General features: G+C 45.2%; 34 protein-coding genes. 7 read left to right on the plus strand and 27 right to left on the minus strand.

The features are described 5' to 3' along the window. Positions 1-31: 31 nt before the first annotated feature. Positions 32-787, minus strand: a complete 756-nt coding sequence (locus tag HF312_12015; protein MCU7520934.1) for a hypothetical protein — start codon at positions 785-787, stop codon at positions 32-34. 942 nt (positions 788-1,729) lie between these two features. Here HF312_12015 and HF312_12020 point away from each other — a divergent pair. Together HF312_12020 and HF312_12025 are read left to right on the plus strand one after the other, a co-directional pair. Beyond that, positions 1,730-2,539, plus strand: a complete 810-nt coding sequence (locus HF312_12020) for a M48 family metallopeptidase (GenBank protein MCU7520935.1) — start codon at positions 1,730-1,732, stop codon at positions 2,537-2,539. Positions 2,540-2,644: 105 nt separating this feature from the next. Further along, positions 2,645-4,099, plus strand: coding sequence for a potassium/proton antiporter (locus tag HF312_12025; protein MCU7520936.1), 1,455 nt, complete (start codon positions 2,645-2,647; stop codon positions 4,097-4,099). An 11-nt stretch (positions 4,100-4,110) separates the two neighbouring features. On the opposite strand, the gene HF312_12030 is transcribed toward HF312_12025, so the two are convergent. The 3 genes from HF312_12030 to HF312_12040 are packed head-to-tail and all read right to left on the minus strand — an operon-like array spanning position 4,111 to position 7,826. Further along, a complete protein-coding gene (locus tag HF312_12030) occupies positions 4,111-5,058 on the minus strand; it encodes a CoA ester lyase (protein MCU7520937.1) in 948 nt (315 codons plus the stop codon). An 8-nt stretch (positions 5,059-5,066) separates the two neighbouring features. Continuing rightward, positions 5,067-6,764, minus strand: a complete 1,698-nt coding sequence (locus HF312_12035) for a ribulokinase (GenBank protein MCU7520938.1) — start codon at positions 6,762-6,764, stop codon at positions 5,067-5,069. Positions 6,765-6,785: 21 nt separating this feature from the next. Continuing rightward, positions 6,786-7,826, minus strand: a complete 1,041-nt coding sequence (locus tag HF312_12040) for an alcohol dehydrogenase catalytic domain-containing protein (GenBank protein MCU7520939.1) — start codon at positions 7,824-7,826, stop codon at positions 6,786-6,788. A 255-nt stretch (positions 7,827-8,081) separates the two neighbouring features. Between HF312_12040 and HF312_12045 the strand changes: the two genes are divergently transcribed. Beyond that, complete coding sequence (locus tag HF312_12045; protein MCU7520940.1) at positions 8,082-10,457, plus strand: hypothetical protein; 2,376 nt, start codon at positions 8,082-8,084, stop codon at positions 10,455-10,457. Between the two features lie 290 nt (positions 10,458-10,747). Here the strand turns inward: HF312_12045 and HF312_12050 are convergent, their stop codons facing one another. The 19 genes from HF312_12050 to sppA all read right to left on the minus strand — a co-directional run bounded on the left by HF312_12050 (position 10,748) and on the right by sppA (position 73,754). Then, complete coding sequence (locus HF312_12050; protein MCU7520941.1) at positions 10,748-11,608, minus strand: sigma-70 family RNA polymerase sigma factor; 861 nt, start codon at positions 11,606-11,608, stop codon at positions 10,748-10,750. 556 nt (positions 11,609-12,164) lie between these two features. Next, a complete protein-coding gene (locus HF312_12055; protein ID MCU7520942.1) occupies positions 12,165-12,890 on the minus strand; it encodes a hypothetical protein in 726 nt (241 codons plus the stop codon). 210 nt (positions 12,891-13,100) lie between these two features. Further along, on the minus strand, positions 13,101-16,418 hold the full coding sequence (locus HF312_12060) for a T9SS type A sorting domain-containing protein (protein ID MCU7520943.1): 3,318 nt from the start codon (positions 16,416-16,418) through the stop codon (positions 13,101-13,103). A 377-nt stretch (positions 16,419-16,795) separates the two neighbouring features. Then, complete coding sequence (locus HF312_12065) at positions 16,796-17,911, minus strand: T9SS type A sorting domain-containing protein (GenBank protein MCU7520944.1); 1,116 nt, start codon at positions 17,909-17,911, stop codon at positions 16,796-16,798. Between the two features lie 228 nt (positions 17,912-18,139). After that, positions 18,140-18,433 (minus strand): addiction module toxin RelE, encoded by a 294-nt coding sequence (locus tag HF312_12070; protein MCU7520945.1) that lies wholly within the window; start codon positions 18,431-18,433, stop codon positions 18,140-18,142. Positions 18,434-18,497: 64 nt separating this feature from the next. Then, positions 18,498-19,286, minus strand: a complete 789-nt coding sequence (locus HF312_12075) for a 4'-phosphopantetheinyl transferase superfamily protein (protein MCU7520946.1) — start codon at positions 19,284-19,286, stop codon at positions 18,498-18,500. Positions 19,287-19,392: 106 nt separating this feature from the next. Further along, on the minus strand, positions 19,393-19,629 hold the full coding sequence (locus HF312_12080) for an MbtH family protein (protein ID MCU7520947.1): 237 nt from the start codon (positions 19,627-19,629) through the stop codon (positions 19,393-19,395). Positions 19,630-19,699: 70 nt separating this feature from the next. Next, positions 19,700-20,995: an MFS transporter gene (locus tag HF312_12085; protein MCU7520948.1), complete on the minus strand. Its 1,296-nt coding sequence runs from the start codon at positions 20,993-20,995 to the stop codon at positions 19,700-19,702. Between the two features lie 37 nt (positions 20,996-21,032). Continuing rightward, complete coding sequence (locus tag HF312_12090) at positions 21,033-24,995, minus strand: amino acid adenylation domain-containing protein (GenBank protein ID MCU7520949.1); 3,963 nt, start codon at positions 24,993-24,995, stop codon at positions 21,033-21,035. A gap of 3 nt (positions 24,996-24,998) precedes the next feature. Further along, positions 24,999-32,885: an amino acid adenylation domain-containing protein gene (locus HF312_12095; protein MCU7520950.1), complete on the minus strand. Its 7,887-nt coding sequence runs from the start codon at positions 32,883-32,885 to the stop codon at positions 24,999-25,001. Positions 32,886-32,963: 78 nt separating this feature from the next. After that, entirely contained in the window at positions 32,964-39,344 is a 6,381-nt protein-coding gene (locus HF312_12100) for an amino acid adenylation domain-containing protein (GenBank protein MCU7520951.1), read from the minus strand. 1 nt (position 39,345) lies between these two features. Beyond that, entirely contained in the window at positions 39,346-47,349 is an 8,004-nt protein-coding gene (locus HF312_12105; GenBank protein ID MCU7520952.1) for an amino acid adenylation domain-containing protein, read from the minus strand. 63 nt (positions 47,350-47,412) lie between these two features. After that, entirely contained in the window at positions 47,413-53,928 is a 6,516-nt protein-coding gene (locus HF312_12110) for an amino acid adenylation domain-containing protein (GenBank protein MCU7520953.1), read from the minus strand. After that, positions 53,921-62,014 (minus strand): amino acid adenylation domain-containing protein, encoded by an 8,094-nt coding sequence (locus HF312_12115; GenBank protein MCU7520954.1) that lies wholly within the window; start codon positions 62,012-62,014, stop codon positions 53,921-53,923. Before HF312_12115 ends, HF312_12110 begins: the two co-directional genes overlap by 8 nt. Positions 62,015-62,104: 90 nt before the next feature. Next, positions 62,105-67,549 (minus strand): amino acid adenylation domain-containing protein, encoded by a 5,445-nt coding sequence (locus HF312_12120; protein MCU7520955.1) that lies wholly within the window; start codon positions 67,547-67,549, stop codon positions 62,105-62,107. Positions 67,550-67,825: 276 nt separating this feature from the next. Continuing rightward, on the minus strand, positions 67,826-68,614 hold the full coding sequence (locus HF312_12125; GenBank protein MCU7520956.1) for a response regulator transcription factor: 789 nt from the start codon (positions 68,612-68,614) through the stop codon (positions 67,826-67,828). Positions 68,615-68,889: 275 nt separating this feature from the next. Continuing rightward, positions 68,890-69,861, minus strand: a complete 972-nt coding sequence (locus HF312_12130; GenBank protein ID MCU7520957.1) for a J domain-containing protein — start codon at positions 69,859-69,861, stop codon at positions 68,890-68,892. A 186-nt stretch (positions 69,862-70,047) separates the two neighbouring features. Beyond that, positions 70,048-71,916 (minus strand): oligoendopeptidase F, encoded by a 1,869-nt coding sequence (gene pepF / locus HF312_12135; protein MCU7520958.1) that lies wholly within the window; start codon positions 71,914-71,916, stop codon positions 70,048-70,050. A 65-nt stretch (positions 71,917-71,981) separates the two neighbouring features. After that, entirely contained in the window at positions 71,982-73,754 is a 1,773-nt protein-coding gene (gene sppA / locus HF312_12140; GenBank protein ID MCU7520959.1) for a signal peptide peptidase SppA, read from the minus strand. Between the two features lie 167 nt (positions 73,755-73,921). Here sppA and HF312_12145 point away from each other — a divergent pair, with 167 nt between their 5' ends. After that, a complete protein-coding gene (locus HF312_12145; GenBank protein ID MCU7520960.1) occupies positions 73,922-74,137 on the plus strand; it encodes a hypothetical protein in 216 nt (71 codons plus the stop codon). A 72-nt stretch (positions 74,138-74,209) separates the two neighbouring features. Here HF312_12145 and HF312_12150 read toward each other — a convergent pair whose 3' ends face one another. Further along, a complete protein-coding gene (locus HF312_12150) occupies positions 74,210-74,827 on the minus strand; it encodes a pentapeptide repeat-containing protein (GenBank protein MCU7520961.1) in 618 nt (205 codons plus the stop codon). A 306-nt stretch (positions 74,828-75,133) separates the two neighbouring features. Between HF312_12150 and HF312_12155 the strand changes: the two genes are divergently transcribed. From HF312_12155 to HF312_12165, 3 genes are read left to right on the plus strand one after another with little or no spacing between them, the layout of a single operon-like run. Beyond that, positions 75,134-76,192 (plus strand): efflux RND transporter periplasmic adaptor subunit, encoded by a 1,059-nt coding sequence (locus tag HF312_12155; protein ID MCU7520962.1) that lies wholly within the window; start codon positions 75,134-75,136, stop codon positions 76,190-76,192. Positions 76,193-76,201: 9 nt separating this feature from the next. After that, the gene (locus HF312_12160; GenBank protein MCU7520963.1) at positions 76,202-79,369 is read left to right on the plus strand and encodes an efflux RND transporter permease subunit; all 3,168 of its coding nucleotides are present in this window, start codon (positions 76,202-76,204) and stop codon (positions 79,367-79,369) included. After that, positions 79,366-80,697, plus strand: coding sequence for a TolC family protein (locus HF312_12165; protein ID MCU7520964.1), 1,332 nt, complete (start codon positions 79,366-79,368; stop codon positions 80,695-80,697). Before HF312_12160 ends, HF312_12165 begins: the two co-directional genes overlap by 4 nt. 68 nt (positions 80,698-80,765) lie before the next feature. Here HF312_12165 and HF312_12170 read toward each other — a convergent pair whose 3' ends face one another. From HF312_12170 to HF312_12180, 3 genes are all read right to left on the minus strand, one after another. Next, positions 80,766-81,101: a DUF4405 domain-containing protein gene (locus HF312_12170; GenBank protein MCU7520965.1), complete on the minus strand. Its 336-nt coding sequence runs from the start codon at positions 81,099-81,101 to the stop codon at positions 80,766-80,768. 117 nt (positions 81,102-81,218) lie between these two features. Next, on the minus strand, positions 81,219-81,785 hold the full coding sequence (locus HF312_12175) for a Crp/Fnr family transcriptional regulator (GenBank protein MCU7520966.1): 567 nt from the start codon (positions 81,783-81,785) through the stop codon (positions 81,219-81,221). A gap of 153 nt (positions 81,786-81,938) precedes the next feature. Beyond that, entirely contained in the window at positions 81,939-82,742 is an 804-nt protein-coding gene (locus HF312_12180; GenBank protein ID MCU7520967.1) for a Rieske 2Fe-2S domain-containing protein, read from the minus strand. Between the last annotated feature and the right edge of the window lie 237 nt (positions 82,743-82,979).

Raw genomic sequence — 82,979 nt, forward strand, 5'->3', positions numbered from 1 at the left:
ACTACGCTTATGTATACTTTTTCAAATCCATTTACACAAAAAGATTTACACTCCCATAAATAGCTGTAGGATCAGTAGCTGTCCAGCTTGTGCTGCCATAATACACTGTTGGTTCTTCTTCAAAATAATATACAAATCCGTCACCGGGATAAAACCAGATTCTTCTGTAATGATTATCACAACCATTAGTTGGCATATCCGAATTTATTTCAACCTTTGCATAACCGTATTTATCATTGCCATCTTCAACATATAGTCCAACCCATTGATTCTTATCAACATTCCTTAGTGTAGTTTTTGAACCATCCGCCATTAAAATCTGGATAAAATCATAATCATCACTAAACTCTTTTAATCTGTTTGAAAAATGATAGCCAGATACCAGCAGAGGCACATTTTCTCCCTTGGAATCAGGATGGATAAAATTAAAGATCTCAAAATTCAAAGTCTGAAGGGCATATCCCTTATAGCCTAAAATCCATTCCGGGGCATTAACCATATATCCTGAATAATTGGGATCGCAGTACATAAATGCCCTGTGCTCAACATTGTTGCTGTACATAACGGAAAAGTCGCCACCCATTTCATTGGGCAGACTAAGTTTAGTCTTAAAATTCAATAGGAGATTTCCGTCAAAGTCACTTATTTGCTCTATATTGTTTCCAATATCTTTAACCAGCCCACGCCCATTTCCTTTATCAGCACTGGTTGCTGTTGGTATTGTTTGTGGAAAGATACTGTAATTAAGACCAAGGAAAATAAACAGTGAAATAATCAGGTTTCTCATCGTAATTAGATCCAATTATATTGAAGAATTATTATTAACATTTCTAAATCCCGATGCTAAAAGTGTTTTTTAAGACGTTGTCTCTTGAAAAGAAAATTTCAGAAGAGGTTTTCATTTATAAGGTTAAAGAACTAATGTAATAAAAACCTCTTGGCTAGCATCTACGCCAAGCATATTTTATTTGTATACTTATATATATGGTGACAAAGAGCGTTTTCGGAAAATTATTTCAAAAAAAATAAAATATTTTTTAGAGGATCAGTATTTTGTTTTACAAATGTAAGTTCCAGAGATTAACATCTCCAATTACGGGCATCTGCTGATCTAAAACACATGCATAGTACTATTCTTTATCTTTGCGGGAATTTATTTTTAATGCTCTGATCCGTCTGGGTGTCTTTAATCTATTTATTGCCTGTAAAGATGAAACACTTTTAATATAAAGGTTTTGTCAAAATGTGAGAAAAAGAAGTAGGGTCTTAAATTGTTCAACTGTTCTTAATATTTTGCTATGTAGGTCTTTATAAAATATTGGAGCTTAAAATAGCGATAACACACATTATCGTCAAGAATATTTTATTATTTCGTTTCAATTGTTTGTTTTAGATTATTTTGCCGGCTAAATTGATTTGCGGTTCGGATATTTTTAATTTAATATTGACTCCAAGATAGAAGAAAATCTAAATAAAAGACCCAATAAGGCTTTTAGTTCCAATCGGGATCAAATTATTATTTTATAATTCTAAACATTCAGCAAGAACAGTTTCAAAATGGACATCACTAACTTAAAATACAGTAACATCCCGGGTACTGACCTATTTTTGAGTTTTTGTAGCAGTATTGTATGAATTGGTAAGGGTTTGAAATTAGGGCATTTCCTTTTTACCTTAAATATATAGGACATTTTTTCAATTAAAGCATTTTCTTTTAAGAGGAAGAGATATGAAGCGATTTAAGAAATTTTATTTGTTGTTCCTTTTGCTTGCCGCATTTTCTCTGGAATGCAGTACAGTTCCGCTTACGGGAAGAAGGCAGCTGGACCTGGTACCGGCTTCGCAGATGCTGTCCATGAGCTTCCAGCAGTACGGGGAATTCTTAAAGCAGAATAAGTTAAGTACTGACGCCAATGCCACGGCAATGGTAAAGCGTGTAGGTCAGAGGATTCAGCATGCAGTAGAAAAATACATGGCCGATAATAACCTTTCGGATCAGCTGAAGGGCTATCAGTGGGAGTTTAATCTTGTTGAAAGCAAGGAAGTAAACGCCTGGTGCATGCCGGGAGGAAAGGTTGTTGTTTATACGGGGATACTCCCTTTGACGCAGGATGAGTCGGGTCTGGCGGTGGTTCTCGGGCACGAGATTTCGCATGCTGTGGCAAAGCATGGCGATGAAAGGATGAGTCAGGGCCTATTAACCCAGCTTGGAGGTGTAGCCTTGCAGGTAGCACTTCAGAGCAAGCCGCAGCAGACTCAGCAGCTCTTTATGGCAGCCTTTGGGGTGGGAGCACAGGTAGGAATACTGCTGCCTTTCAGCCGCACGCAGGAAAGCGAGGCGGATCACCTGGGGCTTATATTCATGTCAATGGCGGGTTACGATCCTAATACGGCATTAAGTTTCTGGCAGAGAATGGCAGCCCAGAGCAAGGGAGCCCCTCCGGAGTTTTTAAGCGACCATCCTTCGGATCAGAGCAGAATAAATAAGATTAAGGATGAAATTCCCGAAGCGATGAAGTATTATAATAAAGGTTCATGATTTCGAAAGTTGAAGAAAAGCCGCCCGGAAATAAACGAGGCGGCTTTTTTTGTATGGGGCAAGTTAACCCATGCGTTATATAAAATAACATAAAACTGAGGCTTAATGATCCCTGTTGAATATTACATACTGATATCGTCTATATTGATACTTATAAGTATCGGGATCGCAAGATTTTCCCATAATCTTGGAATTCCTACTCTGCTACTTTTTATTGGCATAGGCATGCTTGCAGGCTCTGAGGGAATAGGAGGCATTGAGTTTGATAACGCATATATTGCCCAGACAGTAGGTATTATTGCGCTTATATTTATACTTTTTTCCGGAGGACTCGGCACCGACTGGACAGAGGTCAGGCCGGTTTTAAGGGATTCTTTAAGCCTGGCAACCCTGGGAGTATTTCTTACGGCAATAATTACGGGTCTATTGGCTTACATGGTGCTTGACCTTTCATTATTGGCCTGTATTTTAATCGGTTCAATTGTATCCTCGACCGATGCAGCAGCAGTCTTTGCGGTACTGAGGTCAAAGAATGTTTCGCTGAAGAACAGGCTAAAACCGCTTCTTGAATTGGAATCGGGCAGTAATGATCCGATGGCGGTTTTTCTTACTCTGGGGCTTATACAGTTAAATCTGAAGCCGGATACTTCCCTTTGGAATCTGCTTGGATTGTTTTTGATGCAGATGGGGCTGGGATCTGTAATTGGTTTAGCTTCAGGAAGAGGGATTGCATTCCTTATAAATTATCTAAAAGTACCCTACCAGGGTGTTTACCCGGTATTACTGCTGGCGTCTGCATGTTTTGTATATTCAGCTACAGCCTTACTTAACGGCAGCGGTTTTCTTGCCGTTTATATTGCGGGCATTGTAATCGGGAATCAGGAAATAGTTCACAAAAAAGTCCTGAACAGGTTTTTCGACAGCATGGCGTGGTTAAGCCAGATTTGTGTGTTCCTGATACTGGGACTTCTTGTATTTCCTTCCAGGCTGATAAAAGTAACTGAAAGCGGGCTTTTATTGTCGTTCTTTCTGATCTTTATTGCCCGGCCGCTGAGTGTGTTTATTTCGATGATCTTTTCAAAATTCAGCTTCAGGGAAAAGCTCTTTATTTCGTGGGTTGGATTAAGAGGTGCGGTTCCGATCGTATTGGCAACTTTCCCATTGATGTATGGCGTTCAGGGAGCAGGTTTTTTCTTTAGTCTTGTTTTCTTTATTGTGCTTACATCGGCACTGCTTCAGGGATGGACAATAAACCCCATGGCAAGGCTCCTGAAGGTTGATACTCCGGAGGTGAAAGTGCCGCAATCCCCGATTGAGTTTTCGCAGGTTGAAGGGATGGATGCAGACCTGGTGGACTTTTATGTTTTTGAGGGCTCGAAGAACGTGGGGAAATCGCTTGTAGAGCTCAGGCTTCCTCACGACAGCCTGGTAGTCCTTATAAACCGCAATGAAAACTATATTGTGCCATCCGGAGGGACAACAATTGAAAATGGGGATATTTTACTTATATTGGTCTCAAATGAGAACCTGAACAAGGTAAAAGAAATACTTTCCCGCTGACCGCGGTTTATTTATTTCAAACCCAGATATTCCGCTTTATTAAGCAGGGCCTTTGCCAAGCGGATGGTTGCGCGGTCGACCATGCGGCCATCGAGCGATACGGCGCCGCGGCCCTGGGATTCCGCCTCCATGTGGGCTTCGACAATTCTCCTGGCGCGTTCAATTTCCTCCGGGGATGGAGAATAAACTTCATTTATGACGTCAATTTGCGAGGGATGGATTGCCCATTTGCCGTCGCAGCCCAAGGCAAGGGAGAGTTCACAGGATTTCCTGAGGCCTTCGGGGTCATTATAATTTCCGAAGGGGGCGTCAATTACCTGGAGCCCATTTGCCTTTGCCGCCACAACCATACGGCTTAAGGCGTAATGCCAGCGGTGGCCGGGGTAGATAGCCTCTTCATTTTCACCGTGACCTGAAATTGATATCAGGCGCGCCCCGATGGAGGCAGAAAAGTCGGCTATTCCGAAGACCAAAGAGACGGCTCTTTCAGTGGAGCGGGCGATTTCAGAAATGTTTTCCATGCCTTCGGCAGTTTCGATGCTGAGTTCAAGGGCGATTTTTTTTCTATTCCCGGCGCTGCTTTCAATGCCGTCCAAAAGGCGGCTTACGAAATGGGAGTCGGCAGTGCTTTCCACCTTAGGGATAACAATTGAATCTATTCTATCTCCTGCTTCCTCTACAAGGCTTATAATATCCTTATATGCAAAAGGTGTATCGACCGCGTTTACTCTGACTGAAACGGTTTTATCTGCCCAGTCGGTTTCTTTAAGAGAAGACAGGACCACACTTCTGGCTTCTTCTTTAGAGTCGACGGGTACGCTGTCCTCCAGGTCGAGCATTATAACGTCGGCGTTGGATTTAGATGCCTTAAGGTGCATTTTTTGTATATGTCCCGGCACCGACAAAACGGAGCGGCGGGGTTTTGAAGAAAATTCTTTTGTTTCCAAGATTTTATTCATTATTAATTCTATTTTAATTTTCTTTTTTCGTCACGGATTTTAATTAAAGTTTTCATGACGTTACTAAGGTTTCCGTGCCATGAGGCTGTTCCGAAGGATTCATAAAGCTGTGTGTATAAGGAAAAGAGCTCTTTGTACGTTTTACCATTTTCAGCGTCAGGATAATAGGATTTTGCAATTCCTGTCATTTTCCCGCGGGCTTCTTCAAGGCTCATAAAGCCGCCTTTTTCTTTCCCTGCTGCAACGCTTGAAAGGATTGCGGCACCCAGGGCACCGGTCTGTTCACTTTTTGCCAGGTGAATGGTCTTACCCGTTACATCGGCATAGATCTGCATTAGGAGAGGGTTATTAAGCGCCAAGCCTCCGCATGCAATAATATCCTTAAAGCCGAGCCCGTTTTCTTCCAGTCTGTTAATGATTGTCAGTGCCCCGAAGGCGGTAGATTCGATTAAAGCGCGGTAGATTTCAGGTGCCGAGGTGTAGAGGCTTTGCCCCAGTATGAGGCCGCTTAGCCGGGGATCCATAAAAACCGAGCGGTTGCCGTTATTCCAGTCGAGTGCCAGGAGACCTGTTTCCCCTGCCGAGAGCTTCATGGCCTCAAGGCCCAGGCTGTTAAACTTCTCCTTTAGAGTATTGCCATATTCAGCGGGAGTAAGTTCCTTTACGAACCAGAGGAGCATGTCGCCAACAGCAGGCTGCCCGGCTTCAATGCCGTAGTATCCAGGGACAATTGAATCGGGGACGACGCCGCTAATGCCTGGAAGGTAATTAACCGGTTTATCCTTGGGCCATATCATCATGTCGCACGTGCTGGTGCCTATAATTTTAACCAGTTTGCCGGGTTCAATTCCTGAGCCTACGGCTCCCGCGTGTGCATCAACGCAACCCGTGGAAATTACCACACTTTCAGAAAGCCCAAGTTTTTCTGCCCAGAGCCTGGAAAGATTTCCTGCGGGGATTATGGATGGGACGGCTTTTTCATAAAGCCTTCCCCTCAGGAGGGCAAGTTCAGGGTGAACGAGAGCAAGGAACTGTTCGTCAGGAAGTCCTCCCCATTCATCGTTATACATCGCCTTATGGCCTGCAGCAGAGATGCAGCGTTTAATATTACGGGAGTCAGTCTCCCCTGTTAAAACGGCAGGTATATAGTCCGATATTTCAACAAAGCTGAAAGCCTTGTGGAAAACCTCAGGGTCTTCATTTAAACAGTGCAGGATCTTGCTCCAGAACCATTCGACGGAGTACACGCCTCCAATTTTCATGAGATAAAGAGGGCGTTTATCCTTTGCCAGGCGGGTTATTTTTTCAGACTCACTAATACTCGAATGATCCTTCCAGAGCCAGACCATGGCGTTAAGGTTATTCCTAAATTCAGGCTTCATGCATAAAGGGGTCATGTTTTCATCTACGGGAAGAACGCTGCTTGAGGTGGCGTCGACGCCGATACTGATAATATCCCGGGCATCAAAGTCCTTAGTGCTGCGGGCGGATTCAATTGAGGCTTTAATTATGTACTCCAGGCCTTCAATATAGTCCTGCGGATTCTGCCTGGCGACCGAAGGGTTCCCGGGATCTGTAATTATGCCGCTTTGGCCCGATGGGTAGTTAAAAACCGCGGAGGCTATTTCACTTCCGTCAGAAAGGTCCGCAATAATAGCGCGGCAGGAGTTTGTGCCGAAATCGAGTCCCAGTGAATATTTTTTCATTTCCTTTCCCCCGCTGGAAATTTAGTCGCCAAGTTTAATCATGGCTTTAATAACGCCGTCTTTATATGCGGCAACAGTTTCAAAAGCTTTCTGGGCTTCGTTAAGATTAAAGATGTGAGTAATCATCGTTTCCGCGGCCTGAGGGTTATCTAAAGCGAGCCTGATAGCATCGGGTATAGAGTTATTCTGGCGTCTGACGTTTTGAATGGTAATTTCCTTGCGCCTGAGTTTACTTATGTTGAACTGAATGGTATCCGTCTCCGGAATGCCTACGATCATAAGTTTGCCGCCCGGTTTAAGTATGTCCACTGCCTGGTCCAGCGCCTGCTGCTGTCCGCAGCATTCAAAGACAATATCCATCTGCAGGGGTTCAATTTGGTTTAAGGATTTTGCGATATCTGTTTGACCGGGGTTGGCAGTCCAGAAGGCGCCGAGCCTTTTTGCCGCATCCAGGCGGTAGTTAAGTTTATCTGTAACGAATATTTTTCTTCCGGGATTTTTCTCCAAAGCCAGGAGCACGCTTAAGCCAATGGGTCCTGAGCCCAGTATGGCGATGTTCTTATAATCCCCTTCTCCTGCAAGCTTAACGGCGTAGGCGCCGATTGAAAGGGGTTCAACGAGGGCCGCGTTAAGAGAGGACATACTCTCGTCAATTACAAAGCAGTTTTCCTCAGGCATTACAACATATTCAGACAAGCATCCTTCATACTGGCCGGGAGCGCCCATGAAGCGGAGATTACGGCATGTGTGCGGGCGGCCAGATAGGCACTGGTCGCAGTGTCCGCAGGATATTGCGGGTTCCACGGCAACCTTTTGACCCGGCTTAATTTTTTTCACGCCTGTTCCAACTTTTTCAACAATAGCCGAGCATTCATGTCCGATAGAGAACGGAAAAGTAATCACCTGGTCGCCGATGCGGCCTTCGTTAAAGTAGTGGATATCGGAGCCGCAGACGCCGACGGTGGCAAGTCTGAGGAGGACTTCGTTATCGTGTTTAATTTCGGGCACCGGGGTGTCCTTTAGTTCCAGTTTTTTTATTCCTGTAAGGAGGACAGATTTCATTGGGTATTCTTTCTTTTAATAAGAAGCACACATATAATGAATCAAAATAATAAAAATCGGGCTTTTAAGCCAAAAGAAAAGACACCAATGAAAATGTCCGTTTCCGTACAGAGATGTCCTTTAGCGCACATATAAAACAACGGATCCCCCTGGATTCAGCTATTTATTTCTTATTATGCGTAAGTTTTCCCTTCTGGTATGTTAATTGTACAGAGTTTAATAATTTTCAATTTTTTATTTCAATACCGGTTAAAAATGCTGAAACATTACCTTATTATTGCCGCAAGGAACTTAAAGAAAAGGTGGTCTTATTCTTTTATAAGCGTACTGGGCCTTTCAATGGCGCTTACAGCTTTTACTTTCATTATGCTATGGGTGGAAAATGAAAACAGTTACGACGCATTCAATGAAAAGGCGGACAGGATATACAGGATACACAGCTATGTAAAGCAGGATCCGTCGGATATGGAGATGGCAATGACGGCTCCTGCCGCAGCTGCGGCACTAAAAAACGTTACCGGTGTAGAAAACGCCGTGAGGCTGAACGGGCCGGGGAAAAATGTTGTTGTTAAATACGGGAACAATCTTTTCAATGAAGATGATTTTTACAGTGCAGACGCATCAGTATTTCAGGTTTTCACTTTACCCCTTGTAAACGGGAACCCGAATGAGGCTCTAGTAAAGCCTTATTCAATTGTCTTATCCGAATCGATGGCGGCTAAGTATTTCGGAAACTCGAGTCCAATGGGCAAGGTACTGAACATAAAACTTTACGGAGCGGAGAACAACTTTACTGTTACAGGTGTAATGAAAGACATGCCGGGGAATTCACATTTTCACGCAAACTTCCTCGCCTCATTTTCAACTATAGAAGCAAAAAACCCCGGTTACAGCTCTGAATGGGGAGGCGTTCAGGTATATACTTACGTGCTTTTATCGCCCAAAGCACGGGTTAGTGACTTTTATGCCAGGATATCCAGGCTTATAAAGGAATCTGTGCCAAAATCAAATGGCTCATGGACACTTAAGGCCATAAAGCTCAGGGATATTCACCTGAAATCGCATTACATTTTTGATATTGAGGCGAACGGGAGCATAACAAGCATTTATATTTTCACATCTGTAGGGTTCCTGCTGCTCTTTGTGGCACTGATTAACTTTATTTCTCTTTCAAATGCAAGATATACTGAAAGGACCGGAGAAATTGGAATCAGAAAGACTCTTGGAGCCGGACGCAAGGATATTATTTTACAGTTTATGCTTGAAAATACAATACTGCTTTTGACCGCACTGCTGCTGTCTTTTGTTCTGGTGGGACTTTTGCAGCCATCTTTTAACATTCTTACAGGGAAGCTTATCGCCTTAAGCCTCAGCAATCTTTTTCCGGCCATGCTGACAGGCTTACTTAGTTCGCTGTTTTCAATAGCTTACCCTGCATTTTTTCTTTCATCATTTCTGCCGGCGCAGATTTTTGGAAAGGCAAAACTGCCGGGCAAAGGCGGAAACGGAATAAGAAAAGGTCTTTTGGTTCTGCAGTTTACAATTACAATTGCGCTTATTATATGCTCACTGATAATAAACGAGCAGTTCCGTTTTATTCTAAACAAGGACCTGGGGATCAATATTGATAAGACCATTATTATTCCCTTAAGGCACGATTACCTGACTAATAAATACAGTCTTTTAAGGGACGAGTTCATAAAGCTTAAGGGAATTAAGGACGTTACAGCTTCATCAACAAATCCCGTGCACATGAAATTCATGTCTTCACTTGAACTTCAGGATAAGAGTATTATGGATATTAATTTCATGGGAATAGATTACAATTTCATCAGGACCATGGGGCTGCGTCTAACCTCCGGGCGCGACTTCTCGGAAAAATACTCCTCAGACACCGTGAGCTCAATTATTGTAAACGAAACGGCCGCAAGGAAGCTGAAGGCCATGAATCTGTTCAGCAAGGAATTTACTTCTTATTTTGATGCTCCTGCAAGACGCCAGGGACTGCGTATAATAGGCGTTGTAAATGATTTCAATTACTGGCCTCTTTATTCACCCGTTGAACCTCTGGTATTATACGTAAGCAGGAGTTACAGGAACAACATGGAAATTAAGATTTCCTCTGAGGACATCCAGGGGACAATCGGCCGCATTAAAAACAAATGGGAAAAGTTAGCCCCGGGGTATCCTTTTGACTTCAGCTTCCCGCAGGAAACCCTGCAGAAGGAGTATGAGGCAGATAAAAGGATGAAAGACATTTTTGACGTGTTTTCATTTCTTTCGATATTCATTGCGTGCATGGGACTTTTTGCATTGGCCTCATTCGGGGCGGAAAAAAGGACAAAAGAGATCGGGATCCGGAAAGTGCTGGGCTCCACAGTCTTACAGATAATTATTCTCTTATCAAAAGATTTTATGAAGATGATAGCCATTTCATCTGTTCTGGCAATTCCTCCGGCGTACTACTTTATGCAGAAGTGGTTAGAGCAGTTCTCATTCAGGATTCATTTCCCCTTCTGGATCATACCTGTTTCCATGTTTCTGGTATTTGCAGTAACATTTCTTATTGTAAGCTTCCATGCCTTTAAGGCGGCAACGGCTAACCCGGCAAATGACCTGAGGTATGAATAATAATGCCTTAATGGGAAAAGCAATTTTGATAAATGTTAGTAAGTTAAAATCTGTCAGCAAAAGTGTAGCGGGAAGTTTTTGCTGACAGATTAAAACTTACCACCCTTAGATTCCCCCATTTTATTTATGAAAAGTCCGGGGCCCAGATGTGCATTTTTGCGCAGGGAGCTTAAATGCTGGAATATGAAACCAGGTTAATTAAGGTCCGGATGCGGGATTAAGCATAAAAAAACCGCCTTTTTGATGAAAAAGAGGCGGTTTCAATGAATATTATGTAAAAGCAAAAACTTTTAGCCTAAATAGACCATAAGGTTTTTGCTGCGGGAAGCGTGTCTGAGTCTGCGGAGTGCTTTTTCCTTGATCTGGCGGACTCTTTCTCTTGTCAGGTTCAGTTTTTCGCCGAGTTCTTCCAAAGTAAGCGAGTTTTCGGTATCCAGGCCGAAGTAGTACCTGATTACTATAGCCTCTCTTTCAGTAAGAGTGGAAAGTGCGCTTTCAATTTCGCTTTTGAGTGATTCGCTCATTAAGCTGGTATCTGGTGCAGCCTCCTGTTCGTTAGGGATAACATCGAGGAGATTGTTGCTGTTGTCTTCACCCTGAGAAAAAGGAGCATCCATAGAGACGTGGCGTCCTGCGATTTCGAGGGCATAAGTAACCTCACTGACGTCCATATCCAGCTCTTTAGCCAGTTCATCTGCGCTAGGCTGGCGTTCGTATTCCTGTTCGAGTGAGTTGTATGCTTTACCAATTTTATTAAGAACGCCTACTCTGTTAAGGGGCAAGCGGACGATACGTGAATGTTCGCCAATAGCCTGAAGGATTGACTGGCGGATCCACCATACAGCATAAGAGATAAACTTGAAGCCTTTAGTTTCATCAAATCTCTTTGCAGCTTTGATGAGGCCCAAGTTTCCTTCATTTATGAGATCTCCAAGGGAGAGGCCCTGGTTCTGGTATTGTTTTGCCACGCTGACAACGAACCTTAAGTTGGCTTTAGTTAAAGTTTCAAGAGCGGCCTGATCTCCATTCCTGATCCTCCGGGCTAACTCAATTTCCTGATCTGCGGTTAAAAGCTCTACCTTGCCAATTTCCTGTAAATACTTATCGAGAGACTGACTTTCCCTGTTAGTAAATTGCTTTGTTATTTTCAATAGACCTTAACTCCTGATATTATTACCATTCTAAAAACAATAAATCTGCAAAATCCAAAATAATCAAAACCGATAAATAACACTTTTCCCAGTAAAAATCAAGATTTTCAGCAATAAAACAACATTTTAACGGCTTTGTTCCCAACTTTATGAGATTTATTTGATATTAATAATACAATTTTACATTCTAATTAGTTTCCTTAAGCAATGGTAAAAAAGGACATCCGGAAGATTTGCCATTAATTTTACCTTTTTTTGCCTGATATTATTGCAAATCAATTTTAAGGGACTTTAGTTCCTGGAATTTTGTAAGTAACACTGAATTCATATTTGATTAATTACGGATGGAAATCAAGGATTTAATATTTATCTCACCTTAGTTAGTTTATGATCGCACATAAAATGAAAAACTTAAGCTATCTGCTTTTTTAAGTCTCAGCATAATATCAGGATGCAGCACAATCACGAAGGTTTTTAAGACAGGAAGCCCCCGTGAATAGCCAAATAGCCATTTCAGAATAAATTTTCGGTGTTTTGTCAGGGCATGCCCCGGACCTCAGGCGGCAAGTTTTTTAGCCAGTATGCTTTTGGCAATCGGGAAAATCGTCTCATCGAACGGGAAATCGAGGTCGGTTTCGCACTTAAAGGCAGCCGGGTTAGGCATTTCGGGGTGGCGGCGTATGAGGTCCATTTTTAGTTCCGCAAAAGCCTGTGATGTAAGCCTGGAGATGCGAAGTGTTTCAATTAAGCTTGTTTTCATCACATTAAACGAAATATCTCCTGTTGGAAGAAAAGACATTTCGAAGCGGTAGACCTGCTCCTGGAGCTGTCTGTTATCGGGGACAAAAAAGTAGCCTTCGTTCCTGTAGATAGGGACAATTCCAACCTCTTCAATTCTGATATTCTGTTTTACGAATTCCAGGATTGCCCTGGCCTCAGTCAGTGTTTCCTCAATTTCCGGGTAAGCCCAGTTGATGAATTCGAACAAGCGTTCCACGTCGGCGTCTGAATAATCCTCATTGCTGTAGACTATCTTTTTATTTTTGAGGTCCAGCTTTTCGATTTTCTTCGGGAAAAGGCTTTGAAACCGGTTTTTCTTGCTTGATAACTCCTCCAGCAGGTTCATCAGTTCTATCAGGTCGGTTAAGACCGGGTAAATTTTATGCTGGCGCAGCTGGTCCTTGTACCTTTTAAGCACGCCCAGCACCTTGTACTGGCTTACCTCCAGGTCGTCAATTGCGGCAATAAAAGTATTTATTGAAAGCTTATCCATTCTAAACATTCCTATAGTCTCCTGCTATAATAATAGACATATTATCGGATTTTTTCCAGAGGCAATTTAACATAAAGGCTCATAACAAGAAAGAGTCTTTTGAATGATTTTTAGAACTGCAGAAATCAATTAAAAGTTCTTTTTTCCAGGAGAGAATAAAAGAAAGACGGGCTGCCAGATAAGCAGCCCGTCTTGTATCTTAAAGGAATGTGCAGTCTGTTATTTTATCAGGAGCATTTTTTTTGTGGAGATCAGGTTTTTGCTGCTGTTAAGGGATTCAGCGGAAATGCGAAGTATGTAGATACCGGAGGCAAAAGAGCCGTGATCCTGAGAATTCCACACGGCCTGGTGCCTTCCGGCCGGGATTTCGCCATCAGCGATCAGGGATACTTCCTTACCCAGTATATCATAGACAGCAATTCTAACCCTGCTATCCTCGGGCAAGTCGTACTGTATTGTAGTACTCGGGTTAAACGGGTTAGGATAATTCTGGAAAAGTGCATATTCTTTGGGGATAACCTTCTCCCCTTCGACAGAAGAGAGCACTGCCGAGCCAAGCACTTTAATAGTTCCGCTGCCGTTATTCATATTCAGCCTCTGAGGAAGGGTTTTAGAGCCGTCCCAGTTATTTGAATAAAGGAGTTCCGAGTTTTCGCCAAGAAGAGTAATTGAGATGGCATTCATCTGCTTATCCGTACTTTCCTCATAGATCCCGATTGTAAGGCAGAGGTCCCGTCCCAGTGTAACCATGTTAAAAGGGTCAGTAATATCTATCAGTTCAGCCGAGGCGGTGAAACTTGCGGCTTTTCCGGGCATTTTGTCAATCGTATAAGCTGAGAGTGAATTTACGCTTGTGCTATTGACCTGGTAGATTTTGCCATTCTCGCCGCGGATAATTAAGCTTACCAATCCCGGGACATTCTGGCAAGATTTATCGTACTTCATCGTGAAGCCGAAATCGGTTTTTGATCCCAGTTTAGCGCGGTACTTCCCTGCCGGCAAGTCAGGCACAACAAATCCGCCGCCGGAGATATGGTTATCTCCCGGAATTCCGATAGTGACAAGTGAAGGACTGCTTAGCCTGGTATAATTACCTCTAACCTTTGTATAGACGTCAAATATTGTCCCGTTTACTTCCGCCTGGCTTAACGTCCTGCTGAACGGCTGTGTGGTTGAAGAGCCTATAGTATTGTCTGCCGGGTTAGTTAAGAAAACGGGAAGGTTTGTCGCCTGCACCTCCCAGTCATTATACAAAGCCCCCAAAGCAGCTTCCCTAAATTCGACCCTTGCATTTGAAATGTCCCCACGGCTGCAGTCATTAGTATCTATTATGGCTGCAGACAAGGTAACAGCAGCGCTGCCGCAGGAAGGTGCCGAAAAGTATTGCGGGCCGGTATATTCAACCAGGGCGTTCTCGGCTTCAACCAGCAGGGATCCATAAGGAGCCTTATTGCATGAGCTGTTGAAATTCTCCTGGTCGGAGGGAGTAAATTCCGCAAGTATTTTATAAGTATCGGGATCGAGGCCGCAGGCAAATTCAAAGCTGAAGCGGAGATGTCCATCACGAACTTCGGCCTGAGAAGCTGTGCCCAGAGTATTCATGGGCCCATTTTTCAGCTGGTATTTAAATTCCACGCGGCCGCCCGAACAATTAAGGTTTTCCTGTGCGGCTGAGGTTACAACGGCTGTAACTGTAACCAGGTCGGAATACTGCACCTCTGCATCCCCGACTGAAACCCAGGTGCATGCCTTGGTAATTTCGATATCTGCATAACTGCTGCACCCTTTATAAGGATCGGCTTCAACAAAAGTCGCGCAGAAGGCACCGGGATGGATGCCTGCACTAAGTCCCGTCAGATCGATGCAGTTTTTGACGGCCTTACCATCGGCACCGGTTATGGCAGCCCCAACGAACTGGCCATTTATACGAAATTCAATGGGTTTACCCGGCAGAGGAGCGTCATAGGCAGTAAGAGTAGCCTCAAGGTCGACTTTGCTGCCGTAGACAGCCGTAATTTTATTAACAGTAATACAGGTTGCAGCCATGCTGACTTCCAAGCGGCCTTTTCCAGAAGCCGGGGCATAATTTCCGTCCAAAGGTGTAAAAGCTGCCTCTATGTAGTCGTCATACGTTCCAACAGGAATGCCTGCAATGGAGACTTCAGGCAAAGCTGCCAGGCCGTCGTCGCCCGTAACAGCGCTGCCTTTATCCGTACCATTAAGCTTAAAATAGAGTGTTCTTCCGGAAAGAGGGGTATTAGATGAAGCGGCAGTAAGCCGGGCGCTAAGAGTAACTTTCCCGTCGTATGTTCCCGTTGCATTAAGAACAACGACTGAAGAGGGAGCCTGCTGGACTATAAGGTCGCCCGAGGCGGAGCTGGGTGCATAGTTCTCGGCAGCAAATTCTGCCTTAATGGCCCCGGGATAGGATCCTGCATCGATACCGGCCAGGCTGAACTGAAGGGATGCTGTACCATCAGAAAGAGTTTGTGACGTTCCCACAGGGTTTCCGTTTACGCTAAAGGTGACCGTCCTGTTTTCAAGCGGGAGGCCCAGTGAAGAAAGAGCAGCCCTGAGGGTTACAGTGTCGCCGTAAATACCGGCTGCATTCTCCACTGCCAGGCTGGTCGGGCGTTCCCCGATCCTGAGAGTTGCCGTGGCTGTATTTGGAGAATAATTTCCTATTACCTGAAGGAAGGTTACTAAAATGGGGTAAGTTCCAACACTCATGCTGCCCAGGTCAATATCCATAACGGCAACGCCATCTGCGTCAGTTGCGGTCATGCCTTTAATCTCATCGTTGATCAGGACAGTAATCACCTTATCCTTAAGCCCCTTACCCGTAAAAGATGATATAAGAGTTGACCTTACGGTTACGGTAGAGCCGAAAGGAGCAGTTATATTATCAACCCTAAGTTCTGTAGGGGCGTATGTGACAGTGAGGACTCCAATGCCTGAACTTTTCTTATAGCTCCCATCGCCTGCAAATTCGGCGTGTATGGCGTCCAGATGAATGCCAACATTCAGATTATCCGGCAGGCGGACATCAGGAAGAGTAGCAACACCATCCTTATCGGTAACTGCGCTGCCTACAGTCCTGTCATCCAGTTTGAAGATGATTGTCCTGCCGCTTACAGTTGCAGTCGGGGGGATTAGTTTTCTTAAGGTTGCAGACAGGGTAACCGTCCCGGTGTAGGCACCTGAGGCTGGAGAGACGAAGATCCAGGTATTGGCAGCAAAAAGAGCCATCTGGCTCCCCTCCCTGCCTATTGGGGCACCGGCCTCAGTAGAATCCTTAAGAGTTAAAGTATCCTCGGGAGAATTAGTGTTTGTAAAGAGAGTTCCAATGGAACTTTCATCCTGCAATGGGTCATTAGCTGCATTCATTCCGGCAGTCAATACCGTGTTGTCACCGGGAAGAGATCCGCGGGTAAAAGAGAAAACAGAACCATGGGCGCTTTCGGCATAAATAGTAACAGATAATAAATCAAGCAACATCGCTGCAATAATAACAAATCGTACCTTTGCTTTAATCATAATTGCCCTCCAAACATAAATGTATATTGTGAAAGAAAGCGTTTTTTCAAAGGGCTGAAAAATCTTTTTTAAGAAAGATTAAATTTCAAAGAACATACACGTGACCAGTTTATTAAAAAGGCACAAAACAAGCCTGATTAACTTCAGCAGTTTCAGACTTTAGTCAGTGAATAATATGATTTACTTAAAAACGGAGTTACAAACAAAGAAGATTTGACCCTTTAGAATTAAAGAAGAATTGCATTGACGTGCGTCACAAAAAATCATTTATATTATTTTAAGCTGCCAGCGATTTTTGCCGTTGTGTGATGAAAGCATGGTAAGCAAATAAAAAAGGCGCCGCGGGTAGAGCCCAGGGCGCCTTTTAATTCATTTAATCATTTGATGAGAGCCATTTTGCGGACGGCGCTGAAATTTCCAGCTTTCATGTGCAGGAAATAGATTCCGCCGGGCAGAAGACTCCCGTTAAAGCTGATTTTGTAGGAGCCCGGTTTTTCAGTTTTGCTTACAAGCCGGGAGATTTCCTTGCCCAGGGCGTCATAAACTTTTATATCCACAAAAGTCTCTTCAGGCAGTGAATATTCCAGTATTGTTTCCGGGTTAAAAGGGTTTGGGTAGTTAGGGCTCAAAGAAAAATTATTTACTACAGGGACTTTTCCCTGTACGTCAGTAGCCCTGCTCTGCGTCCAGACAATTTCCCCTGTTCTCAATATTCCGCCGGGAGGAGGCGTAAGGTCCGGCGCAGCGATGTTTACCATATCACCATTTTTCCCCTGGAAAACGTATTCCATAACCCTTCTTCTTGACTGCTGGCCGTACTGTGAGTTAAGGTAGCCGTCGATATCCCTTTTAATTCTTATAGCCTCCACGCTATAGCCGCCCGGCATCTTCATTACTCCGTAGGCATCAACCGTGGTATTAACCGTTGAGCTGCCGGTGCTATAAGTACTAATTCCGCCGGCCTTGCTCACGGTGCTGTCGGAATAATTCTGCGTCCAGGTTTGTCCATATGCAGCAGGCAGTTTCATCAGGATATAGGCAGGTTTGTTGTACGTAGTGCTGTTAACTTCAAGTCCCATTACCTTTCCCCTGCCGCCGTTACCCAGTGTGCCAAGGTCATCCCCCAGAAGGTTATAGACCCAGACGTCGGGGAAAAAGTCTTCAGAATTACTATCCTCACCCAGAGAGGTAACATAAAACACGAGGTTAGAGTTGGGGAAATTGCTCAAGAAAGGAGTTGAAGCCGGGTTTTGGACAGTTAAAGTAGTACTGACTAAATTTGATTCCAGGAATGAAAAGTCCCAGGAATTTCCTCCCCCGGTTTTACCGATGTTAACGTCCACGGTTTTAGTATACATGTAGCTGGTAATAACCTTACCCGTGGAGTAATACCTGGCGAGGTCATCCTTTGTAATTGTCACCTGTGAGTAGTTTGAGGAACAGGCGAAAACAACAGTCAGCAGAACAAGGCATAAAAGCAGGTTTCTTTTCATAAAGCATCCTCACATATATTTATTATTACGAATCAGATCAAATCAAAAAGCATAAGGACGCAGCTCCGGGCCACATAAACAATGTGTAATATTGTAATCACATAAAAAGGAATTGTCAAATTTAAATCAGGTTAATTTTAAATTCCCATTTTTAACTTTACTCTTCTCCCGGGCTGCTTTTGTGAGGGATGCCAAAGCCGGTTTTGCACCGGCTTTTATTTTACAGAATCACTTACTTTCTATTGCATCAATCAGCTCATCTTTTGTCATTTTGCTGCGGCCGCGTATATTCATTTTTTTTGCCCTGTTATAGAGTTCATCTCTTGTGCGGCTGTGCAGGCTGTGGCGCGGGTTGCCAGTACCCTCCGTTTTTTTATTCGGGGTGCGCCCTTCGATGCGTCTAGACTTGTTGACAGTCCGCGCAGCTATTTCCTCAGCCCGTTTTTCTTTTGTTCCCCGTTTTTCCTGACTTTCCTTTATGTGCTTATATTTTCTTTCATCTTTACTGCTCCAGGACGGCATATGAACCTCCTATTCTTTTCTATGTATTAATATGTTAACAATATATTTAATACATTTAGTCCGATTATTGCAATCTAATAAATGACGGACAAAGTAAAGATGAGTTGTTAGTGATTTCACCAGACCATTTAAGCTGTATTATTTCTCCGGGATTTCCTTTAACAGCAAGAGCGGCGCAGTAATCCCGCGGGACATTCAGATTAAACAATTTCCATTTTCCCGCCTCTTCCGGTGCGTCATGGTCGCGAAGTAATTCCGGAGGATCACCCGGGCAGAGGGATACGTCAAAGGAGTCGAGCGGGATTGAAAGCCCCATTCCTTTTGCCTTAATATAGGCCTCCTTGCGTGTCCAGCAGTTAAAAAAAGCGATCCTCCTTAATTCATCGGGCAGAACGGAAAGGGCAAGCATTTCATTTTTTGAGAAAAAGCGTTCTGCAATCTCCATTTCAGCGAAGTCAGGGCGAATGAGTTCTATGTCGATTCCGAGCTCATAATTCCAGGCAAATGCAAAGAGCAGTATCCCGTTTGAATGAGAAACATTAAACTTCAAAGTCTTTTCCCCCTTTAAGAAAGGTTTACCGTACTCGTTAAAAAGAAGGTTTACCCTTTCAGGAGAGGTATTTAAGTAGCGGGCAATAAGAACTCTAAGCACCCCGCGGGAGATTATAAAGTTCTCGCGGTCCTTTGCGAAATAGTACCCGCATGCCCTTTTAATTTCCTGATCTGTAAGGACATTCTGAAGTCCCGAAGGCAAGGCAGAACCGGCAAAGACATGCCATACATGGATCTCATTTTCCTTTAAGAGACATTTATTTCTGCCTGAGAGGAGGTCATGTCCGGGCATAGTTCTCATAATTCCTTTCGTAGGAGCACAATTTTGCATCCTCTGCTAAAGCCTTCCATAAAGCGGCGCAACCCAAACGGGACACGCCGCCAAATGATAGGCGTTACATTTGATTTCAGTTGTCAGCTGTTTTTTTAGACTGCGCCTCTTCCATTTTTTTCCTCAGGCTTAAGGGGCGCATATCTGTCCATACTTCCTTGATATAGGACAGGCATTCAGGCTTCGGGCCCACCTTGCCCACGTCTTTCCAGCCGAGTGGATTTTCCCTGTCAGCCGGCCATATTGAATACTGTTCCTCATGGTTTACGACCACCTTATAAACAGTGGTATCTTCCTTCTCGTCCTCTCTCATATTGCCCTCACTATTTTTTGTGAATAATAATTAAATAAGTGTTAAGTGTTAATTATTGAAAATAAGGATTCTATTTAACTGTGCTTTCTATTTCACTCCCAATTTTAATTTCATCCGGCTCATTGTCGTTGGCAAGGAAGTTCCGGATATCGCGGCTGAACAAAGACGTAAGGGCCATTAGGAACATTATTATTCCGCAGCTGACATAAATGAGCTGGATGTTCTTGCCAGTATAGTCAAAAATAAAGCCCGAAAGGCCCATGCTAAGCGGGATCATAGCCCCGCCAAGAGAGGAAATGAATCCGAAAACTCTTCCCCTTAAAGAGCTAGGAGAGGTCAGCTGCAGAGCCGTAATCATGTACACCCCCACAAACCCGTTCAGTGTTCCTGCGATAACTGCCAGCACGAGGGCCGTGGAAGTTGAACTTATGAGTCCCAGAAATCCAAAGCCCGAGGATTCTACCAGAAAGAAAGAAAGGACGGTAAAGGACCTGAGTTTTCCTTTGAGTTTAATCAAGCCGGCAAGTATATAGCCGAACATGGATCCGACGCCGTACATTGCAAGCAGGAAGCCGTACCAGTCGGAAGTAGCCTTCAGGAAGTCCTCCACATAAAATGGGAGCAGTACTATTACAGGCACCGTCATAAAGTTGATAAAAGTAAACAGCAATACCATTTTTTTCAGGCCGCGGTTATTCCACACGTATCTGAAGCCTTCAATTACGTCGCTCTTAAAGTGTGCCAACTGGTCTTTCCAGTTCTTCCCTTTTTCAGGAATTTTCTGTGGTATCTCAATAAATATTTCGCAAACAGCAGCGAATAGGAAAGAAACCGCGTTAAACAAGATCAGCAATGGGGCTCCCAGCATTCTGAAGAGGACCCCGCCTATACCCTGCCCCAGGAAAGTCATAACCTGTTCTGAAGCCTGGTCGAGTGAATTGGCCCCTGTAATCTTATCCCTTGGTACAAGGTCCGGAACCGCGGCGCTGATAGCAGGCTGGAAGAAAGAATTAATAATGGATATAAGAAGAGAAATTGCAAAGAATGAGGCCAGCACCAGGTCCGACTGATCGGGTTTGAAATAAAGCACAGCGGCTAAGATAAGGACGCCGATGCCGTTTAAGGCATCGCAGAATATGAGGATTTTCCTGCGGGAATACCTGTCCGCAACGGCCCCGCCCACTGAAGAAAGCAGTATAGCCGGGATACTGGAGACCATCCCGATGAGGCCGATCAGGCTGGCGGAATCTGTCAAATGCTTAATCCAAAATATTGCAGCGATATTGAACACCTGATTGCCCAGGAGGCTTATCGATTGACCCTGCATGAGCAATATAAAATTCTTATTTAATAATTTTTTCGGCATTACTTTTTACTCCTTGTACTTTCATCTGATTGAACATTCAGGGCATCGGTTCACTCAGGCGTTCATAGTCCCGGTTTTCCCTGAGGTTTCTGATTAAAGAATTAAGTTTACCAGCCAGCGTTCTGACCTCCGGGGGCTGCATCATGCTGATATGGCTGCCCGGGACGTCAATAACATTAACGGGTTTGGAGGAATACTTTCCCCAGCCCATATCGGGCGCCAGTGAGGGATCGGCTCTGCTTTCCTCCGAGCGGAAAAAGGTGATCTGGCCGGGATATGTTTTTATCTTATAGCTGCGCCACGCCAGCTGATTAGTTTTAAGAATTTGTATATAAAAAGAGAATTCAGGCAGCCTTATGAAAAAAGGTATTATGCCATTTTTTTTAGCCAGCTTAAATACGTATGCAAAACGCTCCTGCTCGTCCATTTGTCTTAAAAAGTCAGGATCCACCTGGAAATGTTTTTGGAACATAACGGCCAGCTGTTCCGCGCTGTCTCCGGGCTCTTCATAAGGGATAGTTGGACCGCAGTCAAGCAAAGCCAGCATGTTTACCTGAGCCCCGAGCGCCATGAGCTGGCAGGCGACTTCAAAGGCCGGGATTACGCCAAAGGACCAGCCCCCGATGTAATAAGGGCCGCGCGGCTGCCTCTGAAGAATATCTCCGACGTATCTGGAAGCCATAACTTCAATTGAATCATCAAGTTTGTTCTTACCGTCTATGCCGATGGCCTGTATGCCAAAGAAAGGGATCTCAGTATCTATTTGTTTTGCCAGGTCAGAGTACCAGTGGACGCTTCCTCCTGAAGGATGCACAAAGAAAAGGGGTTCCATGGAGCCGTTTTTTTTCATATCGATGATAAGAGATTGCTTCCTCTCGTCATCAAGCCTCAGGAAAGGAGCCAGGCTCTCAATTGCCGGGTTCTGATAGATGGTAACAAGAGGGATAGTTCTATGGAGTCTTTCCTGTATGAGATCCATCAGTCTTATTGCCAGTAGTGAATGCCCACCCAGCTCAAAGAAGCTGTCCTTTATTCCTACCGGATGAACGTCCAGGATTTCCTCATAAAGCCTGACGAGGCTGCACTCCCAGGTATCATTTGGAGCAACATAGGTCAGTTTTTTATCTGTCAGTTCACCCTCAGGCTCAGGGAGTGCCTTCTGGTCAATTTTCCCGCTACCGTTAAGAGGGAATTCCTTAAGAAAAGTAAACCTGGAGGGCGTCATATAGTCTGGCAGAACAAGAGAGCAGGATTTTTTTAATTCCGGGATGTCAAGTTCCGCCTCTTCATCCGGGATAATATATGCTACAATTTTCCTATCCTGAGAATTATTTCCTCTGGCCAGGACAACCGCGTCACACACCCCGGGGAAGCTGCGTATTACAGATTCAATCTCACCCAATTCAACCCTGAAGCCCCTGATTTTCACCTGCTGGTCAATTCTGTCTATGTACTCAATGTTCCCTTCAGGCAGCAGTCTTACAAGGTCGCCGGTCCTATAAATCCGCTCGCCCGGGCAACAGGCATACGGATTTGGAATAAATTTTTCAGCCGTAAGGCCCGGCATATTCAGATAACCGCGCGCCAGGCCGGGACCTCCGATATATAATTCTCCGACGCAGCCCGCAGGCACGAGCCGGTATTCATCATCAAGAATAAAGAGCTTTGTATTTATTAAAGCGCTGCCTATTGGAACCGACGGGTGATAGTTTTTGGAGCCGTCAATGCTGTACATTGTTACGCCGACTGAAGTTTCTGTAGGGCCGTAAGCATTGAAGAATTTTCTTCCGGAGGAAAATCTTTGTGCCATGTCATTAGTTAATATTTCCCCTGCCGAAATTATGGTTCTCAGCCCGGGAATCTTGTTCTCATCCAGTAAAGACAGGATTGAAGGAGTAGCGACCATATAGGTAATTGAATTTTCGCGAATGAACTCCTCGGTTTTTCTGTTATCGAGCAAAGTCTCCCTTTCAGGTATGTATAAAGCGGCGCCTGAGGTGAGGACCGGGAAGATATCTGCAACCGAGCCGTCAAAGCTAAGAGAGAAGAACTGCAATCCCCTTTCATTAGAATTCATGCCGGGAGGGATTGAAAAACCTTTAACGAAGTTGCTGGCGCCGGAATGGCTAATGAGCACTCCCTTTGGTTTGCCGGTGGAGCCGGAAGTATAAATAACGTAGGCAAGGTTGTCAGGAGTACAAGTCTCATTGGGATTATGGCTGCTTTCGCGGGCAATTGTCCCCCATTCCTGATCGATAAGAATCAGCTTCTGATGGTTCTTAAGAAGTTTTTCCCCGTTGTCACTTTGGGTAACAATAACATTAAGCCCGGCATCCTTAATAATAAATTCTATTCTTTCAGATGGTGAGTTAGGATCAAAAGGAACATAGGCGGCTCCTGCTTTCATAACCGCAAGAATTGCAATTATCATTTCTTCTGAGCGGCTGGCAAGCACCCCGACCAGGGAGTCTCTTTTAACACCAAGGCTTATCAGGTAATGAGCCAGCTTATTAGCTTTTTTATTAAGTTCCGAGTAGGAAAGTTTTTTCCCGTTGAACACGATGGCGGTGTTGGAAGGAGTTTTTTCAGCCTGGAGTTCAAAGAGTCTGTGGAGGCAATGTGTTTCATCTCCGGCAGGATTCAGAGAATATCTCAGGATTTCCTGTTTTTCCCTTTCGCAAAGGATTTCCACATCTGAAAGCCTGCCATCTGAAAATTTAACAAAAGAGCCGATTATGGTTTTAAGGTTCTCCAGCATATTCCGGGCAATAGCAGGTTTAATGCTTTCTTCGTCAGCAATCAGGCGGAACTCCAGAGTATTGCTCAAAAGAGCAACAAGGACAAGGGGGAAATTTGTTTTTTCCGCCGCCAGAACGTTACTGATCCGGATCCCTTTTACTTCGGCATTTTTAAGTGCATCCACGGGGAAATTTTCAAAAACCAGCAGTGTATCAAACAGGGGCAGAGAATTCGGGATACCGGTATACTTCTGGATTTGGCTTAAGGGAGTGTATTCATACTGTCTCATTTCCAGCTGGTGAATCTGCAGTTCACTTAACCACCCGGCAATCTTCTTTTCCGGGAGGATACCGGTTCTTACCGGCAGAGTATTTATTAATAAACCGATAATTGTTTCTGCACCCGGTAAATCCACGGGCCTGCCTGAAACAGCGGCACCAAAGACAACGTCCTTCTGCCGGGTATATATACTCAGCAGAATTGCCCAGGCACCCTGGACAATAGTATTCATGGTCAGATGGTTTGCAGATGCAAATTCCTGAAGATGATTCATTAACTCTTCCGGCAGGCTGTCTTTTATGTCCAGGAAGACGTTTTCATTTTTGTTTTCGTTATGATTATTTGAGATAAGTGAAGGGGCTTCCAGGTCTTTAAGTGCATTACGCCAGAAATTTTCGGCTTCATTAAGGTTTTGTTTTTTCAGCCAGACAATATAGTCCCTGTAAGTTGTAACGGGTTTATATGAATACTGCCTGCCATTTGAGAGTGCCTCGTATATAAGCATCACCTCGCGGAAGAGCAAAGGCATTGACCACCCGTCCAAGAGTATGTGGTGGTAAGTCCAGATAAAATAATAAGAGTCCTTTCCAGCACGGGCAAGAGTAAACCTGAGTAACGGGGCTCTGGAAAGGTCAAAGCCTTTCATCTGCTCAGCGAGGCAGTAATTTTGAAATTCAATTTCCCTTTTATTGTCAGTCAAAGGCTCCCAGTCAACAATTTCAAAAGGGACTTCAACTTTTCTAAAAACAATCTGCAGGGGTTCCTTCAAGCCTTTACTCAGGAATGAGGTTCTGAGAACGGCATGTTCATCCATGAGATGCTGCCAGGCCAGGCGGAAGGCCGGGACGTCAAGATTGCCCGTAATGAGGCAGCTCAGCTGTTCGACATACATTCCCGACTCAGGGGTAAGGAGGCTATGGAACATCATTCCCTGCTGCATTGGTGAAAGCGGATAGATATCTTCAACTTCTTTGTTATTCATATTCTATTCCTTCATGCGGTTTATCACCGAGAGTATATCATCGACTTCCTGAGTGTTCCAGCCTAAATCAGAATAATCTTTGGCTCTGAGATCTATCTTCTGTGATCTCACCAGATTTACTATTGCCCTAATCTCTTCCAGATAAGCGTTTGCAAGAAGAAGCATTGTATTTTCCTTATATATTTTACTGTTGTAGGTCCATTCCAGGTTAAGCCTGCCGTTTACCACAGCAGCAGTAATTTCAATAAGGTAGGAGCGTTTATTATGCGGGCTTCTTTCTTCTCCCTTAGTGGGCTGCGCCGGGAGGATTGAAGACTCGGCAGAAGTCCTGTCATCAAATTGCCCCAGGTAGTTAAAGGCAATTTCAGGCTTTGGGAGCCTCTGCATCTCTGAAATGAGAGATTTATCCTTTGAGAGGTATTTAAGCATTCCGAAGCCGATGCCGTTATTCGGGATGGCATTCATCTGCTCTTTCACCTTTTCAACTGACTCCTTCAGGCTCTCAGAATTCCCGAGCTCAAGGTAGACAGGATAGATACTGGTAAACCATCCTATAGTGCGGGAGACATCCAGGTCCGGGAACAAATCCACCCTTCCGTGGCTTTCAAGTTCAATTAAGAGGCCGGTTTTTCCCGTTTTACTATTGAATGCCCTTACGAGGGCTGTCAGCAATGGGTGCATAATTTCCGCATTCAGCACTTTAGGCAATTCCTTAAGCAAAGTTCCTGTATCCTCTGCTTCAAGGGAGTTGCGGAGGGTTCCGGCTGTTTGTTCAAGGTTCCCGTCATTGGACTTATAGTCGGCTGGAATTGCAGACGCCTCAGAATTCTTCAGTTTTTGCCAGAAATCGAATTCTGCAGCAACTTCAGGCGTTTGTGCATACTCATTTAGTCTCTTTGACCAATCCATAAAGGAACTGGTCTTAAGGGGCAGTCTGATCTTTTTTAGCTGAGAGGCCTCTGTGTACGCAGTCTGGAAGTCATCCAGCAATATTCTCCATGAAACGGCGTCAATTAAAAGGTGGTGTACGGCAATGAATAAATAATTCTTCCTGTTTTTCCCCGTGTCAAAGTACGCCATTTTCAAAGGTTCACTGCTGATATCGAGGCTTGCCTGAAATTCAGACGAGAGTTTTTCAATCTGGCGGGGCAGCTCTTCCTCAGGCTGAGCCGAAAGATCCACTCTTATAAGAGGTGCAATTTTGTCAATTCCCCTGTTAAACTGCTCCCACGTTTCTTCATTTTTATTAAAACATATTCTTAAAGCGTCGTGGTGAATTAAAATTTCTTTCAGCACCGTTTCCAGCAGAGTGATGTCCAGAGTATGTTCCACTTCAAAGAGCAATGACTGGTTATAATGATGGATATTATACAGCGACTGTTCAAAGAACCAGTGCTGCACCGGAGAAAGCGGGATCTGGCCCGATACAATTCCCTGCGGGGCTTTTATGACGCGGCCGCCATTTGCAGCAAGGGCAAGGCTTTTAACAGTAGGGTTCTGGAAAATGTCCCTTGGTGTCAGGCGGAAGCCCGCCTGGTTAGCCCTTGAGACGAGCTGGATTGAGATAATTGAATCCCCGCCAAGCTCAAAAAAGTTGTCTGTTATACCGACCTTGTCGACATTCAGTACGCTCTGCCAGATACCTGCCATAAGGAGTTCGGCTTCTGTTACGGGAGCAATATAGCCTTCAGTTATTTCTGCACGTTCAAGCCTGGGTTCAGGAAGTTTTTTCCTGTCAATTTTCCCGTTTACGGTAAGCGGGAACTGTTCAATGAACATAAATACTGAAGGCACCATATAAGAAGGGACTTTTTTCTCAAGGTATTCCCTAATTTCTTTTGTTTCGGGGATGTGTTCATTTCGCGGGATGCAGTAGGCTACAAGTTTTTCTTCAGTAGTATGTTTTAAGACAAGTGCCTCTTTTACCGCTGAATGCTGCATTAAGGCAGCCTCAATTTCACCGGGCTCAATTCTGTATCCGTGCAGTTTCAGCTGTTCGTCAAGTCTGCCGAGGAATTCAATGCTGCCGTTTCTTAAGAGCTTTACCTTGTCACCTGTCTTATAGAGCCTCATGCCCGGTGCAGAGGAAAAGGGATCGGGTATGAACTTTTCTGCCGTAAGGTCAGGTCTTTCCAGGTAGCCTCTGGAAAGTCCAAGTCCGCCGATATATAGTTCTGCCGGAGTATTCACCGGGGCAATATTCATGTTTTCATCCAGGAGGCATACATAAACGCCCGGTATTACCCTGCCGATGGGGACAGAGCCTTCGGTCTTTAGTCCAGAAGCTTCATAGACGATGCAGCCGACTGCAGCCTCAGTAGGCCCATACTCGTTATAGATCAGAGTTTCAGGGTATTTATCCTGGTAGTAAGATATTTGTTTTCGGGTAAGGTTCTCCCCTCCCACTACAAAAGCCTTTAGGCGTAAAGAGGCATTTCCGTCATTATTGGCTTCTGCATTTTTCAGCTGTTCCTGAAGAACGTCCATATGTGCAGGTGTAAGCTTAAGTGTACCAACTGTTCCACTTTCAAAGAGCTCCTGCCCCAGGCGGTAGATATCCGTGCCGTCAGGGATTATTTTAACCGGGCTGCCTGAAAGAAGCGCAGGATATATGGAGGTAACAGCAGCGTCAAAAGATATGCTCAGGTGGAATACCGATCCGGTTTCTTCATTAAGAGGATATGTGGAAATGCACCAGGAGAGGTAATTCATAAGGTTCCTGTGTGTAATCATGGTACCCTTGGGCCTGCCCGTTGAACCAGAGGTATAGATTATGTATGCCAGGTTGTCTTCAAGAGGCCTGTTGAGCGCCGGGTTCAAGGCGCTTTCTTTTTCAATTTCATCCCACAGGGTGTCTATAAGTATGGTTTCTACTACATCGCCGCTGAACTTTGAAGCCAGTTCTTTTTCTGTTATAAGGAGTTTTAATTTTGAATCCTGTACTATATAGTCCAGTCTTTCCAAGGGATAATTCATATCGAGGGGGATATAGCATCCGCCGGACTTCAGTACGGCAAGGAGGCTTATAATGAGTTCAGGGGATTTCTTAAGTGCAATACCCACTGCAGTCTCCGGGCCCGCGCCTTTTTTCATGAGGTAGTGGGCAAGCTTATTGCTTCGGCTGTTCAGTTCGCCATATGTCATTGCGCGCCCCATGAAAATGAGCGCCGGACTATTCATTTTTAACGATGCAGTTGTTTCAAAGGCTTCATGGACCAACTGGCTGAGGCTGACATTTGCGGAGTGACCTTCAGCTAATTTTTCAGTAACCGCAATTTCCTCCTCACGGCTTAAAAGAGGTATATCTGAAATTGCCAGATCGTTATTTATCAGCACGCATTCAATTATAGACTTATAGTGCCGGAAGAACATTTCAATTGTCTCTTTTTCAAAGAGGTCCGTGTTGTATTCAAAAGCCATGGAAATGCTCTCGTCCGACTTTTCAGCGATAAAAAGAGTGAGGTCAAATTCTGAAGTATTTAATTTAATTTCATGCGGAATAATTCTTATGCCGGGTGCAAGTTCATAATCTGTTAAAGGCATATTCTGCATTGCAAACATGACCTGGAACAGGGGTGAATGGCTGAGTGTCCTTTCGGGCTGAAGAGCATCAACGAGCATTTCAAATGGGAGCTCCTGGTATGTAAAGGCCTCGAGGGATGATTCTGTTGTTTCTTTTAAGAGATCAAGGAACTTCATATTCCTGCTAATTCTGCATCTTAAGACGAGTGTATTGACAAAAAATCCAATGAGAGCCTCAAGTTCCTCTTTACTCCTATTTGCTACGGGTGTGCCGATTACGATGTCCATTTGCCCACTCAGCCTGTAGAGCAGCACCTGGAAGCATGAGAGCATGGTCATAAACAGTGTCACACCACTTTGCCTGTTGAAGTCTCTTAGGGCTTTTACCAGTTCAGGATTTAGGTCCAGACTTATGTAGTCTCCCCTGTATGTCTGAATTGGGGGTCTCGGGTGGTCAAATGGGAGTTCAAGTGAAAGCGGGATGCCTGAGAGCTTATCTTTCCAGTATGAAAGCTGACGCTCAAGGTTTTCACCCCTTAAGTACTCCCTCTGCCAGAAGGCATAATCTGTGTACTGAATATTAAGCTCAGGAAGAGAGGGTTTAGTGTTTAATAACAGCGCATTATACATAAGTGCAATTTCCCTCAGCATTATGCCCGAAGACCACTCATCTGTAATGATGTGGTGGAGTATCACTTTAATAATATAATCTTCTTCTGAAACTTTCAGGAGCGTGGTTCTGAACAACGGAGCCTCGGTAAGCGGGATATATCTTTGTGCTTCACGAAGAGATATGTTCTCAATTATTTTATCCTGTTCTTCTGAAGGATATATAGACAGGTCTGTAAAGCCGATCATAATTTTCAGTTCAGGCGATATTACTGCCGAAGGCTTACCGTCTACTGTTAAAAACGAAGTTCTCAGAATTTCATGGCGCCTTACAACTTCGTTCAGGCTTTCTTCAAGAATATACTTATCCAGTTTTCCCTTTATTCTGTAAGTTTCAGGCATATTATAAAAAGAATTGCCCGGCTCAAGCTGATCCAAGAACCAGAGTCTTTCCTGGGCAAAGGACAGAGGTATTAAGGCCTCACGCGGGGCAGGAAGAACAGGACGGCTTATGAGACCATTTTTCTTCATTTCTTCTTTTTCTACTATCTGCCCCATTCGGGCTACAGTAGGATTTTCAAAAATGCTGCGCAAGGGAATTTCAATGTTAAAGGCAGTTCTTATTCTTGAGATCACCTGTGTAGCCAGAAGCGAGTGGCCCCCGAGCTCAAAAAAGTTATCGTTTATGCCGATCTTAGGGACTTTCAGGACGCCGGACCATATAGAGGCAATCACCCCCTCGGCTACAGATCGCGGCGCCACGTAATTTGATTCCATTTCCTTCATAATTTCATTTACGTCGGGAGCGGGCAAGGCGCGCCTGTCGACTTTCCCGTTCGGAGTCACGGGCAATTTCTCCAATGTGACAAAAGCCGAAGGGATCATGTATTCAGGAAGACGGTCCGCCAGGAAGTGCTTCAGTTCAGGCGCCGGGATAGGATTGCCGTCGCGTGTTACGATGTATGCAACTATTTTTTTATCCCCCGGAGTGTCCTCTCTTGCAATTACAACAGAGTCCCTGACGCTATCAAATTCCGAGACTGCGGTTTCAATTTCTCCAAGTTCAACTCTCAGTCCCCTGAGCTTAATCTGGTTATCCATTCTACCCAGGAACTCGACGTTACCGTCAGGGAGGAATCTTGCCATGTCGCCCGTTTTATAAAGCCTTTGTCCCGGAATTTTTGAAAACGGATCAGGGATAAACTTCTCCGCAGTTACGTCCGGGCGTTTAAGGTATCCTCTTGCCAGTCCTTTTCCCCCCACATAAAGCTCCCCTGTAAGTCCCGGTGCCAGGGGCTCAAGATTCCGATCGAGCACATAGAGAGTCATATTTGAAAACGGGCGTCCTATCGGGACCAGGCGGTCGTTAGGGATGTCGAGGTTTGTGCTTTCAAAATAGGAGCTGTCAATTGTAGCTTCTGTAAGGCCGAAGGAATTAATGAGCCGGGTATTTTCCCCGCAGTATTTTAGGAATTTCCTGTATTCACCCGCGTACCAGACGTCGGAGCCTGCAATCAAGAGGTGAAAGAAGTTCAGGTTATTGCCGCTAGTATCCAGGTACTGGATTAAATTCCTGAGGACCGCAGGGACGAATTCCGCAATGTTTACTCCCTCCTGCCTCATAAGGTTATAGAGTTTTTCGCCTTCGAGGAGTATTTCCCTGGGGGCAATTACAAGTTTTCCGCCCGAGCACAGGGCGCGTGTCCAGTCCCCTGCAAAGACGTCAAAAGAAAAGCTGGCCATCTGGAGGTGGGAGCGGGCGCGTGTAGTAAGTTCATAAGCCATTTCCCAGGACTGATATGCATTAATGAGACTTGCGTGCTGAATCATAGTCCCCTTGGGCCTGCCGGTAGAGCCGGAGGTATAGATGACGTAAGCCAGATTGTTTTTATCTGATGGACAGACCGGGTTCATTATGCTTTCACGTGATATCTCATCCCACTCAGTGTCGATCAGGATAACGCTTCCATCATACTCAGGCAGGATATTTCGTAAGTTACTTTGCGTAACAAGCGTCTTTACACCCGCATCCTCGAGCATAAAGCTCAGGCGGTCTACCGGGTATGAGGCATCCAGGGGGAGGTATGCCGCGCCTGACTTCAAGACCCCCAGGACACCAGTCATCATATCCAGTGAGCGCTCAAGCAGGATTCCAACTATGTCTTCAGGACCGACGCCCTGTCTTATGAGCCTGTGGGCAAACTGGTTTGACCTTTCATTCAGCTCTCTGTAGGACAATGAACTCCCCTCAAAAGTAAGTGCAGTCTCATCAGGACATAGTTCAGCCTGCTTTTCAAAGAGGCTTTGTATTACCTCATACTCTTCAAATTCCACTTCTGAATGATTCCACTCATAGAGCAGCATATTCCGTTCACTTTCATCCATCATACTGAGGCTACTGATGCTTTCTTCGGGCTTAAGGAGTATGTGGTTTATCAGGTTTTCATAGTGCCTCAGCATACGGCTTATTGTACTTTCATCAAAAAGGTCCGTATTGTATTCTATCGTGGCATCCAGCCCCTCATATGTCTCGGCCACAGTAAGCGTGATGTCAAATGTAGAGGTCCCCATATCAACGTCCAGCATCCTGAAGTCCAGGCCATGAAAGGGCTGTGAGTTCAAGGGGAGGTTCTGGAGTATGAACATGACCTGGAACATAGGCTGGTAGCTCATGTCACGCCCGGGCTGGAGCTTTTCGACCAGGAACTCAAATGGGAGGTCCTGGTTTTCATAGCCTTCCAGCGTCACTGTCCTTACTTTCTTAAGGTAGTCACGGAAGGACACAGCTTCATCTATTTCTGTTCTGATTACAATTGTGTTGATAAAAAGGCCTATTATCCCCTCAAGCTCCCTCCTTGTACGGTTTGCAATCGGTGTACCTACACTGATGTCGTGCTGAGAGGAGTACTTATAAAGCAGTATCTGGAAAGAGGCCATGAGCGTCATGAAAAGAGTGACCTTCTCTTTCCGGCACAGTTCCATTAAGCCATCCAGTGCAGACTGTGGAATTGTTCTGGACAAAGTTGCTCCGTTATTGGTCCAGACCGAAGGCCTCGGCCTGTCTGTTGGAAGCCTCAGGACCTGAGATGACCCCTCAAGCTTACGTTTCCAGTAGGAGAGCTCTTTTTCGAGCCTTTCTCCCTGCATGAACTCCTTCTGCCACATGGAGAAGTCGGCGTACTGAATGGTGAGCTCCGGCATGGGGGACGGGATCCCCAGGGAGAAAGCGTTGTAAAGCGTGGATATTTCCTGCACGAACAGGCCCATTGACCAGCCGTCCGAGATAATGTGGTGCATGACTACTATGACCACGTGATCCACAGGGCCTAATTCAAGAACCGTGACCTTAAGAAGCGGGTCTTTTAAGAGGTCGAAGGAGCACCTGGCTTTCTCCTTTAATATACGCTTAATTTCCAGTTCCTTTTCCTCTTCAGGCATCTTCTTAAGGTCCAGGACCAGGAAAGGGACATCCACACTTTTTGAGATCACCTGGACGGGCTTTCCCTCCAGGGATAGGAAGTTTGTCCTTAAGGCCTCGTGGCGTCTTACGATTTCACCCAGCACCTTCTTAAATACTGGTATGTCGAACTTCCCTTTTATCCTCATTGCCGAAGGTATGTTGTAGTACGGGCTTCCAGGCTCAAACTGATCCAGGAACCACAGCCTCTGCTGCGCGTAGGAAGCAGGGAAAACATAAACCTCCTCACTATTTCCAGGAGATTCTTCAGTATGCATATTGGTATCGGTATCATCAGTCATTCGGCCATCTCCTATTTCTTATTTTGCCAGGCTACATTCATTATCAAAAACTTATAAAATTCTGACTTATGTGTTCCACTATTTAATTAAGTCTGACTTCACGGCGCGGTAAGAATCCCTGGAGACGCGTTTAATCGTTTCATCTTTCCTTTCGTCATTTCCTTTTTCCAGCAGTTCAATTTCCAGGGCTAAATCCGCAAATACAGGTTTTTCAAACACCAGTCTTAAAGGAATTTCAATTCCCACAGCCTCTCTAATACGGCTTACAAGCTGGGATGCCAATAATGAGTGGCCGCCAAGCTCAAAGAAGTTATCATAGATCCCGGCTTTTTCGAGGTTTAAGAGTCCGGAGGCAATATCCGTAACTGCTTTTTCAGTGCGGGTTCTTGGTGCAGTATATTCCACTTTTTTAGCCGCATGCCCCGGATCCATTGCGGCAAGGCCATTCCTGTCAATTTTACCGCTGGTGTTAAGTGGCATTTTCTCAAGCCTTATGATGAACTTTGGCAGCATGTACTCGGGGAGCTTGGTCTTAAGGTATGCCTGAAGGCCCGAAGTGTCAAAGTCCTCTTCTTCAGCTACAATGTATGCAACAAGGCGGCTGCCGCCAATGTTGTCTTCCCTTAAGACTACCACGGCTTCTTTTACACCGGCATAGCTCCTTATCTGCGACTCAATTTCCTGGAGCTCTATTCTAAATCCCCTGAGCTTTATCTGGCTGTCCATCCTTCCTAAGAATTCAATCTTCCCGTCTTTTAAGTATCTTACCATGTCTCCTGTTCTATAAAGGCGGCTTCCCTTTTCACCCGAGAAAGGATCGGGCAGGAACTTCTCTGCCGTAAGTTCCGGCTTTCCGAGGTATCCCCTTGCCAGCCCTACTCCTGCAATGAAGAGTTCTCCAGGGGCACCAACAGGTACCGGGTGCATTGACCTATCCAGTATGTATGTCCTGAGGTTTGATATTGCCCTTCCGATCGGAGGCGTCTGTGAGAGATCCATGTCCTCTAAGGAGCACTCATGGAGTGTAGTGCAGACCGTTGCCTCCGTGGGACCGTATGCGTTGAAGTACTTCCTCCCCTTTGACCACTTTTCGATCAGGCTCCAGGCTGCGGCCTCACCTGCCGTTACAAGTACGTCCAGCTCCGATAAGATGTCATAAGGAATAAATGACAGTACGGAAGGAGGCAGAGTAAGCACATTTATGCCGTTATTTTTCAGATAGTCCCTTAGTTTTTCACCTGAAAGCGTGGTATCCCTACGGCACAGATACAAAGTGGAACCGCTTAAAAGCGCCATGAATATTTCCCAGACAGAGGCATCAAAGCTGAGTGAGGAGAACTGCATTACCCTTTCGCCCGGAGAAAGACTGAAGGATTCCTTCTGTACATAAGACAAATTAACAACACCCTTATGGCTGAGCATGGTACCTTTGGGTTTGCCGGTAGAGCCTGAAGTGTAGATCACGTATGCAAGGTTTTCAGGATGTATTTTTACTTCAGTATGGTTCCCCCCTGATGAATATAATTCCTCTTCAGAATCCATCAGGATTACCTTCTTTGACGTCACAGGTATTTTATCCAATAGGTGTTTCTGTGTAAGTATCAGCTTTACATCGGAATCTTCTATCATGTAGCTTATTCGGTCCACAGGGTACGAGGGGTCTATGGGAAGGAAGGCTCCTCCTGACCTAAGTACAGCCATTATGCTTACTATCATATCAACTGACCTTTCGGATACAATTGCCACTATGTCCTCACGGCCGATCTGGTTACGCATAAGAAGCGAAGCCAGTCTTTCTGAGCGGATATTTAAGCCTGAATAACTTAGTTCCTCCAGGATTGTGCCGTCAGAGGCTGCCATAACAACTGAATTACAGGCAGGGTTTTCATTTACTACCTCATTAAACCTTTCGACAACAGACACAGGAGGGTACTGCATGGCTGTACTGTTCCAGCCGCGGAGGATTTTATCCTCTTCAGCGGGCAGGAGTATGTTCAAATCTTCAATTGTTACGTCAGGATCCAGAAGGACAGATTTAATAATATTTTTATAATGCCTGAGCATCAATTCAATTGTTTCGGGCTTAAAAAGGTCGGAATTATATTCCAATGCCATCATTAAACCTTCTTCCGACTCATTTAATACCATTGACAGGTCAAAATTGGAAGTAGTGCTTCTAATGGGGTAAGAAGAAATCTGCAGGTCCTCAAGGTCAAATCCGTTTGTCCGGAAGTTCTGGAAAACGAACATCACCTGAAACAAAGGAGACCGGCTCAGATCCCTCAGAGGGGCAACGGCCTCGACAACCTTTTCAAAAGGCACGTCCTGATTTGCGTAAGCCTCCAAAGAAGTTGTCCTTACTTTCTTCAGGAGTTCTTTAAATGTGAGCCCCCGTTCTAATTCAGTCAGCAGTACGACGTTGTTTACAAAGAAGCCAATGAGGTTTTCAATTTCAGTTCTGACCCTGCCTGCAACCGGGGCCCCGATGGAAATATTATACTGTCCCGAATACTTGTGCAGAAGTATATTAAATGCGGCAAGGAGGCTCATAAAAAGAGTAGCGCCTTCTTTCCGGCTAAGCTCAAGGAGTTCTTTAAGGGTATCTGTGTCCAGAATATCCGAGGCAGAATTTCCGTTAACTGAGAGGATAGGTTTCCTGGGAAAATCTGTATAGAGCCCGCTTACCTGCGGGATATTACTTAATTTATCTTTCCAGTAATTAAGCTGCTGAGAAAATTTTCCTGCCTCATACATACGGTTCTGCCAGATGGAGTAATCTGTGTACTGCAGGTTCAGTTCAGGAAGCGCAAGGTTTTTATTTTTAATGAGGGCTTCATAAGCCGAGGCCACTTCATTAACTAATATTGACATAGACCATCCGTCTGCAATTATGTGGTGTATGACAAAAAGGATAATGCATTCATCCTTTGACAGGAGGAGGATATGGATCCTAAAAAGGGGGCCTTCCTGCAGGTTAAATGGTCTGGACGTTTCCGTGTCCATGATCCGGTCAACTTCCTTTAGCCGGTTTTCACCCGCAGTGTCCTTTAAGTCGGTGATTTTTATATCCGCCCTAAAGTCATGGTTAATAACCTGGACCGGCTGCCCGTCAATTTCCCTGAACAGAGTTTTAAGCACCTGATGGCGTCCCGCAACGGTGTTAACAGCCTCCGTAAGGAGGCTAAGATTTATTTCCCCGATAATTTTTACAGCAGCAGGGATATTGTAGGAGGTCATACCGGGCTGGAGTTTATCCAGGAACCAAAGTCTCTGCTGAGGGAAAGACAAAGGAATTTTCTCCGCCACGTCATATTTAACCGGTTTATCCGGGACTTCCATGTCAGACCTGACAATACGGTCAATTCTTTCAGCCAAGGCAGAAAGTGTTTTTTCTTCAAAGAGGATGTTAAAAGGAATTTCAATACTAAAAGCGTCACGGATTCTGGAGATAAGCTGAGTTGCAAGGAGTGAATGCCCGCCAAGTTCAAAGAAGTTATCTCCAGCAGCCACTTTGTCAAGCTTAAGAATATCCGCCCAGATGTTGGCAAGAATTTCCTCAGTAACTGTTTTCTGTTTTTCGTGTCCGGAATTATCCTGTTTTACTTCAGGCTCAGGAAGGCCGCTTCTGTCAATTTTCCCGCTGGTGTTAAGTGGCATTTTCTCAAGCCTTATGATGAACTTTGGCAGCATGTACTCGGGGAGCTTGGTCTTAAGGTATGCCTGAAGGCCCGAAGTGTCAAAGTCCTCTTCTTCAGCTACAATGTATGCAACAAGGCGGCTGCCGCCAATGTTGTCTTCCCTTAAGACTACCACGGCTTCTTTTACACCGGCATAGCTCCTTATCTGCGACTCAATTTCCTGGAGCTCTATTCTAAATCCCCTGAGCTTTATCTGGCTGTCCATCCTTCCTAAGAATTCAATCTTCCCGTCTTTTAAGTATCTTACCATGTCTCCTGTTCTATAAAGGCGGCTTCCCTTTTCACCCGAGAAAGGATCGGGCAGGAACTTCTCTGCCGTAAGTTCCGGCTTTCCGAGGTATCCCCTTGCCAGCCCTACTCCTGCAATGAAGAGTTCTCCAGGGGCACCAACAGGTACCGGGTGCATTGACCTATCCAGTATGTATGTCCTGAGGTTTGATATTGCCCTTCCGATCGGAGGCGTCTGTGAGAGATCCATGTCCTCTAAGGAGCACTCATGGAGTGTAGTGCAGACCGTTGCCTCCGTGGGACCGTATGCGTTGAAGTACTTCCTCCCCTTTGACCACTTTTCGATCAGGCTCCAGGTTGCGGCCTCGCCGCCCGTAACAAGCACCTCCAGATCAGGCAGATCCTTATCAGGCAGTACAGATAAATATGAAGGAGGCAGAAGGAGAAAATTAATTTTTTGTTCCGACATTAGATTCATCAATCTCCCGCCTGAGAGGATGTCTTCTTTATCGCACAGGCAGAGTGTACTGCCGGTAAGAAGCGACATAAAAATCTCACAAATTGAGGCATCAAAGCTGAAGGATGAGAACTGCAATACCCTTTTGCCCGATGAGAGCCGGAGTATTTCTTTTTTAACGCGGGCAAGGTTAATCACCCCTTTGTGGCTGAGCATGGTACCTTTGGGTTTGCCGGTAGAGCCTGAAGTGTAGATCACGTATGCAAGGTTTTCAGGATGTATTTTTACTTCAGTATGGTTCCCCCCTGATGAATATAATTCCTCTTCAGAATCCATCAGGATTACCTTCTTTGACGTCACAGGTATTTTATCCAATAGGTGTTTCTGTGTAAGTATCAGCTTTACATCGGAATCTTCTATCATGTAGCTTATTCGGTCCACAGGGTACGAGGGGTCTATGGGAAGGAAGGCTCCTCCTGACCTAAGTACAGCCATTATGCTTACTATCATATCAACTGACCTTTCGGACACAATTGCAACTATGTCCTCCAGGACAAGGCCGTTACTAATAAGGTTATGGGCCAGCCGGTCTGCCTTTTCATCCAACTCCCTATAGCTTATCTTTGAGTCATTTTTGCAGCATGCAGTCATATTCCCATAAATGGCGGCAACGGACTTAAAGCATTCAGGGATAGAGATGTCCTCAAGCGCCAAGGCATCGGCACCATGGCTGAACTCTCTTAAAATTCTGTTACTTTCTTCATCTGACAGAATACTTATTTCGTTAAGTTTCTTTTCAGCGTTCAGCGAGACACTGGAAAGCAGGGCCTTAAAGTGAGAAAACAGGGCTTCAATTTCCTCACTGTCAAAAAAGGATTCATCATAAGCCATTTCAATTGAAATTTCCTCTCCGACCCCGAGAGCTATAGTCAGAGGATAATTGGTCCTGGTATGGGACCTTACTTCATCGATTGAAATTTTCTCTTTCAGGCGGCTTAAGGCCGCAGAAGCAGGATAGTTTTCAAAGACAATAATGCTGTCGAAAAGCGGGACCTCACGGGGTATCCGGCTCCAGCCCTGTATATCTGTTAAGGCGCAGTACTCATATTTTCTCTGCTCGGCCTGCTGGAACTGAATATTTCTAAGCCAGGCGGCAAGAGTAATTTCCGGTTCAATTTTAATCCTGACGGGCAGAGTATTTATAAACAGCCCCACTGTGGAATCTATATTCAGCAAGTCTGTGGGTCTTCCCGAGACAGTAGAGCCGAAGACTATGTCGTCATGACCGGTGTAAGATGCGAGGATCAAGGCCCAGAAACCCTGGAAAAGAGTATTTATTGTCAGCCTGTTTTTCCTGCAGAATGCATTAACCAGTGAGGAAATTTCACTGTTTATTTCCACATTCCTCCTCATGTATCCCCCTTCCCTTTTACGGAAGGCGCGGGGTCTAAAAGAAGTATTATTGCTCAAGTCTTCAAGAGTAATTCTCCAGAACGCTTCGGCTTTTTTAATATCCTGCCTCTGCAGCCAGGAAATATAGTCCCGGAACGGGCGGACTACATTAAGCCGGGCGGTACTGTTATTTATCAGCGCATTATAGACTTCAAAGACCTCCTTAATAATTATCTGTGCGCTCCAGCCGTCGAAAAGGATGTGGTGCTGAGTCCATATGAAGTAGTGAAGATCAGTATCTGCTTTAATGATAACCAGTTTCATCAGAGGAGCGTTTTCCAGGGCGAAACCTTCTTCTACTTCCAGTCTCAGCAATTCTTCAAGTTTTTCTTCTTTTCCGGCCTCATTCTGCCAGTCTAGAATCTTAAAAGGGAGTTCAACATCTTTATAGACTATCTGGAGGGGCTCATCCACATCTTCCCACATAAAAGCGCTTCTGAGGACCTGATGACGTTCGGCAACTTTTTCCCAGGCGCACTTAAAGGAGTAAATATCCATAGGACCATGAAAAGTACAGCTCGTCTGCTCTATATAAACGCCGGTTTCAGAAGACAACAGGCTGTGGAAGAGCATACCCCTCTGCATCGGGGAAAGAGGATAAATGTCTTCAATATTAGTATTCATTTTATGCCTTTGATGTTCTATTATTTATCCGGTTAAGCACCTTGTCAAATTTCTCACGGTTTAAGTGAGCCAGAGGGAAATCGGAGCCTGACAGTTCCACCTGGCCATGTTCAGAATGTTCAACAATAAGCCTCAGTTCGTCCATGAACAGGTCCGAGAATCTTTTAATTTTACTCAGGCTGAAAACTTTGGAGCAGTATCTCATCTGCATATAGAAGCTGCCCCCGGAAACAAAGCATACTATGTCTATCAGGTATCTTGAGTAGTTTAATAAACCTCTTTCAGGCCCCCTGTTATAGACTGAGGGGGCAAAAAGGATGTTTTCTTCCTGAGGCAGTTCATTAAGCTGTCCCAGATAGTTAAATGAAATTTCGCTTTGCGGCAGTGAGTTAAATTTTCTTTTTACTTCATCGTCCAAAGACAAATATTTTAATATTCCGTAACCTATACCATGACGCGGGACACTCCGGAGCTGTTCTTTTATCTCCTTTAAGGATTCCAGGGGATAGACTGAGGACTTCAGGTCCAGCAGAACAGGATATAAACAGGTAAACCAGCCGAGAGTTCTGGAGAGGTCAATACTTTCATCAAAGGTTTCTCTTCCGTGCCCTTCGAGGTCAATCATGAGAATTCTCTTTTCAGACCAAAGAGAATACGCCCTTGTAAGTGCCGTAAGGAGCACTTCGACTACATTGCAGTTAAGCCTCTTCAGAGCCTCATGAATTAAGGATTGTGTTACCCCGCCGCTTGAATTAACCTCGCTGTAATCCTTTTCGGCGTATTTCACTTCAGGAGGCACGCCTTTAAGAGGAGTAATCTTGTTATAAGGCTGTTTAAGCCAGAATATGATCTCCTGCCTCAGCTCTTCAGAAGAGGCATGGCGTATTAAATACTCACTCCATTTTCTGTATGAGGCCGATTTAGGGGGCAGCAAAACGGGCTTCTGCTTTTTTATCTGGCTGTAGGCGCTTAATATGTCTTCGAGCAGTATACGCCACGAGACCACGTCAATAACCAGGTGGTGTGCCGCAATTAATAAATTATCCTTCTTACCCTCCCCCAGTTTGAAGTACGCAAATCTTATTACTGGGCCTTTTTCAATATCAAGGCTGCTTTGAATTTCTGAGGCATGAGCTTCAATTTTGTCTTTCAGTCTTTCTTCAGGAAGAGACGACAAGTCAAAAACCCTCAGCGGGAGCTCTTTAATGTCCGGCATAACCTGCATTATCCAGCGGCCATCTTCCTGAATAAAAACCGAGCGCAGGACATCGTGGTGCTTAAGGATGGCTCTAACTACCTCTTCAAGCATATTAAGTTCAACCCTGTCGTTTATTTCGAAGAAGACCGACTGGTTCCAGTGGTCTTTTTGGACAAGGTTCTGCTCAAAAAATGAGCTCTGCACGGGAAGAAGGTTTATTTTTCCTCCTCTAAATTCCTCTTCAGCATTATCTTCACCTGACTCTTCGTTTATGAGAAGAGCCATCTGAGCTATTGTCTGGTGTTTGAAAAGGTGTGAAGGCTGAATTTTTAACCCCCTTTCCCTTGCCTTAGCCACCACCTGGATGGCCAGGATGGAGTCGCCGCCAATTTCAAAGAAGTTGTCGTTAAGGCCTACTTCTTCAAGACCCAGGACATTCTTCCAGACTTCAGAGAGAATTCTTTCACTTTCAGTCTCAGGGCTCTTATTCTCATCCTGGAGCTTATCTGCCGCGGGCTCGGGCAGAGATCTGCGGTCAATTTTACCGCTTGGGGCGAGGGGCATCCTGTCCAGTTTGACAATTGAAGGAGGCACCATATAGTCCGGGAGCTGATGTCTTAAGAATTCCTTTACCTCAGCCGGTGTAAATTCAGGGAGGCTGCCCTCCGGGCTCGGCTTAAGTGTAATGTATGCCGCAAGGGAGGCCTGCCCTTTTTTCCCTTCCCTTAGAATGACAACTGCATCCTTAACTTTTTCATGCTGAAGGAGCACCTGTTCAATTTCGCCAAGCTCAATTCTAAAGCCTCTGAGTTTAATCTGGCTGTCGATTCTTCCCAGGAATTCAATTGTTCCGTTTTCATTATACCGTGCCAGGTCGCCTGTCCTGTATAGCCTTCCGCCCACTCTTCTTCCGTAGGCATCAGGAATGAACTTCTCTGCCGTAAGCTCCGGGCGCTTCAGGTATCCGCGGCCCACGGAAAGACCCCCTATACATAGTTCCCCTTGGGCTCCAACAGGAGCAAGGTTAAGGCTTGCGTCAAGGATGTAGAGTTCAACATTCAAAATAGGCCTGCCTATGGTCGGCCTCTCAGGAAAGTCCTTTACTACTGCAGCTGAAGCCGCAACCGTGGTCTCAGTAGGGCCGTATTCATTAAAGAAATCGCACCTGTCAACTTTAAGCATCTCTTTCCAGGCAGCCTCATCCAGGGCTTCCCCGCCTGCAAGCACAAGTGAAGGCCTCCAGGTGTCTTTATTAAAAAGTCCAGTAGATAGAAACACTTTCAGCAAGGTCGGGACGCAGTCTAGTATGTCTATTTTATTTTCCACTATGTATTCCGAAAGCGCCAGTGCGTCGCGCCTAAGGTCTTCCGGCGTAAGATAAATTGTATTGCCATAGAGCATAAATGTAAGCTGGCGAATGGAAGCGTCAAACATGATGGTTGAGTTAAGGGTTACCCTTGCCGGGCCCGGGCTGAAATACGAGGTATACATTGCACCTGTTGAGGCGTACAAATTGTAAAAATTTTCATGCTGGACGATGGAGCCCTTGGGTTTACCCGTGGAGCCTGAGGTATAGATCACGTAGGCGATATTTTCAGGGCATGCTTCAGTTATTGGATCGTCGCCTGATTCATTTGAAATTTCAGGCCACGCGCTGTCCATCAATATAACTTCAAAACCTTTTCCAATAAGTTCATCCTTAAGCCCCTCTTCTGAAATGAGGAGTCTGACGCCCGCATCCTTCAGTATATAGTCTATTCTCCCCTTTGGATAAACGGGGTCCAGCGGCAGGTACGCCGCACCGGACTTCAGAATGCCTAGTATAGCGGTAAAAAGGTCTGTACTCCTGCCTGTAAGCACTCCAACTATTTCGTCTTCTCCGGCTCCTTTTTTCCTCAGGTAGTAAGAAAGCATATTAGCCCTTCGGTTCAGTTCGCCAAAAGTAATGCTTCCATTTTGCGCTACAACGGCTGTTCTTTCAGGATTTATTAATGCCTGCTCCTCAAAGATTCTATTGATCAGCCTGACCGGAGAGACTGTTTCGGCCTCTTTATCCCTCCTGTTCCACTTCCAGAGGACCTCTCCTTTTGACTTCCGGCTTAGGAGCAAGGGAAGATGATTATTGTTTTTACCGGAGGAGGCACTTTTATCATGGGCGCCATTTATTAAATTACGTAGAGTTTCTTCTTCTTCCTTAGCACTAAGCAGCGGTATCTCTTTAATTTTTACCTCGGGGTTTAATGCCACGCATTCAAGGATCCTGCCGTATTGGCGGAGCATCATTTCCATGGTTTCTTTGTCAAAGAGGTCCGTGCTGTATTCGAATGCCAGCCTCAGGCCGTCTTTAGTCTCAACAGCTGAAAGAGTAATGTCGTACTTTGAAGTATTTACCGGGATATCGATCTGGCGCACATCTATGCCGCTATTGGAGGAGCTGTTATCCGTCTGAAGGTTCTCCGAGAAAAACATAACCTGGAAAAGCGGAGAGAAGCTCATGGAGCGTTCCAGATGAAGAGCGTCTATTATCATTTCAAATGGCAAGTCCTGGTAAGTATAAGCTTCAAGAGCACATTCCTTTGTCTGCCTCAGGAGGTCAGAGAATTTCATCTTGTCTGAGATATTTACCCTGAGGACCAGTATATTGACAAAGAATCCGATCAGGTCCTCAATGTCAGCCCTGTTTCTGTTGGCAATTGGTGTTCCGACCAGGATATCAGACTCTCCGGAGTACCTGTAGAGCAGGACCTGAAAAACAGACAGCAAGGACATGAACAAAGTAACGCCGTAGTTTCTGTTTATTTTATTTACCTCAAGGCCGAGTTTTCCGGGTAATTCGAGGCTGATAAAACCGCCTTTATAGCTTTGGACGGCAGGCCGGGGCCTGTCGGTTGGGAGTTCAAGGATCTGAGGGCTGTCCTTTAGTTTTGCTGTCCAATATTCTATATGCCTGCTCAGGTTTTCTCCCGAAAAATATTTTCTTTGCCAGGCGGCATAGTCGGCATATTGAACCGGGAGCTTAAGGACTGCCGGGTGTTCCCCATTTTCAAGTTGGTGGTAATAATTCAGCAATTCACTGAACATTTTCCGGGAGGACCATCCGTCGGTTATGATATGGTGGAATATGAGGATCAGTACAGATTCATCCTCAGACAATCTTATTAAGAGCGCCCGGAATAAGGGCAGAGTATCCAGCACGAACGGTTTTTGAGCTTCTTTGCTGATATAATCCTTTATTAAAACCTCCTGTTCTTCCCTGCTTAATCCACCGGCTTCAATTACACGCACAGCAACATTATATTCCGGAATAATTTTCTGATAAGGTTTACCTTCGCGGGACAGGAAAACCGTCCTTAGGATTTCATGGCGACTGGTGATAATGTTCAGGCTTTCCTCAAGCATTTCAACATTCATTTTCCCATATATTCTCAGGGCTTCCGGAACGTTATAAGCTATATTTCCAGGCTCAAGCTGATCTAAAAACCAGAGCCTTTCCTGGGCAAAGGACAGAGGAATAACCGTGCCGCGCGAAACAGGCAGTATTGCACTTCCTGCAAGGCCGTTTTTTTCCATTTCCGCAGCTTCAACTATATGGCTTAAGCGGGCCACAGTCGGATTTTCAAAAATGCTGCGCAAAGGAATTTCCATGTTAAATTCTTTTTTAATTCTGGAGATCACCTGTGTAGCCAGGAGCGAGTGGCCCCCGAGCTCAAAAAAGTTATCGTTTATTCCGACCTTCGGCAGATTCAGTACGCCAGCCCATATTGCAGATACTACCTCTTCAACCACAGTGCGCGGAGCAGCGTAATTAGATTCCATTTCCTTCATAATTTCATTTATGTCGGGAGCGGGCAAGGCTCGCCTGTCGACTTTTCCGTTCGGAGTTACCGGAAGCTTCTGAAGAATTACAAAAGCCGAAGGGATCATGTATTCAGGAAGGCGTTCACTAAGATAACGCATGAGCTGAGGCTTTTGAAAGGCATTGCCGTCGCGTATTACTATGTATGCCACGATTCTTTTTTCTCCCGGAATGTCCTCTCTTGCAACGACAACAGAGTCCTTTATGTCGTCAAATTCTAAAACGGCATTTTCAATTTCACCCAGTTCAATGCGCAGTCCCCTGAGTTTAATCTGGCTGTCGATTCTTCCCAGGAATTCAATTGTTCCGTTTTCATTATACCGTGCCAGGTCGCCTGTCCTGTATAGCCTTCCGCCCACTCTTCTTCCGTAGGCATCAGGAATGAACTTCTCTGCCGTAAGCTCCGGGCGCTTCAGGTATCCGCGGCCCACGGAAAGACCCCCTATACATAGTTCACCGGGCACTCCAACGGGAGCGAGGTTAAGGCTGTTGTCAAGAATGTACGCCTCCACATTAAGAGGAGGCTTTCCGATTACAGGTTTTTCAGGGGAGTCTTTTACACTGCAGATTGCGGCATCTACTGTAGTTTCTGTGGGTCCGTAGGTGTTGAAGAAATCGCAACCTTCAATTTTAAGCATTTCTTTCCACGCGGCCTCATCCAGGGCCTCCCCGCCTGCAAGAACAAGTGAAGGCTTCCAGGTGTTTTTATTAAAAAGCCCATTGGAAAGAAACATTTTCAGCAAAGTAGGGACGCAGTCAAGTATATCAATTTTATTTTCCACTATGTATTCCGAAAGCGCTACCGGGTCGTGCCTTACATCATCTTTCGGGATGTAAAGCCTATTGCCGTAGAGCATGAGCATAATCTGCTGAATTGAGGCGTCGAACATTATTGTTGTGGTCATGATTACGCGTACGGGCCCTGAAGCAAAATAGCGGGAGTACATACTGCCTATTATTCTGTAGTAGTTAAAAAGGTTTCCGTGGGAGATCATAGTCCCTTTGGGTCTGCCGGTAGAGCCGGAGGTATAGATGACGTAAGCCAGGTTGTTTTTATCTGATGGACAGACCGGGTTCATTATGCTTTCACGTGATATCTCATCCCACTCAGTGTCGATCAGGATAACGCTTCCATCATACTCAGGCAGGATATTTCGTAAGTTACTTTGCGTAACAAGCGTCTTTACACCCGCATCCTCGAGCATAAAGCTCAGGCGGTCTACCGGGTATGAGGCATCCAGGGGGAGGTATGCCGCGCCTGACTTCAAGACCCCCAGGACACCAGTCATCATATCCAGTGAGCGCTCAAGCAGGATTCCAACTATGTCTTCAGGACCGACGCCCTGTCTTATGAGCCTGTGGGCAAACTGGTTTGACCTTTCATTCAGCTCTCTGTAGGACAATGAACTCCCCTCAAAAGTAAGTGCAGTCTCATCAGGACATAGTTCAGCCTGCTTTTCAAAGAGGCTTTGTATTACCTCATACTCTTCAAATTCCACTTCTGAATGATTCCACTCATAGAGCAGCATATTCCGTTCACTTTCATCCATCATACTGAGGCTACTGATGCTTTCTTCGGGCTTAAGGAGTATGTGGTTTATCAGGTTTTCATAGTGCCTCAGCATACGGCTTATTGTACTTTCATCAAAAAGGTCCGTATTGTATTCTATCGTGGCATCCAGCCCCTCATATGTCTCGGCCACAGTAAGCGTGATGTCAAATGTAGAGGTCCCCATATCAACGTCCAGCATCCTGAAGTCCAGGCCATGAAAGGGCTGTGAGTTCAAGGGGAGGTTCTGGAGTATGAACATGACCTGGAACATAGGCTGGTAGCTCATGTCACGCCCGGGCTGGAGCTTTTCGACCAGGAACTCAAATGGGAGGTCCTGGTTTTCATAGCCTTCCAGCGTCACTGTCCTTACTTTCTTAAGGTAGTCACGGAAGGACACAGCTTCATCTATTTCTGTTCTGATTACAATTGTGTTGATAAAAAGGCCTATTATCCCCTCAAGCTCCCTCCTTGTACGGTTTGCAATCGGTGTACCTACACTGATGTCGTGCTGAGAGGAGTACTTATAAAGCAGTATCTGGAAAGAGGCCATGAGCGTCATGAAAAGAGTGACCTTCTCTTTCCGGCACAGTTCCATTAAGCCATCCAGTGCAGACTGTGGAATTGTTCTGGACAAAGTTGCTCCGTTATTGGTCCAGACCGAAGGCCTCGGCCTGTCTGTTGGAAGCCTCAGGACCTGAGATGACCCCTCAAGCTTACGTTTCCAGTAGGAGAGCTCTTTTTCGAGCCTTTCTCCCTGCATGAACTCCTTCTGCCACATGGAGAAGTCGGCGTACTGAATGGTGAGCTCCGGCATGGGGGACGGGATCCCCAGGGAGAAAGCGTTGTAAAGCGTGGATATTTCCTGCACGAACAGGCCCATTGACCAGCCGTCCGAGATAATGTGGTGCATGACTACTATGACCACGTGATCCACAGGGCCTAATTCAAGAACCGTGACCTTAAGAAGCGGGTCTTTTAAGAGGTCGAAGGAGCACCTGGCTTTCTCCTTTAATATACGCTTAATTTCCAGTTCCTTTTCCTCTTCAGGCATCTTCTTAAGGTCCAGGACCAGGAAAGGGACATCCACACTTTTTGAGATCACCTGGACGGGCTTTCCCTCCAGGGATAGGAAGTTTGTCCTTAAGGCCTCGTGGCGTCTTACGATTTCACCCAGCACCTTCTTAAATACTGGTATGTCGAACTTCCCTTTTATCCTCATTGCCGAAGGTATGTTGTAGTACGGGCTTCCAGGCTCAAACTGATCCAGGAACCACAGCCTCTGCTGCGCGTAGGACAGGGGGAATATGTTATACTTGCTGCCGTTTTCCCTAAGCTTTTTCTCAAACAATACCCTCTTCTCAGGAGAAAGAGAATTTAAGATGTTCAAAATGTCTGACATACAGCTTTCCTCCAATCGCGTTCATTTAAGCTCAAAGTGGTCCTTTTCCAGTTAAAATGAATTCTACTCCCTTTCACCCAGCAGTTCCTCTCCATTATTTTCCGGCAGATTTTCAATTTCCCTGATAAGATCCAGGATTGACTCTTCTCCTCTGGAAGTTTTCTGCACTTTTTCATGTGCTTCATTTATATTCTGCTGAGAAATAAGCGTGGAGATTTCCGAAATCGTAGGATTTTCAAAAATTGCGCGCAATGGGATATCGGCATTTAATTCATCCCTGATCATTGAAACGAATCTGGTAACAAGGAGTGAATGCCCGCCACGTTCGAAGAAGTTGTCGTGGATGCCGATCCTGTCGATATTAAGAAGCTGCACGGCAATTTCAGCAAGTTTCCTTTCAGTTTCTGTCTGAGGCCCGACGTATGTGTCCTCACACGTTATGTTTGCCGAATCAGGTGAAGGCAGTGCCCTGTAATCTATTTTCCTGCTTTTAGTAAGGGGGAATTCAGGCAAGGCAATAAATATTGAGGGGACCATATATTCGGGCAGTTTTCTCCTCAAGAATTTTCTTAATTCATTTGCCGGGACAGCCTCTTTGTTCCTGGGGACGAGGTAGCCTGCAAGCTGGCCCTCGCTGGAGTTATTTTCAAACAGCCTTACAGCCGCCTGGAGAATATTTGGATGTTCAAGCATAACAGCCTCAATTTCCCCCAGTTCAATTCTGAGGCCATGGATTTTAACCTGGGAGTCAATTCTGCCAATAAATTCCAGGATGCCGTTTTCATTATATTTTACGAGGTCGCCGCTTTTATAGAGCCGTGCGCCAGTTTTGGATGGGGAAAAAGGATTCGGTACAAACTTAGCGGCAGTAAGTCCGGGATTAAAAATATAGCCCCGGCTCAAGCCTACTCCGCCTATATAGAGTTCGCCCGGGACGCCGACGGGAACGGGGTTCATATGGCTATCGAGGACATACACTTCACAGTTATAGATCGGGCGCCCGATAGGGACGATATAGTTATATTTTTCGTTGCAGTGATGAAGTGTGGAGCATACGGTTGTTTCTGTAGGCCCGTAGCCATTGATCAGTCTGACGCGCCCTGAGAAGTAGTTGGCGAGTTCCACGGGAATTTTTTCGCCTGCCGTAATTAGTGTTTTAATGCCTGAGAGCAGATTCTCCCCTTTTTCATTTTTCTCAGGGAGCCTGGCCATTATTGAGGGAGGCAAGGTGACAATTGTGGTACCAATTGTTTTTATTACTTTTGCAATATCTTCCGGTGAGGAAACCAGTGCCTGCGGAATCAAATCCAATCTTGCCCCGCTTAAGAGGGCCATTACAAGTTCCCATATAGAGGCATCGAAGCTGGAAGAAGCGAACTGAAGTACCCTGGAATAGCGGTTAACTCCCAGTACATGCTGAAAGATCCAAAGGTTGCAGAGCCCCTTATGTGAGAGCATTGCGCCTTTAGGCCTGCCCGTGGAGCCTGAGGTATAGATTATATAGACCAGGTTATCGGGGAACAGTTTAGTCCCGGGGTTTTTAGTGTTTTCGGAACTGATTAAGGCTTCTTCTCTGTCCGGTTCAATTATGTTTCCTTTGAACGCGGTGTATTGTTCCAGTGCAATTTCTTCTGTTGTAATCAGGTATTTTGTTCTTGAGTCCTCAAGCATAAAGGCAAGGCGCTCTTTGGGGTAAGTCGGGTCAAGAGGAATAAACACGCCGCCCGCCTTAAGCACAGCCAGGATTGCAACTACCAGGCTGACAGAGCGCGGCAAAGAAATAGCCACGTTGTCTTCAATTTTCAGCCCTTTTCTTCTGAGATAGTTTGCCAGGCGGTTTGCCCTTTCATTTAGTTCCTTATATGTAATTCCGGCTGTAGTGATGCGGGAATCCACAATGTCTGAATAAGTAACAGCAATTTTTTCAGCGTACTTTGAAGCAGTTTTTTCAAATACGTGGTTTATGCAGCAGTCGTATGGAATGCTGTTCTTGTTTGAGTTCCATTCCTTGAGCATATAGTAGGATTCTACAGCAGAAAGGATGGGGATATCCCAAATGCTTTTCTCCGGGTTTTCGAGCAGGTTTTCAAGAAGTGTATTAAAATACCCTATCATTCTAAGTGCTGTACTTTTCTTAAAAAGACCGGTATTATATTCCCAGTATGCAGTGAGTTCACCGTCGTACTCTTCAGAAATTGTCAGCGTCAGATCATATTCGGTTCTGGCGCTTTCGATTTCGAGCAATTCAGCCTTAAGTCCGGGCAGTTCATACTTTGAGGATGCAAAATTCTGGAATACGAAGGCAGCCTGGAATACCGGGGCATAGCTCAGGCTGCGCCCGGGCTGCAGCTTTTCGACAAGCTGTTCAAAAGGCAGGTCCTGATGAGCAAAGGCACCCAGAACCTTCGTTCTGTTATTGCTTACCGCGTCCCGGAAGCCAGTTTTGCCATTAAAAGCAGCCCTCATGACCACGGTGTTCACGAAGAAACCGATCAGCTTTTCAGTTTCATGCCTTGTTCTGTTGGCAACGGGAGAACCCACCACAATATCTGTTGAATCGCAAAGGCGTGCAAGCAGAATCTGGAAAACCGAAAGGAGTGCAATATAGGGAGTGACAGATTCTCTCATGCAGAAGTCACGCAATTTTTGTTCCAGTCTTCTATTGATAATGAACTTTTCAGCCGCCCCGTTAAAAGACTGGACCTTAGCTCTGGGAAAATCCGTCGGCAGTTCCAGGAGAGGTTTTATTCCTTCGAGCTCATTTTTCCAGTACTCTAGCTGCCCGCGTGCCACTTCATCTGTAAACCATTCCCTTTGCCATTCTGCATAGTCGGCATACTGAAGGGGCAGTTCAGGCAAAGGCAAGACGTTTTGCCCGGTAAAGGATTTATAGAAATGAATGAGCTCCTGTATAAAAATGGTCATGGACCATCCGTCGGTAATAATATGGTGCATTATAGTCAAGAGAACGTTTTCTTTCCCAGCAATTTTTACCAGAATGAACCTGAAAGAAAACTCTTCTGAGATCATAAATCTCTTATTCAGTTCAGTTGAGGCAATTTTCTGCAGTTCAAGTTCTGCCAGAGATTTTTCCATATGTGAAAGGTCCATGTACTTAAGGCCGATATCTTCCACGTCTCTTACCATCTGGAACGGCTGACCATTGGCCGAGAGGAAAACTGTTCTAAGGGATTCATGGCGTTTTACAATTTCCAGCAGGCTTGCCTTAAATGCCTCTATGTTTATTTCTCCTTCAAGGCGAAGAGCAAGAGGAAGGTTGAAAATGACCTCGCCGGGAGCCATCTCTTCAAGGAACCACAATCTTTTCTGTGCAAAGGAAAGCTCGAACTTTTTACTGTTAGTTTTCCTCTTCTTTGACTTTTCTATTTGTGCTTCCTGGTGGTTTTTTACTGCGGCATCACTGCTTTTTTCAATGACCTCTGCCAGCAGGCTGATAGTAGGATTATTGAACAGCTCCCTAAGTGATATGTCAGCTCCAATTACTTTCCTTATGCGTGAAATGATCCTGGCAGCTTTCAGTGAATGTCCCCCAAGGTCGAAGAAGTTACTTTCGGTATCCACATCCGGCAGGTCCAGAACCTCAGCCCAGATCATTCTAAGCAGTTCTTCGAGACGGTTCAGCGGTTTTTTCCGTGCTTCAAAAGTTTTGTTGTCAGGAGATACCTTAAGTAACCCCTGCCTGTCGATCTTTCCATTTGCCGTAAGCGGGAATGCATCCAGGAAGTTATATTCGGAAGGAAGCATATAGTCAGGCAGCTTTTGGGAGAGGAGTGCCCTGATCCCGGAATTGGTATAACGATTTTCTTCCCGGCATATCAGGTACGCCGAGAGAAATTTTTCGCCGGACCTACTTTCCTTTGCGAGGACAACGGCATTCCGGATTTCATCCAGGCTCATTAAAGCCGCTTCAATTTCATGGAGTTCTATTCTAAAGCCCCTGATTTTAACCTGGCTGTCGTTTCTTCCTAAAAATTCAATCTTCCCGTCAGGGAGGTATCTACCCATATCCCCTGTTTTATAAAGGCGCATACCTTGCTGCGAGGAATAAGGGTCGGGGACAAACTTTTCCGCCGTCATATCAGGCCGCCCCAGGTACCCTCTTGCCAGGCCGGGACCAGAGACAAAAATTTCACCCATAACGCCCTGAGGAACGGGGTTCATAAAGCGGTCGAGTATATAAATCCTGACATTTGGAAAAGGTTTTCCGACCGGGAAAGTTAATGATTGGGAATTTGAGGCTGAACCTGCAGCTTCCGGATTATTATACTCATTCCAGCAGCAGCATACTGTAACTTCAGTAGGGCCATAAGCATTAAAGAATTTCTCCCTATTAGAGAATTTTTCTGCAATATCCCACGGGCATGCTTCACCGGCCGAGACTACTGTTGCCTCAGGCGGGAGGCTTTCTTTCGGGAGAATTGACAGGAGTGACGGGGGCAATGTAACAAGGCTTATCCTGTTGTCAGAAATAAATTCCGTAATTTTTTCTACTGAAGACAAGGCCTCCTGAGGAGCAATAAATAGCTGTGCCCCGCTTGTCAGTGCGAGGAAGATCTCAGGCAAGGAGGCATCAAAACCTATGGAGGCGAACTGCATAATTCTGCTGTTGGAATTTATTCCCCAGCTTTGCTTCATGTTCTCCAGGAGGTTGAAGGTTCCAAAGTGTGTTACAACAACGCCTTTAGGTTTTCCGGTTGAGCCTGAAGTATAGATAACGTATGCCGCGTTTTCATATGAGGCAGGAGTGTCAGGGTTTTCACGGCTAAAAGCCGAGATTACGCTTTTATCTTTATCGAGGCAGACTACGTTTTCAGGAGCTAAAGCAAGTTTATTCAGCAGCTCTTCTTTTGTAACGAGGAATTTAACACCGGCATCATGGAGGATATAATTTATCCGGTCTACCGGATAATTGGGATCGAGCGGCACGTAAGCCGCCCCTGTTTTAAGTATTCCCAATATTCCAATTATCATTTCGGGGGATCTGTCCATGTAGAGTCCAATAAAGTCTTCTATGTGAACACCCTTTTGAATAAGGTAATTTGCCAGCCTGTTTGCTTCTTCGTTTAGTTCAATATAGCTGAGTGTTCTTTTTTCAAAAGTAAGAGCAGGGTTTTGAGGCGCAAGTAAAGCCTGGCGTTCAAACATTCCGTGCAGTAAGCGGGCTTCTGCTCCGGGATTGTAACCGGGATTAAGGCCCGTTATAATTTTCTTCTGTTCTTCTTCACTGAGGATAGAAAGGCTGCTTACTTTCCTCTCCGGGTTTTTGAGGACTGAATGGAGGATATTTATCATGTAGCCCAGAATGGTTTTTATTGCCTCAGCCGTAAATAAATTTGTATTGTAGGCAAAGCCCACTGAGATTTTCTCACCCGGCAGGGCAACAAGGACGAGAGGAAAATTTGTTTTTGAGCTGGTTGTGATATCTGAAATTTTCAGAGAACCGATCTGTTCTGTAAACTTTTTTTCCTGGGGGACATTTTCGAACACAAAGATGCTTCTGAACAATGGGGTATCCCCCGGGAGTTCACTTGAGGCATGGATACGGACCAGTGAGGAATGCTCAAATTCTCTGGATTCCAGGAATTCGGACTGGATTCTCCTGAGCAATTCACGCACGGTTTCATCCGTCTTAAAGCGGATGCGGACGGGGATTGTATTTATAAACAGGCCAATAATTGACTCTATTTTTTCGAATTCAGGCGGCCTGCCGGCTGTAGTCATACCAAAGACAACATCATCGTCCTCATTAAACCTGTTCAGGAGCAGAGCCCAGGCACATTGCAATACGGTGCTGAGGGTAACGCCCAGGCTGCGGGCAAATTCATTCAGCCTAAGGGTAAATTCCGGGGGCAGAAAAGAAAATTCATGTTCATATCTGCCGTCACCTGAAGGATTTTGTTCCTCAAAAGGAAGCGATGCCGGATGGTGAAAGCCTTTTAGATATCTTCTCCAGTATTCCTCACTTTTATTATCCTTTTTATTCCTGAGCCACATCACGAAATCGCGGAACGGTCTTGGGGCCTCCAGGCGGATGTTTTCGGACCTGCAAAATCCCTCATAGAATTGAAACAGCTCTTTAAGGAGTATAGACTGGGACCAGGCATCGATGATCAGATGGTGATGGTTAAAGATGAACTGAGATTCCCATTCAGAGAGCTTTATTACGGTTACGTTCAGCAAGGGAGCGGAATGCAGCTTAAAGCCGTGTTTTTTATACTCACGAAGGAGGTTTTTTAATTTATTATGCTGCTCATCCTTTGAAAGCGCGGCCCAATCCAGGAGCCGGAAAGGGAGTGAAACAGTTTTAAGCACCACCTGCATCATCTGCTCAGTATTTTTCCATACAAAAGATGTTCTTAAAATTGCGTGGCGCCTTACCACTTCCTGCCAGGCGGCCTTAAATGCGTCAATGTTTAGGAGGCCTTTAAGGCGGCATGTAGTCTGTTCAAAATATAATTCAGGGTCAGAATTAAAGATGCAATGGTAGAGCATTCCTTCCTGAAGATAAGTCAGCGGGTATATTGCTTCAATTTCTTTTTGTTCATTTTCGTTATTCATCGCCAATTCCGTTTATTTCTGACAATATGTCTTTAAGCTCACCGGTGTTAAGTTTAACGTCCTGGAAGTCAGAAGGGGTATATGTGCCGTTTTCCTTTGAGAGGCAATGGCTGATTATTCTGGTGACAGAGGACAGAAAAATTCCGGAGAGAGTTTGAATTGTTTCTTTTCTATGGTGTTTTCCGGAGTAATTCCACTGCACATTAAGGGATCCGTCCACAATAAGGGCAGAAATTTCCAACAGATGGGAGCGTTTATTTTTTAATCCTCTTTCAATTCCCTTGTCCTCCGCGGCAATTTCAAAAATGGTGCTCTGGCTTTTCAGCTGGTCAAATTGTCCCAGGTAGTTAAATATTATCTCCGGGGCTTGAAGTATTTTGTTTTCTGAAGACAGTTCCCTTTCAACGTCATTTTGAAGGAGCTGACAGCTGAAGCCGTTTTGGGGAATATTCCGGAGCTCTTCTTTTACGCTGCAGATTGTAAGGCCTATGTCGCCGGGGTTCATAGTTTCGAGGCATACCGGGAACACACTGGTAAACCAGCCCACGGTATAGGAGACGTCGAGGTTATTTCCAGTGTCCTCCCTTCCGTGCCCTTCCAGGTCAAGCAGCAGGCTGTTTTGTCCGCTCCATTCTGCAAAAGTCAGCAGGAGTGCCGAAAGGAGGATCTCATTGGTTTTAGTGTGGTACTTTGCATTTATTTCATTGAGGAGCTGTGAGGTTTGGGATTTATCGTATATAGTTGTAAGTGCATCAGAACTGGCTTCCAGGTTCTCATTATGCTTAAAATCAAGAGGCAGCTTACGAAGAGGCTTTTTTCTTATAGCCGTCCAATAGTCAAGATCCTTTCTGACTTTGGGATCCGCGGCATATTCCTGAAGCCCCAGGCTCCATTCCTGGTATGAGGCGGTTTTTTCAGGAAGTTTCATTTCCAGTCCAGCCTTCAGCTGTCCAAAGAGTGTTTCCAGGTCTTTAAGTATAATGCGCCAGGAGATGCCGTCAATTATGAGGTGGTGGACTACAATAAGGAGTCTAGCATTCCTGTTTTCCCCCAGGTCAAAATATGCAATTCTTGTGAGCGGGCCCGATTCTATATTCAGTTCAGACTGAAGGGATGAAGAAATCTTCCTGATGGCAGAAGGGATTTCAGGAGTAAGAATTTCACCAAGATTAAACTTGTGGACTTCAGGCTCATTGAGGTTTTCCGGGTAATACTGTGTCCAGCCCGGGGTTCCGTCACCTGAGGGGGTGAATTTTAAGCCAAAGGCATCGTGATGGTGTATTAAAACACTGAAAATCTTATTCAGGTCATCAATTTCCAGCTTTGCATTTACTTCCAAAAGGACAGACTGATTCCAGTGGTTTTTCTGCGGGAAATTCTGTTCAAAGAACCACCTTTGAATTGGTGTCAGGGGGAAATCTTTCCCTTTAACAATTTCTTTACCCGGGAGAGCATTTTCCAGGGCAGCACGGCTCAGCTGAAAGATATCAGGGTACTGAAAGATATGTTTTGTCAGGATTTTTAGTCCTTTCTGGTTTGCCTTAGCCACTACCTGGATAGCGAGTATGGAGTCGCCGCCAATTTCAAAGAAGTTATCACGCAGTGAAATTGTTTTAAGTCCCAGGACCTCCTTCCAGACCTCAAGCAGTATTTGCTCATTTTGAGTTTTGGGAGCGGTTTCCTCCTCTGGGAGGCTTTCAATTTCTGGTTCAGGCAATGCCCTGCGGTCTATTTTGCCGTTAGGTCCAAGCGGCATCTCCTTCAGGATGACAATTGAAGGAGGGATCATATAGTCCGGGAGCTGGCCTTTTAAGAATTCCTTAATTTCACCGCTACTGGTTTTACCTGACAGCTCATGCTGATAATCCCTGAGTGTAATGTAAGAAATGAGGCATCCGGGGCCTTCCTTTCTTTCCTTCAGGAGGACGACCGCATCCTTTACATCCGGGTGCTGCATGAGGACCTGTTCAATTTCACCGAGTTCGATTCTGAAGCCCCTGAGCTTAACCTGGTTGTCGAGCCTTCCGAGGAATTCAATTGTACCATCAGGATTAAACCTTGCCATGTCCCCGGTCCTGTAGAGTCTTTCTCCGGGAGTCATGCTCATGGGCGCGGGGACAAATTTTTCCGCCGTAAGCCCGGGGTTATTAAGGTATCCCCTTCCGACGGAAATTCCTCCAATGCATAGTTCCCCTACGGCTCCAATGGGTATGAGGTTTAAGCTGCCGTCGAGAATGCAGGCTTCCACGTTAAGCGGAGGTTTTCCGATTGTGGGTTTATTGGGATAGTCGCGGACACGGCAAATTGATGAATCCACAGTGCACTCTGTAGGGCCATAGCAGTTGAAGAAATCGCATTTATCTATAAGGCACAGTTCTTTCCATGTGGATTCATCCAATGCCTCACCTCCTGAAATTACAAGAGATGGACTCCACTCTGTTCTACTAAAAAGTCCTCCTGAGATAAATGCTTTCAGCTGTACGGGGACAGAGTCGAGTACGCTTATTTTATTTTTTATAATGTAATCAATAAGCGCAATGCTGTCGTGTCTCAGGCTCTCAGGCGGTATATAGAGAGTATTTCCATAGAGCATAAAAATCATCTGCGCTATGGAGGCATCGAACATTACAGTTGTATTCATAATTACATTTACAGGTCCAGTAGCGAAGTATGAGGAATAAGCCTCAGCTATAAGCCTGCAATAATTAGACAGGGATGAATGCTGGACAATTGATCCCTTGGGTTTACCGGTGGATCCCGAGGTATAGATGACATACGCAATGTTTTCCGGCAACAGTCTGACCTCAGGAGAGCCGGCGTTTTCCTTTGATATCTCATTCCACTGTTTATCGATGCAAATAATCTCAGAGCGCAGGCCTTGGAGCCCTTCTGTCAGTTCTTCCTCAGTAATAAGGAATCTGACGCCTGCATCCTTAAGTATGTATTCTATTCTGCCTTTGGGGTACACTGGGTCGAGCGGCAGGTATCCTGCTCCTGACTTCATGACAGCAAGGATTGAAGTAATAAGGTCTGTTTTCCTTCCAAGCAGGATTCCAATTATATCATCTGGAGAGGCTCCTTTTTTAATCAGATAGCGGGCAAGCAGGTTGGCTCTTCTGTTGAGTCCACCGAAAGTAAGGCTTTCATTTTCTGAGACCACGGCAATTCTATCTGGAGAACTGAGGGCCTGCTCTTCAAAGAGCCTGTGGAAGAACTGTGCTGTGCCATCTAATTCCTTTTTGTCGAGCCTGTTCCAAAGGCTCAGGACTTTTTTAGTTGACTCCTCTTTAAGGAGCAAGGAAGAGAGCTCAGTGTACTTACTTTTCTTTGGGGTATTCCCATCTATCAGGCACTCTAAAGTTTCTTTCTCCTCTTCCGCGCTTAAGAGCAAGATGTCTTTGATCTTAGTTTCAGGACTATCTGTTACGCTCTTCAATATGTTTTCAAAATTCCGGAAGAACATTTCAATTGTCTCTTTTTCAAAGAGGTCCGTGTTGTATTCAAAAGCCATGGAAATGCTCTCGTCCGACTTTTCAGCGATAAAAAGAGTGAGGTCAAATTCTGAAGTATTTAATTTAATTTCATGCGGAATAATTCTTATGCCGGGTGCAAGTTCATAATCTGTTAAAGGCATATTCTGCATTGCAAACATGACCTGGAACAGGGGTGAATGGCTGAGTGTCCTTTCGGGCTGAAGAGCATCAACGAGCATTTCAAATGGGAGCTCCTGGTATGTAAAGGCCTCGAGGGATGATTCTGTTGTTTCTTTTAAGAGATCAAGGAACTTCATATTCCTGCTAATTCTGCATCTTAAGACGAGTGTATTGACAAAAAATCCAATGAGAGCCTCAAGTTCCTCTTTACTCCTATTTGCTACGGGTGTGCCGATTACGATGTCCATTTGCCCACTCAGCCTGTAGAGCAGCACCTGGAAGCATGAGAGCATGGTCATAAACAGTGTCACACCACTTTGCCTGTTGAAGTCTCTTAGGGCTTTTACCAGTTCAGGATTTAGGTCCAGACTTATGTAGTCTCCCCTGTATGTCTGAATTGGGGGTCTCGGGTGGTCAAATGGGAGTTCAAGTGAAAGCGGGATGCCTGAGAGCTTATCTTTCCAGTATGAAAGCTGTCTATGGAGGTTTTCACCCTTTAGGTACTCCCTCTGCCAGAAGGCATAATCTGTGTACTGTATCTTAAGTTTAGGCAGAGCGGGTTTTCTTCCGGAATTAAGCGAATTATAAATCTCCGACAATTCTCTTAGAAGCAGCCTGGAAGACCACTCGTCCATAATAATATGGTGAAAGACGGCAATAAGTATGTATTCTTTTACCGACAAAGCCAATAGACGGATCCTAAAAAGAGGTGCCTTGTTTAGTGGGATAGCCTGCACAGATTCTTCTTCAGAAATTTTTCCGATTAAGTCATTCTGCTTATCCTCTGGCAGCCTGCTTATGTCCGTAATGCCGCATTTAATTTTTATTTCCGGAGTCACACTGGCTCTTGCTTTCCCGTCAATATTTGAAAAGGAGAGTCTTAGCACTTCATGGCGGCTGATAATTTTGTCAAGGCTTTTTTCAAGCAGGTATGTATCGAGTTCTCCTTCGATCCTGAACATTACAGGGAGGTTATAAACTGCCTTACCCGGTTCCAGCTCTTCCAGGAACCACATCCTTTCCTGTGTATATGACAGAGGAGTCATCCCCCTGCGGGGTGCCTTTTTAATTGAAGAAGGTGAAGAGCCCCCTTTGTTTAAAAATTTACCGGGATAGGATTTTAAGAGATAAGAAGACAGTTCAAGCAGCGAAGGATTCTCAAAGACAGCCTTAACAGGAATATTTTCCCTGAATCCGGAGCGGATCCTGTTTATAAATATTGCGGCTTTAACCGAATCGCCTCCAAGTTCAAAGAAATTATCCTTCATTCCTATATTTTTTATGCTGAGGACATTTTCGCATATCTTAACCAGTTCACACTCCAGGGGATTTGAAGGGGCAATGAACTCATGGACAAACGCAGAGTGCTCAGGCTTGGGAGCGGGAAGCATTTTCTTATCAATTTTTCCTGAAGGCATGAGAGGGAACTCATCGAGAGTAATGAGATAAGACGGGATCATATATTCCGGAAGTTTCCCCCTCAGCATCTGTTTTATTGACTCTGGAGAAAAGACCTCTTTATTTTTTGGGATCAGGTAAGCCGTAAGCCTCCTGTCGTTTATTGCATCCTCGCGGACAATTACAAGAGATTCCTTAACGCCCGGGAGCTCATTTATTGCAGATTCAATTTCACCCAGTTCAATTCTAAAGCCCCTGATTTTAACCTGTGTATCGGTGCGCCCCATATATTCCAGGTCCCCTGTATGCGTAAAGCGCACAAGGTCGCCTGTTCTGTAGATCCTTTCACCCGGTGTATTTGCGAAGGGATCGGGTATAAATTTTTCAGCCGTGATTTCAGGCCTGTTAAGGTATCCTCTTCCCAAGCATTCACCCGCAATAAAGAGCTCCCCTGTTACGCCTATTGGCTGCGGATTAAAATACTGATCGAGGACATAAAGGCGGACGTTATTTAATGGTCTTCCGATTAAGGGCTGGCTTTCCGAACGGTTGACGTGGGCTGCAGTTACTTCAACTGTAGTTTCAGTAGGGCCGTACATATTGAAGATTTCAGTTTTACGGGCTTTTGCAAGCTCTTTCCAGACATTGGAGCTGATCGCTTCCCCGCCCGGGAGGATTAGGAAAGGACAATATTTATTTTCTTCCAGAAGTCCGCTTTCAAGCAGCATTGTAAGCTGTGAAGGGACGCAGTCGAGGACATCGATTCTATGTTTTCTTATATAGCTTACAAATGCACGCCCGTCGCGTCTTATTTCATCCGGGAGAATATATATGCAGTGTCCTTTTGTAATCAAGATCATCTGCTGAATAGATGCATCGAATATCAGGGAGGAATTCATCATGAGTTTCAGAGGTTTCTTTGCCCGCCTCCCGGGATTCATGACTCCTGACATTATTTTGTTCTCGATTCTTAAGTCCAGGGCCTTTAAGTATATATTTTTTTCAAGAGCATGCACAAGGTTTACTATTGACCGGTGCGTAATCATTGCTCCTTTAGGCCTGCCGGTTGAGCCTGAAGTATAGATTACGTAGGCGAGATTCTGAGGGGATGCTTTTGGAGCAGGGTTAGAGTAATCAGCCTCATCAGGGTCCTCATCTATTTCATCTATGCAGAGGAGATTTGCCTCCTCATTTTCAAGCCTTCCCTTCAGGCTTTTCTGTGTCAGTATTATGGGATCCTTTACATCGTCCAGAATCATTCTGATGCGCTGGATAGGAGAGTTGATGTCCAGAGGAAGGTATGCTCCCCCGGCCTTTAGGATTGCGAAAATTGCGACCATAATATCTACCGATCTTTCCATAAAGAGGCAGACAAGGCTTTCGGGTCCGACTCCCCTGGAAATGAGGATGTGTGCCAGGCGGTTGGCCCTGCGGTTTAATTCCCCGAATGTGAGCCTGTTATTTTCAAAAACCACTGCCGTTCTTTTAGGTGTCTTTGCGGCCTGGAGTTCAAACATATGGTGGAAAGTTTCTTCCCTGGGATAGGGATTACCCGTTTTGTTCCACTCACAGAGTATGCGGTTTAATTCATGCTCCGGGAGCATCTGAAAATCGCAGGCGGATTTGCTTACGTTTTCCGTCATATACTTCAGGATGTTCAGATAATTTCCGGACATTCCTTTTATGCTATCTTCCAGGAAGAGATCCGTAGAATATTCAAATATGCATTTATAGTTATCCGTCCCCTCTTCAATTGAAAGCGTGAGGTCGTATTTTGAGGTACCCCTTTCAAAGTCAATCATTTGGACATCAAGATCTGGCAGCCCGAGAGAATAGAGAGGGCGGTTCTGGAAATCGAAGACCGCCTGGAACAAAGGGCTAATGCCGGAGTTGTGTTCAGGCTGAAGGGCATTTACAACCCTTTCAAATGGGCATTCCTGATATTCAAAAGCATCCAGGACAGTGCTTTTTGTCCTTTGAAGGAGGTCCAGAACAGTTGGGCTTTTTGAGAGCTCCGCCTTTATAACCACTGTATTGGTAAACAGGCCAATAGATTCCTGCGTCCGGAGTTTCGATCTGTTGGCTACAGGGACTCCGATGCCGAATTCCTGCTGGTTTGAATATCTATGCAGGAGGATCTCATAGGCAGTTAAAAAGAATACGAACGGGTTAATGTTATGCGCCCGGCACTCCTGACTGATGAGGCTTTGAAGTTCTGAGCTAACGAAAAATGTATAGTGCAGGCCTGAAAAGCTTTGTTCCTGCGGCCGCTTTTTGTCCAGAGGCAGGCTGATTTCAGCCGGCATACTATTTAATTGTTCCTTCCAGTATAAAAGTGCCTTTTCATGCCTTGAGCTTTTTAGGTAATCCTGCTGCCAGCAGGCATAATCTGAATACTGGATGGGCAATTCCTCCAATTCCGGCTCTTTATTCAAAGAGTATGACCTGTAGAGCAGTGAAAGCTCTTTTATAAAAATGCCTATAGACCAGCCGTCGGAGATGATGTGGTGGAATGTCAGTAACAGCACGTGATCATCTTTTTGGATACTGAGCAGTTTTATACGGAAGAGGCTGTCTTCCGCCAAATTAAATTTTCTGTTCTTTTCTTCTGAAATGGCTTCATCAATTAGTGCCTGAGGTGCTAAATTGCCTGAGTATTCCAGGAGCGGAATTTCAAGTGTGTTATGATCAAAGTTACGGATTTTCTGTCGGGGTTCATCGTCGCGAAGAATAAAATTTGCACGCAGCACTTCATGGCGCTGAATTATTGTTTTCAAGGCTCCAAGCAGGGCCTGAGTGTTCAGGCGGCCTTTAATTCTTACTGCAGCCGGTATATTGTAGAAAGTACTCTCAGGATTCAGCTGCTGAAGAAACCAGATCCCCTTTTGTTCAGAAGACATTGGATATTCATCATCGATACTTCTTCTATGAGTAATCGCGTCGTCGGAAGGAGATTTGTCCTTCTTTAATTTTTTTATAAGGAGAGCCAGTTTTTCAGGAGAAAGTTCAGTAATTCTTTCTTTTATATTATCCATCGCATCTGTTAAATAATTATTTTACAAACGAAAACATTATTCACCGTGTCGTATTTTTATTCAGCTTAACTTCTTTTCCTGCAGATTGTCTTATTCATCGAGCAATTTTCTTACCTCATCATCCGAAAGGTTTTCAATAGTTGAGAGCATTTCATTTAATTCTTTCTGGTCCGTTTCAAGCTGGCTGCCGACAATTGCCTCAGCCAGGCCGGCCACGGTCGGGTTTTCAAACATTTGTCTTACAGTCAGTTCAGTCTGATAGGATGAATTTATCCTTGACAGTGTTTTAATAGCCAGGAGTGAATGCCCCCCCATTTCAAAAAAGTTATCATAAAGGCCGACGCTGCTATGGCCGAGCACTTCTGAAATAATGCCTGCGATATTCTTTTCAATAGGTGTCCGTGGGGCCACAAACGATTCGCCCTTATTTAAGAAATCCTTTTGCAAAGCGGGCAGAGCGGCCCTGTCAATTTTTCCCGCCGGAGTTAAAGGCAGCTTATCCATTTTCACAAAAAATGCAGGGATAAGGAAATCCGGTAATTGCTGGCGCAGGTAATTTTTCAGTTCATTTACGTCATATTTTTCTTCGGTGACTATATAAGCGGCAATGCTCTTATCCCCCCCGGCGCTCTGATGCAATACAGCAACAGCTTCTTCAACTGACGGGTGTGAGCGCAGAACCGATTCAACTTCGCCCAGTTCAACCCTGAAGCCGCGGATTTTAACCTGGTGATCCACCCTGCCGATGAATTCAAGATTTCCGTCGCCCAGGTATCTTGCCAGGTCGCCTGTTCTGTACAAACGCTGTCCCTCTATTTTGCTGAACGGATCGGGTATAAATCTTTCGGCCGTAAGGTCAGGTTTTCCGAGGTATCCCCGGGCCAGGCAGCCGCCGCCGATATGGAGTTCGCCGACAACGCCCCTGGGGGCTAAATTCCCCTGCTGATCCAGGATATAGGCGGTTCTGTTAGCCTGGGGTTTACCAATTGGAATACTTCTTTCACGGTCCCGTATAATTTCAGGTTCTATTTCGCATGTAACGGAAGTAATTGTAGTTTCAGTAGGCCCGTATGCATTAAGTAATCTTATTCCCGTGGTATTGAGGCTGAACCATTTCTTTACCGTGTCAAAATAAGCAACGTCTCCTCCGATTATCACAAGGCGCAGGTGGTGGAAGTTCAGGTGTTCAAATTTAGTCCATTCGTTTACGAGCTGCTCAAAATATGACGGGGGGAGATTAAGAACCGTAACTGCGCTGGAGTTCAGCATTTCCAGGAATTTATGAGGACTTAAGAGCTCCTCATCTTTCAGGATGAGAGCGGCTCCTGAAATCAGGGTTGTAAATATCTGTTCTAAAGAGGCATCGAAATTCATGGAAGAGAATTCAAGGACGCGGTCCTTTTCGGATGTCTTGTAGCTGTTTATTATGTTCAGGCAGTGGTTAGCCAGGGCCTGGTGCGAGACCATGACGCCCTTTGGCCTGCCGGTGGAGCCGGAAGTATAGATGACGTAGGCGGTACTTTCAGGTTTAACCGCTCTAACTGGCCCGGAGGTGCAGTCATCATTTATTTCATCCATTATAACAGCTTTAAGGTTCTTTTCGGCAATGCGGCCTGCCAGGTCTGCCTGAGTCAGGGCCACAGATACACGGGCATTACGGATCATATAATTTATTCTTTCATCCGGGTATTCCGGATCCAGCGGTATATATGAACAGCCTGCCTTAAAGATTCCTAGTATTCCAGCAATTACGTCTATTGATCTTCTGCTGTAAATTCCGACAGGAGTTTCCGCAGGAAGATTTATCATCTCTAGCCGGCGTTTAATTTTGTCGGCAAGGCAGTTGAGCCGGCTGTAAGTAATTTCCTTGCCGTTAATTGCGACAGCTACAGCCCCGGGGTTTATCTTTACGCGTTCTTCAAATAATTCATGTATAAGAAGCTTCTCATGGAAGTTATTATTTGCTGAATTCCACATATTTACAAGGGCATTTCTTTCAGTTTTAGAAATAAGCGAGATCTCGTTTATTCTTTTAGCCGGGTTTTCAGCTATTTCAGTCAAAAGGTGCTGGAAATGTTCTGCCATCTGTCTAATTGTACTTTTCCCGAACAGGTCGGTATTGAACTGAAAAGATGCCGAGAGTGAATCTGCTTTTTCAACGATGCTGAGCGTGAGGTCAAATTGGGCTACTTTCTGCTCTATATAGTAAGACTCCATTTTTAGACCGCCTATATTAATTTTAGCTCCGGAGTCGGATAGAATAAACCCGGCCAGGCCCAGTTCTTTAAGGAGGTGGGGTCTTTCCAGGACAAACATCACGTCAAAGAAAGGCGAGCGGCTGGCACCCCTGTAGTGCTGCATTTTTTCAACGAGCAGCGAGAAGGGGTAATCCTGATGGTCCAGGGCTTCGAGGACAACCTTTCTTAGGTTGTGCAGGTACTCTTTAAAAGAAGTGCCTTCATTAATGCGGCTTCTAATGACCATTGAATTGACGAAGTAGCCAACGATATTTTCCAGTTCCGAATGGTTTCTTCCGGCAGCAGGAGAACCGAGTATGATTTCATCCTGGTGTGTGTATTTTGACAAGAGTATATTAAATGCCGCCAAAAGGACAATGTAAAGGGTTGAATTTTCGTCGCGTACAATTGTCTTCAGCCTGTTGGTAATTTTGTTATTTATCTGGAAAGAGAGTACGGCGCCGTTATAGGTTTTTATGGGAGGGCGGGCCTTATCTACCGGAAGGTTCAGTACGGGCAATGTGCCCGAGAGCTGATGTTTCCAGAAATCAAGGCTTTTCCTTCCTTCCGGTCCCTCGAGGAATGTTTTCTGCCAGTTAGCGAAGTCGGTATACTGAAGGTCGATATGCTCCAGTTCAGGTTTTTCCCCTCTTTTAATAGCAGGATAGATCATTCTTAGGTCGGAGAGCATAATAACAATTGACCACAAGTCGACGGCAATATGGTGGAAATTCATGAGGAGTATATGTTCATTATCTTTTGTCTCAAAAAGGTGTACCTTAAAGACAGGTCCCAGGCTCAGGTCAAACGGTGTATGGGCCTGGATTATGATTTTTTCCTTTAGTTCGTTTTCATTCCATTGCCTTGCATCAACTTTTGTAAAATAGTTTAAGCCTCCCACCTGAATTTTCTGCAAAGGTTCCTTAGAGTCGTGTATGTATAAAGTTCTAAGCGAGGAATGTCTTTCAATAATGAAGTCAAAAGATTTCTTCAGGGCGTCAACGTCGAGTCCTGACTGGATCCGGGCGGCGAAGAACACATTATATGCGGCATTGCCGGGTTCCAGCTGCTGCATGAACCAGAGTGATTTTTGTCCATATGACAGGATGCTTTCTTCCCTCTTTTCCATAAGGGGGATAATCTGAGCGGCAGGATTGCTTTTATTTGACATCTGCTCAAGTATTTTATAAGACAGCTTAGAGAAAGTGGAGTTTTGAAAAATTTCGGATAATGAGATATTAATTCCAAGTTTTGCTTCGATATCATTTTTCAATTCCACCATCATGAGTGAGTCCATTCCAAAGCTAGAAATAGATCTGCCCGGGGAGATATTCTGCAGTTCGATTTTCATGATTGATGAAAGGGAGTTAAGGAGCCATCTACCGATATTGTTTATATCGGGATTATCTTTAATGTTCGAGGCGAGGTCCAAAGCCTCTTCCTCATTATAGCAATTATTAATTACGGATATGCCGGAGAGTTTGCTTTCTTTTATGATATTAAGGGAATCGGATAAGTATTGTTTTTTAATTTCCTGACGCTGGATTTTTCCGCTGGAAGTTTTTGCAATAGTTTTAGCCTTTATGAGAACGATTGAATAAGCCAAGATTTCATGTTCCTCATTAACCGTTCCTCTGATCTTTTCAACAATCTGGTCCAGGTCGTGTTCCCCGGCTGAAATTTCCTGTACTATAACCAGACGTTCTTCGGCTGCCTCCTCGATTGAAAATGCCGCCACACAGGAAGCTCTCAAAGCCGGGTGGGACTTTTCCACGGTAAGCTCAATATCCTGTGGATAGTAATTCTTTCCTCTGATAATGATCAGGTCTTTTAGTCTTCCCGTAACAAAAAGTTCGCCGTTTTCATTCATGAAACCGAGGTCACCGGATCTTAAGAACGGGCCTTCCTTTGTATCGGAAGTAAAAGCATGGAAAGTATCATCTGTTACATCCTTTTTCTTCCAGTATCCATTTGCAACACTCGGCCCGGAAATCCAGATTTCGCCGATTTCACCGAGGGGGCATTTTCTTCCTGTTTCAGGGTCAACAATAACCACCCCAAGGTTGCCGGCAGCCTTGCCGCATCCGACGAGTTTCAATTTTGAGTCGTCGTTTACGGCATTTTTAGAAGGTATATTTCCCTGGAGTGATTTTTTATCAAAAGTTTCGATAACCGGAGGCGTGTTATAACTTTTTCCTGTTACCATTAAAGTTGTTTCGGCCATACCGTAGCAAGGGAAAAAAGCCTCTTTACGGAACCCCGCGGATTTGAAGGTATTTGAGAAATTCTCAATAGTTTCGGCACGGACGGGTTCGGCTGCAGTAAATGCAATATTCCATCTGCTGAGGTTAAGGCTATCGATCTGTTCGGGGGAGAGTTTTCTCATGCAGAGTTCGTAAGCAAAATTTGGCCCCCCGCTTACAACTGATTTATCTTTAATGGAAGAGATGATCTGGAGCCACTTCATAGGCCAGCCCAGAAATGAGATAGGAGACATAAGGCTGGCATGAATGCCCGAAAAAACGGGTTGGAGCACTCCGCCGATGAGCCCCATATCGTGATAAAACGGAAGCCAGAGGACGACTTCCATAGCATCGGGATTGACTCTGAATGCATTTTTTATGAGTGCAGAGTTATGGATAAGGTTACCGTGGCTTACAATAACCCCTTTCGGGGAGCCGGTTGAGCCTGAAGTGTACTGAAGGAAAGCAGTCTCGCCGGGCAGGATATGAAGTTCCTTATAGCTGCCGCATTCTGCAGATTCGAGGGAGTCGGTAGCAATCCAGGATAGGCTGCTAATTTCAGCTGCAGCCGAAGATTCATTCCATTTTTTCATTGCCCTGTTAGCCAGTGTGGTCTGCGGCAGGCGCCCGAAGTAGACCTGCATGAGGGATTTAATTTTTTCTGTAGTCAGCACCAGTGATGCCTCAGCGTCCTTTGAAATAACTTCCAGTCTGGGCAGGGAGCGTTCCAGTGCAGCAGGGCTGGGCGGATATGCCGGTACAGCGATGATGCCAGCATAAAGGCACCCGAAAAATCCCGCAATATACTCCAGGCCGGGTGGATACAAAAGGAGGGCTCTTTCCCCTTTCATGTTGAGGGATTGCAGGCAGGCGGCTATCAGCCTGGCTTTACGGTCCAGTTCGGCATAAGAGATGCTTTCCTGGACGGTATCCTTTTCGGATAAGAAAGTAAAGATTTTTTTATTGCCTGAATGTTCCGCGTGGTGTTTAAGAATATCAACGAAGGTATAAGACTTCAGATTCTGATGAGGGAATTCCTTCATTTTGTAATTCATAAATGTCCCAAAAATTATTTATAAATTCAGCAAAGCATAGTCATCAAACCGTACAAACATTATAATCAAGTACTTCAGATACATAATCACCGGATCCCGGGGACCGGGGCCAATATAAACACGACAAATGGAAGAGCAAACCATGTGTTATGATAATAATTTTATTTCAAGTTAGCCAATAAAGTAAACGTCCGGTTACATTTTGTAGTAAACGGTTACTTTTCACAAATAAAAGGTTCTCCGTACCGGCATCGGAATGCCGGAAGGGGCTTAAGTTTATTTTTTTGAAGTATTCAGGAGTGCTCTTAGTTTGGTACTATATCTTCTGCTGATAATGAAGGGTTCGCTAACATCCTGGAGGTAGACGCGGAAGGAGTGGTTAAACCACTTTTCTACTTTTTTGACAAAGTCCAGGTTAATTATTGTAGAGCGGTGGATTCTGAGGAAGACCTTTGGAGGGAGAGTTTTTTCCCATTCTTTGAGGAGTTTCTGCACCAGGAGGTGTCTGGCGTCAGTAGTATAGACATTGCTATATTCTTCGGCAGCGGTAATAAAGACAATATTGCTGATTTTGATGATTTCTGGGTGGTTTCCGACCATAAGGAAGAGGCGGTCGTCGCTGGAAAGTTTTCTGAATGAGTTATTTTTAGAGTTATTGCGTTTTGATGAGTTTTCCTGTTTTTCGAGTATCCGGTCCACTTTCTTGAGTCTTGTTTCAATAATTTTGAGCAGGTGGCCGGATCTGACGGGTTTAATGAGGAAGTCGTCTACTCCCAGGTCCATAGCGCGGCGGAATTCCTCCAGGCCGGATTTGCCGGAGGCAAAGAATATGAAAGGGATGGCGGCGGTTTCGGGGTAGCGGTTCAGTTCCTCAAAGACAGAGTAGCCGTCGGGCTCAGAGATTTCGGTGCTGCAGATAATAAGGTCGGGCATAATGAGTCTGGCAATTTTAATTATTTCCCTGCCATTTTCCGCAGTAGAAGCTTTATAGCCGAAATCTTCCAAGAGTTCGCGGATATAATTACAATAGCCGGCGTCGCTTTCAATCAGTAGAATTTTTTTCATTACATCCTTACCTTGTCAGCCTGTCAAAATCAAAAATAGTTTTAGGCGCAGAACACCGCAGAGCATTAAAATGAAAACGATTGCCTATTAAAAGCAGGATTTACATTTCAAAAAGTAATGAACAGACCTCCTCTCAAAATAAAAGGAAGAGTAAAGCGGCAGAATTTTCTTCCCCAAAGTGTCTCTTTTAATATATAGTCTTAAAAGCAAAGATTGTCAATATGATGCGATGGCCCGATGACCCGAGTCACAGCCGGGCTACAGAATTAAGGCATTTATCTTCTAAGTTCAGAGAGTCTGGTAAAGAGTCTTTTTTCTTCGTCGGAGAGATTTTGAGGTATACTGATTCCGATCTTTACCAGGAGGTCGCCGCGTTCAGAGGGGTTATTATAATTTTTCATTCCAAGACCTTTGAGGCGCAGTGTTGTACCGGGCTGGCTTCCGGCAGGGATAGAAACGTTTACTACCTTGCCGTCGATTGTTCTGATAGACTCCTTCCCGCCGAGGACGATAGTATAGAGGTCGACTTTTGCCGTCATTTTGAGGTTATCGCCGTCGCGTTCAAAGACCGGATGTTTAGTGATGTGGAGTGTAAGGTACAGGTCCCCTTTTTCGCCGCCGCCGGGTGCAGGGGCGCCCTGGTTTTTAAGGCGGAGTTTCTGGCCGTCCTTCATACCGGGAGTAATTTTAATGCGTATAGTCCTGCCGTCTATGGTGAATTGTCTTTCAGAGCCGTTAAAAGCCTCCTCGAGAGTAATATTCATGGTTGCTTCATAGTCGCTACCCTTGCGGCTTCTTGAGCGTTGAGTGCGTCTGGAGGAAGTAAAGCCACCGCCAGAGCCGCCGCCCATGAAGGCCTGGAAGAAATCTGAGAATCCGCCGAATCCTGCGCCGCCTCCCTGGCCGCCGAGGTTACTGAAAATGTCCTCAAAGTCGCCCGTAGACTGGTACTCGCGTCCCTGCTGGCTTTGAGCGAAGTTTCTGAACCAGTCGTCGGTTGTTCCGCCGCCGGTGCGCTGGTAGGCGTTGTAATTACTTGAGAGGTTATCGTACTTTTGTCTTTTTTCGGTGTTGCTTAAGACCTCATTGGCCTCAGTAATTTCCTTAAATTTTTCCTCGGCTTCCTTGTTGCCTGGGTTTTTATCGGGATGGTACTGTTTAGCCAGTTTTCTGTAAGCCTTTTTAATTTCATCTGTTGTAGCGTTTTTATCTACGCCCAGGATTTCGTAATAATTCTTAAACTCCATTTTTCACCCTCAGTCACGGAATTAAACATTATTAAATATAAAGATTTCGGGGGAGAAAATGAAAGAAGGTCCGACGTCCGACGTCCAACGTCCGACGTCCGACGGAAAGAAAGAAGGTCCAACGTCCGACGGGAAGAAGGCCTTCGGCATTTGTTGGATGCCGAAGGCTTGAAATATTATGATAAATTATTTTTGGTTAAGAATAGTTTCGATCTGGTCCATGACGTCGTTCATCCTTTTCATTGCAAGTTCAAAGGGCTGTGAGGACAAAGGATCTATGCCGGCTTTCTTTATGAGCTCGATCGGGTAATCGGAACTGCCGCCTTTAAGTATGTTGTAATACTTGTCTACTGCAGGCTTGCCTTCTGTAATGACCTTCTGGGCAATGGCAGTTGAGTATATAAGTGACGTTGAATACTGGAATACATAATAAGTGTAATTGATAAAATGAGGTATATAAGCCCATTCGTAAGCGATGTAGGGATCGACTATACACTTGCCCTGATCGTTTCCGTAATACTGTTTAACGAGCTTATAGTAAATGTCGCTCATTACTTCACCGGTTAAAGACTGGCCGTTTTCAACAGCCTTGTGGATTTCCCATTCAAATTCCGCAAACTGAGTCTGGCGGAATATGGTAGTTCTTAAGAGCTCAAGGTAGCTTCCCAGGAGGTATAGCTTTTCTTCTTTTGTCTTAGCGTGGCTTACCATGTAATTATTCAGCAGGTTCTCATTGAACGTGGAAGCAATTTCAGCAACAAATGTTGCATAGTCGGAAGTTGCGAATGGCTGGTTCTTGTTTGAGAAATAGCTGTGCATTGTATGACCCAGCTCGTGCGCCAGGGTTGAAACCGATTCATAATCACCCGTCCAGTTTGTAAGTATGTAAGGATGAATGTCATAAGCCGCGCCTGAGGAGTAAGCGCCCGACATTTTGCCTACCGTAGGCATATAGTCTATCCACCTGTTATCGAAAGCTTTCTGGAGAGTCTGGAGGTATTCATCTCCCATCGGCTTTAAGGCATCCTTAATTACCTTCTGTCCCTCCTCAATTGTAAAAGGCATTTTAACTTCCTTTACGATCGGGGTATAGAGGTCGTAGTAGTGCAGCGTATCTACTCCGAGCATTCTTTTTTTGAGGTCGAGGAACCTATAGAGTGTCGGGAGGTTTTTATGAATCTGGCTAATGAGGTTTTCATAAACTGAAACCGGAATATTGGGGCCGCTAAGTCCGTATTCGAGAGTGCTGGCGTAATTTCTGTTTTTGGAATAGACCAGATCATTTTTCACCTTACCGGCCAGGTTAGCGCCTATTGTATTCTGGAATTTTGAATATCCTGTAAAGAAAGTGCTGAAGACCTTCTCCCTGTCGCTTCTGTTTTCCACGGTACGGTACTTTGTAAAAGCCGGAGCCGAGAGTTCGACTGATTCATTGTTAGACAAAGTAACCTTCGGGTTAGGCATTTCGGCATTATTGAAAATGTTATAGACCAGGCTTGGTGTCTCCCCCGGGAGGTTAAAGCTGGCAAGAATTTTTTCTTCAGCTTCAGAGAGAGTATGGCTTTTCAGGCGTTCAATGTTATCTACAAACATGCGGTAGTCTGAAAGCCTTTTTTCCTCAGTAAAGAAGTTCTTAAGCCTTCCGGAATCTATTTTTAATATTTCCGGGCTGATGAAGGAGGTCTTTTCCGAGAACTGGGTTCCGAGAGCAGAGGCTTCCTGGCTCAAGGCCTGGTTAGAAGCAATTTTGAGGTTTTCGTCGCTAAGGCGTGAGGCATACTCGGCGAACTTATAATATTTTTTCAGGACGTCGAAGTACAGAGACAAAGCCTTATAGAAAGTCTGAGCGTTTTCGCCCAGGCGTCCCTTGTACGAAGCGACTTCGTCAATACCCTTTATAATCTGCGGCTTATCCTGCTTCCACTGGTCCACTGAGCCATAGAGGTCGGACAGGTTCCACTGGTATTTAGGCGGGACATCCTTTCTTTCGATATTCTGTGAGAATGTTTCCATAGTTATCATAAAAATTAGTGTTAGAATAGTGATAAATTTCATTTTATATCCTATTAATTATTTAATTGAATACTAACGTGTAATGCAAAAGTAAACCTTAGAATAATTTAATATACGTCCAATATGAAAGGCAAGCGGGTCTGGACGCCCTCCATATTTTTTACGTTTTCCAGTTCATTATAGAACCTGAAGCCGCTGCCGAGTTTTTCTTTTATAATAGTTTCTTCAGTCCCGGTTGAAAAGTCTTCAACGATTGATCTGAAAAATCCCTTTTGTCTGGGGAACTCGGTAACATAATAGTTTTTAATTTTAGCCTTTGATGCTGCAATTTTAATGGCATCATCAAGTCCGCCGATAACATCCACAAGTCCCAGCTCTTTAGCCTGGAGGCCCGTCCAGACGTGTCCCTGAGCTATATCGTTTATCTGGGCGAAAGTTTTCTTTCTTCCTTTGGCGACTTTATTGACGAAGGTTTCATAGACCCTGTCAATTTCTCTTTGAATAATTGCTTTCTCCTCTTTGTTAAATGGTCTGCTCGTAGAGCCCAGGTCGGAGAACTTCCCTGTTTTAACCCTGTCTGAAGTAACGCCAAGTTTATTTTTGAGGAAGCCTTCAAAGTTAGGTATAATGCCGAACACGCCGATTGAGCCAGTAATGGTAGTAGGTTCGGCGACTATTGTATCGGCGGCGCAAGAGATATAGTAGCCTCCGGAGGCGGCATAGTTTCCCATAGAAATAATAAATGTTTTTTTGCCGTGAGTAAGGGATACTTCGCGCCAGATCTCGTCGGCCACGAGGGCATAGCCGCCGGGAGAATTAACGCGCATTACGATTGCCTTTACGTTGTCATCGCTGCGTGCCTGGCGGATAGCCTCAGAGATATTTTTATTTCCTATTGTTCTTTCACTTCCGTCTGTGTTGAGAATTTCGCCGACGGCATAGATTACGGCAATTTTATTTCTTGAAGAGTTGTTGGAGCCCGTTGCCACGTCGGAATACTCTTCAAGGCTAACGAGGCTGACCTTTTCCTTTTTAGGCGCATGGGTTATAGAGCGGAGGATCTCATAGACCTGATCGTAATAGACAAGTGAATCTATGAAGTTATATTTTCTTGCGTCTTCAGGGCGCTGAATGAGGAGGTTATCTGCGACCCTGTTCAGTTCATTAAAAGGAATATGTCTGGAAGCCTCAATATTTTTCAGCATATTGTTATATATGGAGCCCAGAAGGGCGGCCATTTGCGTACGGTTTTCATTACTCATTTTATCCAGGCGGTAAGGCTCAGTTGCGCTTTTATATTTACCGTACTGGAAGATCTGAGCTTCTATTTCGAGTTTGTCGAGAGTTTTCTTAAAGAAGTACATTTCGGCGCTGAGGCCCTTAAAGTCGAGGTTTCCGGCGGGATTAAGATAAATCTTATCGGCAACAGAGCCGAGGTAGTAGGCTCCCTGCGAAATATTGTCGCCGAAGGCCAGGACAAACTTTCCGGATTTTTTGAAGTCGCCTAGTTCGCGTCTGACGGCTTCAATTGAGGCCATACCGCCCGGCATAAAGTCATTTAAGTCGAGGTAAATGCCGTCTATATCCGAATCGCTCTTAGCCTTACGGATATTCCTCAGGACTTCATTCAGGCCTGCTTTACGGCTGATTTGAAGGGATGAGAGTGAGAATCCGGAGAACGGATTAGGTGAAGACCTTTCAGAAAGCGGATAATCGAGTTTAACGACGAGCACCGAGTGAGAAGGGATAGTTTCTGTTTTCTCCCTTTCGAGTCCGGAGACAAGGAGAGCCAGAAAGAAAAAGAACATAACTCCAGCTATCAGGAAGACCAGGAAAGTGCCCAGCATGGAGGCGAACATAAATTTAAAAAACTGTTTCATAAGCCAAAGGAATAATTGTTAATAGAACAAAGCTATGACAATTAAGCAATATTGTAAAGACCGCTGGTGGAAATTTTTGCATAAGATGCGGGGATGCATTTGGTTATTGAACCGGATTTTAAGGTTTAGTAGAATATTAATGTCCAGAAACAATAGGAAAGGTGTGTATGTTAGTAAAAAACCTCAGTAAAACAGACTTAAACAAACCGGTGCAGCTCATTATTGTAGAAGGAGCTGCGGATTACCAGGGCACAATAGGATATTTGACTGAGGGACCAGATAAAGGCAGTTTTGGATTTAAGCCATTTGTAAGAAAGACCACGCGGAAGGAGTATGACTGGATCCCGCTTTCTGAGCATGATGAACTGGAATTCCTAAGGTAAATGCCCTTTGAAGAAGGCTCTGAAACATATTCAGAGCCTTTTTCATATGAAGCCCGCCCGGTTTATGGCAGTCTAGCTGATATCGATATCAAAGCACTGCAGGAGTGTCATTGCCTCCGGCATACTGAACTTAGCTTTTTTAATTTTGTTGAACTCGGGGTTAATGTCGTAGTTCGCTGCTTCCCGCAGATCGGCAAAAGAAAGATTAGTATTCTTAAACTTGCTTAGGGAAAAGTCGGTGCCGTTAAACTTCCCCTTGCTCAGATCCGCATTTTCGAAGTTTACTTCCTTGGCAAAGGACTCAGTTATTTCAATTCTTCTTAAGTCGAGGCCGTAGAAAACCGAATAGTCGAGTTTGCATTTTTCCATTTTGATTTCAATTGGTGCCTCGGCTTCCTGCCAGTTAATGCCTATCAATTTGCAGTCGGTAAATTTGCAGTCAATAAATCTGCATCCTGTAATTTTTATGAGGCCCAGGTTACATTTATTAAAGGTGCAGTTTTCGAACCTCACGTATTTGAACCTGGTTTTTTCGAAATTCATTTTTTCGAATTCACAGTCTGTAAATTCGGTATCCTTCAGTTCTGAATCTGAATAGTTCCTGCTGGTAAAATTTTCGTGGAGGTAGAATTCCTTACCGAAGGCAATGCCCTTCATTTCGTCTGAATTAAATAAGTCGTTGTCGTTCATAATTATTCTCAAAATTTTGAAGGTGAAATTTAGGGAAAAGGGAGAGAGGAGTCAAGGAGGTCCGACGTCCTACGTCCGACGGGAAGAAGAGGTTCGAGGTTAAGAAAGGCGGGGGGAGAATAAGTTGGACAGGGGGAAAATGGGAAAGGTTCCATGGTGTGCAGGGTTGGGCTGGAGAAAAAAAGAATACCTTTTTTTGAATTCTGTTTGGTTGGATATTATATAAATGTGCGAACGGGCAGGGCACTATTCCCTTCCCTATGCGGCTTTTCAATTTGCGGCGTTAAAATTTTGAATGTGACATTTATGAATAAACGGACTAAATGGATAATAACCGGGGCTGCTGCCATAGTTGTAATTTTTATAGGATTCAGGATTTTTGCGGGCAGAAAGGAGCAGGCTCCACAGGCTCCAAGGCAGATGGCTCCCCTGGTTCAGGTTACCAGACCGGCAAGGCAGGATGTTACCTACACGCTCAGGTATACGGGCGACATTGGAGCCGTGCAGCAGGCAAATATATTCTCCAAGGTCAGCGGCAACGTTGAACGGATGTACGTTGATATTGGGACTTATGTAAGGCGCAACCAGATACTGGCGGTAATAGATTCCACGGAGCTTTTTCAGCAGTACGAGCAGGCGCTTGCCACATACAACAACAACAAAATCAATTTCAACCGCACGAAGCAGCTGTTTCAGCAGAACCTGATTGCAAGGCAGGAGCTGGATAATGCGGAGGCGGCGCTGAAGGTAGCCAGTGCCAATTTTGCCACGGCACAGACGAGGCTCAGTTATGCAAAGGTTACAGCACCATTCAGCGGTTATATAACCAAAAGGTTTCTTGACCGCGGAGCTCTTGTGCAGCCGGGCAGTTCCACGCTTTATACAATTATGGATATAGACAGCGTTAAGATTGTAGTAAATGTACTGGAAAAAGACATACCATTAATTACCCGGGGCAAAAAAGCCATTATTAAAGTGGATGCATTCCCCGGGCGGCAGTTTGAGGGAACGATCCAGAGGGTCAATCAGGCAATTGACCTGACAACGCGTACACTGACAATTGAGATAGTAATTCCCAACTGGGGCGGAGCCTTAAAGCCCGGAATGTATGCCGAAGTAAATATTATAGCTGCTCAGCACAAAGATGCTCTTACGGTGCCAACGCAGGCTGTAATGCACGATGAAAAAGGAAATTTCCTTTATCTTCTGGACAATGGGAAAGCCAGACGGAATAACATTCAGACAGGAGCCGATCAGAACGGGCAGACTGAGGTGACTACAGGCATTACAGATTCGGCAAGCGTTATTTCCGTTGGGCAGCAGTTTCTGAAAGACGGGATTAATGTAAGATTAGTAAAAAAGTGAAAGATTTATATGTGGTTAACCAGATTAGCACTACGCTACCCTATTTCGACATTCCTCTTAGCATGTATCATTATGGTATTCGGGGTGGTTTCGTTTTCGCAGCTTCCTGTGGATCTTCTGCCGAATTTCACAATACCCGTTGTAACGACGATTACTTTTTATCCGGGTGCAGGTCCGCTGGATATGGAACAGACAGTAACAACATTAGTAGAAAGAAACGTCAGTTCTGTAAGTGACGTGGATTACGTTCAGTCGTCCACAAAAGAGGGTATCTCGCAGGTAAGAATTAATTTCAACTGGAATGCAAATCTTGATGTAGGGCTTGTGGACGTGGTTCAGAGGGTGAACCGTATAGTAAACCAGCTGCCCACGGGTGTAAACACGCCGGTTGTACTGAGGTTTGACATTACGAACCTGCCGGTATGCAACATTGCAATGTCGGGAAATATGGATGAGAGGGATCTTTATGATCTGGCGTACAATGTTGTGGAGCCGCAGGTGGAGCACCTGCCCGGAGTTGCTTCGGCGCAGGTTTTAGGCGGTAAGATACGTGAAATTCATGTAATACTGGACCGTGACCGCCTGGAAGCGCTGCAGATTCCTGTACAGAACGTGCTTACGGCAATAGCAAATTCGAACCTGATTATCCCATCGGGGGATCTTAAGGCGGGAACTTACGACTATTCGCTTAAGACCGAGAGCCGTTTTAACGTAGTGCAGCCGATGCAGGATATAGTTGTTAGGGTTACAAACGGGGTACCGGTAAGGATAAAAGACATAGGGAAAGTGGAAGACAGTTTTCAGGAGCAGACCGAGCTTATAAGAATAAACGGGCAGCCGGGGCTTACGCTGAGAGTGCAGAAGCTTGCAAACGCAAATACGGTGGAGGTGGTAGATGCCGTTGTGCGTGCCCTGCCGCACCTTAACGGTGTGCCGAATACGGTAAGGATGTCACTTTCGTTCGACCAGTCGGTTTATATCAGGCAGACAATTTCAGGGCTGCAGAGGGAAGCCCTTTTAGGTGCAATACTGGCAATGATCATTATCATGCTTTTCCTCAGGAACTTAAGGGGCACACTGATAATTCTGGTTGCCATTCCGCTATCCATTTTAATTACATTCATATGGTTCCGTTTCGGCAACGTGACGCTTAACATTATGACATTCGGAGGACTGGCTCTTGCAGTAGGGCGTCTGGTGGATGATTCGATTGTTGAACTGGAGGCAATTTCGCGTCATTATAATGAGAGGAAGGAAGGGCAGACAAAGATGCAGGCTACTCTAGCCGCGGCGCGGGAAGTCGCCTCCCCTATCTTTGTCTCAACTCTTACTACAGTTATAGTTTTTCTGCCCATTGTGTTTTTAAGCGGTATTGCAAAGATGTTATTTATCCCGCTTACAATTACGATTGCAGTGGCGCTCTTCGGGTCGTTTTTTGTTTCAAGGACTGTCACGCCTTTAATGTGTCTAAAGTATCTGCCGCCGGAAAAGCATCTGGACAGAGGATCCCCAAAGGTGCCGGACAGGATAAGGGTATTTGCGCATGACGCACTGGAGAAAATAGACAATACATATGTGAAGTATCTTGAAATTGGGTTAAAGCGGAAAAGGTATGTAATACTTGGGATTGTTGTTGCGGCGCTCATTTCGCTTATACTTTTCAAGTTCATAGGCTCGGAATTCTTCCCGGAGCAGGATGAAGGACAGTTCACTCTAACGGTAAAACTGCCCGTAGGGACGCGTACGGAGGTAACGGAACAAACTGTAAGGAACATTGAGCAGATAATTCAAAGGAACGTGCCAGAAGTGGAGACCATGATTTCGGATATAGGGGTACCGGCGGCACGTAGCGGGAACCTTTTCAGCAGGAATGCCGGCAGTCATGCGGCAATTATACAGGTTGCGCTGACGCCAATAGAAAAAAGGGACAGGACGGTGTTTGAGATTGTGAAGGCGCTGCGGCCCAGGATCATGGGGATTCCAGGTGCCACGGTATTTGCAAGCACGGGAGGGTTTCTGAAGTTCCTCATGAATTTCGGTTCTACAGCTCCGATTGACGTTGAGATAAGGGGTTTTGACCTTGAGGCAGGCTCAAGGCTGTCGCACGAGATTTCAGACATTGTGCGCAGCGTTCCCGGAGCCACGGACGTACAAAGCAGCCGTGAGGATAACCTGCCGGAGTTAAGGATTAATATTGACCGACAGAAAGCCGGTACTCTGGGCATTAATGTGGCACAGATTTCCAATACAATTAACACGATGATAAACGGCTCAATTGCCTCACTTTATACAGATCCCGTAACAGGCAACCAGTACAACATTCTTGTTCGCCTGAATGAAAACTTCCGTTCACAGATAAATGACCTGCAGAATATAAACATCACTACCCCGTCCGGAGATCAGGTGCTCTTAGGAAATATTGCCACAATTCAGCTGGCAAATGCGCCGGTACAGATTGACCGGAAGTATCAGCAGAGAATTGTTGACGTGACGGCAAACGTATCCGGGCGTGATCTTGGGAGTGTGGCAGCAGATATCAATGAGAGGCTTGCGGGACTTACTGTTCCGCCGGGTTTTGAAATAAAGCTGACGGGAAATGTGGAGCAGCAGCAGAAGACTTTCCGCGATCTTCTTCTGGCATTCGGGCTTGCAATACTTCTGATCTATGTGGTAATGGCCTCGCAGTTTCAGTCGTTTATGGATCCTTTCATCATTATGTTTACAGTTCCGCTGGGGTTAGTAGGCGTATTGTGGGCTCTTTTCCTGACGAATACGACGCTTTCTGTAACATCCTTCCAGGGTATAATTGTTATGATAGGTATTGTAGTAAGCAACGGAATTCTGCTGGTGGATTTTACAAACCGGCTCAGGATGCAGGGTATTAACCTTCATGACGCCGTGGTGCTGGCCGGAAGGACAAGGCTGAAGCCTATTCTTATGACGTCACTTGCTACAGTGCTTGGGCTTATTCCTATGGCAGCCGGAATTGGCGGTGAGAGCACGCAGGCGCCTCTTGCAATTGCCGTTATTGGAGGTCTTACAATTTCAATGCTGCTTACGCTGTTTTTTGTTCCGGCTCTTTACATGGTATTTGAAATGAAGTTCAGGCGAAAATTAAAAGAAGCTCAAACTGAGGACCCTTTGACAGAAAGCACCGGGGAGGAAGACGATAAATGAGGTTAAAGACAAGTCCTGCAGCCATACTGTTCATGCTTTTTGCGATAAATGTTTACGGGCAGGTGAAGGTTGTAAATTTTGACAGGCTTTCGATTGAGGACGCGACTAATATGGCGCTTGAGAACAATCCTTCTGTAAGGATAGCCGTTTCGGGCTACGATGTCAGCCGCTCGCTTTTAAGGCAGAGCCGCTCGGGTTACTTCCCTGCCATAAGCTTTACAGCCTCAGGCACATATACGCAGGGCTCGTTTGTATTTAACCCTTCAATTCCGGTACGCGAGCAGACTTACAGGAGCTACACGGCAGGATTTCAGGCGCAGCAGCTCCTGTGGGATTTTGGAAGAACCTCTGGCAGGGTTTCGGCAAACGAAAATTTTGTAGGTGCATCATCGGAGGATTACCAGTCGGCGCTTGAAAACGTGATCGTAGGTGTGCAGACGGCGTATTACGGGTATCTGCAGACGCAGTATGTAGTAAAGGTAAATGAAGAGACTCTTCAGCAGGCTGAGGAGCATCTTAAAGTTGCGCAGGCATTTTTTAAGGCGGGAAGGACGGCAGAGTATGACGTAACTAAGGCAGAAGTGGATGTTGCCAATGCGGAGGTTAATTTTCTAAGGTCACGCAATCAGGTTCAGATAGCAAAGCTGCAGCTGGAGAATGCAATTGGTGTACAGAACCCGGGCAGTTACGTGCTACTGGATTCACTGAGGGCAGGTAAGTTTACGATGCCGCTTGACAGTGCCAGGGCTATTGCGCTTGAAAACCGTTCGGAGCTGAAGGCGGCAGATTACAGGGTTCAGGCAAACAGGGAGCTTTTAAGCGCCACGTGGGCACAGAACCTGCCGGTGATTTCGGCTGTGGGAAATTACAACTGGAACGGTTTCGGGCTTCCTTTATACAGCAGGTGGAACGCGGGATTAAATTTCGCATTACCCATTTTCCAGGGGTTTTACGTCAGTGCGCAGGTTCAGGAGAGCCAGGCCAATGTAGAGCAGGCCATGGCAGCGGCCGATGTGCAGAGGCAGAATGCGATACTGGACGTTTCGCAGAATTATCTTGCCATGAGCGAGGCTTACCAGAGAATCGGGGCTTCTTATAAGCTGGTGCAGTCGGCAGTAGAGAACCTTAGGCTGGCGCAGGGGCGGTACAATTCGGGAGTGGGTTCGCCGACCGAGATTACGGATGCGCAGATAACGCTGGCGAATGCAAGGATAACAAACATTCAGGCACTGTATGACTATAATACGTCCGTGATAAGGCTGCAGAAGTCGATGGGGACGCTGGGGGGAGAGAAGGTTCGACGTTCGACGTTCGACGTTCAACGGTGAGGAAGGGTTCTACGTTCGAGGTTCGACGGTGAGGAAGGGTTCGAAGTTCGAAGGCATAGCCCGGATGTTTACCGGGTTAGGTGGATGGCGTGTAGGACAAACATGCCCAGGCATATCAGGACGAGGGAAAACGCATATAGTGTTTCACGGCTGATAACCAGACTGGCCGCTTTTCTGAAGTAGAGTTTCATTACTTTCCAGTTCAGTGCTATATGCCATAGTGTAAATACGACAAAAAGTACACCCAGGACGTTGTGAACCGACATCCAGACATGTCTGCTTAAATTCATTCCGCTAAGGCCTAAGATGTGATTCATATAGCCTGAAAGCGGAAGGCCTGCGCCCGAAATAAACATAATGGATGAGATAAAGGCTCTTTTATTAAAATTGCGTAACTTTTCCATTTTTTCCTCCTATTGATTGTTTTATTCTGAGTATTCAATTGCAGATGGTCTGTAAGAGAAGCACCCTGCACCCAGAACAAAATTACCTCCCGAAAAGAATTATTTCATTAACAATTGTTAAGAAATTTCCCGGAGGCGGTTTCTTATTCTGCTAAGTGAAACGGGTGTTATACCGAGATAGGATGCAATATAGTGCTGCGGTATGCGCTGAACTATACGGGGGTTTGTTTTTATAAGGTCTTCATATCTTTGTGCGGGGTTATCCCTGATGCGGGAAAGGAATAGTCCCGCGTAATGGATCATTCTTTTAATTAGATACTCCTGCATGAATGGGCCGAAGCCGGGAACTGAATGGATCATTTCCTGGAATGAAGATTTTGAAACTGCAACAATTTCCGAAGGCTCTATACTTTCTATAGTGAATGCGCTGGGCATGCCTGAAAAGAAGCTTTCTATGGATGAGACGACCTCGCCCTCGAAGAAGAACTGGAGTGTAATGTCCTTGCCATTATTATTGAACCAGATCCTAAGGCATCCTTTTTTGATCAGGTACATTTTGTCTGCCACGCTGCCTTCTGAAAGGAGCACTTCTCCAGCGTTTATTTTTTCATCCCTGAAAAAGCAGCTGTATTTATCCCAGTTATTTTTAAGTCCAGGTATTTTCTCAAGCAGGAGGTCTATCATATTCATCCCCAGTTATTCGCGATTCATCAGATGAGCCGGAAGCCCGGCATGAGCAAGTTAAAAGTATAAAAAAGGGATAAAAATTCAAAGGACATCCCGGAGTTATAAAACTATTTTCCGGATTCAGCTTGCCGGGTAAAAGAGTCACATAAATTACGCCGGGAAATCAATTTTCAGCATAACTTTTCCATCCTGTTCAAAAACGGGGAAGGTTTTAATGTCTTCCTTAGCCGGGCCTGATTTTACCTTTCCGGTTTTAACGTCGAAATGGGAGCCGTGCCAGAGGCACTGGACAGTGCTGCAGATCAGGACTCCGTCTGCAAGGGGCCCTCCCCTGTGCGAGCATCTGTCGTGGAAAGCCATATATCCCTCTTCAGTCCTGGCCAGGACGATTCTTTCGCCGTTAACGTGGAGGAGCTTCATCTGGTTAACTTTAAGCTCATCTGTTTTAGCAGCTTCAATTGTCTCCCCTTTTTTGCCCGAAAGAGAAGATTCCTTCCATTTGCCCGATTGAGCGTAGCGGTGGTCGGGTCCGATGAAATTGCGGTCGACGAGGGTTCCGCCCATCCATCCGCCGATAGTAACCGTAATTGTGCCGGCAAGTTCGAGCAGTATTGTAATAGTTTGGGGTTTAGCGTCAACAGCGCCTCTTAAGAACCAGGCAATGGCAAAGAGGATAACAGTAGCAATCTGGAAAGACATATGTTTTGTAGCCCGTGTGAAGCCGGTGCTGTTTGGCGGAACGCTCATGGTGTAATCGATAAAGCCCGGGAGGCCGGCAGCGAGGCCCATCAGGGCTCCGGCGGCAGAGGTATAGTAGCCGGTGATCCATAAAGAAGGGGCATTAAGTATATAGCCAAGAACGTCGAAAATGAAAGCGCCGATCATTAACCCAATTGGGAAAGGGATAAGCATCTGGTGGATTGCGTGCCCTTTGAAATTAGCCCTGGTTTTCATAGTGCCCTCCGGGAGAAAATACAGGTTTTAGGTTAAGTGGTTATAGGATAAGGTAAAAAGTATATTACTAAAATTCAACGTTAGGCGGGAAAGGAGGTCCGACGTCCGACGTCCAACGTCCGACGTCCGACGTCCGACGGGGAGGAAGGTTCGACGTTCAACGTTCGACGGGGAGGAAGGGCTGAGGTCCGGCGATGAGGGGCCGGACCTCGGATTAAATTTGGAATTAGAGTTCGC

The organism is Ignavibacteria bacterium, assembly GCA_025612375.1.
In the GTDB taxonomy this organism is placed as follows: domain Bacteria; phylum Bacteroidota; class Ignavibacteria; order Ignavibacteriales; family SURF-24; genus JAAXKN01.

What these genes read in the sequence shown, in the direction of transcription:
- HF312_12015 (MCU7520934.1), bottom strand. Translation starts at nt 787, where the DNA reads ATGAGAAACCTGATTATTTCACTGTTTATTTTCCTTGGTCTTAATTAC.
- HF312_12020 (MCU7520935.1), top strand. Translation starts at nt 1,730, where the DNA reads ATGAAGCGATTTAAGAAATTTTATTTGTTGTTCCTTTTGCTTGCCGCA.
- HF312_12025 (MCU7520936.1), top strand. Translation starts at nt 2,645, where the DNA reads ATGATCCCTGTTGAATATTACATACTGATATCGTCTATATTGATACTT.
- HF312_12030 (MCU7520937.1), bottom strand. Translation starts at nt 5,058, where the DNA reads ATGAATAAAATCTTGGAAACAAAAGAATTTTCTTCAAAACCCCGCCGC.
- HF312_12035 (MCU7520938.1), bottom strand. Translation starts at nt 6,764, where the DNA reads ATGAAAAAATATTCACTGGGACTCGATTTCGGCACAAACTCCTGCCGC.
- HF312_12040 (MCU7520939.1), bottom strand. Translation starts at nt 7,826, where the DNA reads ATGAAATCTGTCCTCCTTACAGGAATAAAAAAACTGGAACTAAAGGAC.
- HF312_12045 (MCU7520940.1), top strand. Translation starts at nt 8,082, where the DNA reads ATGCTGAAACATTACCTTATTATTGCCGCAAGGAACTTAAAGAAAAGG.
- HF312_12055 (MCU7520942.1), bottom strand. Translation starts at nt 12,890, where the DNA reads ATGTTTAGAATGGATAAGCTTTCAATAAATACTTTTATTGCCGCAATT.
- HF312_12060 (MCU7520943.1), bottom strand. Translation starts at nt 16,418, where the DNA reads ATGATTAAAGCAAAGGTACGATTTGTTATTATTGCAGCGATGTTGCTT.
- HF312_12065 (MCU7520944.1), bottom strand. Translation starts at nt 17,911, where the DNA reads ATGAAAAGAAACCTGCTTTTATGCCTTGTTCTGCTGACTGTTGTTTTC.
- HF312_12070 (MCU7520945.1), bottom strand. Translation starts at nt 18,433, where the DNA reads ATGCCGTCCTGGAGCAGTAAAGATGAAAGAAAATATAAGCACATAAAG.
- HF312_12075 (MCU7520946.1), bottom strand. Translation starts at nt 19,286, where the DNA reads ATGAGAACTATGCCCGGACATGACCTCCTCTCAGGCAGAAATAAATGT.
- HF312_12080 (MCU7520947.1), bottom strand. Translation starts at nt 19,629, where the DNA reads ATGAGAGAGGACGAGAAGGAAGATACCACTGTTTATAAGGTGGTCGTA.
- HF312_12085 (MCU7520948.1), bottom strand. Translation starts at nt 20,995, where the DNA reads ATGCCGAAAAAATTATTAAATAAGAATTTTATATTGCTCATGCAGGGT.
- HF312_12090 (MCU7520949.1), bottom strand. Translation starts at nt 24,995, where the DNA reads ATGAATAACAAAGAAGTTGAAGATATCTATCCGCTTTCACCAATGCAG.
- HF312_12095 (MCU7520950.1), bottom strand. Translation starts at nt 32,885, where the DNA reads ATGACTGATGATACCGATACCAATATGCATACTGAAGAATCTCCTGGA.
- HF312_12100 (MCU7520951.1), bottom strand. Translation starts at nt 39,344, where the DNA reads ATGAATACTAATATTGAAGACATTTATCCTCTTTCCCCGATGCAGAGG.
- HF312_12105 (MCU7520952.1), bottom strand. Translation starts at nt 47,349, where the DNA reads ATGTCAGACATTTTGAACATCTTAAATTCTCTTTCTCCTGAGAAGAGG.
- HF312_12110 (MCU7520953.1), bottom strand. Translation starts at nt 53,928, where the DNA reads ATGAATAACGAAAATGAACAAAAAGAAATTGAAGCAATATACCCGCTG.
- HF312_12115 (MCU7520954.1), bottom strand. Translation starts at nt 62,014, where the DNA reads ATGGATAATATAAAAGAAAGAATTACTGAACTTTCTCCTGAAAAACTG.
- HF312_12120 (MCU7520955.1), bottom strand. Translation starts at nt 67,549, where the DNA reads ATGAATTACAAAATGAAGGAATTCCCTCATCAGAATCTGAAGTCTTAT.
- HF312_12125 (MCU7520956.1), bottom strand. Translation starts at nt 68,614, where the DNA reads ATGAAAAAAATTCTACTGATTGAAAGCGACGCCGGCTATTGTAATTAT.
- HF312_12130 (MCU7520957.1), bottom strand. Translation starts at nt 69,861, where the DNA reads ATGGAGTTTAAGAATTATTACGAAATCCTGGGCGTAGATAAAAACGCT.
- pepF (MCU7520958.1), bottom strand. Translation starts at nt 71,916, where the DNA reads ATGAAATTTATCACTATTCTAACACTAATTTTTATGATAACTATGGAA.
- sppA (MCU7520959.1), bottom strand. Translation starts at nt 73,754, where the DNA reads ATGAAACAGTTTTTTAAATTTATGTTCGCCTCCATGCTGGGCACTTTC.
- HF312_12145 (MCU7520960.1), top strand. Translation starts at nt 73,922, where the DNA reads ATGTTAGTAAAAAACCTCAGTAAAACAGACTTAAACAAACCGGTGCAG.
- HF312_12150 (MCU7520961.1), bottom strand. Translation starts at nt 74,827, where the DNA reads ATGAACGACAACGACTTATTTAATTCAGACGAAATGAAGGGCATTGCC.
- HF312_12155 (MCU7520962.1), top strand. Translation starts at nt 75,134, where the DNA reads ATGAATAAACGGACTAAATGGATAATAACCGGGGCTGCTGCCATAGTT.
- HF312_12160 (MCU7520963.1), top strand. Translation starts at nt 76,202, where the DNA reads ATGTGGTTAACCAGATTAGCACTACGCTACCCTATTTCGACATTCCTC.
- HF312_12165 (MCU7520964.1), top strand. Translation starts at nt 79,366, where the DNA reads ATGAGGTTAAAGACAAGTCCTGCAGCCATACTGTTCATGCTTTTTGCG.
- HF312_12170 (MCU7520965.1), bottom strand. Translation starts at nt 81,101, where the DNA reads ATGGAAAAGTTACGCAATTTTAATAAAAGAGCCTTTATCTCATCCATT.
- HF312_12175 (MCU7520966.1), bottom strand. Translation starts at nt 81,785, where the DNA reads ATGATAGACCTCCTGCTTGAGAAAATACCTGGACTTAAAAATAACTGG.
- HF312_12180 (MCU7520967.1), bottom strand. Translation starts at nt 82,742, where the DNA reads ATGAAAACCAGGGCTAATTTCAAAGGGCACGCAATCCACCAGATGCTT.